General features: G+C 36.2%; 91 protein-coding genes, 3 rRNA genes, 1 pseudogene and 1 riboswitch (2 of these 96 only partly in view). Of the genes and pseudogenes, 28 read left to right on the forward strand and 67 right to left on the reverse strand.

Translation table 11 applies throughout. From position 1 onward, the window contains the following. The 7 genes from DS830_RS06295 to DS830_RS06325 all read right to left on the reverse strand — a co-directional run. A protein-coding gene (locus DS830_RS06295; RefSeq protein WP_118908687.1) for a triphosphoribosyl-dephospho-CoA synthase crosses the window boundary here: on the reverse strand, positions 1-286 show its beginning. Its footprint begins 566 nt before the window's first position; 286 of the gene's 852 nt are visible here — the first part of the coding sequence; it begins with the start codon at positions 284-286; the stop codon falls past the left edge of the window. An 8-nt stretch (positions 287-294) separates the two neighbouring features. Continuing rightward, positions 295-837: a citrate lyase holo-[acyl-carrier protein] synthase gene (citX, locus tag DS830_RS06300; RefSeq protein ID WP_118908688.1), complete on the reverse strand. Its 543-nt coding sequence runs from the start codon at positions 835-837 to the stop codon at positions 295-297. Between the two features lie 66 nt (positions 838-903). Then, positions 904-2,442, reverse strand: a complete 1,539-nt coding sequence (gene citF, locus DS830_RS06305) for a citrate lyase subunit alpha (RefSeq protein WP_118900572.1) — start codon at positions 2,440-2,442, stop codon at positions 904-906. After that, entirely contained in the window at positions 2,432-3,346 is a 915-nt protein-coding gene (citE, locus tag DS830_RS06310; RefSeq protein WP_118908689.1) for a citrate (pro-3S)-lyase subunit beta, read from the reverse strand. The genes citF and citE overlap by 11 nt, the downstream gene beginning before the upstream one ends. 2 nt (positions 3,347-3,348) lie before the next feature. Next, positions 3,349-3,642: a citrate lyase acyl carrier protein gene (gene citD / locus DS830_RS06315; RefSeq protein ID WP_118900569.1), complete on the reverse strand. Its 294-nt coding sequence runs from the start codon at positions 3,640-3,642 to the stop codon at positions 3,349-3,351. After that, positions 3,632-4,684, reverse strand: a complete 1,053-nt coding sequence (citC, locus tag DS830_RS06320; protein ID WP_118908690.1) for a [citrate (pro-3S)-lyase] ligase — start codon at positions 4,682-4,684, stop codon at positions 3,632-3,634. The genes citD and citC overlap by 11 nt, the downstream gene beginning before the upstream one ends. Positions 4,685-4,691: 7 nt before the next feature. Further along, positions 4,692-5,852, reverse strand: a complete 1,161-nt coding sequence (locus DS830_RS06325; protein ID WP_118900565.1) for an NAD(P)-dependent malic enzyme — start codon at positions 5,850-5,852, stop codon at positions 4,692-4,694. A gap of 163 nt (positions 5,853-6,015) precedes the next feature. Between DS830_RS06325 and DS830_RS06330 the strand changes: the two genes are divergently transcribed. Then, a complete protein-coding gene (locus tag DS830_RS06330; RefSeq protein ID WP_118908691.1) occupies positions 6,016-6,966 on the forward strand; it encodes a sugar-binding transcriptional regulator in 951 nt (316 codons plus the stop codon). Here the strand turns inward: DS830_RS06330 and DS830_RS06335 are convergent. The 5 genes from DS830_RS06335 to DS830_RS06355 are packed head-to-tail and all read right to left on the reverse strand — an operon-like array spanning position 6,959 to position 12,942. Further along, positions 6,959-7,744 carry an alpha/beta fold hydrolase gene (locus DS830_RS06335; RefSeq protein WP_118908692.1) on the reverse strand — a complete coding sequence of 262 codons (786 nt, stop codon included), beginning with the start codon at positions 7,742-7,744 and terminating at the stop codon, positions 6,959-6,961. The genes DS830_RS06330 and DS830_RS06335 overlap by 8 nt on opposite strands. Positions 7,745-7,779: 35 nt before the next feature. Further along, a complete protein-coding gene (locus DS830_RS06340; RefSeq protein ID WP_118908693.1) occupies positions 7,780-9,198 on the reverse strand; it encodes an anion permease in 1,419 nt (472 codons plus the stop codon). Positions 9,199-9,219: 21 nt separating this feature from the next. Then, entirely contained in the window at positions 9,220-10,146 is a 927-nt protein-coding gene (locus tag DS830_RS06345) for an L-lactate dehydrogenase (protein WP_118908694.1), read from the reverse strand. After that, on the reverse strand, positions 10,146-11,546 hold the full coding sequence (locus DS830_RS06350) for a flavocytochrome c (protein ID WP_118908695.1): 1,401 nt from the start codon (positions 11,544-11,546) through the stop codon (positions 10,146-10,148). Before DS830_RS06350 ends, DS830_RS06345 begins: the two co-directional genes overlap by 1 nt. A 10-nt stretch (positions 11,547-11,556) precedes the next feature. Beyond that, positions 11,557-12,942 (reverse strand): class II fumarate hydratase, encoded by a 1,386-nt coding sequence (locus DS830_RS06355; protein ID WP_118908696.1) that lies wholly within the window; start codon positions 12,940-12,942, stop codon positions 11,557-11,559. A gap of 204 nt (positions 12,943-13,146) precedes the next feature. Between DS830_RS06355 and DS830_RS06360 the strand changes: the two genes are divergently transcribed. Both DS830_RS06360 and DS830_RS06365 read left to right on the forward strand, forming a co-directional pair. After that, the gene (locus DS830_RS06360; RefSeq protein WP_338024773.1) at positions 13,147-13,806 is read left to right on the forward strand and encodes a histidine phosphatase family protein; all 660 of its coding nucleotides are present in this window, start codon (positions 13,147-13,149) and stop codon (positions 13,804-13,806) included. Between the two features lie 8 nt (positions 13,807-13,814). Continuing rightward, on the forward strand, positions 13,815-14,792 hold the full coding sequence (locus DS830_RS06365; RefSeq protein WP_118908698.1) for an FAD:protein FMN transferase: 978 nt from the start codon (positions 13,815-13,817) through the stop codon (positions 14,790-14,792). 15 nt (positions 14,793-14,807) lie between these two features. Here the strand turns inward: DS830_RS06365 and DS830_RS06370 are convergent, their stop codons facing one another. The 9 genes from DS830_RS06370 to DS830_RS06410 form a co-directional block, all read right to left on the reverse strand. After that, entirely contained in the window at positions 14,808-15,593 is a 786-nt protein-coding gene (locus tag DS830_RS06370) for a glucose-1-dehydrogenase (RefSeq protein WP_118908699.1), read from the reverse strand. A 24-nt stretch (positions 15,594-15,617) separates the two neighbouring features. Beyond that, positions 15,618-16,106: a cupin domain-containing protein gene (locus tag DS830_RS06375; protein WP_205526774.1), complete on the reverse strand. Its 489-nt coding sequence runs from the start codon at positions 16,104-16,106 to the stop codon at positions 15,618-15,620. A 139-nt stretch (positions 16,107-16,245) separates the two neighbouring features. After that, entirely contained in the window at positions 16,246-16,791 is a 546-nt protein-coding gene (locus tag DS830_RS06380) for an NADPH-dependent FMN reductase (RefSeq protein WP_118908700.1), read from the reverse strand. Positions 16,792-16,804: 13 nt separating this feature from the next. Next, entirely contained in the window at positions 16,805-19,249 is a 2,445-nt protein-coding gene (locus DS830_RS06385) for an FAD-dependent oxidoreductase (protein WP_118908701.1), read from the reverse strand. Positions 19,250-19,435: 186 nt separating this feature from the next. Beyond that, positions 19,436-20,089 carry an amino acid ABC transporter permease gene (locus tag DS830_RS06390; RefSeq protein WP_118900542.1) on the reverse strand — a complete coding sequence of 218 codons (654 nt, stop codon included), beginning with the start codon at positions 20,087-20,089 and terminating at the stop codon, positions 19,436-19,438. 12 nt (positions 20,090-20,101) lie between these two features. Continuing rightward, positions 20,102-20,740 carry an amino acid ABC transporter permease gene (locus tag DS830_RS06395; RefSeq protein ID WP_118900540.1) on the reverse strand — a complete coding sequence of 213 codons (639 nt, stop codon included), beginning with the start codon at positions 20,738-20,740 and terminating at the stop codon, positions 20,102-20,104. Beyond that, positions 20,737-21,552 (reverse strand): glutamate ABC transporter substrate-binding protein, encoded by an 816-nt coding sequence (locus DS830_RS06400; protein WP_118900538.1) that lies wholly within the window; start codon positions 21,550-21,552, stop codon positions 20,737-20,739. Before DS830_RS06400 ends, DS830_RS06395 begins: the two co-directional genes overlap by 4 nt. Before the next feature lie 11 nt (positions 21,553-21,563). Continuing rightward, positions 21,564-22,301, reverse strand: coding sequence for an amino acid ABC transporter ATP-binding protein (locus tag DS830_RS06405; RefSeq protein WP_118900536.1), 738 nt, complete (start codon positions 22,299-22,301; stop codon positions 21,564-21,566). A gap of 137 nt (positions 22,302-22,438) precedes the next feature. Then, positions 22,439-23,254 (reverse strand): transporter substrate-binding domain-containing protein, encoded by an 816-nt coding sequence (locus DS830_RS06410; protein WP_118908702.1) that lies wholly within the window; start codon positions 23,252-23,254, stop codon positions 22,439-22,441. A gap of 912 nt (positions 23,255-24,166) precedes the next feature. Here DS830_RS06410 and DS830_RS06420 point away from each other — a divergent pair. The 8 genes from DS830_RS06420 to DS830_RS06455 all read left to right on the forward strand — a co-directional run bounded on the left by DS830_RS06420 (position 24,167) and on the right by DS830_RS06455 (position 33,667). Then, positions 24,167-24,961, forward strand: a complete 795-nt coding sequence (locus DS830_RS06420) for a glycosyltransferase family protein (protein WP_205526775.1) — start codon at positions 24,167-24,169, stop codon at positions 24,959-24,961. Between the two features lie 98 nt (positions 24,962-25,059). Beyond that, complete coding sequence (locus tag DS830_RS06425) at positions 25,060-26,502, forward strand: APC family permease (protein ID WP_118900531.1); 1,443 nt, start codon at positions 25,060-25,062, stop codon at positions 26,500-26,502. Between the two features lie 84 nt (positions 26,503-26,586). Then, on the forward strand, positions 26,587-27,843 hold the full coding sequence (gene hflX, locus DS830_RS06430; RefSeq protein ID WP_118908705.1) for a GTPase HflX: 1,257 nt from the start codon (positions 26,587-26,589) through the stop codon (positions 27,841-27,843). A 107-nt stretch (positions 27,844-27,950) separates the two neighbouring features. Next, on the forward strand, positions 27,951-29,597 hold the full coding sequence (locus tag DS830_RS06435) for a peptide ABC transporter substrate-binding protein (protein WP_118908706.1): 1,647 nt from the start codon (positions 27,951-27,953) through the stop codon (positions 29,595-29,597). Positions 29,598-29,674: 77 nt separating this feature from the next. Further along, on the forward strand, positions 29,675-30,607 hold the full coding sequence (gene opp3b, locus DS830_RS06440) for an oligopeptide ABC transporter permease (RefSeq protein WP_118900525.1): 933 nt from the start codon (positions 29,675-29,677) through the stop codon (positions 30,605-30,607). 2 nt (positions 30,608-30,609) lie between these two features. Next, positions 30,610-31,629 (forward strand): ABC transporter permease, encoded by a 1,020-nt coding sequence (locus DS830_RS06445; RefSeq protein ID WP_118900523.1) that lies wholly within the window; start codon positions 30,610-30,612, stop codon positions 31,627-31,629. A 12-nt stretch (positions 31,630-31,641) separates the two neighbouring features. Continuing rightward, positions 31,642-32,718 carry an ABC transporter ATP-binding protein gene (locus DS830_RS06450; protein ID WP_118908707.1) on the forward strand — a complete coding sequence of 359 codons (1,077 nt, stop codon included), beginning with the start codon at positions 31,642-31,644 and terminating at the stop codon, positions 32,716-32,718. A 1-nt stretch (position 32,719) separates the two neighbouring features. After that, positions 32,720-33,667 carry an ABC transporter ATP-binding protein gene (locus DS830_RS06455; protein WP_118900519.1) on the forward strand — a complete coding sequence of 316 codons (948 nt, stop codon included), beginning with the start codon at positions 32,720-32,722 and terminating at the stop codon, positions 33,665-33,667. A 72-nt stretch (positions 33,668-33,739) separates the two neighbouring features. On the opposite strand, the gene DS830_RS06460 is transcribed toward DS830_RS06455, so the two are convergent. Next, complete coding sequence (locus tag DS830_RS06460) at positions 33,740-37,516, reverse strand: pectate lyase-like adhesive domain-containing protein (protein WP_205526776.1); 3,777 nt, start codon at positions 37,514-37,516, stop codon at positions 33,740-33,742. Positions 37,517-37,719: 203 nt separating this feature from the next. Then, complete coding sequence (locus tag DS830_RS06465) at positions 37,720-37,908, reverse strand: helix-turn-helix domain-containing protein (RefSeq protein WP_118900515.1); 189 nt, start codon at positions 37,906-37,908, stop codon at positions 37,720-37,722. A 577-nt stretch (positions 37,909-38,485) separates the two neighbouring features. Here DS830_RS06465 and DS830_RS06470 point away from each other — a divergent pair. Together DS830_RS06470 and DS830_RS06475 are read left to right on the forward strand one after the other, a co-directional pair. Continuing rightward, a pseudogene (locus DS830_RS06470) lies at positions 38,486-40,129 on the forward strand (peptide ABC transporter substrate-binding protein). 220 nt (positions 40,130-40,349) lie between these two features. After that, positions 40,350-41,105, forward strand: a complete 756-nt coding sequence (locus tag DS830_RS06475) for an NAD(P)H-dependent oxidoreductase (RefSeq protein ID WP_118908709.1) — start codon at positions 40,350-40,352, stop codon at positions 41,103-41,105. On the opposite strand, the gene DS830_RS06480 is transcribed toward DS830_RS06475, so the two are convergent. The 4 genes from DS830_RS06480 to DS830_RS06495 form a co-directional block, all read right to left on the reverse strand. Next, positions 41,098-42,039: a DNA/RNA non-specific endonuclease gene (locus tag DS830_RS06480; protein ID WP_162887540.1), complete on the reverse strand. Its 942-nt coding sequence runs from the start codon at positions 42,037-42,039 to the stop codon at positions 41,098-41,100. The two genes, DS830_RS06475 and DS830_RS06480, sit on opposite strands and share 8 nt — an antisense overlap. A gap of 122 nt (positions 42,040-42,161) precedes the next feature. Beyond that, positions 42,162-42,401, reverse strand: coding sequence for a GlsB/YeaQ/YmgE family stress response membrane protein (locus DS830_RS06485; protein WP_118900510.1), 240 nt, complete (start codon positions 42,399-42,401; stop codon positions 42,162-42,164). Positions 42,402-42,467: 66 nt separating this feature from the next. After that, on the reverse strand, positions 42,468-43,214 hold the full coding sequence (locus tag DS830_RS06490) for an NADPH-dependent oxidoreductase (RefSeq protein ID WP_118908710.1): 747 nt from the start codon (positions 43,212-43,214) through the stop codon (positions 42,468-42,470). A gap of 12 nt (positions 43,215-43,226) precedes the next feature. After that, positions 43,227-43,802, reverse strand: coding sequence for an SOS response-associated peptidase (locus tag DS830_RS06495; protein ID WP_118908711.1), 576 nt, complete (start codon positions 43,800-43,802; stop codon positions 43,227-43,229). Positions 43,803-43,992: 190 nt separating this feature from the next. Between DS830_RS06495 and pnuC the strand changes: the two genes are divergently transcribed. Next, positions 43,993-44,730: a nicotinamide riboside transporter PnuC gene (pnuC, locus tag DS830_RS06500; RefSeq protein WP_118900504.1), complete on the forward strand. Its 738-nt coding sequence runs from the start codon at positions 43,993-43,995 to the stop codon at positions 44,728-44,730. A 59-nt stretch (positions 44,731-44,789) separates the two neighbouring features. Here the strand turns inward: pnuC and DS830_RS06505 are convergent, their stop codons facing one another. From DS830_RS06505 to DS830_RS06520, 4 genes are all read right to left on the reverse strand, one after another. Beyond that, positions 44,790-45,965: an MFS transporter gene (locus DS830_RS06505; RefSeq protein WP_240366794.1), complete on the reverse strand. Its 1,176-nt coding sequence runs from the start codon at positions 45,963-45,965 to the stop codon at positions 44,790-44,792. A gap of 159 nt (positions 45,966-46,124) precedes the next feature. Beyond that, positions 46,125-46,325: a cold-shock protein gene (locus DS830_RS06510; RefSeq protein ID WP_118900502.1), complete on the reverse strand. Its 201-nt coding sequence runs from the start codon at positions 46,323-46,325 to the stop codon at positions 46,125-46,127. A gap of 193 nt (positions 46,326-46,518) precedes the next feature. After that, positions 46,519-47,196: a C40 family peptidase gene (locus tag DS830_RS06515; protein ID WP_118900501.1), complete on the reverse strand. Its 678-nt coding sequence runs from the start codon at positions 47,194-47,196 to the stop codon at positions 46,519-46,521. Positions 47,197-47,399: 203 nt separating this feature from the next. Continuing rightward, positions 47,400-47,969 (reverse strand): guanylate kinase, encoded by a 570-nt coding sequence (locus DS830_RS06520; RefSeq protein ID WP_118900499.1) that lies wholly within the window; start codon positions 47,967-47,969, stop codon positions 47,400-47,402. A 79-nt stretch (positions 47,970-48,048) separates the two neighbouring features. On the opposite strand from DS830_RS06520, the gene DS830_RS06525 reads away from it, so the two are divergent. After that, positions 48,049-48,294, forward strand: a complete 246-nt coding sequence (locus DS830_RS06525) for a DUF2187 domain-containing protein (RefSeq protein ID WP_118908712.1) — start codon at positions 48,049-48,051, stop codon at positions 48,292-48,294. Between the two features lie 72 nt (positions 48,295-48,366). On the opposite strand, the gene DS830_RS06530 is transcribed toward DS830_RS06525, so the two are convergent. Continuing rightward, positions 48,367-48,987, reverse strand: a complete 621-nt coding sequence (locus DS830_RS06530; RefSeq protein ID WP_118908713.1) for an LVIS_2131 family protein — start codon at positions 48,985-48,987, stop codon at positions 48,367-48,369. A 229-nt stretch (positions 48,988-49,216) separates the two neighbouring features. On the opposite strand from DS830_RS06530, the gene nrdH reads away from it, so the two are divergent. From nrdH to nrdF, 4 genes are read left to right on the forward strand one after another with little or no spacing between them, the layout of a single operon-like run. After that, a complete protein-coding gene (gene nrdH / locus DS830_RS06535; protein WP_118900493.1) occupies positions 49,217-49,450 on the forward strand; it encodes a glutaredoxin-like protein NrdH in 234 nt (77 codons plus the stop codon). Between the two features lies 1 nt (position 49,451). Continuing rightward, the gene (gene nrdI / locus DS830_RS06540) at positions 49,452-49,853 is read left to right on the forward strand and encodes a class Ib ribonucleoside-diphosphate reductase assembly flavoprotein NrdI (protein WP_118908714.1); all 402 of its coding nucleotides are present in this window, start codon (positions 49,452-49,454) and stop codon (positions 49,851-49,853) included. Continuing rightward, the gene (nrdE, locus tag DS830_RS06545; protein ID WP_118908715.1) at positions 49,810-51,984 is read left to right on the forward strand and encodes a class 1b ribonucleoside-diphosphate reductase subunit alpha; all 2,175 of its coding nucleotides are present in this window, start codon (positions 49,810-49,812) and stop codon (positions 51,982-51,984) included. Before nrdI ends, nrdE begins: the two co-directional genes overlap by 44 nt. Before the next feature lie 11 nt (positions 51,985-51,995). Next, positions 51,996-52,970, forward strand: coding sequence for a class 1b ribonucleoside-diphosphate reductase subunit beta (nrdF, locus tag DS830_RS06550; RefSeq protein WP_118908716.1), 975 nt, complete (start codon positions 51,996-51,998; stop codon positions 52,968-52,970). An 8-nt stretch (positions 52,971-52,978) separates the two neighbouring features. Here the strand turns inward: nrdF and DS830_RS06555 are convergent, their stop codons facing one another. The 7 genes from DS830_RS06555 to DS830_RS06585 form a co-directional block, all read right to left on the reverse strand. Further along, the gene (locus tag DS830_RS06555; protein WP_118908717.1) at positions 52,979-53,194 is read right to left on the reverse strand and encodes a hypothetical protein; all 216 of its coding nucleotides are present in this window, start codon (positions 53,192-53,194) and stop codon (positions 52,979-52,981) included. Between the two features lie 194 nt (positions 53,195-53,388). Continuing rightward, entirely contained in the window at positions 53,389-54,075 is a 687-nt protein-coding gene (locus DS830_RS06560; protein WP_118908718.1) for an HAD family hydrolase, read from the reverse strand. A gap of 12 nt (positions 54,076-54,087) precedes the next feature. Then, positions 54,088-55,512: an SLC13 family permease gene (locus DS830_RS06565; protein WP_118908719.1), complete on the reverse strand. Its 1,425-nt coding sequence runs from the start codon at positions 55,510-55,512 to the stop codon at positions 54,088-54,090. 127 nt (positions 55,513-55,639) lie between these two features. Next, on the reverse strand, positions 55,640-56,500 hold the full coding sequence (locus tag DS830_RS06570) for an exodeoxyribonuclease III (protein WP_118908720.1): 861 nt from the start codon (positions 56,498-56,500) through the stop codon (positions 55,640-55,642). Positions 56,501-56,513: 13 nt separating this feature from the next. Further along, complete coding sequence (locus tag DS830_RS06575; protein WP_118900480.1) at positions 56,514-56,876, reverse strand: DUF1634 domain-containing protein; 363 nt, start codon at positions 56,874-56,876, stop codon at positions 56,514-56,516. A gap of 1 nt (position 56,877) precedes the next feature. Continuing rightward, on the reverse strand, positions 56,878-57,735 hold the full coding sequence (locus DS830_RS06580) for a sulfite exporter TauE/SafE family protein (protein ID WP_118900478.1): 858 nt from the start codon (positions 57,733-57,735) through the stop codon (positions 56,878-56,880). Next, a complete protein-coding gene (locus tag DS830_RS06585; protein WP_118900476.1) occupies positions 57,732-58,220 on the reverse strand; it encodes a hypothetical protein in 489 nt (162 codons plus the stop codon). Before DS830_RS06585 ends, DS830_RS06580 begins: the two co-directional genes overlap by 4 nt. Before the next feature lie 121 nt (positions 58,221-58,341). Here DS830_RS06585 and DS830_RS06590 point away from each other — a divergent pair, with 121 nt between their 5' ends. The 4 genes from DS830_RS06590 (at position 58,342) to DS830_RS06605 (ending at position 62,793) form a co-directional block, all read left to right on the forward strand. Further along, entirely contained in the window at positions 58,342-59,649 is a 1,308-nt protein-coding gene (locus DS830_RS06590; protein ID WP_118908721.1) for a D-serine ammonia-lyase, read from the forward strand. Positions 59,650-59,825: 176 nt separating this feature from the next. Then, on the forward strand, positions 59,826-61,160 hold the full coding sequence (locus DS830_RS06595; RefSeq protein WP_118900469.1) for an amino acid permease: 1,335 nt from the start codon (positions 59,826-59,828) through the stop codon (positions 61,158-61,160). 142 nt (positions 61,161-61,302) lie between these two features. Continuing rightward, the gene (locus DS830_RS06600; RefSeq protein ID WP_118908722.1) at positions 61,303-62,361 is read left to right on the forward strand and encodes a 2,3-butanediol dehydrogenase; all 1,059 of its coding nucleotides are present in this window, start codon (positions 61,303-61,305) and stop codon (positions 62,359-62,361) included. Between the two features lie 111 nt (positions 62,362-62,472). Next, positions 62,473-62,793: a DMT family transporter gene (locus DS830_RS06605; protein WP_118908723.1), complete on the forward strand. Its 321-nt coding sequence runs from the start codon at positions 62,473-62,475 to the stop codon at positions 62,791-62,793. A gap of 44 nt (positions 62,794-62,837) precedes the next feature. Here DS830_RS06605 and DS830_RS06610 read toward each other — a convergent pair whose 3' ends face one another. Beyond that, positions 62,838-63,782 carry a nucleoside hydrolase gene (locus DS830_RS06610; RefSeq protein WP_118908724.1) on the reverse strand — a complete coding sequence of 315 codons (945 nt, stop codon included), beginning with the start codon at positions 63,780-63,782 and terminating at the stop codon, positions 62,838-62,840. A gap of 89 nt (positions 63,783-63,871) precedes the next feature. On the opposite strand from DS830_RS06610, the gene DS830_RS08885 reads away from it, so the two are divergent. Beyond that, positions 63,872-64,042, forward strand: a complete 171-nt coding sequence (locus DS830_RS08885; RefSeq protein WP_162887541.1) for a hypothetical protein — start codon at positions 63,872-63,874, stop codon at positions 64,040-64,042. Between the two features lie 216 nt (positions 64,043-64,258). Here the strand turns inward: DS830_RS08885 and DS830_RS06615 are convergent, their stop codons facing one another. The 3 genes from DS830_RS06615 to DS830_RS06625 form a co-directional block, all read right to left on the reverse strand. Then, entirely contained in the window at positions 64,259-64,537 is a 279-nt protein-coding gene (locus DS830_RS06615) for a hypothetical protein (protein ID WP_118908725.1), read from the reverse strand. Positions 64,538-64,632: 95 nt separating this feature from the next. Continuing rightward, entirely contained in the window at positions 64,633-66,270 is a 1,638-nt protein-coding gene (locus DS830_RS06620; protein WP_118908726.1) for a peptide ABC transporter substrate-binding protein, read from the reverse strand. A gap of 129 nt (positions 66,271-66,399) precedes the next feature. Further along, the gene (locus tag DS830_RS06625) at positions 66,400-66,984 is read right to left on the reverse strand and encodes a histidine phosphatase family protein (RefSeq protein WP_118900458.1); all 585 of its coding nucleotides are present in this window, start codon (positions 66,982-66,984) and stop codon (positions 66,400-66,402) included. Between the two features lie 85 nt (positions 66,985-67,069). Here DS830_RS06625 and DS830_RS06630 point away from each other — a divergent pair, with 85 nt between their 5' ends. Further along, the gene (locus DS830_RS06630; protein WP_118908727.1) at positions 67,070-68,440 is read left to right on the forward strand and encodes a sugar porter family MFS transporter; all 1,371 of its coding nucleotides are present in this window, start codon (positions 67,070-67,072) and stop codon (positions 68,438-68,440) included. On the opposite strand, the gene DS830_RS06635 is transcribed toward DS830_RS06630, so the two are convergent. Next, on the reverse strand, positions 68,437-69,360 hold the full coding sequence (locus tag DS830_RS06635; protein WP_118908728.1) for an alpha/beta hydrolase: 924 nt from the start codon (positions 69,358-69,360) through the stop codon (positions 68,437-68,439). The genes DS830_RS06630 and DS830_RS06635 overlap by 4 nt on opposite strands. Before the next feature lies 1 nt (position 69,361). After that, a complete protein-coding gene (locus DS830_RS06640) occupies positions 69,362-70,555 on the reverse strand; it encodes an MFS transporter (RefSeq protein ID WP_118908729.1) in 1,194 nt (397 codons plus the stop codon). A gap of 88 nt (positions 70,556-70,643) precedes the next feature. Here DS830_RS06640 and DS830_RS06645 point away from each other — a divergent pair, with 88 nt between their 5' ends. Continuing rightward, complete coding sequence (locus DS830_RS06645; RefSeq protein ID WP_118900450.1) at positions 70,644-71,771, forward strand: PTS sugar transporter subunit IIC; 1,128 nt, start codon at positions 70,644-70,646, stop codon at positions 71,769-71,771. Continuing rightward, positions 71,749-72,579, forward strand: a complete 831-nt coding sequence (locus tag DS830_RS06650) for an alpha/beta hydrolase (RefSeq protein WP_118900448.1) — start codon at positions 71,749-71,751, stop codon at positions 72,577-72,579. Before DS830_RS06645 ends, DS830_RS06650 begins: the two co-directional genes overlap by 23 nt. A 185-nt stretch (positions 72,580-72,764) precedes the next feature. Here the strand turns inward: DS830_RS06650 and DS830_RS06655 are convergent, their stop codons facing one another. The 22 genes from DS830_RS06655 to DS830_RS06755 form a co-directional block, all read right to left on the reverse strand. Then, positions 72,765-73,211, reverse strand: coding sequence for a threonine/serine exporter family protein (locus DS830_RS06655; protein ID WP_162887542.1), 447 nt, complete (start codon positions 73,209-73,211; stop codon positions 72,765-72,767). An 11-nt stretch (positions 73,212-73,222) separates the two neighbouring features. Then, positions 73,223-73,981, reverse strand: a complete 759-nt coding sequence (locus DS830_RS06660) for a threonine/serine exporter family protein (protein ID WP_118908730.1) — start codon at positions 73,979-73,981, stop codon at positions 73,223-73,225. A gap of 70 nt (positions 73,982-74,051) precedes the next feature. Beyond that, positions 74,052-74,168: ribosomal RNA gene (gene rrf, locus DS830_RS06665) — 5S ribosomal RNA — on the reverse strand. A gap of 60 nt (positions 74,169-74,228) precedes the next feature. Beyond that, positions 74,229-77,144, reverse strand: a 23S ribosomal RNA gene (locus DS830_RS06670). Positions 77,145-77,318: 174 nt separating this feature from the next. Further along, positions 77,319-78,880, reverse strand: a 16S ribosomal RNA gene (locus tag DS830_RS06675). The 16S, 23S and 5S rRNA genes sit together here, the layout of an rRNA operon. Positions 78,881-79,165: 285 nt before the next feature. Then, the gene (locus DS830_RS06680; protein ID WP_118909108.1) at positions 79,166-80,710 is read right to left on the reverse strand and encodes an ABC-F family ATP-binding cassette domain-containing protein; all 1,545 of its coding nucleotides are present in this window, start codon (positions 80,708-80,710) and stop codon (positions 79,166-79,168) included. 61 nt (positions 80,711-80,771) lie between these two features. Continuing rightward, entirely contained in the window at positions 80,772-81,914 is a 1,143-nt protein-coding gene (locus DS830_RS06685) for an LCP family protein (RefSeq protein ID WP_240366795.1), read from the reverse strand. A gap of 71 nt (positions 81,915-81,985) precedes the next feature. Next, entirely contained in the window at positions 81,986-82,729 is a 744-nt protein-coding gene (locus DS830_RS06690; RefSeq protein WP_118908731.1) for an aspartate/glutamate racemase family protein, read from the reverse strand. A gap of 9 nt (positions 82,730-82,738) precedes the next feature. Further along, complete coding sequence (locus DS830_RS06695; RefSeq protein WP_118908732.1) at positions 82,739-84,268, reverse strand: UDP-N-acetylmuramoyl-L-alanyl-D-glutamate--2,6-diaminopimelate ligase; 1,530 nt, start codon at positions 84,266-84,268, stop codon at positions 82,739-82,741. A gap of 2 nt (positions 84,269-84,270) precedes the next feature. Next, positions 84,271-85,338 carry a sensor histidine kinase gene (locus DS830_RS06700; protein WP_118903097.1) on the reverse strand — a complete coding sequence of 356 codons (1,068 nt, stop codon included), beginning with the start codon at positions 85,336-85,338 and terminating at the stop codon, positions 84,271-84,273. Positions 85,339-85,341: 3 nt separating this feature from the next. Then, a complete protein-coding gene (locus DS830_RS06705; RefSeq protein WP_118908733.1) occupies positions 85,342-86,025 on the reverse strand; it encodes a response regulator transcription factor in 684 nt (227 codons plus the stop codon). Positions 86,026-86,089: 64 nt separating this feature from the next. Further along, complete coding sequence (locus tag DS830_RS06710) at positions 86,090-87,058, reverse strand: zinc-ribbon domain-containing protein (protein WP_118908734.1); 969 nt, start codon at positions 87,056-87,058, stop codon at positions 86,090-86,092. Between the two features lie 184 nt (positions 87,059-87,242). After that, a complete protein-coding gene (locus DS830_RS08890; RefSeq protein WP_162887543.1) occupies positions 87,243-87,401 on the reverse strand; it encodes a hypothetical protein in 159 nt (52 codons plus the stop codon). Positions 87,402-87,630: 229 nt separating this feature from the next. Beyond that, on the reverse strand, positions 87,631-91,878 hold the full coding sequence (locus tag DS830_RS06715; RefSeq protein WP_162887544.1) for a hypothetical protein: 4,248 nt from the start codon (positions 91,876-91,878) through the stop codon (positions 87,631-87,633). 267 nt (positions 91,879-92,145) lie between these two features. Continuing rightward, positions 92,146-96,276 carry a hypothetical protein gene (locus DS830_RS06720; protein WP_118908736.1) on the reverse strand — a complete coding sequence of 1,377 codons (4,131 nt, stop codon included), beginning with the start codon at positions 96,274-96,276 and terminating at the stop codon, positions 92,146-92,148. 201 nt (positions 96,277-96,477) lie between these two features. Beyond that, a complete protein-coding gene (locus DS830_RS06725; RefSeq protein ID WP_118908737.1) occupies positions 96,478-100,794 on the reverse strand; it encodes a pectate lyase-like adhesive domain-containing protein in 4,317 nt (1,438 codons plus the stop codon). A 130-nt stretch (positions 100,795-100,924) separates the two neighbouring features. Next, positions 100,925-101,113, reverse strand: coding sequence for a hypothetical protein (locus tag DS830_RS06730; RefSeq protein WP_118903081.1), 189 nt, complete (start codon positions 101,111-101,113; stop codon positions 100,925-100,927). A gap of 622 nt (positions 101,114-101,735) precedes the next feature. Beyond that, a complete protein-coding gene (locus tag DS830_RS06735) occupies positions 101,736-106,079 on the reverse strand; it encodes a hypothetical protein (RefSeq protein ID WP_118908738.1) in 4,344 nt (1,447 codons plus the stop codon). 221 nt (positions 106,080-106,300) lie between these two features. Further along, complete coding sequence (locus tag DS830_RS06740; RefSeq protein WP_118908739.1) at positions 106,301-106,510, reverse strand: hypothetical protein; 210 nt, start codon at positions 106,508-106,510, stop codon at positions 106,301-106,303. A gap of 11 nt (positions 106,511-106,521) precedes the next feature. Then, positions 106,522-109,167 carry a magnesium-translocating P-type ATPase gene (mgtA, locus tag DS830_RS06745; RefSeq protein WP_118908740.1) on the reverse strand — a complete coding sequence of 882 codons (2,646 nt, stop codon included), beginning with the start codon at positions 109,165-109,167 and terminating at the stop codon, positions 106,522-106,524. Between the two features lie 69 nt (positions 109,168-109,236). Then, a riboswitch (M-box (ykoK) riboswitch) is annotated at positions 109,237-109,402 on the reverse strand. Positions 109,403-109,538: 136 nt separating this feature from the next. Further along, complete coding sequence (locus DS830_RS06750; protein WP_118908741.1) at positions 109,539-113,621, reverse strand: hypothetical protein; 4,083 nt, start codon at positions 113,619-113,621, stop codon at positions 109,539-109,541. A gap of 255 nt (positions 113,622-113,876) precedes the next feature. Next, complete coding sequence (locus DS830_RS06755; RefSeq protein WP_118908742.1) at positions 113,877-115,016, reverse strand: cation:proton antiporter; 1,140 nt, start codon at positions 115,014-115,016, stop codon at positions 113,877-113,879. A 228-nt stretch (positions 115,017-115,244) separates the two neighbouring features. Between DS830_RS06755 and DS830_RS06760 the strand changes: the two genes are divergently transcribed. Further along, positions 115,245-115,343, forward strand: partial view of an MFS transporter gene (locus tag DS830_RS06760; RefSeq protein ID WP_118903063.1) — the 5' portion only. The gene runs 1,089 nt beyond the window's last position; the window shows 99 of its 1,188 coding nt (coding positions 1-99); its start codon is at positions 115,245-115,247; its stop codon lies beyond the right edge, outside the window.

The following is a 115,343-nucleotide window of genomic DNA, read 5'->3' on the forward strand; positions in this document are numbered from 1 at the left end:
TAGTGGCTGTTAACATCGATTGCTCAGCTTTCAAACCCCAACGACGCAATTGAACAAATAATTGAGTTAAATCATTTTTAGTAAACTGATTTCCTAACTGACTACAAGCTGTGAAGTACTCAGTCAAACTTAAAGCACTATCAATAAATGTGAATACATCCATGTCTGGATGTGGTCCTGAAGATACTGGATCCACCAATCCCGGTTTTGGTTGTACACTGACTTCATATAAAAGTGATTTAAGAGCATCAGCAACCAACGGGTCAGTTATTGGTAGTTCTTTCATTAAACGAGTTACTCCTTTATTTGAAATTCTTGCTGATATAATCGGCTAATAGCATTCTGTAATTCAGATACTGAATGTCTGCGTGAACGTGCACACTCTTTAGCTGGCCTTTGGCAAAGAAAACATTTTCTCATTGGTAAATCCAAATCTGAACGTGAGATTGCTCGTAAATTGGTTGTAGACAGTACATCTAAATCAAACAATCTCCCTAATGGATCACGTTCTTCAAAAACGACAGTTTGCCGCTTTATAACCTCTGCACTTTGACGACAGATCAGAAAAGCTTCATTACCAGTAGGTAAATTGTCCTCTAAAATCACTTTGATATCTGTTCCTAAGAAGTTTTCAAGACGTTGATATCCCGCAGTAAACAATTTATGCAAAGCACTATTATTTTTAATAGGACCTGGAATATTTAATTTTATATCTACTAAAGTTTGATGAGGATATGTTTGAAGAATTTGTTGTTGAATTGCTACTCGCCGATCGCGACTTGCTAAGATATCAGTTATACTTTGTTCTAATCCACTTGTAAAAATATTTTTAACCATTATTTTCCCTTCGGAAAAAGGGATAGGGACAAATTATCTGTCCTCATCCCTTTTAATGATACATATTTAATCCTTCACAGCTTTAATTTGGTCAATAATTGTTCCATCACGATATTCTACTAACGCTACTGTTTGCTCAGTAAATTCTAATGGCGCTGCTTGTCCAACTTTTTTAGCGGCCATTGCTTGCAATTCTTCAATTGTGTAAATTGGCAGCGCACTAACCTTACTCAACGCTTGCTTTAAATCTTGTCGTTTAGGATTAATTGCAATTCCATATTCAGTTACCAAAACGTCGATGGAATCTCCTGGTGTGACTACAGTCGTTACATCAGGTACAACCGTAGCAATTCTTCCTCGAACTAATGGGGCACAGATAATTGTCATTTTAGATGTAGCAGCATCTTGATGACCACCAACTGCTCCGCGAATAACACCATCAGAGCCAGACATCACATTAACATTAAACTTGGTATCAATTTCTAAAGCACTTAAAATTGCGACATCTAATTGATCAACCATCGCACCTTTATTATCTGGATCAGCATACCAAGAGGCATCAATTTCTTGTTGATTGGCATTCTTTTGCATGGACTCAGCTGCACCCTTATCAAAGTCTTGCACATCCATGACCTTATTAACTAATCCTTCTTCTAGTAAATCAATCATTGGCTTAGTAATGCCTCCCAATGTAAAGGAAGCCTTAATATTTTGATTTATCATTGCTTGACGTAAGTAGCGTGTCACTGCCAAAGCAGCTCCACCAGAACCTGTTTGAAATGAAAAACCATTTTTAAAATATGGAGAATGAACAATTACTTCATTAACTAAAGAAGCAATCTTTAATTCTTTGGGATCTTTAGTAAAACGAGTAGCCCCTGAACCAATTTTTTCTGGATCTCCCACTTGATCAACCTGAACTACATAATCGACTTGTGTTTGTTTAATTGAAGCAGGTGTATTAGGATATGGTACTAAATTATCAGTCAACAATACTACCTTATCAGCATATTGTGCATCCATCAAAGCATAGCCAAGCGAACCAAATACTGCTTTGCCTTGCATACCATTAGCGTTTCCTAACCGATCAGAATTGGGTACTCCTAAAAAAGCCACGTCAATTTTGATATCTCCATGCTCAATCGCCCGAGCCCGATCCCCATGAGAACGAAAGATAACTGGATTTTTCAAGCCTCCGTGGGAAACAAAATCTCCCAAAGAGCCCCGCATTCCTGAGCTGGTAATATTAGTAACAGTCCCGGCCTTAATAGCTTCAATAACCACATCATTCATTACGCCGGTTAAAGACGAAGGAGCTAGGGTTAGATTTTTAATTCCAGAATCAATAATAACTCGCATTACTTGGTTAAAAATAAAGTCACCATTACGAAAATGATGGTGAAATGAAATAGTCATACCATCTTTAACAGTTTGTTGAACAACTTTGGCAATCGAATCACACACTTTATCATTGCCAGTTGTAACATGTACTTTTGGAGCAACACGCTGGATGTCGGGTTGACCAATATCAGTTGTCTTAAATCCTTGATAGTCTAATTGCTTTAACAAAGCTTCTGGTAATTCACGATTGACACTATTCTTCAATGTAATTGCCCTCCTTATCCACAATCTGGGATGCTTGAGCTAACATCATTACTCGTTGAGCTCGCATCACTACAGGTCGATCAACCATTTGACCATTCATTGAAATAACGCCAGATCCTTTAATCTTGGCTTCTTCAATAGCATTCATCACATTCTTAGCATTATCAATTTCTGCTCGAGTTGGCTCGTAAACTTTATTAACCATTGGAATTTGACGAGGATTAACTAAAGACTTACCATCAAAACCAAGTTGATGAATATATTCTGTTTCGCGATAAAATCCTTCTGGATCGTTCATATTACTAAAGACTGTATCAAATGCTGCAATACCAGCAGCACGGGCAGCATGCAAAACCATATTACGGGCAAACTGTAATTCAGCACCATCTGGATAACGATGTGTCTTCATATCTGTTGTATAATCTTCAGCAGATAAGGCTATGCCTATCATTCGTTGTGAGGCTAAGGCAATTTGGGGAGAATTTAAGACGCCTTTGGCACTTTCAATTGCTGCCATTAAGTGAGTCGATCCTTCTTCTCGGCCAAATTTTTTCTCTGCAGCCAGCACATCTGCTTCTAGTTGGGTTACCATTTCAGCTGTTTCGGTTTTTGGCAACCGAATTACGTCAATACCAGCTTTTACCATTGCCAAAATATCATTGTGATAATAAGGAGTATCAGCACCGTTAATCCGCACAACTAATTCAGCATCCCCATAATCTTGCGTTTGTAGTGCTTCATAAACCAAATCACGGGCTGCATCTTTTTCATTCATGGAAACAGCATCTTCTAAATCAAACATAATGGAATCAGCACCATAAATACCTGCATCTTTCACCATTGCTGGGTTATTGCCAGGTACAAACATCATGGTCCGCCGTAAACGTTCATTCATTGTAGCCATAATTATAAAACCTCCCATGCTGGAGTATCGCTTGTTTGAGCAGCACGTTGTGCTGCTGCTATCGTACGTGCTTTAATTACACAATCAAGTGCACCTTTATCAACTGCTTTAACATGAGCTGCATTGATTCCTAACTGTTCCAAGGTGGTTTGAATAACATGCTTAATTTGTGCTCCAAATTGTTTAGCAACATCCGATTCTAATTCAATCGTAATTCCAGAAGCAGCTTGGGTAATCATAATTTGAATATCGGAAGATTCTAAAGTTCCTGCTACGGCAGTTTCTTTAATTTCCATTAATTTTCATTCCTTTCTGAATTCTCACTTGTAACTGTTTTAAGTTATCTTTAATAAATTGATAAGTAGATATCGGTACTAAACTTTTAAGTTCTTTAAGATTATTTTGAGCAATCATTTGACGAACCGCAGAAGCACTGATTACTTTTTGTTGTTGATCTTGCTTTCGTTCAATTACTTTTAAGGTCACTTGTGGCGGTAATTCTTCTGCCAAAACTCGATTATAAATTGCCGTTGTAGGTGATAATGGCTCTGTTCCTACAAAACGCAGCGTAATTTGACAAGCTGGAGCAATTAAATCTCGAAAAATATGCGCGTCTAGTGTGGTTTGATATTCTGTAGTATTTTGATCAGATTTGAGAAAGTAAGCTGGAAAAGTTGCGTAGCTAACCATATAGTCGCCACCACTAACTACTATTGCATGTGGTAAATCTTGCAAGCCAGCTTGTACTAATTGTAATCGCTCAGCCGTGGAAAAAAGTGAGGCGTCAGTATTAACTACAAATACATAAACATAATCACATTGTTGCAAAGCCTGTTCAACTAAGTATCGGTGACCATAAGTGAAAGGGTTAGCGTTCATAACGATCCCCCCAATTTTTTGTGTTGGAAGACTCTTTACTTGTGGTAATTGATCTAGATAATCATGAATATCTGGAGTTCCAGTCTCTAAAAAAGCGGCCTGGTGAGAATGTGCTAATTCATGAAAACCAACATGTTGAAAACTAGAGCTGTATTGAATTTTGGTAAAAACAAATAAATGAAAAATTTGACGTTGATATAATCTACTAGTTAATTCACTAATAATTTGATTAAATCGCGCTCCCGGAGTACTATCTAGCTGACAGACACCAACATATTTAATTACATTATGAGCTGCCGAAGCAGTGGCCACTAATTGATTATCTTCATAGAGACCTAACGTTAAGTCTAGCTGTTGAACTTCTGCTGGTGAAAAATTATTAATTCCTCGCTCCTCCAGGAATTGTTGCCAACTATTTTTAACATCGGAAAGCTGCAAATTTAATTCAACTATCGCCATAAAAGCCTCACTTTTGACCTTGAGAGTATTTTTGAACTGCATGACTAACTGTTGGAACTACTCGCTCATCAAAGACGTCTGGAATAATTTGTTGTGCTGTCGGTTGAGAAATAACATTCGCTAAAGCGACTGCAACTACTTGTTGTAATTGGGCGTCAACTCGTTTTAAATTGCTGGATAATAATCCTTTAAAAAGTCCTGGAAAAGCTAAAATATTATTTACTTGATTAGGATATTTACTGGATCCGGTGGCAATAACTGCAGCACCAGCTTGTTGGGCAACTGCTGGATCAATTTCTGGAATTGGATTAGCTAAAGCAAAAATAATAGGTTGAGTATTCATTTTTTGAACATCTTGGGATTGCAAAACATTTTTATCCGATAAACCAATAAAAACATCTTGATGTTCAATTACAGCTGCTAGTGGTTGACCTTGTAAATTAGTAGGCGTTTGCAAGAGTTTTGCTAAATTTCTTTGATAACTGTTATAATTCATATCAGTAGCAGTAATAACACCATGTTGATCAACTAAAATTAAATTTTTAATACCGATTTGATATAAAAGACGTGCAGTTGCTAAACCAGAAGCACCAACACCATTAACGACAATTTTCAAATCTGTTAGTTGCTTTTTTACTACTCGTGCGGCATTAATTAACCCCGCCAATACAACAATAGCAGTCCCCTCTTGATCATCATGATAAACCGGAATGTCCAAAACTTGGCTTAACTGCTCTTCAATTTCAAAACAGCGTGGAGCAGCAATATCTTCCAAATGAATCCCAGCAAAAGACAACGCAATGTTCTTGATAGTAGCAACTGCATCAGCAGTATCGACTTGATTTAAAGCCAACGGTATTGCATTGATATTAGCTAGATCCTTATATAGCAATGCCTTACCTTCAATAACGGGTAAACCTGCTGCAGGTCCAATATTACCTAGTCCTAAAACCGCTGTTCCGTCCGTTATTAACGCTACTAATTTACCACTCATTGTATACTTAGATTTGAGTGCTGGATGAGCTTCAATCTCTTTAGAGAGCATTGAAACACCAGGAGTATATGCTTGTGCTAATTCTGAACGATTGGTAACTGCTAAATTGGATTTAATATCTAAAACTCCAGTATGAGCTGCATGCAATTTCAAAATATCTTCTAATTCGCTCATTATTAGTCCCTTCTCCGTATTATAAACTTAACTTATCTTTAGTTTACTCGCGTTTTTTAAATTTATCAAATTAATTTAGAATTTTTGATAAATTTAAAATATTTTTCAAATTAAAAAATAATATGTTTGACAAACATGATTAAATTTAAGGAGAATTGCTGCTATGACTAATTTAAATTATCGCCAACAATTAGCTGACATTGCCCGTGATTATTATTTATCACAGGCAACTATTACCGAAATTTCTGAAAAATACCATCTCAGTCGTTATCTGATTACTAAAAGCCTTTCTGAAGCAATAGATAACGGAATTGTACAAATTTTAATACAAGATCCAATCAATCGAAATCTGGAATTAGAGGCTAGATTTAAAAAGCTCTTTACTATTAAAAATGTCTATATTATCAAAGATGCCGACTCTTTCAACGACAATAGTGATAATATTATTGCTTTTGCTGCTCAAATTATTCAAGAACTGATTAGCGACAGCAAGATAGTAGCTGTTACCTGGGGACAAACTGTTCTTAATATTATTAATCATTTTCAAGTTCAAGCTCAAGAAAATTTACTATTCATTCCTTTGACAGGAGCCAATTTAAAAACCGATTCTCCTGCCGGTTCAACTCCGGTCGTTCAACGTGCTGCTGCCAAATTTGGTGCCCACTATCAAACATTGCCAGCCCCCTTATATATTATGAATGATCAAGTGCGCCAACAATTAGCAGAAGAAGCTGCCATTGCGCCAGTTTTTGAGAAAATGAATCAAGCAGATTTACTATTTACAGGGTTAGGAACTTGGGCTTCTATTGAATCCATTCCCCTTTGGCAACAACAAAAAAAGCAAATTTTAGCAGGTTTGCAATCACAGCAAGTTGCTGGATTACTGTATGGTCGACCTTTTGATTGTGATGGCAATATCTTAAATACTAAACATGATAAACTTTTCGGCGCCTCTTTAAATACTATTTTACAAATACCAATACGAATTGGTATTGTCAAAAGCAAGTTTAAAAGTGCTGCTCTTCTGGGTGCTTTACGCGGTTGTTTATTAACTGATGTAATCATGACTGAATCAGTGGCCCAACGTGTACTTTTAGATAATAAAGTTAAATAAGACCTATTAAAAATTTGTCCAAAATCTGATTAAATACTTGCGCTTGTTCTGCCATCGGCAAGTGACCTGCTTGGGCAATTACTTGTGCTTGTCCATGAGGAGCTAATTGGGCCGTCTTTTGTGCAAAATGACAATCAAAAAAAGGAGACCTTTGACCAGCAACTACTAATAATGGAATGTTCAAATTACAAATTATATCCCGCCAATCTTGGCTTGCATGATCCAATAATAATGAATAGTTTAAATGACTATCATAAGGCACCTGTTGTTGTAATTTTTTATTTTGATAATAAATTTTGTCAGGCAAGTTTTGATAAGTAGCCCGACCAAACGGTTGCTGCAAATAACTCGCAAAATTAGTTACAGTTAAATCTTTAAAACCATAAGGCCAATTTTTTGTATTAATCATTTTGGGACTCTGATCAATATCCACTACTGCCTGCAAGTTTTGTGTTCCAAAAATACTAATGTAGCTAAACCAAGTCGCAGCACCCATTGAATTACCAATTCCAATGACATTTTCTAATTGCAAATACAATAATAGCTCATATACATCAGCAGCATGACGGCTAATACGCAATCCCTTAGCAGTATGTTCAGATAATCCCTGATTACGCGCATCAATAGTAATTACACGATAGTCATGTTGTAATAAAAATTCTTGGGTTAATTGCCAAACCGTGCTATAACTACCCAAACCAGCTAATAATACAACCGGTTGACCGGCGCCCATATCTTGATAACTAATACGAACTTGATCTGTTGTTAAAAAGTTCATTTAATAACCTTCTTTTTAATCTGATAAAATTAATTTTACCAGATACCAATAATTTTCATCCAGAAGGTTCCTAGAACTCCCCATACAAACAAATAGAAGAAAGCTAAAATAAAGTTATACTTCCACCAGCTACTTTGATCAACATAACCTGTACCAAAAAGAACAGACGCTGGGCCGTTAGCATAATGCGTCGTAGAAGAAAAGATTGCTCCTGTAAATCCTAACAACATCGCAGCTAAAACTGGAGGTGCACCAGCAGAAATTGCTACACCTAATAAAGCCCCGTACATCGCGGAAACATGAGCTGTTCCACTAGCAAATAAATAGTGACTGTAAAAGTAAAAAATTACTAAAATAGCCAAAACAATACCCCAACTGACACCATTTAAGGCACCACCAATAGATTTTGATAACCAGGGAATAAAACCTAATTTATTTAATTCATTAGCCATAAAAATTAAAATCGAAAACCAAACTAAGGTATTCCAAGCACCTGTTTCTTGAAGAATATCCTTAACTGTTAAAACACCACAAATTAATAAGACAGATACTGCCATAAAGGCTACTAATGAGGCTTCCATATTGATAAAACTGGATAGCATCCACAAAATCAAGGCCATAATAAATACTGCAGCCATAATCTTTTCTGGAAAAGTAACTTTACCAAGTTTAGCTAATTCCGTTTCAGCCCATTCTTTAGCATTTGGGGTGTCTTTAATTTCTGGAGGATACATTTTGTAAATTAACCATGGAACAACAATCAAACTGATCAATCCAGGCAACAAAGCAGCCATGAACCAACTCATCCAAGATAGATTAACATGTAAACTCTTAGCTAAAGCAACTGCTACTAAGTTAGGAGCCATTGCAGTCATGAACATCCCACTAGTAATTAAATCACCGTGATATTCAGCAAAAACCAAGAAAGAACCAATTTTACGTTCGGTACCATCACCTACCTTAGATCCATAAGTTTCGGCTAAAGATTGAATAATGGGATAAACAATTCCCCCTGCACGTGCTGTATTACTGGGCGTTGCTGGTGAAGTTAATAAATCAACTCCAATTAAAGAATATGCTAATCCTAAAGTCTTTTTACCGAATAAACGAACAAAGTGTAATGCTACACGCCGTCCAAGACCAGTATTAATAAAGCCCCGGGACATAAAATAAGCCATCGCAATCATCCATACTGTTCCGTTACCAAAACTAGACATAGCGACATCCATAGGAACAATCCCTAATAAAACGGTAAGCGTAATGCCAATAATTGCTACACCAGCAATGGGTAAGGGCTGTGTAATACAACCAATAATTGTGGCTACAAAAATTGCCAGAATATGCCATGCTGCAGGTGTTACTCCCACTGGACACCAAGGGGTAGTAAACCAAATAAGCAAGCCAATTACTAGCGGCCAGATAAATTTAGAATATTTAACTTTATTCAGTTTCATGAGATTTCTCCTTCTCTCGATTTAAATCTGTTCTAAAATTGCTGCTAGTTGGGTGGCTGAAATTTTCATTTTTTTCAGCTCATCTTGGGATAATGGGGTTGCAATAACTTGAGCAATACCTTCATTATTAATGATTGCAGGTGAACCCAAATACATATCATATAGTCCATACTCACCATTTAGAGGAGCTGATATCGGCACAACTAAATTTTGATTATCTAAAATTGCTTGACAAATTTGAGCTAAGCAACGTGCTACTCCATAAAAAGTCGCACCCTTGTTTTGAATAATATAACCGCCCTTACTACGTACTTGTTGCTCTAATTCTTCTTTATCAGTCTCAGCTAAGGTTATTAATTCAGCTAATGGTCGACCTAAAACAGTCGTTTCTTCAAAATTAACAAAAGAACTGTCACCATGTTCACCTAGTACGTAGCTATTAATATCATTAACAGCAACATTTAATTTTTGAGCTAATGCGACTTTTAAACGAGCTGTATCTAAAGAAGTTCCAGTTCCAATCACTTTATTCTTCGGAAATCCAGATAACTTTTGTGTTAAGGTGGTCAGAATATCCACAGGATTACTAGAAACTACAAAACAGCCTTGAAACCCACTTGCAACAATGGGTTCGACAATTGATTTTAAAATCTGGTAATTTTTTTGTACTAAATCCAGCCGACTTTCTCCAGGTTTGCGTGGAACTCCGGCTGTTATCACAACAATAGCTGCATCTTGAGCATCAGAATATTCTCCAGCCGATATTTTAGTGTTACTTTCAAAGGGAATAATATCTTCTAAATCAGCTACATCTCCGTTAACATGATCTTTTTTGAGATCAGTAATAACTAATTCATCTACTTGACAATTTTGCAATAAAGAAAAAGCAAACGATGATCCTACCGCACCGTCACCTACTAATAATACTTTGCGTTGATTAATCTTCATTACTTATCCCCTTTTTGCAGATATTTGAAAACTTGTTGTCCTGCTTGCCGCCCAAAAATAATGGTTTCAGCGATTGAATTGCCACCGATACGGTTATTACCATGTAGCCCACCTGCTACTTCACCTGCAGCATATAGGCCAGGAATTACTTCGCCCTTTTGACTCATTACTTGAGTGTTAGCATTAATTGCAATTCCGCCCATTGTATAATGCACTGCTGGCGCAATGTGAATTGAATAATATGGTGCTTGTGTTAATTGCCGCTCCATTCCAGTACTTCGCTGATATTCGTTATCTTGGTGCTTTTGAACAGCTTGATTCCAAGTTTGAATGGTCTGCTCCAAGATATCGGCCGCAAAATTATTTTGTTGAGCTAAATCAACTAAGCTTTGGCCAGTTTTTACTAAGCCGATGTGATCATAAAACTCAATAGCTTTCACACGTTCACGTACACTTTGGTCAAAAATTAAAGTAGCACCATTTTCTTTCAAATTATTAATAGCAGCAGTAACGTTTTTACGTGTATCTAATTCATTAACAAATCGTTCACCGTTTTTATTAACTAAAATGGCTCCTTCGCCACGCACCGCTTCTCCGATTAAATATGGATGTTCACCATCTTGTTGAACCGTTGGGTGAACCTGAATTTGATCCATATCTACTAGTTGAGCTCCTATAGCTGCGGCTAATTCAATACCATCCCCCACAGCTCCTGGTTGGTTAGTAGTCTTTAAATCAGCTAAATCAGGGCGATATTTTTTAATTAATTTTTGACCAGCACCAAATCCACCTGTAGCTAAAATGACTGCTGGCGCCAAAATGGTTTTACTTTGCCCATCAATTTGTGCTTGAACCCCTTTAACATGCCCATCTTCTTGTAATATTTGCGTCACTTTTATATCGGTAAATAATGGTAAGTGCGCTTGATCTATTTGTTTGAGCAATTCAGTCACTAAAAATCCACCGATAGGAGCCATCGAAGCTGGACGATGGGTCCGCATTACCTTCATGCCGCCAGTAATTGTCAAATCATCTAAATGAATATCATGAGCTGCCAACCAATCAATAGCCAACGCGCTATGTTCTGTAAAATAATGTAATAAAGCGGGATTATTTTGTTGACCGCCACCTTGATAAACATCATCATAAAAATCTTGATAGCTATCAACTATCTGATGATTTAACTGCACCATAGTTTCTGCAGCATTCATTCCTGACGAAGCTTTCGTAGTATTGCCACCAATTTTGGGCATTTTTTCTAAGATTACTGGTTTTAATCCTAGTTCATGTGCTTGCAAAGCACTAGTTAAACCAGTTCCACCTGAACCAATAATGATTACATCATATTGCTCTTGGAGTTGTTCTTTTGCAGTTGCTTGAAAAATAAATTTTTCTGTCATGTTTTACCTCTTAGTTTTGATCGATATTTGTCATATTGATTGGCACAACCCATTTATCAAATTGCTCGGAAGTTACTTTGCCTGATTTGACAGCAGCTTCTTTTAGTGTGGTTCCAGCTTTTTGAGCCTGTTGAGCAATCTTAGCACTATCATGATAACCAATATGTGGTGATAAAGCAGTAACCGTCATTAGAGATTTATCAACTAATTCTTGCATTCGTTCTTCATTGACCGTCATGCCGGAAATCATCTTATCGGCAAAGCCCATCATTGTTCCACTCAATAATTGAGCTGATTCTAAAAAGGCATCAATTAAAACTGGCTTATAAACATTCATTTCAAAGTTGCCTTGGCTCGAAGCTAAATCCACTACCACATCGTTACCCATAACTCGAACAGCAGCCATAGTAATTGCTTCTGCTTGGGTCGGATTAACTTTTCCAGGCATAATTGAAGATCCTGGTTCATTAGCTGGAATATTCAATTCATTATAGCCAGCACGCGGACCGCTGCCTAAGAATCGCACATCATTAGCAATTTTCATTAAATCAGCAGCCAAAGTTTTCATTGCTCCATGGACAACATTCAAGCCTGAATGTGCTGCCAAACCATAAAATTTATTAGTCTTGGCAGTAAATTCAATATCGTATAATTGACTCATTTTATCGGCAATTAAGTCAGCAAAATGAGGAGCAGCATTTAAACCAGTACCAACAGCAGTTCCTCCCATTGCTAATTCATTCAAAGTAGGAGCTAGCTGTTGCAAATAACTCAAATCATGTTCAATCATGCTGACCCAGCCACTCACTTCTTGCCCAAAAGTCAACGGAGTTGCATCTTGTAAATGAGTACGACCAATTTTTACTACATGCCAATATTGTTCTTGTTTCTTTTTTAATTCGGCAATTAAATGTTGTGCTGCTTTTTCTAAATCACGGACTGCTACAGCTGCAGTAATATTCATTGCAGTTGGAAAAATATCATTAGAACTTTGACCATGATTAACATCATCATTAGGTAAAATTTCTAAATCAGAATTAATTTGACCGGCCATATGAGCCACTACTTCATTGACATTCATATTAGTTTGCGTTCCTGACCCAGTTTGATAAACAACCAATGGAAAGTCCTTGCGCAATTGGTCATCGTTTAAAGCTAATAATTGATCAATAGCTTCGACAATTAAATCTGCTTTTTCTGCAGCAATTGCTTTTTCATTTTTGTTAGCAATTGCGGCTGCTTTTTTAATTTGTAACAAAACTTTGATAATTTCTAAAGGCATTTTACTGCCTGTTTGAAAGTTATTACGACTACGTTCAGTTTGGGCACCCCATAATGCGGTATCCGGAATCTTAACTGGTCCTAAAGTATCCTCTTCAATACGATATTCTGCCATGATTACAACCTCCAGATGATTTTATATTATGCAATCGTTACCATTTGATTGCCAATTTAAATATATTATTCACAATAGTTTATAGTCAAACTTTGTGAAAGCAATAACTTTTATTTATAAACGTGTAATAAGCCTAATGTTTGTTAAAATTAAAACAGATAGCATTGTATTTGAGAATTTATTTTTATTGTGGAGGTTATTTTGATGAAATATACAATTTATATGTTGCGCCATGGACAAACCTGGTTTAACCGTTACAACAAAATGCAGGGTTGGTCGGATAGTCCCCTAACTCCTGCTGGTGAAGAAGTGGCTCGCCAAGCTGCCCAAAGGCTAAGCAATGTTGCGTTTGCAGCAGCTTTTTCTTCCGATGCTCGTCGAGCGATTGATACCTGCAAAATTATTACAGACGCTAATATTAATAAAGAACATTTGCATCCTACCAAGTTGATTAATTTTCGAGAGCAATTTTACGGTTATTTTGAAGGTATGAATTCCACTGAAGCTTGGTATATGACTTTAAAACCTCATGGACTAACTAGTTTTCAAGAAGCATCTAAAAAAGTTGGATTAGATAAAGCTAAAGATTATATGAAAGCTGCTGATCCCTTCCATGACGCTGAAAATGCTGCCGAATATTGGGAACGCATCAATACGGGGTTTGAATATTTAGATGGTATCGCTCATGAAAATGATAAAATTTTATTGGTCAGCCACGGAACTACAATTCAATCAATATCAATGAAATACGGTGATGGCACTTTTGTAGTCAATGCTGGGCCCGCTAACTCTAGCTTAACTACTGTTGTTCGAAATCAAGGTCAAACAATTGTAACTGATTACGCTCGAAAACTGGTTGACTAGAAATAGCTATGAATAGAATTCAAAAAAGTTATTACAACTTAGGAACTTTGATTAATCTCACACTCTTTGGCAATCCAGATTTACAAGAATTGGAGCAGTCCCACAATTTAATTGCTCATTATGAAGATTTATTCACCGTTAATCGTTCTCACTCGGAAGTAATGCAAATCAACCAAGCTGCCGGTCAACATCCTGTTGTTGTTAGTGATGCAGTTTACAGTTTGGTCAAACAAGCGATTTTATTAAGTCAAGAAAATTTTGGATTTAATGCTTTAATTGGACCATTAGTTAAACTATGGAAAATTGGTTTTGACGATGCCCAAGTACCATCTGAATCGCAAATCTCACAATGCTTACAACTAATTAATCCCTGGGATTGTGAACTGGATGATGATAAATTAACTGTTTATTTAAAAAGGGCTAACATGCAATTAGATTTAGGAGCAATCGCTAAAGGATATATTGCCGATCGTATTCATGACTATTGGCAAGCCTTAGGAAAACTCGCTGGAATAATTGATCTGGGTGGCAACTTATTATTAATGGGTAATTCTCCACTTCATGATAATCAACAGTGGTCAATTGGTATCCAAAGTCCACAATCCCAACACAGAAAGTCGATTGCAGCTATTAACTGGGGCCCTTGCTCAGTAGTAACTAGTGGTATTTATGAACGGTATCTAGAAACTGCTAACAGTTATTATCATCATATTTTGAATCCCAAAACTGGTAAGCCCCTTAATAATAATCTAGCAAGTGTTACTATTTTTTCGAAACATTCAATTGATGGTGAAATCGAAACAGGGAGGCTTTTCTTTGCTGGAGGGCCTTTAGTGGGGTGGGCCAACAAACGATCAGATATCTACGGAGCTGTTTTTGTTACTAAAGACAAAAAAATCATCCTGCAAAAGCTCCCACAAACTGCAGTCACTCTACTGGATGATCATTATGAACTTACTAATTCCAAAAAAGAATTTGGCTTTTAAAGCTGAATTCTTTTTTTAGCCTTTACCTTCGGCAAATGAAGGATATAAAGTCATTCCTCCATCCACAAAAATAGTAGCACCTGTCACATAACTAGATTCTTGTGAAGCTAACCAAGCAGCGGCAGCAGCTACTTCTTTTGGCTTACCAATTCTAGCCATTGGAATTAAATCAATCGTATCTTGTTTATTAGCTTCATCAGCAAATTTTTCGGCATTGATTGGAGTATCAATTGCGCCAGGAGCAATAGCGTTAATGCGAATATTGCGTTTGGCATATTCCATTGCAACAGTTTGCGTAAACAGTTTGCTGCCGCCTTTAGAAACAGCATAACTGGTAAATCCTGGCCAAGGTATTTGTTCATGAACTGAAGAAACATTAATTACATTACCTACTTGATCTTGCTGCAGAAAATGACGAATTGCTGCCATTGATCCTAAAAACAACCCATTTAAGTTAATATCAATCACTTTTTGCCAATCACTCAAGGATACTTTCTCAGTAGGTGCATAACTTTCTACTCCAGCATTATTCACCCAAACATCAAGACGGCCAAATTCCTGCAGAGCTGTCTGTAATAAGTTATGTACATCTGATTCTTGTGAGACATCCCCTTGTACTGCTACTGCTTGCCCACCATGTGCCTTTATTTTATCTACTACTGTCTGTGCTTCTTCACGATTAGAATGATAATTAATTACCACCTTCATGCCTTCTTGTGCTAAGCGTTCCCCAATTGCCCGTCCAATACCACGTGAGCCGCCAGTGACAACTACTACTTGTTTGTTTAAATCTTGATACATTATCATCGCTTCTTTCAGTTTATCTTAATCAATGGCTAAACGTTTTATAACTTCACTATAGTTAGGATACAAGTGTAAAAGCGTTGCCTTTTTCAAAAGTTCAAAATCCCTGTAATCGAATCCTGGAGATACCACACAACTAACTAAACCAAATGCATCATGCATTGATACTTCAGAAGCAAAAATTGTATTTTTAGGTACAGCAAATTGAAATTGCTCTCCATTTTTAATGTCTTTTCCTAATTTAACTTGATAGTAATTCCCCTCGGGTGCAATACAGTGAATAGTAACTGGAGACCCATCGTGAAAATACCAAATTTCATCATGGTTTAATCGGTGAAAGTGAGAACAATTTTTATCATCTAATAAAAAATAAATAGAAGTATAATAATAACGTTGATCTTGGCTAATACTATCTAAAAATTTCATCCCACTAGTATATACTTGGCGATACCAGCCTCCTTCTTGATGTGGTTCTAATTCCAATGCTGAAATATAATCTTGTTTGTTCATACACATGGCTTCCTTGTTTTAATATTAACTACATTTTAATTTTTAAAGTTTCAATGCCATTTGTCAACTATTCTTTTAAAGAATTATTTTACGAATAACTAAAAAATGCTGAGTTCATTAAACCCAGCATTTTTATATATTATCTATGAAAATGATTAATATAATCTATAAAGTCATTAAAACAGTTTTGCAATTTTTGATCTTCTACTTTTTCTGTCAAGTTCCCTAACTTATCAAAAGCCTTGGCAGTATTACCTAATAAGAATTCATTCCCAGGCAAAACATATGCATCAATTTCTGGGCAAACTAAAATCTGTCGTAATTGCAGTTGAGCTCTGGAAGCACCCTGTGTTCCATAAGAAGCTCCCACTACCATTACCGGTTTAGCTTTAAAGGGATGAACCTTATAAGACATCCATTCCAATAAACTCTTGAGTGCCGCTGGAATTGCATGATCATACTCCGGTGTACTAATAATTATACCGTCAGCTGCTGTAATTTTCTTTTCAATATCTACTAATTCAGAATAATTATTTAAATCATCGTCCTCACAAAAAGCTGGTAATTCCGTTAATTCACAAATTTCAATTTCTGCTTGTTTAGAAAATTTCTTTTGGATATATTTTAATAAAATGCGATTATAAGAAAAATCCGCATTTGTTCCAACGATTGCAAATAGCTTCATTTAATTTGCTCCTTTATTCTACTTTGCTTAAAGCATCTTTAACTGCTTCTTTGAGGGCAGCACTAGTTCTTGTTGCACCTGATATAGCATCCACATTATAGGTGTTTTTAGTAACCATTGTTTTTGGTAGAGTTTCTAAAGCTTCTTTGCTAACATCTTGGCTTTCACTTTGCTTTAAAACTTCGACATTTTCGAGTTTTTTATTATTATCCAAAGTGATCCGAACGACAATTTCGTCTCCCATGCCAGCATTACTTTTACCTAAATATTGATTACTAGCTGTTACAAATGATTCTTCCTTTTGTAAGTCACTGCCTAAATTATTAGTAGTTACTTGCATAGCTGGTTGTACCATCGTAGCAGTATTTGTTGGCGTTTGAATATCTACTTTTACTTGAGCTGCATTTTGTCCTGCAATTTTTCCCGATATCAAACAATCAGCAAGATTACCACCACCAGCATATTGATTGGCGAAAGGAGCCCCTAATTCACCTGCTTCATATAAGTGAGCGATTGGTTGACCGTTTGGATTCAAAACTTGGCAGCGTGAATTTCTTCTAGCTCCACCTTGGGTATTCAACATATTCTGCCGCATCAAAATAGCATAATAAGGCCCATTTTCACTAAAACTTGTTAATGTTTTAGGCTCTCTTTGATATGCATAATCTTTGCCTTTCTGAGCAAAATAATTAAAGTCGGTAATGGTTTGCTGCAAATTATCGGCATTAGTCCCAATTTTATTAGCTAACTCAGCTAAGTTATTGGCTTTAATAGCAAATTTCAAAATATCTGGATAACCATTGAGATTATCATTATCAGCTTGAATTTTGTCATATTGTTTTTGATCAAAAATAACAGCTGGATGTTCTTGTGACAATGGTATCCGCCAGAAACCATGATTATAAATATGTCCATGACGATTAATGTCGTCTTCCTTAAAATAACGAGTACCATCATCGCCAATCGTAATAATACTGCCTGTGAATAAAATTGGCCAAAAAATATTCGTCGCATATTTACTACGCACGCCTTTAGGTTGCTTTGGCGATAAACCATGGAGCTGTCCTAATGATTCATAACTACGCATATGCCATAAATCAGCACCAACTTCTAAAGCCATCTTAATACCCGCGCCTTTATTATAAGTTGTCCCAATTGGTGATAGATATGGTTCTTGCAGATAGTCTTCAATCATTTGTTGATTATTTTCAAAACCTCCAGTAGCTAAAACCACACCATTTTGCGCTTGAATATTTCGCACTACGTGTTCATGTTCAACTTGTACACCAATAATTGTTTTTGTTTGTAAATCTTGAATTAAATGAAGTGCTGGTGAATTAAACCAAACATCAATTTTATCGGCACTCTCAACCACCTTTTGTCGTAAGATTTTCCATAAGGCAGCATCCGCAATTCCTTCATGAACAACAGTCATATCTGCACTATGTACACCTGAAAATTCGGGATATTCTTCAGTAACTGCGCTTAAATCGCTTTCAATCCATTGTTTACGAATACTAAATGGCTCAACATCTAGATACTTTTTAACATAGTTATTCATATCCACTAAACCTTCTACAAAGGTGTTGAGAACATCATCGTCAATTCCAATTGGTTCAGCCATTTGCTTATAATAAGATTTCAGATTATCAAAATTATCTCCCGAAGCAATTAATTGGTGCGAAACTTTAGTATTTCCGCCTTCCGAACCTTCTGGAGCGGCATCTACTAGTAAAACCTTGGCACCTTCATCAGCAGCAAAACGAGCAGCTGTCGCGCCAGCACCACCAAATCCTAAAACTACAACATCATAATTAGCATCCCACTGGATTTTAGGACTAGAAGCAAAAACAGACTGGGTAAGAGCTTGAACTGTTTTTTCTTGATCTGGTATTGTTTTTGTTTTTTGGTCAATTAACTTATTTGAATTAATAAATTTAATGAATTCACTAATACATTGCTCTAAAAAAGAAACTGTTTTTTCATTTTTAATATTACCTTCACTATCAAAAGCAGTCTTTGCATTACCTAATAAAAACTCATTTCCTGGCAAAACACGCGGGTTTACACCTGGTGAATCTAAAATCTGTCGCAAATGCACCTGAGCACGGCTGGAACCTTGAGGATGATAGGAAGCACCGACAATCATCAATGACTTATTAGCTAAGGGATGTATTCGATATGATAACCACTCGATTACGCTTTTTAATGGTGATGGTACAGAGTGATTATGTTCAGGAGTACTAATAATAACCCCATCAGCCGCAGCAATCTTTTCGGCTAAAACTGTTATACTTTCAGGATCAGCTGCAGGGTGATTCTCATTAAACAGAGGAATATCCTTAATTTCGCAGATTTCTAATGCAAATTGATTAGCAAAATGTTTTTGAATATATTGTAACAACATGCGATTATATGATTGCCTAGCATTAGTGCCTACAATTCCCACAATTTTCAAAATGTTAAATCCTCCTTGATTTTTTTACAAATATTAACAAATTTTATTATAACTCCTTGAAAAGAATTTGTGAATGGTATAATTTTAACAAAGTCAATCTTATGTCTTTCAAAATTATTTTTATTATTAAGCAAGAAAAAAGGCTAGAACAATGAATGTTCTAACCTTGATAAGTAACAACTATATCTAAGCTAACTTTTTGTCGATATGATTACCTAATACAGATAAGCTGAAGCAGACAATAAAATATAAAACTGCTAGGGCAGCAAACATTGGCAAAATATAGTTAGCATTTTGCCCGTAAATAACCTGAGCATGTTGCATTAATTCTGGTACTACAATGATAGTAGCTAAAGAAGTATCCTTAATTAAAGAAACAAATTGACTAATCATTGCTGGAATCATCTTTTTGTAAGCCTGTGGTAAAATAATATGCCACAAAGACTGCAAAAAAGTCATTCCCACTGAACGCGCTCCTTCGGTTTGGCCAATATCTACTGCATTTAAACCAGAGCGAACAATCTCGGCAATCATGGAAGACTCAAAAATCGTCATGGCCATAATTGCAGCTGGAATTGTTTCGGGTTTAAATCCAAAATTAGGCAGTCCAAAATAAGTAAAGAAAATGATTAGTAATAGAGGTAAATTACGAATCAAATCAATTACAAAACCAAAAATTGCTGAAACATATTTAATTTTAGAATAGCGAATAATGCCTAAAATAGAACCAAAAATAAAACTTAAGACTACGGAGATTACGGAAATATAAACGGTCACTCCAAGCCCCATTAATAAGAAACGGATATTCATCCATGAATAAGCTTGAATCCAATTTTGCAATGTTGACACCTCCTAGGCAAGCTTTTTTTCCAAATGACGCATATAGTAGCTGAGCGGCATTGTGACAATCAAATACATAATACCTACGACAAAGTAACTATTAATCGTATCAAAAGTTGCCGAGGCAATCGAATTAGCTTGATACATTAAATCAAAACCAGCTACAAACGCTAACACAGACGAATTTTTCACTAGATTAATAAACTGATTACCTAGTGGAGGAATAACAATCTTAAAAGCCTGCGGCAAAATAATTTGTCGCATTGCTTGTCCATAAGTCATACCGACTGAACGTGCACCTTCCATTTGACCCGGATCAACTGATTGAATTCCAGAACGAATAGTTTCTGCAATAAAGGCTGAAGTGTACAATGTTAATCCAATTGTTCCCGCAGTAAAACCATTAATCTTCACAAAATAAAGTGGAATAACTAAATAAAAAAACATAGTAATAACTAATAATGGAATATTACGAAAAACTTCAACATAAGTGCGCCCTATCACTCGTGCTACTTTGTTTGGTAAAACTTCCATAATGGCAAATACTGATCCAATAATCAGGCTAAAAAACAGCGCCAAAACACTTGATAAAACTGTCCAGCCCAAACCAACTAATAACTGCTGGCCATAATGAGTAATAATATTAATCATTTGCGATACAACTCCTTATAGTTAAATCCTGGAACACCGCCAAACCATTTTTTAATTAGCTGATTATATTCGCCGCTCCGTTGCATTTCATCAATTGCTTTGTTTAAAGCTTTAGTGAAATCTTTTTGATTTTTATTAACCGCAACACCATAAGGTTCCTTAGTGAAAGTCCCACCAACAACTTTATAACCTGGATTTTGCACTGCTAAACCATATAAAATGCCATTATCAGTTGTTAAAGCTTCTCCTTGACCAGATTTCAACGCATTCATTGCTTGCGCATAATCTTGCAATTCAATAACTCGTGCTTTAGGTGAGGCCTTTTTTATGTTTTGTACTGAATTAGCCCCAACAACCCCAATGACTGTATGCCCGTTCAAATGATGAGCATCTTTGATTGGAGAATTATTAGGTACTAATAGTGATTGCCCCGCATCAAAATAAGATTTAGAAAAATCTAAAACTTTTTGTCTTTCAGGGGTGATAGTCATCGTTGCCACTACTGCATCAACATTGCCATTTTTGAGTAAGGGCGTCCGGGACTGCGATGTTACAGTTACAAATACGGCTTTCCCTTTTGGTCCCAAAATATGTTTAGTCAGATGCTTAGCCACATCAACATCAAATCCTTTTTGTTGACCATCACGGACATCAATCAGTCCAAACAAACTGACATCGCCTTTAACACCCCAAGTAATTGTATTAGTTTGGCGCGCATTTTCTAGTACTGACTGTTGTGACAAACTCTTACCGCATCCAGCCAATAAAAAAACACTTATTAGTAGAGAGAAAAGCAAATATTTTCTTTTCATAACTAATCCCCCTAGTGTGTGATAATCTTACTTAAGAATTGTTGAGCACGTTCGGTTTTTGGTTGTTCAAAGAAGGCATCCTTTTGATCATCTTCAACAATTTGACCTGCATCCATAAAAATAACTCGATTAGCAACTTCTTTAGCGAAGCCCATTTCATGCGTCACAATCAAAGAAGTCATGTCACTTGCTGAAGTAATTCGTTTAATAACTTGTAAAACATCATCAATCATTTCTGGATCTAGCGCTGAGGTAGGTTCATCAAACAATAATAAACGTGGCTTCATGGCTAAAGAGCGAGCAATGGCAACTCGTTGTTTTTGTCCACCAGAAATCTGTGAAGGCATATTATTAGCTTTATCTTTTAAACCTACCATATCTAATAATTTAAAAGCGCGCTCGCGATTTTCTTCTTCGGACATTTTGAGTACTATTCGTGGTGCTAACATAATATTTTCCAAAACAGTCTTATTAGCATACAAATTAAAATGTTGAAAAACCATCCCGACATCCCGCCGTAAAATATCAAAATTAGTTTTAGGAGAAGATAAATCATGATTATTAACTATTAACTTCCCGCTTTGAATCCGTTCCAAACCATTAACTGTTCGAACTAATGTACTTTTCCCAGATCCTGAGGGACCTATCAAAACTACTGTTTCGCCCTTATCAATTTCCAGATTTATATCTGTCAAAGCATGAAAATGTCCATAATATTTTTGGACATCATGAAATTCGATCATTGACATTGTCATCGCCCCTTAGGTTTAGTTACTTTCTATTTTATACTTAACACCTAATATTAGGCAATTTTTTTAATAAAAAAATCTCATAAAATAATAAAATACAGCTTAATTTCTCATTATCTTTTGAAAAAAACATAATATTAAGAGCGATAAAGTGCTCGATAATTAAATCCGGGAACATTTTTAAACCATTTTTTAATTAATTGATTATATTCTCCATCTTGTTCCATTTCCCGAAGTGCTCGATTAATAGCACACACAAAGTCTTTTTGATTTTTATTAACTGCGACACCATAAGGTTCATAAGTAAAGGTACCATCAATTACGCGATAACCTGGATTTTGTACTGCCAAACCATATAAAATACTATTATCAGTGGTCAAAGCTTCTCCTTGACCAGATTTCAAAGCATTCATGGCCTGTGCATAATCTTGTAGCTCTAATACTTTAGCTTTAGGTGAAATTTTTTTAATATTTTCTGCGGAACTCGCTCCAACCACACCAATAACTGTATGTCCATTTAAATGGTGTGCATCTTTGATAGTCGAATTCTTAGGTATCAATAACGATTGTCCAGCATCAAAGTACGATTTGGAAAAATCAACTACCCTTTTACGCTCTGGAGTAATATTCATAGTTGCAATCATAGCATCAACATTACCGTTTTTCAGTAAGGGTGTCCGTGATTGTGAAGTTACAGTTAAAAACTTAGCCTGTCCCTTAGGACCTAAAATGTGTTTGGTTAAATGCCGAGCCATATCGACATCAAATCCTTTTTGTTGTCCATCGCGAACATCAATAAGGCCAAACAATTTTACGTCGCCCTTAACACCCCAAGTAATTGTCTTACTTTGACGCACATTTTCTAATACTGATTGTTGTGCCAAGCTTTTACCACATCCAGTTAAAATGAACAAACTGCATAGTAAAGCAAGAAAGACGCTCTTTTTCCTCATTAATGAACTCTCCTCGAATTTATCTAGCTTGAAAAATATATTTAGATGCAACTATCCAATTATATATTAATTCTAGTATAATATAATTAAATTTGCATGGGGTGTGAATATTGAAAACAATTAATAAATTTTTTAAATACATAACTTATTTTTTTATAACAGCAATGAGTTTATCCGCAACGTTAAAATTAATTTTTAACTTGATACAGGCTAAAGACCATTTTCTATCCGAAATATTAACTATTGTAATATATCTAACTATAATATGTATTTTATCAATGTTAATTTATTTTAATCACCCTAAAATTAGTAAAATTTTAGAAAACAATAATTTAAGAAAGTCGATTTATGCTGTTTGTCTCTGTATTTTGCTAATCTGGCAGGTAATTATGATTACTAACTTGACCACTTTTGTAGGTTGGGATCCGCAACAAACGCTTCTTTCTCTAGTTGCTAGACCCAAAATGGGAGGATGGTTGCATGAATATTTATCATATGATCCTAATAATCTAGCTTTATATTATTTATTTGCGTTTATTCAAAAGTTCTGTCATATATTTCATATTCCTTTTTCCATGTTTATTATTAATTATTTTAATATGTTCATTATTGATTTATCACTTATCCTATTATGTTGGGCTATTCGTATTTTAACTAATAAAATCTCTGCATTAATTGGTTTTGTCACAATCATTTTATTATTTGGCTTTTCACCTTGGATTATTGTTACCTATACGGATACATTATCGTTATTGCCCGTAAGCTTCGGAATTTTAGCTTTTGCACTATTAATAAAAAGAAAAAGTTATATTGCTGCTTTATTGTTAGGAATTGCTGGTAGCTTAAGTTACTTTGTTAAGCCATCCAGTGCTATTTACTATATAGCCGCAATAATTGTTCTCATTTTGACTAGTGGCTTTGATAAATCAGGCATCAGGCATCAGGCATCAGGCATCAGGCATCAGGCATCAGGCATCAGGCATCAGGCATCAGGCATCAGGCATCAGGCATCAGCTAATATTAACCACCATAACAGTTTTGTCAACGATAATTGTCAATTCTGGTTTGCAATTATTTAATACTCATCAGACAATGTATCCTATTGATTCACACCTCGCAACCTCACCAACACAATACTTAATGATGGGAGCTCAAGGAAACGGTGGCTACAGCTTAGAAGATGTACTTTCTAATATTAATGATCCTGACAAGCAAAGTTTACCTCGTAAAAATATTAATGAGTATTTAAATCGTGTACAGAAAATGGGAATTTTCGGTTATCCTAAATTTTTGGCTAACAAATTTTATCAAACTAATAGCGATGGATCTTTTGGATGGGGGACTGAAGGAGGCCCTGACTTTATTAATCAAAACACCCGTCCATATTCTGATGATTTTGGTGGACTTTTACGGCGTTTTTATTGGCCATTAGGAGATTTAGCTTACATCTTTTTCACAATAGCGCAAATGTCCTGGATTTTAATCACTATTTTATTAGTTTTATCTTTTAAAAAAATAGAACGACTAACTTTATTGACCAAAAATTGGCTTTATTTAACTATTATTGGCGCTAATGTGTTTCTATTATTATTTGAAGCCGGTAGAAGTAGATTTTTAATTCAATTTTTACCTGTATATATTATCCCCTTAACAATTGTTGTGACAGCTATACTGTATCCTCAAAATACAAAACTTACTTCTAATTAACTTTGAAGTGAGTTTTTTTATTATTATATTTTTTTACTATAACTTTTAGCGTATAATATTTAACGTTTTGTTATTTTCTAATTTGGGAGGATTGTGGAATGGATGATTTAAATCCAGATCGCAAAAAATTCATTAGTTGGCCAGTAGTGGCTTTAATGGATTTTGTTACAGTTATCGGTTTTGATGATATTATTTATAATTTTCAAAATCAGGGGCTAGCAGTTGTAACCACTTGGATTTTGATGCTCTTTGTGTTTGTTGTACCTTATGAAATGATTGTAGGACATTTGGGTTCAGTCTTTAATCATGATGGTGGCGGCATGACTTCCTGGGTTCGCCATACTAGTGGCGATTTATGGGGCTATATTTGTGCTTGGACTTACTGGGTCTCTGGCTTGCCTTATATTGTTGATGTGGCTAATTCTATGGTTATTTCTTTTGGATGGATGATTTATGGTAATAATTCTCTATCTGACAAAATGAGTAATGCCATGTTTGCTTTATTAACTGCTGTTATCTTTACAATTTTTATTTTTGTTGAACATCGTCTGAAAAATGCTCTCCAAATTTTCAGTGTTATTGGTGGTGGGGCCATGTTTATTATGACTATTTTATATGTCATTATGACTATTGTTTACTTAGGTAAGGGCGGAGCTCCGCATACTCAGCCTTTTAATGTACAATCTTTCATCCCGCATGTAGATATGAAGTATTTAGGCTCTTTTGCCTTAATCATTTTTGCTATGAATGGCTCAGAATTTGCAGCACCTTATGTCACTGAAATGAAAGACGCTAAACACGATTTTCCTAAAGCTATGTGGATGTTGGCCATTATGACTGGTTTTTTAACTGTTCTGGGCTCATTTTCTTTAGGAATCTTTTTCAATGCACATCATTTACCTAATGACCTCAAAATGAATGGTTCTTATTATGCCTTTCAAAAGATGGGTGCTGAATTTGGCTGTGGTCAATTCTTTCTCTATGCTTTTGCAATTACACAAGCTATTTATATGATGGCCCAGCTAGCAGTCCTTTTAGATGGTGGCACGCGCATGTTTCTTTCTGATACAGCCAAAAAATATTTACCAGCTGGATTAACTAAATTGGATAATCGTGGTCTACCTATTAATGGCTATTGGCTGACAACTGCTATTTGTACTTTTATTATGGTTGCTAGTGCAACTTTGCCTAATATGAATTCTATCTTTAATCAGTTATTAAATCTCAACGGCATTGTTTCACCTTATACAACTTGCTTCTTGTTCTCATCTTTTATTTTAGTTCGACTGCATGATGATAAATATCCAACAGACTTTGTTTATATTAAAAATAACAAATTAGCTGTTGCTGTCGGAGTTTGGTGCTTTGCCATCACTTTCTTATTTGCTACTTTAGGCATTTGGCCCGTCGATGAAAAACCTGGAACACCAACTTTTTATCACGTCTTAGCTCTAAATATTATTGAACCATTAGTGATGCTGGTTATTGGCGCTGTTTTACCACTGATTGCCAAATATCAACGAGAACATTCACATAATTAACCAAAGCAACCTTTTGAGGGTTGCTTTTTTAGTTAATTAGTTGCATATTGCCAATAGAAGTTCAATTTATTAAGGAGCAAATTTTTGGAAGAAAACAATCAAGTTATTATTGCTGGCGTTAGTCACTTACAAACAGACTTTGACTACTCAATGGCAGAATTGGCCCAATTAGTCGCAGCCAACAATCTCAAAGTAGTTGACCAAATCAGACAACAAATAGATCAAATTAACAATAAAACCTATTTTGGTTCAGGAAAAGTTCAAGAAATTAAGCAACTGGCTCAATACCATAATGTGTCTTTAATAATTGTTAACGATGAATTGTCACCTGCGCAAGTCCGCAATTTAGAAAAAGCAACCCAATTGCACTTTTTAGATCGTACAGAACTTATTTTGCAAGTTTTCGCGCAAAGAGCCCATAGTCGTCAAGCCCAACTACAAGTAGCTATTGCTCAATTGCAATATCAATTACCGCGCATTCATCCTTCGGGTAATCCTTTAGATCAACAACGAGGCCAAAGTGGTTTAGCCAATCGTGGTGCTGGTGAAAGCAAGCTAGAGCTCAATCGTCGCACTATTCGCCAACAGATTACTAAATTAAAACAAGAATTGCGCCACGTTGAACAAACTCTAAATACGCAAGGTGCAAGACGACAAAATTCAAAATTACCACAAGTGGCCTTAGTTGGATATACTAATGCAGGCAAATCTACTACTTTAAATGGCATACTCGATTTAGTTGCCGATAAAAATAGTAAAAAAGTTTTTGTTAAAGATCAGCTTTTTGCTACGTTGGATACTTCCATTCGCAAAATTACTTTGCCCCAAAAGCCCAGCTTTTTATTATCTGATACTGTGGGATTTGTCAGCAAATTACCGCACAATTTAATTGAAGCTTTTCAATCCACACTTGCTGAGGCGAAAAATGCAGATCTTTTAGTACAAGTAATTGATGCTTCCGATTCTCATCGAGAACAAATGATGCAAACTACACAACAAACATTAAGTGAAATTGGTATTACTAATAAACCCATGATTTATGCTTATAATAAAGCGGATCAAACCTCAGACTTTCAAGGACCGCAAGTTATTGGTAATAATATTTATTATTCTGCATTGCAAGAAAGCTCTTTGAAAACTTTAATTGAATTAATTTATCAAAAATTATTCTCCAATTATCGAGTAATAAAAGTGCTGATTCCTTACAGTAGCTCTCAATTAAATCAATCTATTAATCAACTTGTCATTCAAAACCAATCCTACACTAATGAAGGCACTATTTATCAATTGCTAGTGAGCCCTACAGATTATGAATCTTTGACTGAATACCAAATTGATTAAGCTAATAAATCCATGGGAGATAATTATTTTTTTTTAATTTTGGTATTTACTTTTAATTATGAACATTGTAAACTAAGTACAATATTTAATAATGAGGAGAGGTTCAAATGAAATTTAATAAATTTTTAGTTGCTGGAGCCACTGTTTTATTAAGTGCCAGTGCACTAGTAGGATGTGGATCTTCATCCTCCAAAGCACAAGCACCAAAAAGCACAGTGAGAATATCTGCATCAGATGTCATTGCGACGATGGATTCATCTATGAACACTGATGTTATTGGCGCTCAAAATCTTACTAATACAATGGAAGGCTTATACCGTTATAAGGGTAAAGATATTAAACCTGCGATTGCTACCAAGGTGGTTAAACCAACTAATAATGGTTTGACTTATACTTTTCCTTTACGGACCAATGCTAAATGGAGTAATGGTGATCCTGTAACCGCGGATGATTTTGTTTATGCCTGGCGGCGAACAGTCAATCCTAAAACCAAATCTCAATATGCTTATATCTATGAAGGCATTGCCAATGCCAAAGATATCACAGCTGGTAAAAAACCGGTCGATTCTTTAGGTGTTAAAGCTTTAGATAAACATACTTTCCAAGTAACACTAGAAAAACCTATTCCTTACTTTGATCAATTAATGACCTCTTCAACATTCTATCCACAAAATCCTAAAAATGTTGATAAATGGGGCAAAAAATATGGTACCAATTCTAAGACTTTAGTCTTCAACGGTCCTTATAAATTAGCTAAATGGAATGGCCCAGACAATAGTTGGACTGAGGTTAAAAACAATAGTTATTGGAATGCAAAAGATGTCAAAGTAAAGACAATTCAGTATCAAGTAGTTAAAGATGCCTCTACCGCCTTGAATTTATATCAATCTAATAAGTTAGACCGTGTTAATTTAACAGGCGATACTTCCAAGCAAATGAAGGGATCTAAGGGCTACAGTATTCAAAAACAAAATTCTACTTTCTATATTGAAATGAACGAAAAGAAAAATGAACTTTTTAAAAACCAAAAGATTCGCCAAGCTCTTTCTTTAGCAATCAATCGTGAACAATTAACTAAGAAAGTCTTAGGTAATGGAACTACTCCTGCACATTCATTTACTCCATCTAATATGTCATTTGATCCTCAAAACAAGAGTAAGGACTTCACATCTGAAACTGCTAAAACCGGCAAAGCTAATACTACTTATGATGTAGCTAAAGCGAAGAAGCTTTGGAAAGAAGGATTGGCTGAAACAGGTAATACTGGTAAAAAGTTCAACTTAACCCTATTAGGTGATGATACTGATATTTCTAAACAGCAAAATGAATTCTTACAAAATCAATTAGAAAAATTGCCTGGTCTAAAAGTAACCTTGAATAATGTTCCTTTCAAGAGCAGATTGTCTAGATCAACCAGTGGTGACTTCGATATGGTAGTAACTGGTTGGAATGCCGACTTTCCTGATCCAATCAATTTCTTAACTCTCTTTACAACAGGAGCAAGTAATAATAAAGGAAATTGGTCAAATGCTGAATACGATTCTTTAGTTAATAAGAGTATGAATGAAGATGCTAATAATCCTGCGGCACGTTGGAAAGATATGGTTGATGCTCAAAATGTCGCCAATGAGCAACAAGGTGTTATTCCCCTATATCAAAATGGTGCAGCTTTCATGACTCATTCACGTGTTAAGGATTTGGATTACGGCCCATCAGGCAGTTATAACATGGTTTCACTTCGTGTTAAAGATTAATTAACTCAGTAATAAAAGCGAAGTTCAAATAAACATTAAGCTTCGCTTTTATTTTGTTTATAAAGGAGACGGCCACAATGACCAAATATATAATTAAACGTGTTTTTTATATGATTTTGACCTTGTTAATCGTCGCCAGTGTAACGTTTTTCATGATGAAAATGATGCCCGGAACTCCTTTTACCAATCAGGATAAATTATCGGCAGCCCAACTAAAAATCATGAATCAACAATATGGGTTGAATAAACCTATCTGGCAACAATATCTTATTTACATGGTGAACCTATTACATGGCGATTTTGGAACTTCCTTCCAATTCAATAACCAACCCGTAGCTTCCTTAATTATGACTCGCTTGCAGCCTTCAATGTTAATCGGAGCTCAAGCGATGATTATCGGCTCAATTTTAGGAATTTTATTAGGTGCCATTGCTGCTATCAATAAAAATACTTGGATTGATAGTTTGGCAACTTTCGTTTCTATTTTGGGAATCTCTGTTCCTAGTTTTGTTTTAGGTGTTTTGCTTCAATTTTATTTGGCCTTTAAATGGCATATGTTCCCTATCGCTCTTTGGAATGGCTGGCAGTCTAGTATTTTACCGTCAATTGCCTTAGCAGTTTCTCCCCTTGCCCAAATTGCTCGCTTCATGCGGACAGAAATGGTTGATGTTTTAAATAGTGATTATATCGAACTTTCCAAGGCCAAAGGGAATACTCGCTGGCAAACAGTAGTTAAACATACTTTGAGAAATTCTTTAATTCCTGTTATCACTATTATCGGACCATTAACTGCCAACATTCTTACTGGTTCGCTAGTTGTTGAAAATATCTTCTCTATTCCTGGAATTGGTGAACAATTTGTCAAGTCAATCATGACTAATGATTATCCAACAATTATGGGACTTACAATTTTCTACTCTATTATGTTTATGGTTATGTTATTGATTACTGATATCTTGTATAGCATTATCGACCCACGAATTCGGCTCACCAATAAGGAGGGTAACTAATTATGGCTGATATTAAAATTACTGCTGATAGCTTCAAGAAAATCACCAGCGATCAATCAGAAAATCAAGAAAAAATTAGCGCACCTTCATTAACCTTCTTTCAAGATGCTGTGCGCCGTTTGCGGAAAGACAAAGTGGCCGTGGTTTCCTTCTTTGTTCTTGTAATTATCATGATTATTGCTTTTGCAGCGCCCATTTTATCACCACATGATCCTAATTCCCAAAATCCGGATTATGCCAATTTACCACCAAGAATAGCTAATACTAACATTCCTGGATTTCGTGGACGCATTAAAAATAGTGCTGGGATTGTAACGAATCCATATGAAATTAACAATGTTCCTAAGAATCGCACTTATGTCTTGGGTACTGATTATCTGGGACGTGATTTATTTTCTCGAATTCTTTATGGTACTCGTCTATCTTTAATAATTGCTTTTATTGCTACTTTGGTTGATTTAATTATTGGTTTGCCTTATGGTATTATTTCCGGTTGGAAAGGTGGCACGGTTGATTTAGTTTTGCAACGTATCATTGAAATTATTTCTTCAGTGCCTAACTTAATCGTTGCTATCTTGCTGTTGTTAGTTTTGAAACCTGGACTAACCTCTATTATTTTAGCTATTGCTTTTAGTAGTTGGGTTACCATGGCGCGACTGATTCGAGCCCAAACCTTGCAGCTCAAAGAACAAGAGTATATCTTAGCTTCAATCACTATTGGCGAATCGCCCTGGCGGATTGCTCGTAAACATTTGATTCCTAACCTATCTTCAACCATTATTATTCAGACAATGTTTTCTATTCCGAGTGCAATTTTCTTTGAAGCTTTCTTAAGCTTTATTGGAATTGGTATTCCAGCACCTAATGCTTCTTTAGGAACCTTGTTATCCGATGGTCAAAAGGCTTTCCGTTTCTTGCCTTATCAAATGTGGTATCCAGCCTTAGTTCTTTGTATTTTGATGATTGCATTCAACTTATTCGCTGATGGCTTACGCGATGCCTTTGATCCAAAATCTGAATAGGAGGTTAAAATAATGGCACATGAAATTCTCGAAGTAAATAATCTTAAAATTAATTTTAAAACTTATGCTGGTACAGTGCAGGCAATTCGTGACGTTAGCTTTAACCTTAAAAAAGGCGAAACGTTGGCTATTGTTGGTGAATCTGGTTCTGGTAAATCTGTTACTACTAGAAGTATTATGGGGTTGTTAGCGCCAAATGCCCAAGTAGTCAGTGGTGAGATTAAATACAAGGGTCAGGATTTATTAAAAGAAAGTGAAAAGCAAATGGATGATCATCGCGGTAATGATATTGCTATGATTTTCCAAGATCCAATGACCTCGCTGGATCCAACTATGCCCATTGGTAAACAAGTTGCTGAACCACTTTTAATTCATGGCAAAATTTCTAAAGAAAAAGCCCTCAAACGGGCTCAAGAAGTCCTAGAATTAGTTGGTATTCCAAATGCAGCTGCACGGATGAAAGATTATCCTCACCAATTTTCTGGTGGTCAACGCCAAAGAATTGTGATTGCGATTGCTATAGTCAATTATCCGGAAATTTTAATTGCAGATGAACCCACTACAGCATTAGATGTGACTGTTCAAGCACAAATTATTGATCTTATGCGCGAACTACAAGAAAAATTAGAAACTTCAATTATTTTTATTACTCATGATTTGGGTGTCGTTGCTGGAATTGCTGATCGTGTTGCAGTTATGTACGCGGGCAAAATTGTAGAGTACGGAACGGTGGATGATATCTTTTATAAGCCACAGCATCCATATACTTGGGGCTTACTAAGCTCCATGCCTACTTTAGACATCGGCAATGGTAAACTAGCCTCTATTCCAGGTACTCCTCCTGACTTGTTAGATCCACCTAAGGGTGATGCGTTTGCTCCTCGTAATCCTTATGCTATGAAAATCGATTTAGAAGCACAGCCACCATTTTTCAAAGTGAGTCCTACACATTATGCTGCTACGTGGTTATTGCACCCAGATGCACCTAAAGTGGCTCCTCCTGCAGCTATTCAAAAGCGTTCCGAAGAATATGACCGTTTAATTAAAGCTGGCCAAGTAGAAAATACAGCCGAAGGAGGATTGAATTAAAATGACAACTGCCAAAAAAATTGTGCAAGTTCAACATCTTAAACAATATTTCAGTCCTGGAAAGCCTAATGAAGTCAAAGCTGTCGATGATATCAGTTTTGATATTTATGAAGGTGAAACTTTCGGACTTGTAGGTGAATCAGGTTCTGGTAAAAGTACTACCGGTCGGAGTATCATTCGTCTTTACAATCCTACTAGCGGCAAAATTATGTTTGATGGTAAAGATATCAGCAAAATCAAAAGTCATAGCAAGCAGATGTTGGAATTTCGCCGAGAAATGCAGATGATTTTTCAAGATCCATATGCTTCTTTAGATCCCCGAATGAAGGTCAAAGATATTATTGCTGAAGGCTTAGATGTGCACCATTTAGTTAAAAATGATCAAGAACGCGATGCTCGGGTGGAAGAATTGCTTCAAATTGTTGGTCTCAATCCAGATCATGCTACCCGTTATCCACATGAGTTTTCTGGCGGACAACGTCAAAGAATTGGTATTGCTCGAGCATTAGCAGTTGATCCCAAGTTTATTATTGCTGATGAGCCTATTTCAGCTTTGGACGTTTCTATTCAAGCGCAAGTCGTTAATCTAATGAAAGATATTCAGCGTAAAAAGAACCTCACTTATCTTTTCATTGCCCATGATTTATCCATGGTTAAATACATCAGTGATCGAATTGCCGTCATGCACCAAGGACGTCTGATGGAATTAGGAACAGCCGATGAAGTCTATAATCATCCCCTTCATCCTTACACTAAAAGCTTGTTGTCAGCTGTTCCTTTACCTGATCCAGAATTGGAACGCAAACGTGAGCGAATTCCTTATGATGCTTCTGTAGAACAAAGTGGAACTGAAGAACGTAAACTCAGAGAAATCGTTCCTGGTCATTTTGTCTATAGCACTAAAGATGAAGTTGATGAATATCGCGAAGCTGAAATCATTAATAACTAATAAAAAGCAGATACTTTAAAAGTATCTGCTTTTTTGTCATTTTTTTGCCGGACTATTTTTACAATTTCGAATCTAGATACTATTAGTTACTGACCAATTCAAAGTAGTACTATAGTGACCTAGTTGAGGATTATTTAAACCATTTTTTAAAAAAATACCCGCAACTTGTTGTTTATTTACCCACCAAGAATCGGCTAAGTGATTATTAACATTAGTATTAGAAACATTAGCCGGTAAAACTTTATTAAAAATGACAGTGTCATTGGTCGTATTCAAATTTTGTTCGGTACTATTACTCCCCGACGCTTTATAAAAAAGAGAATTATATAGTATATGACCTTGATTATTTTCTAATTCATTTTGTAATTTAACTGACACTGCTAATTTATTATTAGGTATTTGCGTATATTCTAATTGCAAATTTTGTTGCACTTCATCTCTATTAGAGATAAAATATGGAGCTTTGCCCTTGTTATTAAGAATATGCTTCCCAAAATCCATCAAATTAGGGACCGTTAATCTCAATAAATATACATTCCCTAATTGTAAATTCCTAGTTGTGCCTAAGTCTAAACTATCCAAAATACCGTCATTATCAAAATTAGTCTGCAGTTGAACTGGTGCCAAATTAAGGTCTTTTTGTCCATAATCAATCTCAATTCCTTGTTCAACTTTAAAAGTTGTATTGACTGGAAAATATCCATTAACAGCAATTTGATCAAAATCACTGGCCTGATAATTAGTGTCATATTTAATACTTTGAGTTTGCTGTTTGTTTCCTGCACTAACTGTCAAACGCAAATCATTAGTTAACCTTATTCCTGGTGAATCTGCTGCTGATGCCGTTTTATTATCACGTGACAATGTGAAATTGTCGACTTTTGCTGTTTTATTTTTAGCAGTAAAAATATTAGCTTCAGTATACTTACCAGATGCGATGACCGCTGGATTTTTATACCCATTTTCATTACTGGCAATTTTAGTATGACCTTTATCAAGTAATTTATTACCTGCGTATGCTGGCACATTAATAACATCATAAAAATAATTTAATAAACTATTTTCAGGAATTTTACCACTACTATCTGTATCAAAGATAGGACTTTGGCTTTGCTTATCATCTTGACCATAAAATTTATAATTATGTTTTTGTGGCGTTGCTGTTACGCCTTCACTAGCTGGTATTTTCCACACTAGCTGATTCACATCTTTATTAGGCGTCATAGAAAATTCATTAAATGCTTGACTAACCGGAGGAACCAGCATTTCATTATTAGCCGGATCCATATATCCATAAATTGATAACTTTTTTGCATCCGGATTTACATCTTGATATTGGAGTGGTATTTGTAAGTCATCACCCAAAGCATAAACTTTTTTACCTTTAGTTTTATCCAAATTAAGAGATAAATTACTTAATCTAATTTGGCGAACGGTTGATGCTTGAAAGTTATTAACAGCCATCACCTTTAGAATATCTGAGGGAGCAAAGTTTGTGATTTTATTTTTAGGATTATTACGATTGTAATTATCAATTAGTAAATTAATATCATTAATATTAAAGGTATTTCCCTGCCAACTGATAACGTGCGGATCAGTAACGTATTTCCAAGGCGTCGCTAAATCAGCTCCAGGTTTACTGCGGTTAGGCAAGTTATTGACACTACTCTCAAACCAGTCCACCTTATCTGGCTCAATCGGGGTCAACTGTACTGGTGGATTAAGCATTGTTTTCTTTGGATCGACAGAATCTTTGTCTGGATTAATCTCTGTTGTAGTTCCTAGGTCAATCTCTTGTCCTTGATGTTGCAAGACTACCCGAATTTGTGTATCCGTTAAAGGGCTTGTATCATTAGGCTCTTTGTTTGATATCGTTCCTGTAATTCCTTTTTGTTGGGGCTCAATTGTTTTAAAAGTGTCTGATAATTCGGGACCATTAATGCTAGTTACATCAATTTGTCCAAATTCATTAAAATTATTACTATTACCAATCTGCAATTGTTGAAGAACTGTTTGTAACTTTTTTAATTCATTACTGGTTGTCTGTGCCTGCAAAAATGCATCATTGGCTTCAGTTGTTAAATTAGTTCTTATAAAGGGTAAATTCAAATACTGAAAAGGAACATCTTGCAATACAACCCCATTGCCAGATGCAGTAGCTTTAATATCATGCATTTCTATGTTTCCGTTTCCAGAAACTAAATTAGAATCATCATTAGGTCGTACTATTTTTAGTCTTTTGGGTTTATAAACCATCACTTTGAAGTTACCTGCACTAGAAATCATGTTTACTTTTCCTGTGGCATTTGGTGCACTCATATCAAAAACACCATTTTTATCGACTAAAATATTGGAATTGGAACCAATTTCTAGCAAATTAATATTACTATCACCTAAGTTAGAAGCTAAAATTTTCATTGAACCATCATTAATATCCGCTAAACCGCCAACAATATTAATAATACTATTTTTACGCTTACCATCACTATTTAAATTAATTTGAGCGTTAGAATCATGATCATATACAATTTTACTGTTGGAACCTAACATCTTAATTGCTACAGCGATATTGGCATGAGTCGTGTCAGAAAACGTAAATCCTTTAGTCATCATATCGTCACTAGTATCTATTAAACCTTTATCCGCCGCCGGAATATAATCAGCTAACGACTTCTGTCCTTCAGACGGATCTCTGGCATCAGTACTGATATTTAAAATACTATCTTTACCCATTTCAATTTTTGAATTATCATCTGACAAATAAAGTCCTGTAGCTTTTTTATAACCCCAATCTTTCCAATCTTCGGCCTCCATGACAATTGATTTCCCATTACGATAGCCATTACCAGTATTGGGATATAAATTTACATTGGCATTCTTTTCCAGTTTAGCATTTCCTGTTAGATATAATGCTGTTCCCGCATAAGTGTACCCGTTATACACACTATCTGCTCCAAAAGTAACATTATGAACTTCCATATTTTGTTGGCCTTCTCGAGCATTAGTCGCAGTACCTTGACATCTATATAAGTTACCATCTGGACCATTATAGGTATACAAAGAAAAAGCATTTACTGTTCCATAAGTGGTTATATTAACATCGCCATTACTGTATAAAAATTGCGCCCCATAATAATTAACATCCCGAAAAATTTCATGAGTCCACCCTGAATTATTTTCAGCTCGAATAAATCCCAAATAAGTAGAACCATATAAAGTGACATTATTCACCTCAATACTGACATTTAAACTATCACTAGTTTCAATATAAAAATTACCAGCATTAATATAATGTCCTTGTCCATCAATTGTTAGTTTATTTTCAAAACTCGGCCGCCTGATAGTCATATAAAGGCTGTCACCATCACCACCATTATGATTATTATAAATAGACCCACCTGGTAAATTCAGTCTACTCATCCGTCCATTAGTGGGATTTTTCACTTGAATATCTGGAATCGTCTTATCAGATCTTAGTGAAACAATATCAATATCTTTGACTAAAACAATTTTAGTAATGTCAGAATCTTTAACAGATCTATTAGTATTAGCGCGCTCATAGTTAACTCCATATCCATAGACCGCATGCATAAATTGCTTGCTATTGCGAACATAGGCAATTTTACCGCCAGCAGGATTCGCTTCTAAAACAAAGTCTCCTGTATCAGGCCAATTAAAATCATTTTCCGTTTTAGGAACTGCTGATTTTGTGAGTAATTTATTAGAGTTATTATTCAAAGGTGTCTGCGCTTGTAATAAATTGGTTTGCGTACCTAAGACATTATTAATACTAAGATTATCGGATTTTACAATTGATGCTGCTTGAACTGTTTTAACTTGAACAAGCATTAATAAAACTAAGATTATCACATTAATCAAACTTATTATTAAAACTCTAATACTGAAAATACAAATTCTATTAGAACAGTTTTTATTAAAAATAAACATCGCATACTTCTTTCTGAGATATAAAATCAATCTCATTAATACAGCAATAAAGTCGTCAGAAGTACTGTGTTCTAATAGTTAAATCTAATTGCTAGATTTTACATTTAAAGAAGAATATCAATAGGAATTTTCAATGAAACATGTAATTTTTGAATTTCTAATTTGGTAAATTCACTATGATTATTCAACTTACGATTAGTTGTTGATAAGGACCGACCAATTACTGTTGCCACTAACTGCTGTTTAATATGATTAGCCTTTAAATAAGCTAAAAGTTTGCTTGTTTCTGCCATTTTTAACTCCTTTCTCAAATTTATAAGATCTAATGATATTAAAAGCAATATAACACGTTAATTATAAAAATAAAATTTGCAATGCCTGGCCATATAACAACTAAGCTATATATAGCATAGTTTGAATAAGAACTATCAATTCTAGATTCAAAAATTTCTAACTATTCTAGTTATTAATATCGCTTTTATAACAGCATTCATTTATCATAATCAACCATATTTATTATTAATAATTACTTGTCTAGTTAGTGCAAACAACAAAAAACTATGCTCTTTAACTTTTTTTAAATTTCAAAGCTTAAAACGGCTCAATTGCGTAATATATATCTTATTTGGGATGTTTAAAACATTATGAGAAATAATTAATGCTAAAGATAATAAACCCTCAATAATAAAATTATTTTAATTATGTATGCAGATTGTTTCGCCAATCAGACCTGAATTTCAGCTTCATAACCAACATTTTAAAATGATAAAGTCGTTAACTATAATCTAATTATTTTTTAATTTTTTATTTACTTTTAAAGTTATTTATTATAGACTTAATTCAATTATAATTAGAAAGGAAGTGCTTTCAGTGCAGTTTAAAAAATTATTTGTTGCTAGTGTGACCGCGTTACTTAGTGCTAGTGTTTTGGTAGGTTGTAGTTCATCCACCTCTAAATCACAAGTTCCAAAAGACACAATTCGTATTTCTGAAAAAGATGTTATTTCAACAATGGATCCATCTATGAATACTGATGTGATTGGTGCGCAAAATTTAAATAATACCATGGAAGGATTGTATCGTTATCATGGAAAAGAATTACAACCGGCAATAGCTACTAACATTGTTAAACCCACAAACAATGGACTAACATATACATTTAAATTGCGGAAAAATGCTAGATGGAGTAATGGTGATCCAGTCACTGCAGATGATTTTGTTTTTGCCTGGAGACGCACTGTTGATCCCAAAACAAAGTCCGCTTCTTCTTACCTTTTTGAAGGTATCACTAATGCCAAAGATATTACCTCTGGTGTTAAAGCTGCTAACACCTTAGGAGTCAAAGCATTAGATAAACATACCTTTCAAGTAAATTTAGAAAAACCAATTCCTTATTTAAGTGCTTTGATGACTTCACCAACTTTTTTTCCACAAAATCAAAAAATTGTAAAAAAATGGGGCCAAAAATTTGGTACCAATTCTAAAACTTTAGTATCCAATGGTCCTTATAAATTAGTTAATTAGAACGGTACTAATAATAGTTGGACTGAAGTTAAAAATGACAAATATTGGAATGCTAAAAACGTTCAAGTTCGAAAAATCCAATATCAAGTTGTTAAAGATTCATCAACTGCACTAAATCTCTATCAGTCTAATAAATTAGATCGAGTACTATTAACTGGAGATATTTCTAAGCAAATGCGAGGCAACAAACATTATAGTGTTATCAAACAAAATTCAACATATTATATTGAATTAAACCAAAAAAGACATAGTTTCTTTAAAAATCAAAAAATAAGACATGCCCTTTCTTTAGCAATTAATCGAAAACAATTAACTCAAAAAATTGTTGGAAGTGGTACAGTCGCAACTAATACATTTAACGCATCTAATATGGCTTTTGATCCTAAAGATAAAAATAAAGACTTTACTGCCGAAACAAATAAAACGGCAAAAGCTACTGCAACTTATAATTTAACTAAGGCTAAACAATTATGGAAAGAAGGATTAAAAGAAACTGGTCAAAATAATAAGCAATTACACTTCACACTTTTAGGAGACGATTTAGAAATCTCTAAACAACAAGACGAATTTATACAAAATCAATTAGAAAAATTACCTGGATTAAAGGTATCTCTGAGTAATATTCCTTTTAAGAGTCGCATTGCACGTGCTCAAAGTGGCAATTTTGACATGGTAGTTACAGCTTGGAGCGCAGATTTCCCTGACCCAATCAACTTTCTAACTTTATTTACTACCAATTCTAGTTATAATGATGGCAAATGGTCAAATGCAGAATATGATAGATTTGTAAATAAAGCCTTAAATGAAGACGCCAATACACCCTCAGCTCGTTGGGAGGATATGAAAGCTGCTCAAAACGTTGCAAATGAACAAGTAGCTGCTATTCCGCTTTATCAAAATGGACAATCATTTATGACGCATCCTAGAGTAAAGGGAGTTGACTTTGGACCTTCGGGTGACTATAACATGGTATCAATTAGGATAAAATAATAAAAAGCCAATTAGACTGAGCTAGCCTAATTGGTTTTTTACTTTCAATATAATTAAACAAAAAGTTAACCTTGCTTTAGAATCATGATGATAATAATAACTTTATGAAGAAAACTCAATCTTAATTAAATAGTAATCTACACTAACCAAGATTATAAAAAAGTTGCATAAATACTGTGAATGCATTATACATATAATTAGAACTTTAGGAGATGAAAAAATGGATTCATTAACAGCAAAAATTTTACAAAATAAGATTCCCACTTCAGCCACAATTATACCTAAGCATTTAAGACAAAAATATGTGCCTCATGGTTTTAAAGACTCTAACAATCAAGCCAAGATTTTAATTGTTGCTGGCGAACCGCGTAAGTACAGTATGACTTATGATTTAATTTATACAGCTATGCAATTTTTAGAAGCTCATGATTGCGTAGTTGAGCTTAGAGATTTATATGATTTAGGATTTGATCCTGTTTTGCGTCCTGAAGAATTTTATTATGTTAAGGATGGTTTGGGACATAAACCGCATTATTTAGCTAAAGAACAAGATCTAGTACAGCAAGCTCAAACTATTATCTTTGCTTATCCTAACTGGCATGATGCCCCAGTAGCGATTGTCAAAGGCTATATCGAAAAGGTCTTCGCAAATAGTTTTGCTTATAAAAATACTAGTCACGGGCCCGTTGGTTTACTACAAGGACGCCAACTTTATACCATTATGAATTGTGGATATCTTGGCGGTGGTCAAGGATATCTGGGTGATGGTATCGGGCAAAACGATGCTACTTGGGATCAATATATGACAGCTTTTAAAGTTTTTGATGATGATACGGCGAAATTCTGGGGGATGAAAAATGCTGGACGCTTTGTTAATGACCAAAGTCCACATAACTTTGTTCCCAATTATGAAGTTAAATTAGAACAAATTCGGCAAGCTCTCCGGGAACATTTACAACGCGATTTATTTAGTTAGTGGTTGCTTGCCCAGTATGATAATTAATTTTTACTCCTGCTTGAGTATTGAAAGTCCAAACATTTATTTGTAAAGCCTGCGGATCATGAACTGATTGCGCTAATACATGCACTCCACGGGGCACCAATTCATTGTCTGCATAAACAGGAATAGCTTGATAAAATATTACTTCTTGTTGATGTGTCTTTAAGAAGTTGCGGACACGCGTTTCCGAATAGGCCATTCCCCCAGGATTATTTTGATTATTAGTCCCTACATTTTGTGCTCGCGTTCCTAAAACCACATTATTGGTTTTCATAGTACCACCTAAAGACCAAGCTAGTAAATGACTTTTATTATATAAATAGCCACGATATGAACTTAATTGGACCATTTTATTATTGGATTGGTGTCCATACCATTGCTGTTGTTGAGCATTATATTGACCGTCCAAGTATTCACCTGAAATACGCGTTGAAGATGGAAAAGGCGGTCTTTTCATTACTTTACCTGAATGTTTGACAACATCACGATATCGTACAAAACTGGTAACTGCTTGTGTTCGCCCTAATTGGTCTAAGTTATTATACAGTGTATCTTGTTGATCATTGGATTGATTAAGATAAGCCTGTAAATTATTTCCCGAGCGCATTACTTGCAACCGTTTTTGTGCTGCTTGTGAAAATTCCGGCTGGTTATTATTGATAATAGCATAATTTTGCGGATATTTATGTGCATCAAATTGTAAATTGATTAATTCTTGATTATCACTACTGTTAATCTTGACTTTATTATTTTGAATTAGTGAGTTGGAATTTAAATGTTGCATACTATCAACAAAATTAGTAACATGGCCAGCTTTACCACCACCAAACAAGGCCAAAATAACTAATAGTACTAACCAAATCCAATATGATGTTGAAGATTGCGATTTGCGTGACTTTTTTTGCGCCATAACATGCTCCTTTTGTAGTAAAGAGGGTTGGAACATTAATTGCTCCAACCCTTTTTGATATTTAAGTTATCAGCTAATTCAAATTACCAAAACTAAATTAAATAAGCAAATATTTATAATAATTAATGCGACCGTTCTGCAAAATAGCCGACAACAGCTACTACAATAATGGCCCCAATAACAGACGGAATGACTGCCATTCCAGCTAATTGTGGACCCCAATGACCCAAAAGAGCCTCACCAATAACTGAACCAACTAAGCCAGAAACAATATTACCAACCCAGCCCATTCCTTTCTTAGTTAAGGCACCAGCAATTGCGCCAATAATCGCTCCGACAATCAAAACCCATAACCAATGCATAATATAGTTCCTCCTCTACTATCATTGATTTTAGCTTCTCCATAACAATTTTGCAATTATTGATTTTTATTCTAAACATAATCCCTGTTGATGTAATACCGCCAAAATTTGATCCCGCTTGGCCAAGCTAGTCGTTAGCTTTTGTGCGATTTGGTGTGTAAATGTATCAACACGCCGATTAGTATCACGCAAATCATAATATTGATGAATCTGATCATCGTAATCAGCCAAATCAGCCAATTCGTAGTGATAATCATATTGATTTTCAAAAGCTCGGAATTTCAATGGCAGTCGTGGCTTTAATTGTGGTTGTTGATCCGGGACTCCCACTTGTAATCCTAACAAAGGAAAAGTCATTTTTGGTAAATTTAATAATTTAATCATCTTTTGAGCATCATTTTGAATGCTGCCTAAAAACACACAGCCCAATCCCATGCTTTCAGCCGCTGTGGTCACATTTTGCGCTGTCAAAACAGTATCTTCCATTGCTTGTAAAAATACGTCCATTGCATGTAAGCGACCGTCAGTTTCTCCTTTTTGATGACGAATTTGTTGATTACGATAAAGATCAATTACAAAAATAAATAAATCTCCATTAGCTCCGACATAAGATTGAGTGGTAATATCGCGGATTTGTGAGCGGATTTGTGCATCGGTCACATGGATAACTGAACATTGCTGTAAAAAAGTTGAAGTGGCAGCTTGACGAGCTACTTCCATCAAGGTATTTAATTGCTCTGTCGTTAAAGTTTGCGGTTTAAAAGCTCTAATAGTCCGACGATTTAGTAATAATTCTAAAGTTGGGTTTTCCAATGAAGATTCCTCCTAGTTTTTTGAAGATGATAGAACAGCAGTTAACGCAGGTGCCGTCTGCTGTAATAATTGCCGCGCAAAGTTTAAATTTTTTAACCAACTAGAAATTTGATTTTTACGCAGTAACAATGGCATACGATTATGAACCGTCGCTACCGATTCGTTGGGAGTTGTGGTAATAATAATTCCTCGGGGACGATGCTCAAAATAATCATAGAATCCTGCTAAATATAAAGGCTGTGTTTGCTGGGAATAATTAAACCAATATTTTTCTTTTTGCTTATTCCATTCAAAAAATCCCGTTGTTGGATAAACGGCTCGTTGCAATTGAAAAGGTCTGGCAAACATTGGCTTTTGCTCCAGCGTTTCGGCACGAGCATTAATAATAGATTGCCCATTCTTAAAACCAGGAAATCCCCAAGTCATCGTAGTTACGCTAACTTTTTCCTGTTGATTAATCACCACAGCTGTTAAATCAGTGGGAAACACTTCTCCTGTTTTAGGTGGTGTTCCTCCTTGGCAAGCTAATTCGTAAATTTTTTGCATTTCTGGACTAGCTTGAGGTTCAAACATATACCGACCGCACATTTAATCATCTCCAATAATACAACTAAATATAATACTACATTTTTTTATGCTGGTGGTTATTGCTGTTTGTTGACTACATCTTGTACTTAGTTTATACATAACACATATATCTAGTGTTTTAAAGTCTTTTTTTTAAAAAATTTGCTAGTAGAATGAATTAGCGAAAATAAATTATTTAGGGGGACTTATCTTGCAAGGTGCAAATGAGAATTATTTTAAGTGGTTATTTAAACAACTGAAAGGTTGGCCACAACAAAACTATTATCTGTTTTGGTTTTCTTTAGGTTGTCAAATTATGACTTTGGTTGACCATCCAATTACACCAGTAGCGATTATCACTTTTATTGGTACTACTTTAGGTGTTTTATGCGTACTAGCAATTAATGCTACAAAGGCAGTCAATGGCTGGTTAGGTTTATTAAGTGCTGCTTGTTTTATTTACGTCGGTTTTGAAGCTAAAAATTATCTTTCCATGTTCGAACAATTAGCTTATGTTTTAACATTAGATATTCCCATTTTAATTAGCGTGCGGACTTGGAATGACGATACTAAAAATCATCTCAAAAAATTCTCATCCAAAGAATGGATTATCTCTATCATCTTTACGCTTGTAGTTTGGGCACTAAGTGCTTATCTGATTGGACATCTAACCAATGATCCACGACCAATTTATGATGGTATGGCATTTGCTATCAGTTTAACTGGTGGTATTGTTTGCTTCTTGCGTTATAATAATCAATACTTCTGGTGGTTAACTTCTGGAATCGCACAATTGATTCTGTGGGCTATTACCTTTAAACAAGGAGACGCTAGCCTAGGAATGGCTATTAACTCCAGTGTCTACGTCGTGAATGATATCTTGGCATTTACAGTTAGTCCTTGGTTTAATACCGGACGGCGTCGTCTAGGTTTGAAAGAAATCAAATAATCTTGAAAAAAACGAGCACAGACCAAACTTTATCTGTGCTCGTTTTTTGACTACTTAAATTAATTATTTTTCTGAGCAAATTTATTAATAAAGATTACAATCAAAATAGCAATTAAAATATATAAAGCCCCACTTGGTCCTACGGAGCTAAGTCCTACATTAGCTACTAAAAAACTCCCAGTAGCTGAACCCACAGCAATCCCAAAATTAGAAAAAATCGAATTAATGGAGGATGCTAGTAAAATTGATTGTGGATAATCTTGTTGCGCAATATCCAAATAAAAGATAGCAATTGGCGAACTCACTAGATACATGGCTATTCCAATTAACAAAATCACTCCCACACTGAGCCAGCGCCATACTAATAAAAAGGGAAATACTAATAATATTACTATCAAAACTCCGTAAATTTTAGACATATAAGTTAAGCCATCCCGTTCGGCCAGCCAACCACTAATTTGATTACTAATAATTGAAGTAATCCCATATAAAAATAAGATAATTGTGATGCTATTGGCGTTAAAGTGAAGTTGTGACGATAAAATGGGCCGCAAATAAGTATACAGCGGATAAAAGCCTGCAAGATTAAACAAGGGCAAAAACATCCCTACTAAAATCCGGCGATCGGTAAAGATTTTTAATTGTTGCTTCATTTTACTGCTCGGCGGCACAATATCATTAGGTAGTGCTAATAACATAATAACCAAAGCCAATATACTAACTACTACAATCACACCAAAAGCTGCTTGCCACTTCCAGTGAATACTGATCCATGTTCCTAAAGGTACCCCTAAGACAGAAGCAATGCTGAAGCCAGAATAAATACCAGCAATTAAACGTGGGCGCTTAGCTGGAGTGGCAATTGCATTAGCAAAAGTCATAGCAATAGAGACAATTACTCCCGATACTAAAGCTGTTATAATTCGCGAAATTGCTAACCAAAAAAAATTATTGGCTACTGCACTCATTACATTACCTGCAATAAAAATCAACATTAAAATTGTCATGGAATAATACAAATTATATCGACCAATTGCCGTAGCAATAATCGGTGTACTTACAGCATAAACCAGCGCAAAAATTGTTACTAAATATCCTACAGCGGCCACAGATGTATGTAAATCACGTGCAATATCATTTAAGACACCAACTATAACAAATTCACTACAGCCTAGAATAAAACCTGTCATTACCAAAACAAAAACTTGCATCTTAAAATTGTTTAGCTTTTTCATGAGCAGCTCTCCTTCTTTACAAAATCAAACTCAAACATCGTATCACAGGAATAACAATATTGTAAATATGCATTTGCATATAAAAAGGCTTCTTTGGAAATTATCCAAAGAAGCCTTTAGCTGTTTTTAATTTAACAATTATTTACTGTTTAATAAAAATTATTCAGCAACAACGTTAACTGCTTGTGGTCCACGATCACTTTCTTCAACATCAAAAGTAACATGTTGACCATCGTTCAAAGTCTTGTAACCATCACTTTGGATAGCAGAAAAATGAACGAATAAATCGTCACCGTTATCGCGTGTAATAAAACCATAACCCTTGTCACCATTAAACCATTTAACTGTTCCTTGTTCCATATGAATGAAACCTCCTGCGCTGTGCGCAACATTTTTTTGCATTAAAGTCGAGCTAGAAAATCATCATTCATAAAAGAACAAAAAATTTTAACCGAAACATTAACCCAATAAGTACATATTACAACCATTAGTTGAGAAAAGCAAGACAAAAATATAAAAAAGCCAACGTTTACCGTTAGCTATACTTAAATTATTAAAGCACCCGCACACCAAATGATGGCATGAAGTAACTAGAAATTGTGTGAACATCAACATTTTGACCAGGTTTAGGTGCATCGATATACTGGTTATTACCTACATATAAAGCTACATGATAAGTAGAACCATGTGAACCCCAGAACACTAAATCTCCTGGCTTCATATCATTAATAGCAACACTCTGACCAGCGCCTTCTTGTGCTACAGTATAGCCACCGATTTCTTTACCTAAAGCTTGTTGATATACATAATGCATTAAACCAGAGCAATCAAAAGCGCTTGGTCCTTTAGCACCCCAAGAATATGGCTTGCCTATTTGAGCTTTAGCAGTATCAATTAATTTTTGTGCTTGTGCATTTGTGTCAACTACATCACTGCTCTTAATCCATGCACTGCTAGCCAAATTATACCAAACCTGACCTTTAGCATCTGTTGCAACACTAACAACAGACCAAGCTGTATTATCAGCAACATTTTGACCAGTTGCAGCAGCATTATCGTCTGGGCTAACCCGTAAAGCAACTTGACCACCGTTAGCATTAACAGTTACTGCTTGTCCTGCAACAGCAGCCTGCACTTCTTGAGTATGATTGCTGGAATTAAAAGCACCCAAAGCTGAAATTCCGATAACACTAGCTGCGATGAAACTGGTAATTTGCTTTTTAGAAACCATAAAAAATATTTTCCTCCATATAAATAGAAATATTATTATTCTCTTAATTGTTTTATTTTAAATTTGATTTTAACTATTGTTCATGAGCTCTTTGAAAAACTCTCGAACAACTCAACAAAGAGAAGAATACACTACTTATATTGCAAGAATGTTACAAGAGAAAGAATAAAGCATTACAAATCATTACAAAACCCAATTATTCGTCATTTTTTATGATGAGAAATAGTTTTTAGTCTTTGTATCAATTGATCTAAGCGCTTTTGTGTCTGCAGCCAGTTATCATTATTAATGACATAGGCTTGATTTTTCAAGTCTGGAGGCAAATGTAAATCCCGCTGAAATTCTGGACTGTTTAAGCGTTGCTTAAGGGCTTGTTGATCATCAGAACGAAGTTGAAGACGCTGGTATAACTCCTTTATATCCATTGTCAAAAAAATTATAACTGTCTCTTTAGGATAGTGTTGTTTATAGGTAATAGCCCCTGCTGTATCTAAGACAATACTGACCCAATCATTTTTAGCCCAACTTTTGTTTAGTCCTTCAACAGAAGAACCATAAAGATAACCGGCATACTGAACTTGTTCTAAATAATTGTTCTGAGCAAAACTAGTTGGTGTTTCAAAATAATAATCTACTCCATCTACTTCACCCAGACGCTGAGGGCGCGTTGTATGTGTAATTATGGCCGGTATATGATGTTTTTGCAGTAAATAACGGCTTACTGTAGTTTTACCGACGCCACTGGCTCCAGTTAAAATAAATAATTTTTTCATCTAAGTACTCCTAAATAATTGTCAAATTGGAAATTATATTCTATTATAAATAGAAGTTTGTACAAAGGAAGGTCAGATAATGAAGATTTCTGCAATTAATGTTGGTGATAAGCTTCAAGGTAAAGTTCAAGAAGACATGGAACATCCTTTTATCGGTACAGTTGAAAAAGTATATAGTAATTCTGCATTATTGACAATTGATGATTATGATCCAAAAGATAGTGACAATGTAGCGGAATTGAATCACAAAATTATCGTTAACGTAAACTCACTTAAAAAGCTTAAAGACAACAATACTCCAGATAAAAGTACCACAACCAAATAGTAGCAATATTTTCCTTAAAAAGAGCGTTAAGATTATATTTGTCTTAACGCTCTTTTAGTATGCGTATAAAAATTACTTGATGATATTAACAAAGGTACTTGAAGGTACGCGGATTAAAGAATAATCTGTAGCTACATTACCCGCATGTAACCCCAAACCATTGGTAACATTATTTTTATAACGAGCTATCATTGTCATTACGTATGCATACTGATACTTCTTATCGTACTTTTCTGTATGCGGCCAAGGGTAATTCTTAGCATTTAAACTAATCGGTTGATGGCCGTCAGAGATTGAAGCATTGTTTCCAGGGACAGTGAAGCGCGCTCCTTTTACCCAGTAAGTGTAATATTGCATAATGTTTTTCCCTTGGGCTTCTTTGGCTTGTACATAAAATCCCTGAGCGTCTTTAGTTTGCATAACTAAGGGCTTAACTTCATAAGTTAAGTAAACTCGTTGGGTATCTTTGACACTAACTTTATTTAAAAAGGTCAGATAAAACATCGTTCCAATTGCCAGTAAGATGGCTCCAACTTCTATAATATCTAACAAACTATTAGACAAAGAATGACGCTTTTTGTGCACAACAATCATTTTTAAATGGCGCTTACGAATGTTAAAAATAACCGCAACAATCGCAACGATAATTATCAGCCACACGGCCAGTCCTAAAAGATTCCAATTTAAATGCATTATCCATACTCTCCAGTTTATAAAATGATTTAATTTGTGACTTAATTATAGCTCAATCACTAGTTGCTTATCCATGATAAATAATTTTAAAAATTTTTTTCCATTCAAACCGCGTTCTCATCACTACCAGCAAACACATGATACAGTGTTCACTAACTAAGACAACACTATATATTGTATTTGTCTTCTAGAGAAGCTATAATAATTACAGTTTAAGGGAGGCTTTATTATGAAAAATCCAATTACAGTTTTTACTAAAAATGGTTGTATCCAATGTAAAATGACCAAAAGATTTTTAAACGAACATAACGTTCATTTTGAAGAACGCAATATTAATAATCAACCCCAATATCTTGATTATCTTAAGCAACAAGGATTTCAAAGTGTGCCTGTAGTAATGGCTGCTGATAACAATCCAATTGTTGGTTTTCGTCCTGACGAGTTAAAGGAGCTCACACATTAAAATGAAAATTGCTTTTTATTCAATTACTGGACAAACACGACGCTTTATTCAAAAAACTGGTCTGAAAGCCTATGAAATCAATGATGCTGATCCTGATCATGAAATGGGTGCACCTTATATTTTAGTAGTACCTGCCTATGATGATGATATGATGGATGCAGTGATTGATTTTTTAGGTTATCAATCTAACACACGTAACTTAGTTGGTGTTGCAGGTGGCGGCAATCGTAACTTTAACGAACTATATATTCATACTGCTAAAGATATTGCTCATGGCTTGCAGGTACCAGTTGTTTTTGATTTTGAATTTAATGGTACTGACAATGATGTCAAAAATTTCCAGAAAGTAGTTGAAGAATTTGAGTCTAAACAATCTCGACATATCCAAAGTCACATACTTTAAGTTAAATAATGAATTAAATATTCCAGTGGATGGCCACATTCCTCTTAATCGCGATCAAGCTGCTTTAGCAGCTTTTTTTGAGGAAAACGTTGAGCCCAACACTAAAATCGCTGATAATCTTCAAGAGCATTTACAAAATTTAATTGCCAAAGATTATTTAGAATCGGACTTTTTAAAAGAATATCCTTTCGACTTCATCCAGTCATTATATGATTTTCTCAAAGCCCAAAATTTCCGTTTCAAATCTTTCATGGCTGCTTATAAATTTTACAACCAGTATGCCATGAAAACTAGTGATGGCAGTTATTATTTGGAAAATTACGAACTGCGCGTTTTGTTTAATGCCCTATACTTTGCTGGTGGTGATCAACAATTAGCACAACAATTAGCAGATGAAATGATTCATCAACGGTATCAACCTGCTACACCCTCATTTTTAAATGCTGGTAAAAAACGACGCGGCGAATTTGTATCCTGCTTTTTAATCCAAATCACCGATGACATGAACTCTATCGGTCGTGCCATCAATAGTGCTTTACAATTGTCGCGGATTGGTGGCGGAGTAGGCTTAACTTTATCTAATTTGCGTGAAGCGGGCTCTCCTATCAAAGGAATCAAGGGCGCATCAAGTGGTGTCTTACCTGTTATGAAATTACTAGAAGACAGTTTCAGTTACAGTAATCAACTAGGGCAACGTCAAGGTGCTGGGGCGGTTTATTTAAACGTCTTTCATCCTGATATCATGGACTTTTTATCTGCTAAAAAAGAAAATGCTGACGAAAAGATTCGGGTGAAAACCCTTTCTCTAGGTGTTATTGTCCCTGACAAATTTTACGAATTAGTCAAACAAGATGCTGAAATGTATTTATTCAGTCCTTACGATGTTGAGCGGATTTATGGTGTACCCTTCTCTTATGTGGATATTACCAAAGAATATGACCAAATGGTTGCTAATCCCAATATTACCAAATATCCAATTAAAGCTCGGGACGTCGAATTAGAAATCAGTAAATTACAGCAAGAATCAGGTTATCCTTATATTTTAAACATTGATACTGTTAATCGCACCAATCCAATTGCTGGTAAAGTTATTATGAGTAATCTTTGTTCAGAAATACAACAAGTTCAAGTACCATCTGAATTAAATGATCGGCAAGAATATCTCAAAATGGGAACTGATGTCAGCTGTAATCTCGGTTCAACTAATATTCCTAACTTAATGGCAAGTCCTAATTTTGGTGATTCTGTCCGCACAATGACAAGAGCTTTAACGTTTGTCTCAGATCACTCTAATATTGAGGCTGTGCCTACTATCAAAAAAGGTAATCAATTAAGTCATGCAATTGGTTTAGGTGCTATGGGCTTACACACTTATTTAGCTATTAACCATATTGAATATGGCTCGCCGGCAGCTTTGGAATTTACGAGCGTTTATTTCATGTTGCTTAATTATTGGACCTTGGTAGAAAGTAATAACATTGCTCGAGAACGGCAAGAAACTTTTGCGAATTTTGACAAATCTAAGTATGCTGACGGTTCTTACTTTTTCCAATATCGTCATCATGATTTTCGTCCGCAAAATCAACAAGTCCAAAAACTATTTCATAATATCTTTATTCCGAGCCCTGAAGATTGGCAAAAACTTCAAAAAAAGATTCAACAAGATGGTTTGTACAATGCTTACCGCTTAGCTGTGGCTCCTACAGGTTCGATTTCTTACATTGATGACACAAGTGCAAGTTTGCAGCCGATTACCTGGTTAGTTGAAGAACGCCAAGAAAAGAAAAACGGTAAACTCTATTATCCAGCTCCGCATTTAAGCAATAATACTATTTCTTATTACAAATCTGCTTATGATACAGACATGCGCCAAGTGATTGATACTTATGCTGCTGCACAACGACACGTTGATCAGGGCATGAGCTTAACTTTATTTGTACGTTCTTCCATACCTGAAGGGCTTTACGAGTGGAAAACTCCGGAAGAAGAGGGGAAGCAGACAACACGTGATTTGACGATTTTACGCAATTATGCTTATTATAAGGGTATCAAATCACTTTATTACGTCCGTACTTTTACTGATGATAGTGGTGAAATTGGTGTTAATGAATGCGAAAGTTGTACAATTTAAAGGAGTACAAAATGGTTGAAACATATTATAAAGCAATTAATTGGAATGAAATTGAAGATCAAATCGATAAAGCTACCTGGGAGAAGTTAACCGAACAATTCTGGCTAGATACTCGTATTCCTCTTTCTAATGATCGTGATGATTGGCGGACATTATCCGAAGTCGAACATACTTTAGTCGGACATGTTTTTGGCGGCTTAACTTTGTTAGATACCTTACAATCTCAAGATGGAATTGACCAATTACGTAAAGACATTCGTACTCAAGAAGAAACGGCTGTTTTTAATAATATTCAATTTATGGAATCTGTCCATGCTAAAAGTTACTCTTCAATTTTCAGCACTTTAAATACTGCCGAAGAAATTGACGAAATTTTTGATTGGACCAATCATAATCAATATTTGCAACATAAAGCAGAAGTTATTAATGACATTTATCAAAATGGCAAACCTTTAGAAAAAAAGGTGGCATCTGTCTTTTTAGAAACCTTTTTATTCTATTCTGGATTTTATACACCTCTTTATTACCTGGGAAATAATAAATTAACCAATGTCGCAGAAATTATCAAACTAATTATTCGTGACGAGTCGGTTCACGGCACATATATCGGTTATAAATTCCAACTCGGTTTTAACGAACTGGATAAAGACGAGCAGCAAAAATTACAAGATTGGATGTATGATTTACTCTATAGGCTTTATGACAATGAAGAAAAATATACGTCTGTCTTGTATGATGAAATTGGCTGGACAGATGAAGTGAATAACTTTCTTCGTTATAACGCCAATAAAGCTTTGATGAACTTAGGCCAAAACCCATTATTTGCTGATGGTAATGCAGAAAACGTCAATCCAATTGTGATGAACGGATTGTCTACTGGTACCAATAACCACGACTTCTTCTCTCAAGTTGGTAATGGTTACTTATTAGGTAAAGTCTCTGCTATGAAAGATTCCGATTATAATATTGGCTTAGATGATAAGTAGTTACAATTTTAAAAATCCGTCCAGACACATAATTGTTTGGACGGATTTTTTCTATGCCAGCTCTTTTGATATTTCCATAAATAACCTATAAAGCCTAGATTTAGTAGGTTAATCGCAATCTCAGTTAAGTTAATTATTTGGTTGTTGCCATAATATGGTGAAGCCTGATAACCAATAGAAATAATATTAATAACTAATAAAAAAATAACCAACCATTTCTTCATTAAGAACGCCTCACAATCAGGAAATTAAAATATATTAAACAATCTTATACTCTCAATGTCAATATAAGATATATGCTAATTCAAGAACACCAGCTCACATTTGCCTATTAAAACAGCATTTACAAAAAGGCCGCATCTTGCTATCAATGATACTAAAAAACCGGAACAAATTTTTGCTCCGGTATTTTTCATAACTACATAATTAACGCGGGCAATTTACCCAAATCCGGCACTTGATAGGTACATAAATTCGATTCGGGTGTAGCTTCTTGCTTTAGATTTAACCAGCAGCTATCAATCCCAAAATTATGCGCTCCTAAGACATCTTCTCCATAAGTATCGCCTACCATGAGAACTTTTTGCTTGTCTGCAACGCCAATTTCTTGCAAAATTTTCGCAAAAAATTCAGGCTTCGGCTTTAAGGTTTGGACGCTTTCAGAAGTAAAAACTTTTTGTAAATATGGTGCTAATGGTGAGCCTTGAACTCGAGTTGCTTGTGTTTTTTGTTTACCATTAGAGGCCGTATACAAATCTAAGGACTGACTCAACTTTTGACAACATTCTAAAGCGCCCTTAGTAGGTGTACTTTCATGTTGTTGCATCTCTTGAAAGCGAACATCTAACTCAGCTGCTGACACGCCACAATCTTGAATAAAGGGCAAATCAAAGCGATTATCAAAAACAGCTTCTGTACTGATTTCATCATTTTCTGCTTGGGCCCATAAACGATGATTATTATCAATAAAATCTTGATAATTTTGATCTGTTGCTTGAACACCTACCTCATTTAATAGCCAGCCAAACATTTTACGCCAAGTCCCATCACTTTCTAATGTCAATAAAGTATCATCAATATCAAATAAAACTATCTCATATTTCATTATTTAACCCTCCTATTTAATCATCCCTGTTAAATGCCATAAAGGCACACTTAACTCAAATATCACCACACAAACAACAATATACATCCAAGAGAACTTTTGAATATCTTGATATTCTACTAAAGATCTATCTGTTGCTGCTTGAGCAGCATCAAATCCCATCTGATTGTATGAAGTATGCCAAGTTTGTGAAATGACCAAAGTAATAAATAAAATAATAAAAGCATTAATTCCTACTTCGGCACATGATTCAGCAAAAAGAGCATAAAAGATACTCATGCATGCAACTTCAGAAACCACAAAAGTACGAACCAACACAACTAATAAACAAAGAACCGGAATAAATATATAAATATTATTCACTACTGGTCCTAATATTGGCGCCATTTTATTAGCTAACCAAGTGTCGATATGCAAATCGGTTAATAACTGCGCCGTTTCCATAAAGCCAGTAATTAAAATAACCATATCCCAACTAATTTTGGATTTAAATTCTTTTGTCGATAATGTTCCCTGAGTTAAAAAGGCACACAAAGCTACCACACCTACCAAATAAGAAGGAACATTAAATATTGGTCCAAATATCCAGAAAAATAAAGCAATAATCAAAACCCACATGGTAAATTTTTCATTTTTGGACATCGGTTCTGTCTTAGTTGTTGTGGTGGTAGTTTTTTGTGGTTGATGATTTTTATCACCCTTAAACATTTGTAATAAAATCAAATAAAATACCAGTGCAACTAATAATAACCATACAAAAGAATTAGCCAAATAACTACCAAAATTAAGTTTTTGTTTTTCTAACATTCCCACAATTATCGCTGCTGAAGTCCCACCAGTACTAAAAGCGATTCCAAAAACATACCCTGACAAATACATTGCAATATATAATGCCACAGCTTCTTTGGAAGATTTTGCATATCCATGCTGCTGGGCAATTACTACTGCAAACGAAGCTAATAGGGTCATTTTAGCAGTCACACTCGGAATTAAAGGACTTAAGATTAAACCCGAGATAAAAATCGCCGTTACCTGTCCTACTATCGTATCTGGAAAAATAGAAAACAACTTGTTGGTTAAGCGATTTAATAAGCCTGAATTAATTACTCCGGCTGAAAATCCAAAAATACCAATTAAATTCCAAAAAGACGTATCACCAAACAAACTAAAAACTTCACGAAAACTGCCAACACCTACTACGACCATCAACATTAAGCCTAAAATAATTACGACATAGTCAGCAACTATATGAATCATCATAAAAATAATAATTAACAAAAATACCCCGAGATAATTCATTGCTGGTCGCGTTAATCCTGGAAAAGGAGGAATTACAAAGAATAAGCAAGAGAGTGCTGCTAAAACAAACTTAAAAATCAGCTTTAGCTGACTTTTTTTATCAAACTGTATAGTTTCGATTTTTATCGACTCCTTAATTAAACTATAACGCTATCATAACATTACATCTTGTAGAAAAAAAGTTTCACTTATTAAAAAGTATTTAAAAAATAATTTTAGTCTTTCATAAACAAAAAGCCGTAAAGCTAGCTTTACGGTTTATAAATTACATGGAAAACTTTAATAAAATTGGTAAATGATCCTGTCTTTCTCCAGTCGCTAAGGGCTCGGAAATTTCAATTTTATCAGCTAAACGGTTTGAAACTAACCAATAGTCAATGCGCCAACCAGAATTGTTTTGCTTACTGGTTCGTACTCGTTGGGGAAACCAAGTGTAAACACTTCGTTGTTCTTGATAAAATCCTTGAGCTTGGGGATATAAATACCGAAAACTATCAGTAAAACCTGCTGCCAACAATTGTGAAAATTTTTTCCGTTCTTCGTCTGTAAATCCAGAAGAATGATGGTTATTTTGTGGATGAGCTAGGTCAATTTCTTCATGAGCAACATTGAAATCTCCACAAGCTAAGACCGGCTTTTGCTGATCTAATTGAGTCAAGTACTGTCGATAACAATCATCCCATTCTTGCCGTAAGGCTAAACGATTAAGATCTTGTCCTGCATTAGGGGTATAAACAGTCGTGACAAAAAATTCCGGAAATTCGAGTGTAATCATCCGTCCTTCATCATCTGTTGGTTCAGGAGCTCCAATATGTGGGAAAGTGACTTGTGGCTGAGGCAAAGACTTGAGATATAACATCATAGTTCCTGCATAACCTTTACGAGCTGGTGGTTCAGATATCCGATATTCTACCGCATAATTTGGAAAATAATCCGTTAAGAGTTGTAATAGCTTTTTCACTTTATTTTGATCAGCAGATAATTTAGTTTCTTGAATAGCTAAAACTGTAGGGTGTAGCTGAACAATTTTTTGCAAAACTGCTCGAGTCAAGTCACTCCGAGGACTTTTTCCAGTTAAAGCTGCATTCAAGGAGTCAATATTCCAACTAATAAATTGATATTCCATTATTTACCACCTTTCATTTGCCAATCCAATAACCAGCAATCATGGCTCCTACTAAAATGATTAAGACAAAAACGGTAATATAAACATATAAATAATCTTGTTCCTTAAAAAAAGCATAAATAGAAACTATAACCCGTAACACTGGAGTTAATATCAACAAAAAGACACCTAACATTAAAATAGCATCGGGTTTAAATTGTACTAAACCGCGACCAATTGCAGCAAAAGTAGTAGGAAAATGGCTGCCATAACCGCCATCACCCTTAATTAATAACAGCACCATGCCAACAATCATTACTGTTACTGAAATAATAACACCAACACGCAAAATCTTACCGATAATTAATTCAATTTCATTCATTTCTTGTTTGTTCATGTTAAATATTCACCCCAAATCCCTTTAAAAGCATCTGCAAACCCAAATACAACAGAATTGGAATAAAGATAATTCGAATTACTTTTGGTTGTAAATGCTGCATAATACGACTACCTACTACTGCACCAAACACAACGCCAACAGCCAAAGGCACTGCAATATGTGGAACAATCGTCCCATTAAAGAAATATACCGTTGCACTGGCCGCAGCAGTTACCCCCATCATTAAGTTACTCGTGGCACTTGAAGGTTTCAGGGGCATTTTCATAATATTATCCATAGCAATCACTTTAAAAGCCCCACTACCAATACCTAATAAGCCACTAGCTAAACCTGCAATAAGCATCATCAAAAAGCCACCAGGAACATTTTTGACCTGATATTCGACTTCTTCTTTTGTCGCCTTATCATAGTAACTACCGTCTAAACGTAATTTTTGAGCTAAATAATCTGGATGAACATTCTCAGTAGTATCAGTTTTGGTTTTACCGCGTAATTTTTTAATCATGGTATAGCTAGAATTTAAAACTAATAATCCAAATAAAATATACAAAATTGATTTTGGAATTACTCCATTTAAAGCTGCTCCACTGACAGCACCAATGGTTGTCGCAATTTCTAGGAACATCGCCACACGTAAATTAAGCATTTCATCCTTTAAAAAAGAAATCGTCGCCCCCGAACTAGTAGCAATTACAACAATAATACTAGCGCCAATGGCATATTTGATATCCAAACCCATTGCCACTGTTAAAATCGGGGTGACAATCATGCCGCCACCAATTCCTAAAATTGCACCTAAAATTCCGGCTAATAAGCCTGTAATCAACATTAACAAAAGACTATTAGTAGCAATCATTTATCTTTGTCTTCTTTCTTTAGAGATTGATTATCATAATTTTCTAATGCTTGCTGAAGATTATCGTGAACCATCTCAACAATAACATCAATTTGCTCTGTTAGTTTACTAGGATCAGCAGCCACTTGATCAATGCGCAGTTTCGAAACATTAATTTGTTCACTCACAGTGACTAAATAAATTTTAACAGTTTTGGTTTCTTCTTTATCAAAAAAATGACTAATTTTTTGATAATCTTGAAATGGTAAGTTAATAATACCGCTTTGTAGTGCAAACTCAATGGCAAAAGGTAATCCGGTTACTGCTAACTGTCCCTGAGCCAAGTAGCCACTATCAACAGCGTCTTGCACTTGTAGACACAGCTGATTAACAGCAGTCTTAATCTTGGATTTGGCTAAGCGTCTTGTTAATTGGATTGAAGTGGTAAAATTTTGATAAGATTTTTGAGCAATCTTATCTTGATATTGTGCCGCTGTAATTTCCATTTTATAACCTCACATTTATAATCTTGAGACCATGATACTCTAGCTAGAGGTTGGTTTCAAATTACCTATTATACTAATTTTATGATAATATTTTCTTGAAGATATATAAGGGGATGAAAAAATGGACAGTAATATTGCTGCTAAAATAGCTGCAACTCCGATTGTTGACCAATTGAAGGACTATCAACCTTTATTTTGGAAGAATCCCAATTATGGTCAAGCAGATTCAGACTTACCTTTCAGCAAAGAATATATTTTTGATGCTGTTGCTCGTTGGGAGCGATTTGCTCCTTATTTGGCAGTGGCGTTTCCTGAAACCAAGGCTATGCATGGCATTATCGAATCACCACTAACTCCAATTGAACACATGCAAAAGGCTTGGTCCAAATATAATAATTACGATTTACCAGGTACTCTCTATATCAAACAAGATAACGCCTTACCGATTTCTGGCTCAATCAAGTCGCGTGGTGGCATCTACGAAGTCTTAAAATTTGCTGAAAAGGTGGCAATGACTGATGGTGATTTAACTTATATGGATGATTATTCTGTTTTAGCTACACCTCGTTATCAAAAAATCTTTTCTAAATATGGAATCACTGCTGGTTCTACGGGCAATTTAGGCTTAAGCATTGGTATTGCTGCGGCAACTTTTGGGTTCAAAACTACTATTCACATGTCGCATGATGCACGTACTTGGAAAAAAGAAAAACTGCGCGCTAATGGTGTCCAAGTTATTGAACACGATGGCGATTGCAACTTTGCAGTAGCTCAAGCTCGCCAACAAGCTTCCAATGATCCTTATACGTATTTTATTGACGATGAGGGTTCTAAAGATTTATTCCTTGGTTATGCTGTCGCTGCTGTGCGTCTACAAAAACAGTTAGTCCAACAACATATTCGTGTTGATCAAGATCATCCTATTTTCGTTTATCTGCCTGCTGGTGTCGGTGGCAGCCCGGGTGGTGTTACTTTTGGTTTGAAAGAAATTATTGGTTCCGATATCCATGGTATCTTTGCCGAGCCAACTCACATTCCTTCAGTTACTTTAGGAATGGCAACTGGTTTGAATCATGACATTTCAGTATACGATATTGGGATTGATGGTAATACTCAAGCTGATGGTCTAGCCGTCAGTCGTCCTTCCGTTTTGGCTGGACGTATCATGAAAACTTTTTTACGTGGTTGTGCAACTTTTAATGATTCGGAAATTTTAAAATATGTAACTTTACTAGCTGATAGTGAAAATATTAAAATTGAGCCTTCAGCTGCGGCTGGCTTTGCTATTATAAAAGAAACTGTTTCTGCTCTCCAAGACGATTATAATTTTGCCAATGCTACTCATATTGTTTGGTCAACTGGTGGTAATATGGTCCCAGTCGCTGATATGCAAAAATTTTATCAAATGGGAAAAGAACTCTTAAATTAAATATTAATAATAATTTTATGAGAAGATGATAATATTTATCATCTTCTTGTTTTTTCCTTTATTTAGATTGTTTATCATCAATATTATCCAGATGTGATTTTTGTTAATTTTAATTTTGTGATAGAATTAAGGTTCTATATATTGTTGATACCAAATTAGATGAGGAGTTGTTAATATTGGCAGAAAAAAAGTCCTTATCACGTTCTCTTTCCGCCCGCCATGTTAGTATGATTGCTATTGGTGGGACCATCGGTACCGGGCTATTTCTAGGTTCGGGAGAATCAATTCATAAGGCTGGTCCATTTATTTTAGTTATTTATTTAATTACAGGTTTCTTTGTATTTTTAATGATGCGAGCCTTAGGTGAATTATTACTTTCTGATACAGATACAATTATTTTTGTTGATTTTATCAAAAAATATTTAGGCGAACGCACTGGCTTTATTATGGGCTGGACTTATTGGTTAGGCTGGTTAGTAATCGCGATGTCAGAATTGACAGCTGTCGGAACTTATATGCAATTTTGGTTTCCCCATGTTCCTGCTTGGATTTGGGAGTTATTGTTTTTAGGATTGCTGTATCTCATTAACATTGTAGCCGTTTCGGCTTTTGGTGAAACTGAATTTTGGTTTGCTTTAATCAAAATAATTGCTATCTTAGCAATTATTGCCACTGCTGTAATAATGCTGTTGTTCCATGTGCATACAAGCCAAGGTGCAGTCCGATTATCCAATTTATGGCGCTTTGGCGTTTCCTCTGGTAATAATTGGCAAATTATTGCTGCTTTTCAAATGGCATTCTTTTCCTTTTTAGGGGTTGAATTTGTGGGTGTTTCCGCTGCGGAAACTAAAGATCCTTTGACCAATATTCCTCACTCTATTAATTCTGTGATTATGCGAATTTTGATTTTCTATATTGGCGCTTTAATGGCCATTATGGTTATTCAACCTTGGACAGATTACAATGCTGGTAAATCACCTTTTGTACAAGTCTTTGCCGGCATTGGTATTAAGGCAGCTGCAGGTATTATTAATTTTGTCGTATTGACAGCAGCGGCGTCTTCATTGAATAGTTCTCTGTTCACAACCGGGAGAATGTTATTCTCCCTTTCCAAACCGAAGAGCTACTTTGCTCAATTAAATAAGCAAGCCATCCCTATGCGTTCAATTACTTTATCTACCTGTATCGTTGCTTTAGTGGTCTTTATTAATTATCTATTTCCTGAAGGTGCCTTCAAACTTATTACCTCGGTAGCTTCTGCGGCTTTTCTAATTATTTATATGTTTTTAATGATTACTCATATTAAGTATCGCCAATCGATCGATTATCAACAGAGTAAGCAACTATTTAAATTACCTGGTGCACCCTACACAGATTATTTAACGATTATTTTTATGGCTATCATTTTTCTAATATTATTATTTAATCCCGAAACAACTATTACGACTATTATCACCATTGTTTGGTTCGTAATTATTTCTCTTTTGAGTTATAGCCAAGTAAAATCTTAGTAAAACTCTTAGATTGCATATTGATACAAATATGTCATCTAAGAGTTTTTTCTTGGTTGTATTCGTAAGCAAACAAATTGTAATCGCTTTCTATAAGTTATAAAATCTATATAGAAACATAAATATATAGGAGGTATCAATGATGAAAGCAGTTAGAATTTATGGTAAAGAAGATATCAGAGTTGAAGATGTTCCAATCAGTGATCCAAAACCAGATCAGATTCAAATAAAAGTTAAATACTGTGGTATTTGCGGCAGTGACTTACACGCCTATACTGATGGCTTCGGCTTACCAATGCACAAACATCCCATTACTGGCAGAGAAGTTCCGATTACTTTAGGACACGAATTTTCTGGTGAAGTTGTTAAATTAGGCAGTGAGATTACTGATTTTCAAATTGGCGATGCTGTAGCCATTGAACCATTAATTGCTTGTGGACACTGTGCTAATTGTCGTGCTGGTAACTATAATTTATGCTTAAATATGCATGCCGAAGATGGTGGCAATTTCTTAGGCTATTCTGATGACGGTGGGATGGCTGAATATGTTAATGCTCAAGCAAGCTTTGCTTATAAATTACCTAAAGGTATGAACTATGAATTAGGTGCATTAACTGAACCAACGGCAGTTGCTTATGAAGCTATCAAAAAGAGTGGTTTAATTGCTGGTCAAACTGTTGCTGTTATGGGTGCTGGTCCTATTGGCTTATTAACTGCTTTATTAGCTAAAACTATGAATGCCTCTCAAGTATACATTTCGGATCTTTCTGAAGAACGTTTGGCTAAAGCTCAAGAATTAGGTCTAACAACTCTTAATCCTTCACAAGTAGATGTTAACGACGAAATTAGAAAAGATTTACCAAATGGTGTAGATATTACTTTTGAATGCGCTGGTGCTCAGCCAACCTTGAATACAGCTCTCCAAATTACTCGGCGTGGAGGTATTGTTCAAATTGTGGCTATTTTTGGTAAACCCGTAACAATTGATTTAAGTGCTGCTACTATGCAAGGATACAATATCAATACAGTTTTGGCATATAATAACTCTTTTCCTCTAGTAATGGGGATGATTAATAATCATCAAGACTTATTCAAAAAATTAATCACTAATAAATTAGGATTTAACCAAGCCATAGAAGGAATTAAATCTTTGGCTACTGATAAGTCACAAGTTAAAATTATGATTTCACCAGAACTTTAGAATATCAAATAAGCTTATCAATTTTGTAACTTTCGTTGATAAGCTTATTTTTTTGACTTATTTTTAGATAAAATGCTAAGATTATTTCAATTCCATTTAAGGAGGTTAAAAATGAAAGGATACCTTTATTTAACAGTGGCTATTATTGGTGAAATTGTTGGCACCAACTTTTTAAAAGCTACTAATAATTTTCACTCTCTCATACCATCTTTAGTCTGTATTTGTTCTTATTGTGTTTGTTTTTATTCATTAACATTAGCCTTGGATTCAATACCATTAAATATTGCTTACGCCTTGTGGGGAGCAATTGGTATTACCTTAATTACTGCTACTTCGTATTTTATTTGGAAAGAACCTTTGAATGTTCCTACTTTAATCGGTTTAATCCTAATTATTCTGGGAACCGTTCTAGTAGAATTCTATCATTCATAAAGGAAAGCTGAGACTAAAAATCGTCCCAGCTCCTATAATACATATTATTTTTGATAGGGTGCTGACTGTGCTAATTCATCAATTTTATCATAAAATGCATCCGCGTTTACTTGAGTTACAAAATCAACCACCCGGCCTTTTTCATTATCAATATATGTGCGGCCCGCACCAGGACCTTGTGTCAAAACGGCAGTCTTGACTAACTTCGATTCTACTAATTCAGGATAATTGCTGACTAAAGTTGTTAAAACATCCCATAAGTAATAAGTTGAATTAGCCTCAAAAGAATGAACTAATGAATAGCCCTGCCCAATTAAATCTAAAGCCGGATATTGCCGCTGACTGGCCCAGCGCCAACGTAATTCTGGAGTCAATGGTACTTGATTAGTACTATCTAAAGCAACCAATGTAATATCTAAGTCAGATTGCCAAACAGTTTGCACTGCTTCTGGATCCCAATATGCGTTCCATTCCATAGTGCCATCTTGTTGAGGTTCAGCTACATTGCCTTGACCATTGAGCGCACCACCCATCCAATACAGCCGCTCAATATTGGCCGCAATTTCTGGTTTAATTGCTAAAGCCCGTGCCAAATCAGTCAATGGTCCAGTCATTACTAAAGTGACTTTTGTTGCTGATTGCATAATTTTATCAATCATATCTAAATGTGCTGGCTTCTCCATTAAGGGCGTGTTAATAGTTCTTTTTTCATTTAAAATTGGAAAATCATCAAAAGAAAAAGCACTCAAACGCCACTCTTTTGGAAATTGGTGAATCGCACGTGAATTAGATTTAGCAACTGTTGTTTGACAATCTGCACCACCAAAGACATCAATAATCTTACGAGAAGCTGAAGTTGCAGGATCTACATAACCATCCGCATCAGTAACTCCCACACCTAGAAGATTAACATCCGGCATTGGTAACAATAATAATAAAGAAACCAAATCATCAACATTTCCATCATGATTAAAATAAAAATTGCGCATCTTCGACCTCCAGAAATTTTTAATAAAATTATACGCAAAACTCCATTATTAAGCAATTGCTTATCTGACATTGTTGATAGTCGTGGGTTATGATTACTGGAATTTTGTTAGTTATCAATTATCAAATTGGTTCCAAAGTAGCGGTAGCTGTTACCGAACACGATAAATTTAAAGGCTATCCTTTCGGAGGCACAGCTGTAATTCATCAAAATGAGCAAATTTTTAAAGATGCAACAGCCAGTCGCAGCTATTGTGATTAATATTTAAAAAATATATTAACTTGATGCTGGTCCTAATTGGTAGACGACTAACAAACTCAATTATGTAAATTTTACAAAAACACCAAATTCTAGTTTCCCAACATCATCTTTTGTTATGCAGCATAATACCTAATTTAGACATTATGACAACCCACAAACAAATATAAAAAGTCCAGTAGCGGTTAAATAAACTGATAACTGGATTTTTTAAATTAACTATTTATCTTCTGACCAAATACCATTAACACCACTAACTACTCCTGCATCAAAGTCAGCGGTTTTCAAACCGGTAATTTGCGAAAAACGTTCAATTACCTTCGGTTGAGCCCAGTTGGTTATTAACCGTAAATTAGTCTGATCATTAGGAACTACCCATTTACCTAGTTCTTCCAATTGTGGATAATCTTGGATATTAATTCGTTGATTATTTTTTAAAGCAATAATCATTACAGGACCTTGGATATATTGTTTTTGTTGGTCTAATATTTTTTTCATAATATTCCCCTCCTCAAACTTTATGATAGCGCTATCTTTAATTCTTAACAACAAAAAACTGCAACTCTGACTGAGAGTTACAGTTTTAACAGATTTTACTTTTTAATTCGTAAAGACACCATATTGTATAAAGAATCTGGTCCATAATCAAGATTTTGTAAACGTGAATGTGTCATGAATGCTTGACCGTTTTGGTATAGTGGAATAACTCCTTGTTGCTCATTCAAAATATCTTGTGCCGCAACCATATCTTGCCAGCGAGCACTAGAATTATTCGCATCTTGAGACAAACTTTGGTTAACCAATGCGTCATATTGTGAATTAGACCATTTACCACTATTATAACTTCCTGTAGTTGTGAATAGCGTTAAGAAGTTAATTGGATCAGGGAAATCAGCATTCCACATTGTTACTACCACATCAAAGTCACCACTAACCGAACGACTTAAACGACTCTTATAAGGAACGTTATTGAGTTCCACTTTTAATCCTGGCAGTTTTTCCAACTGGCTTTGTAAAAATTCACTTTGCTGCTTGGCGATATCTGTATCATCACCTAATAAAGAAATTTTAATCTTTTTTTGTCCGGTTTCAGCTAAACCTTGTTGCCATAACTCTTTTGCTTGTGCTAAGTCATATTTTGTATTAGCTAGTCCGGTTTTCTTGGTAGCATCAGTAAAATCTTGCTGTTTATTATCAGGGTTAAACGCCATATTAGAAGCTGTCACTGAATTGGCAACTGAGGTCCCATTACCTAAAACTTTCTTGGTCAATTGCTGACGATTAATGGCTAGGGACATTGCTTGGCGTAATTTTGGATTTTTAAAGAAAGCTAATTTCTTTTGATTCAATTCTAAATAAACTGTAGAATTTTGCTTTAAAACTCCGTAACCCTTAGATCCCTTCATTTGCTTGGAAGTATCACCACTAAGCTCAACTCGATCTAATTTGTTAGCTTGGTATAGGTTTAAAGCAGTGGAAGCATCTTTAACTACTTGATATTTTAGCTTTGGCACTTTCACGTCTTTGGCATCCCAGTAACGATTATTTTTCACTTGTGTCCAGCTATTATCGGCACTATTCCAATTTACCATTTTGTACGGTCCATTAAAGATTAAGGTTTTAGAATTAGTACCATATTTTTTACCCCATTTTTGTACTGCTTTAGGGTTTTGTGGGAAGAAAAAGTCCGCTGCCATTAATTCATTAAAGTATGGAATTGGCTTTTCTAAAGTAACTTGTAGTTTATAGTTATTTAAGGCCTTGATGCCTAAAGAATTAACTGGCTTTTTTCCTTCAGTAATAGCCTTAGCATTGGCAATACCTTCATAGATGTAAGCATATTGTGATTTAGTTTTGGGATCAACCGTCCGCCGCCAAGCAAAGACAAAATTCTGCGCGGTTACCGGATCGCCGTTGCTCCATTTAGCATTTTTGCGAAGAGGGAAAGTATAAGTCAGTCCATTATTAGTTGGTTGAACTACTTTAGTTGCAATTGCTGGTTCTAACTTCTTACCCTGATAACGATATAAGCCTTCCATTGTATTCGTAATAGCTTGTGCACTAACGATATCAGTAGCCATCGAAGAATCAGCTGTTGAGACAACATCTTTCGACATAATCCGCGCTGTATCAGTTGGAGTTTGACTTTGGCTAGTGGAACCACAACCAACTAAGGTAAAGATACTAACTAAAGTTAAGGAACTGACAGCTATTAATTTTTGTAATCGCATAATAAACCCTCTTTCCTCTCAAATAATTAAATAGAGTTTACTATGATTACAACTAAATGTAAATAGAATAATTAGAAAAAATGAATTATTTTTAATAAAAAATCAGATATATGAGAATAATTTCTAACATCAATGCAAAGCATCAATAGTTTTTTCAAAAGTAAATTGTTGATTAGCATAACTAAACTGTAAAATACAGCAATTAGTAAAATGAACCCGCTGTTGAACTTCCTGCCAGTCAAGCCACCGACGCAAGAACATAAAACTAGCTCCTCCATGGCTGACCGCTAAGACTTGCTGATGTTGTGGACGCTCCATCACCTCGGTCAATGTCTGGACCATTCGTTTTTGTACCTGTACATCTGATTCACCACCATATTGCACAAAAAAATCACCATAAGAATGACGTTGGGGATCATCATGGGGATTTAAGACCTCACTTTGCCCCTCAAAAACCCCAAAATTCCATTCTTTTAAACCTTTTAAGCGTTCATAGGGTTGCTTAGTAATATATTCCAGAGTGTCACTAGCTCGTTCTTGTGTGGATGCATAAGCATGATCAAAAGTTATTCCCTGAGCTTTTAAATACTGTCCCACCTTTTGGGCATCACTAATTCCTTTAGCAGTCAGGGGGGAGTCACTTGCCCCTTGAATTCGATGTAGAGAATTAAATAGAGTTTCACCGTGACGCATTAAATATAATTGTTGAGTCATTTAAATTCCTCCTTCAAGCATCATTAACTCTATGATTAGCAGATTGAACTATAATAGACACAGAAAGGAAGTTCGATGTTGAACAATGCACAATCATAGAGTTGCTCAAACTATTAGTAATACATTCTTAAATTATACCTCCTATGTTATTTCTTTAGGAGGTTTCTTATTTGGTTATGATACTGGTGTGGTTAATGGCGCTTTGTCTTTTATTAGTTTACCCGATCAGTTAAATTTATCGGCTAATCTACAAGGATTAGTTACTGCCTCACTAGTATTTGGATGTACTTTTGGGGCATTATTTAGTGGTAAATTGTCCGATAAATATGGTCGTAAATTGTTATTGCATACAATTGCTGCCATTTTTACTTGCGCCACGATTGGCTGCGCGCTTTCAAATAACATTATCATTTTAAGTATTTTTCGATTTATTTTAGGTCTATCTGTCGGCTGTGCTTCTAGTCTTGCACCTGTTTATTTAAATGAAATCTCTCCCGATCGCTACAAATCACAAAATGTTAATAAAAATGCTGTCGCTATCGTTATTGGTCAATTATGTGCTTTTAGTGTCAATGCGCTTTTAGGAACTTTTTTAGGTCATTGGCATCCAGTATGGCGGTTAATGATGCTGATGGCAGGAGTCCCAGCGATAATTCTTTGGCTATTGTCGTTTAATCTTCCGCAAAGTCCATTTTGGCAGTTAATTCATAGTACCAAAGAAAAAGCCCGCCAAACTTTTCATCGTTTAGGTTTTCCCAAACTCGATATTAGAGAAGCTATTTTAGCTTCTAAAACAGAGCAATCACATCCACAACAAGTTAATTTGCGAGAAATTTTTCATAATAAATATTTATTGTATTTATTTTTTGCTGGAATTGCCGTTGCATTAATTCAACAAATTTCCGGTGTTAATATTGTCATGTACTATGGCACAACCCTTTTAGAACAAGTTGGTATGGGCGCCAAAGCTTCTTTATATGGCAATGTTTTAATTGGATTAGTTTCTTCAATTGCAATTGTTTTAGGTACCAAACTCACATCCCGATTTTCCCATCAGCATATTCTGATAGCCGGTTTATGTGGCAATATCATCTTTATGACCGGATTAACGCTGGTTATGCGCAGTCATACTTTCACACAGGCACAAATCAATCTTATTGTATTAATATTATTAACTTGCTTTTTAGCTACTCAACAAGGCATCGTGAGCCCTACTACTTGGTTGTTATTAGCTGAATTATTCCCTCCAGCTGTAAAATCAGTCTTTATGAGCTGGGCTACTGCAGTCATGTGGTTAACAAATTTTGTTATTAGTTTAGTCTTCCCAGCTTTAGTCGCCCACTTTGGCACTCAAGGAGTATTTTTGATTTTTGGTGGAACGAATATGTTTTGCGTTTTATTGGCGCTTCTGTTAGTAAATCCGAAATTAGTTAAAACAGCTTGGCAAAAACTTTAATTATTTTTTTGACAAAAATTCAAAAAAATTTTAATTATCTGAAAATAGCGTTGCGGCTCTGTTTCAATACTTCGAATATGTTCACCTTGTGCAAAAGTCTGCAAAAATTTGGGCTCGGCTGCTGCTTGATATAGCTGTTGAGACATTTTAGGAGGGACGGTCGTATCTTGAAGTCCACAAATAAACATTAACGGCACTCGGGCGTGTTGAACACTTTGTAAAGGACTGGTCTGTTGATAGGAACCATGAACAAATATCCGTGACCAAAATGATAAAGTTTGTGTTAAAAATTGCGCTGGAATTTGAAATTGGCGTTCAATTGTATATTTACTGATTGCAAATGCATCTGTATAACTAGAATCGGCAATCACACCCTTTACTGCAGCAGGTAACGCTAGTTGCAAACTTTGTAAAACTGTGGCTGCTCCCATCGAAGCTCCATATAAGAAAAATGGCTGTGGTAATTTTTGTTGTTGCAGATATTTAATCCATGATAAGACATCGTATTTTTCTTGATAGCCATAACTCAAATAACGACCACCACTCTTTCCCGAAGCACGATTATCTGGCTGCAAAACATTGTAACCCAATTGATGAAAAAGATAGCCAATCTTATCCAATGAATGATGGTCCACTCCAAAACCATGTACAATTAAGACTGTACCAGAATTTTGTGTATTAGCAGTTAACCATCCCGTTAAGTCCAAACCATCATGAGAAGTGGTTTGGACTATTTGTTTAGGCAAAGAGACAAATTTTTGGGCTCCTTGAACTACCGGGTTATCAGCTGCAAATTGAGGTGGTTGACTTTTTAAAGCGCTGCTATCACGGCGATGAACATAATTAAATAAACCTGCTCCAGCCACTATTGGCAGCCCTATCAGTAAACTAGTGATTTTTAATAAGCTTTTCTTACGCATATTATGCCTCCTTAACTAAAGCTACGCCACCAGCAACCGCCAGAATAGTCCCACAAATTAGCATAAATAGCACATCAAAGGAACTTTTAGTAGCAACCAAACTCCCCAAATAAGGACCCAGTGCTCGACCTAAAGAACCAAAAATAACGTAAAAGCTCTGATAAGTTCCCCGATTTTGGGCTGTTGAAAATTTACTCAATAAAGCTGGGATTGTTGGAAAAGTAATTGATTCTCCAATAGTTAAAATCAACATACTAACTACATATTGCCAATATTGTTGGGCTCCGGGTAAAAAGATAAAAGAACTTCCCATAATCGCTAACCCCAAAGCAATTTGAATTTTTAACTGTGAAAACAAGGATTCTGTCAGATGTCCCATTAATGGTTGAATAATCATTAGTGACAAAGCATTCAAACTAAACAATAAACTATAATCACGCATCTTAAAATTATTATTCAACATATATAACGACATATTACTATCCCATTGTGAATATCCTAACCAAACCACTAATACCGCCAAACAAATTAAAAATAAATTGAGATATAATCGTGGTTTACTAATTTGACTTGTAATGGCAACTTCTTTAATAGCTGCTTCACTGGCTTGTGTAGTATTGGAACGCTTATGAGTGGTACCATCCAAAATATGACCTCGAAAAATTACGATTAATAAGCAAGCAATAAAGCACAATGCTGGCAAAAAGAACGTTAAAAAGATACTGCGTTGAAAAATAACACTCACTAACATTGAACCTAAGGCAATTCCGACATTGGCTGATAAATACATAATATTAAAAATTCGTTGCGAATGTTGATGGTGCTGTTGGGCTACTACAGCTGTATAAGAATTAACCGCCGTATAAGACACTCCCATACCTAAACCAATTACAGTCAGTACAATTGCATATAATGGCCAAGTATGGCAAAATGATAAAATTAAAAAACCCAGCGCCGCTACCAAATAACCGATCAGCAAAGTACCTCGATGGGAATAATGATCGAATAAATATCCTCCCAATGCATTTCCCAGCATCATAAAGCCTGAATAGACCATCAAAACAAAACCAGAAACCACCATCGATTCGTGTAAATTTTTAGTCATAAAAATTGTATTTACTGGTAGAATAAACCCCATAACCATATTAAAAGTGGCGTTCATTACCAAAAGCCAGCGTTGCTGTTCATCTTTCATCAATGTACCCCCTTAGATTCATTATCTATCCTATCAAAGAAAAAATCACCTTACCACTAAAAACATTAATTATTGGAGGAGATACAGCATGATAAAAATTCGTTATCAACATTTTTTTAAAACTATAGCCTCCACATTTAAAGTTATCTATCCATTAGTATTAATAGACGCTTATTTACGCCTAATTCAAAATACGGTCTTCAATCCTAATGGTTTTTTTATCAAAATCTTTAATTTATCTTGGAAATATCAGTCGTTGGGTCGTTTATTTACTCCACTTACTACCATTTTGGAGTTATTAATTTTGTTATTTTTTGGTTACTTATTAACAACACGTTTCAGTTTACACAAGTCGCCAGATCTGAGTTTTAATACTGTTATTATTTTAGCTGTAGCTTGTGTCAATATTAGCCCCGATTTACGAACTATTTGGAACCAACCACCGTTATTATTAGTTATTCTCATCAGTTGGTTAGTTGCTCACATCTTTGGTAAAATTCCCTGGCCCACAATTCGAGTTTCTTTAGCATTATTCAGTGGCTGCTTGCTTAATCTTCTACAACAGTCTGATGTTTTAATAAAGTTGCCTGGAATTTCTACTAGTGCTCGCAATCTCAACTGGTGGACTTTAGGTCCGTTAGTAATGATCCGTAATTTGGCTACGTGGCTAGGATTAATTAACCCTTTCTCTGAAACCAAACAAACCATTACTTCACCTAGTGCGACTGCCAATCTTTCGGCTGCTTTATCCCACCAAAGTCTCAATCATCTCCCTTATCCAATTAATCTTCATTCTATTTATACCAGTTATGCTTTTTTGGGAGGAATAGGCTGTACGTTAGGACTAATTTTAGCTTTATTAATTGTTAAAAAAGAACGATTAGTTTTACAAAATATTTTTTTAACAATGTTTGGATTTAATGCTCCTTTGTTGTTGCGCTTACCTGTTTTATTTAATCCCTATTTCTTAATCCCCTTTATTGTTAGTCCTTTAATAAGCATGCTAATTGGAGCACTTTTTATCCAATTGGGCTGGGCATCACCGGCAGTTTATCAAATCTTTTCGGGAACACCAAGTTTTTTAATTAATTTTTTGGGAACTAATGGCAATTGGGGCAGTTTAATTGCAACCATCATAGCAATTATTTGTTCGACTGTTATTTATCTTCCATTTGTTAAAGCTGAGGTTGACTATGAAAACAAAACATTGGATTAATCTGATTATTTTAACAATCATTTTACTTTCATTTCCGGCTTATTATGCCATGCGCACTAATGTTCATAGTGAAAAGGTTTGGCATAATTCACGAGTGTCGCCGATTATTTTTATCCCTGGGAGTTCTGCAGATCAAGATCGATTCGATGATATGTTTAACCAATTACGCACTCCCAAACATAAAAATAAGCATAATATTCTCAAAATAACGGTTTTAACTAATAATAAAATTAAAACAACTGGAAATATTGCTACTCGTGATCAAGAACCATTAATTGTAATTGCTTTTCAAAATAACCAAGATGGTTATAATAATATTGCCAAGCAAACATACTGGTTGAAAACTGCAATCAATTATTTGACTAAAAACTACAATTTTAATAATTTTTCCGCAGTAGGTCATTCTAATGGCGGGTTAATCTGGACTTGGTATCTAGAAAAGTATTTTAATCGCAATGAGCTTACTATTAATAATCTCATGACCATTGGTACACCATATAATTCATTAGAATCTAATCCTAAAAATCAAACCGCTATTTTTCGCCAGCTGTATCAATCTAAAACACGACTTCCTAAAAATCTGATTGTCTATGCTATTGCCGGAACGAAGAATTATCAAAATGACGGTACAGTTCCTTATCAAAGCGTAGAAGCTGGTAAATATATCTATCAAAATCAAGTAAAAAAATACACCCAAATTACAGTAACGGGTGAAGATAGTTCTCATTCTAATCTTTTAGATAATCCGCAAGTTACTCGCTTAGTTCAAGAAAATATTCTGGAAAATGCTAAGAAAATTATCCAATAAAAAAGCCATGATTAAAATAATCATGGCTTTTTTGGGTACTGACCTTAGTCAATAGCTGCTACTAGTTCACATCTAGCAACAAAAACGTTCTCACATATCCGGTGAGTATCAAATAATTTGATTTAACGTTCCCAGAACGACCACTATTAAAGTGATCACTCGACTCATCGCATATAAACATAGTATCACTCTTTAATTGATTTAGCAATATCGATTAAAACTTGAGCAATCATATAACCCATGGCGATGGCTCCGATAGTCATAATGACCATCAAAAATAAACGGATACTATTGACAAATTCTCCTGATACCATTGCTCGTACAGCTTCATACGCAGTAGCTCCCGGGACTAATGGCACTAAGGCAGGAATATTAAATAATGTCACCGGCATTTTTTGAATTCTTGCCAATAAATAACTTACTAATCCAATAACTAAAGCAGCAATTAAATTCGAAAAAACCCTACCTGCCGTCACGTAGTTCCAAAAAAACCAATACACCATCCAGCCCAACATACCACAGAATCCACAACCAATTAACGCACGGCGCGGAATATTAACACAAATGGCATAGCCAACTGTACCAATAAAACTAAATGCTATCTGCACCAAAACTTGAAGCAAAATAGGCATAATCTCACCTCTCATAAAAGGAAACGTAAAACAACAGCAATTCCACCACCAATAGCTAATGCGCTTAATGTACCTGAAACCATTCTAACCACACCTGAAATCAAATGGCCGGCAATCAAATCTCGTAAGGCATTCGTCAATGCCACCCCTGGAACCAACGGCATTACAGCACCAATAATTAAATAATTCAGATTATCAATCAAATGAAAATACCGCAAACCAATGGCCAAAATTGCAATCATTGCGGCAGCAATGAACTCACTGATAAATTGAATTTTAACCACATTATTAATATAATAAAAAATCAAATATCCAATCATACCAACAATTCCAGCCTGAACAAAATCAAACCAATCATACCTATTGATAAATAAAATCATTAATGTACTACTAATTAAAAAGGCTGCAATAGCTTTTAACCACAGAGGAAAATCGAGCGTTTCTGAATCTACTTTTTCCAAGCCATCATACAATTCTTGTAAATCAATTTCATCAGCTGAAAATTGGCGTGACAAAGTATTCACTTCAGACACCTTATATAAATTTATGGAACTATGGGTAATTTCAATCATTTTAGTAGAATCAAGATCACGCGCACTCAAAAATATGCCTGTCGGTGTGAGGAAAATTTCGGGATGGCTAAGTCCACCTTTTTGCATAATCCGTTTTAGCGTATCTTGAACGCGATACATTTCTGACCCAGATTCCATCATAATTTTACCAGCTAATATTCCAGTGTTTAAAAGCTTTTTAATCCTTTGTTCTTCCATAAATGTTCTCCCTTAGCCTATAAAAGGGTACAAAAAAAGGTTATTATCAAGGATAATAACCTAACCATAAGCGTGGCAGCGTCCTAGCCTCGCAGGTAGTTTCCCACCAACTACTCTCGGCGCTGAGAAGCTTAACTTCTGTGTTCGGCATGAGAACAGGTGTATCCTTCTCGCTATCGCCACCACACTTTGCCTCTGAAAGAACCTTCGTTCCCTCAAAACTGAATATTAAGAGTCCGTTCTGCGCTCGGTTAAGCCCTCGACCGATTAGTATTGCTCCGCTCCAATTATCACTAACCTTCCACGCGCAACCTATCTACCTCATCTTCTTTGAGGGGTCTTACTTCATTACTGAATGGGAAATCTCATCTTGAGGTGGGTTTCACACTTAGATGCTTTCAGCGTTTATCCCTTCCATACATAGCTACCCAGCGATGCTCTTGGCAGAACAACTGGTGCACCAGCGGTATGTCCATCCCGGTCCTCTCGTACTAAGGACAGATCCTCGCAAATTTCCTCCGCCCGCGACGGATAGGGACCGAACTGTCTCACGACGTTCTGAACCCAGCTCGCGTACCGCTTTAATGGGCGAACAGCCCAACCCTTGGGACCGACTACAGCCCCAGGATGCGATGAGCCGACATCGAGGTGCCAAACCTCCCCGTCGATGTGAACTCTTGGGGGAGATAAGCCTGTTATCCCCAGGGTAGCTTTTATCCGTTGAGCGATGGCCCTTCCATACGGTGCCACCGGATCATTAAGCCCGACTTTCGTCCCTGCTCGACTTGTCTGTCTCACAGTCAAGCTCCCTTCTGCCTTTACACTCTGCGAATGATTTCCAACCATTCTGAGGGAACCTTTGGGCGCCTCCGTTACTGTTTAGGAGGCGACCGCCCCAGTCAAACTGCCCACCTGACACTGTCTCCCGCCATGCTTCAATGGCGCGGGTTAGAACCTTCATCTAACAAGGGTAGTATCCCACCAGCGCCTCCGTCGATACTAGCGTACCGACCTCTTCGGCTCCTACCTATCCTGTACATGTTACACAAAAATTCAATATCAAGCTACAGTAAAGCTCCATGGGGTCTTTCCGTCCTGTCGCGGGTAACCCGCATCTTCACGGGTATTATAATTTCACCGAGTCTATTGTTGAGACAGTGCCCAAATCATTACGCCTTTCGTGCAGGTCGGAACTTACCCGACAAGGAATTTCGCTACCTTAGGACCGTTATAGTTACGGCCGCCGTTTACTGGGGCTTCAATTCAAACCTTCGCTTACGCTAAGCTCTCCTCTTAACCTTCCAGCACCGGGCAGGCGTCAGCCCCTATACGTCATCTTTCGATTTGGCAGAGACCTGTGTTTTTGATAAACAGTTGTTTGGGCCTTTTCACTGCGGCTGGCTCTTACACCAGCACCCCTTCTCCCGAAGTTACGGGGCCATTTTGCCGAGTTCCTTAACAATAGTTCACTCGCTCACCTTAGAATTCTCATCTCGACTACCTGTGTCGGTTTGCGGTACGGGTAACCAGTTCCTCACTAGAAGCTTTTCTTGGCAGTGTGACTCTCGTGCTTCGCTACTTATATTTCGCTCCCCATCACAGCTCGTCCTTAGAAGTAAGCATTTAACTCACTCCCAGACTCACTGCTTGGACATGCTTTTCCAGCTGCATGCTCACGTTTATCTCCTGCGTCCCTCCATTGCTCAAACAGAACTGATCAGTACAGGAATCTCAACCTGTTTTCCATCGGCTACGCCTTTCGGCCTCGTCTTAGGTCCCGACTTACCCTGGGCGGACGAGCCTTCCCCAGGAATCCTTAGTCATTCGGTGGACCAGATTCTCACTGGTCTTTCGCTACTCATACCGGCATTCTCACTTCTAAGCGCTCCACCAGTCCTCACGATCTGGCTTCTTCGTGCTTACAACGCTCTCCTATCGCATAACTATTTCTAGTTACACCCACAGTTTCGGTACCATACTTAGCCCCGGTACATTTTCGGCGCAGAGTCACTCGACTAGTGAGCTATTACGCACTCTTTGAATGCATTGCTGCTTCTAAGCCAACATCCTAGTTGTCTATGCAGCTCCACTTCCTTTTCCACTTAGTATGGATTTTGGGACCTTAACTGGTGATCTGGGCTGTTCCCTTTCGACTACGGATCTTATCACTCATAGTCTGACTCCCGGGTATAGATTAATGGCATTCGGAGTTTATCTGAATTCAGTAACCCTTGATGGGCCCCTAGTCCAAACAGTGCTCTACCTCCATAATCCTCTTCCCCGAGGCTAGCCCTAAAGCTATTTCGGAGAGAACCAGCTATCTCCAAGTTCGTTTGGAATTTCACCGCTACCCACACCTCATCCCCGCAATTTTCAACTTACGTGGGTTCGGTCCTCCAGTGCGTTTTACCGCACCTTCAACCTGGACATGGGTAGGTCACTTGGTTTCGGGTCTACGTCAAACTACTTTGCGCCCTCTTCAGACTCGCTTTCGCTGCGGCTCCGTCTTCTCAACTTAACCTCGCAATTTAACGTAACTCGCCGGTTCATTCTACAAAGGCACGCCATCACTCTTTAACGAGCTCTGACTACTTGTAGGCACACGGTTTCAGGATCTGTTTCACTCCCCTCCCGGGGTGCTTTTCACCTTTCCCTCACGGTACTAGTTCACTATCGGTCACTAGGGAGTATTTAGCCTTGGGAGATGGTCCTCCCAGATTCCGACGGGGTTTCACGTGCCCCGCCGTACTCAGGATCCTGGTTGAGTGCTCTTGATTTCGTCTACAAGACTGTCACTTTCTTCGGTGCAGCTTCCCAACTGCTTCGACTATCGCAAGCCTTTTTCCTCGTCTACCAGTCCTACTACCCCAACAAGCATGCTCGTTGGTTTGGGCTCTTTCCTTTTCGCTCGCCGCTACTCCGGAAATCGATTTTTCTTTCTCTTCCTGTGGCTACTTAGATGTTTCAGTTCACCACGTCTTCCCCACATTAACTACTTCATTTCATTAATGTGTGACTGAGCTTGACCTCAGCCGGGTTCCCCCATTCGGATATCTCCGGTTCTTCGCTTACTTACAGCTCCCCGAAGCATTTCGGTGTTTGTTCCGTCCTTCATCGGCTCCTAGTGCCTAGGCATCCACCGTGCGCCCTTATCATCTTAACCTATTTCTTAATTCTTTTCTTGAATCTCTCGATTCGCGCAGTTTCTCGTGATATACTTTTGCATATCGTTTCTCTTAATATTCAGTTTTCAAGGTTCAAAGTTTCTTTTGTTTGAGAGTTGACCTCTCAAAACTGAACAAAGTTTCCACAAAAGTGCTTCCGTTTATTTTCCTTAGAAGGAGGTGATCCAGCCGCAGGTTCTCCTACGGTACCTTGTTACGACTTCACCCTAATCATTTGTCCCACCTTAGACGGCTGGCTCCCTTACGGGTTACCCCACCGGCTTTGGGTGTTACAAACTCTCATGGTGTGACGGGCGGTGTGTACAAGGCCCGGGAACGTATTCACCGCGGCATGCTGATCCGCGATTACTAGCGATTCCAGCTTCATGCAGGCGAGTTGCAGCCTGCAATCCGAACTGAGAATGGTTTTAAGAGATCTGCTTGCCCTCGCGAGTTCGCTTCTCATTGTACCATCCATTGTAGCACGTGTGTAGCCCAGGTCATAAGGGGCATGATGATTTGACGTCGTCCCCACCTTCCTCCGGTTTGTCACCGGCAGTCTCACTAGAGTGCCCAACTTAATGCTGGCAACTAGTAACAAGGGTTGCGCTCGTTGCGGGACTTAACCCAACATCTCACGACACGAGCTGACGACAACCATGCACCACCTGTCTTCCTGTCCCCGAAGGGAACCTCTAATCTCTTAGACTTGCAGGAGATGTCAAGACCTGGTAAGGTTCTTCGCGTTGCTTCGAATTAAACCACATGCTCCACCGCTTGTGCGGGCCCCCGTCAATTCCTTTGAGTTTCAACCTTGCGGTCGTACTCCCCAGGCGGAGTGCTTAATGCGTTAGCTGCAGCACTGAGAGGCGGAAACCTCCCAACACTTAGCACTCATCGTTTACGGCATGGACTACCAGGGTATCTAATCCTGTTCGCTACCCATGCTTTCGAGCCTCAGCGTCAGTTACAGACCAGAGAGCCGCCTTCGCCACTGGTGTTCTTCCATATATCTACGCATTTCACCGCTACACATGGAGTTCCACTCTCCTCTTCTGCACTCAAGTCTGCCAGTTTCTGATGCTCTTCCTCAGTTAAGCTGAGGGCTTTCACATTCAGACTTAACAGACCGCCTGCGCTCCCTTTACGCCCAATAAATCCGGACAACGCTTGCCACCTACGTATTACCGCGGCTGCTGGCACGTAGTTAGCCGTGACTTTCTGGTTGATTACCGTCACGATGTGAGCAGTTACTCTCACACCCGTTCTTCTTCAACAACAGGATTTTACGATCCGAAAACCTTCTTCATCCACGCGGCGTTGCTCCATCAGACTTGCGTCCATTGTGGAAGATTCCCTACTGCTGCCTCCCGTAGGAGTTTGGGCCGTGTCTCAGTCCCAATGTGGCCGATTACCCTCTCAGGTCGGCTACGTATCATTGCCTTGGTGAACCGTTACTCCACCAACTAGCTAATACGCCGCAGGTCCATCCTAAAGTGACAGCCGAAACCGTCTTTCAACTTCTCGTCATGTGACCAGAAGGTTTATGCGGTATTAGCACCTGTTTCCAGATGGTATCCCCCGCTTTAGGGTAGGTTACCTACGTGTTACTCACCCATCCGCCGCTCGTTCCATTAATTCCGCCCGAAGACTTCCTTAATTTCACTCGCTCGACTTGCATGTATTAGGCACGCCGCCAGCGTTCGTCCTGAGCCAGGATCAAACTCTCATTTTTTGTAGTTCTTTCTCTTGCTCATGACTTGAACTCGCGTTCTTGTCTTTTCTTTATTGCTTTTCTCATTGACAGGTTCTTATTGAACCCTGCACTTTTGCGTTTAGAAACTTTATTCAGTTTTCAAAGATCAACCTTCGCTGTCATTTAGCAGCTGTTTTATTATATCAGCTGCTCGGTAGCTTGTCAAGAACTTTTTTATCTTTCTTGCTTTGTTCTTTTAGCTCTCTTTTTGCTCTCCGTGACAACAGAAAATATCTTACCAAGATTACCTCCTCTTGTCAACAGCTATTTAATATTTTTTTCAATATTTAGTATTTTATCAATCCAAGAGGGGTCATAAAAGCCGGTCTCATGCGTAACAAGTATAATTGCTCCTGGATAATTTTTTAAAGATTGTTGCAAAGAATTCTTGCTATCATCATCTAAATGATTTGTTGGTTCATCTAATATTAACACATTAGCCGGTTCTAACATTAGGCTGGCTAATTTAACTTTAACTTGCTCACCACCAGATAAAGTTTTAATTGCTGATCCCACTTGTTGAGCTGTTAATCCTGCTCTAGCTAGAGCTTGTCGTAAAGTACGTTGAGTCTTATCAGGAAATTGCTGCTGCAAGATGACCAAAGGAGTCGCTAACGGTTGTGACCAAATTAAATCTTGTTGATAATAGGCCACTGTAACTATTTTAGATAATTGGACGCTGCCGGCAATTGGCGGAATTTGTCCTAGAATTGTTTTAATTAAAGTTGTTTTGCCAATTCCATTAAATCCCTTAATTACCATTTTTTCGCCCATCGCTAAAGAAAAATTAATTTCTTGTTGTAAAAGCGGTTCTTGATAACCAATCATCAAATTATTAACATCGAGAATAATTTGACTAGCATTAGCAACATACGGAAAAGAAAAGTTCGGTTTCATCCGATTAGACGGTGGAGCTAAAACTGTCATCTTTTCTAGTTGTTTTTCGCGGCTTTTAGCACTTTTAGAGCGAGAACCCGCTTTGTTTTTTTGGATATAAGCTTGCGTTTTAGCGATTTTCTTTTGCTGACTAGCATAAGTTTTCAAATAAGTACGTTGATTGGCTGCTTTTTGCCGTAAAGCTTGTTTCAAAGTTCCACTGTAACGAGTCAAATGCCCTAATTCTAAATCATAAACTACATTGACAATCCGCCCTAAAAAATCGTAATCATGCGAAATTACGACAAAGGCGCCTGCAAAGTTCTGTAAATAGTCCGCCAGCCAATTAATATGCTGGGTGTCTAAATAATTGGTTGGTTCATCTAATAGTAAAATATCCGGATTTTGCAGTAACAACTTAGCTAAAATTAATTTAGAACGCTGCCCGCCGCTTAAAGCAGACACATCATGGTCATATCCTAAGGCATCAATACCTAGACCTGTGGCTACTTGTTCAATTTGCGTATCAATTTCATAAAAGCCCTTTTCCTCTAGTAATGCTTGAATATTACCAGCTCGCTCAATTAATTCTGGATTAGAATCTGTCCCCATCTGTTGGTAGAGTTTTTCTAATATCTGTTCCTGTTCTAATAATTCTGCAAAGGCGCTACGTAAAAAATCTCGAATAGTCTGACCTGGAGTTAAACTGGCATATTGATCCAAATATCCAATTTTTAATTTTTTCTTCCAAGTGATTTTTCCCGCATCAGGGGTGATTTTTCCAGTCAAAATATTGATGAAGGTACTTTTACCGACACCATTTTGCCCAATAATTCCTACATGTTCATGAGCATTAACTTGAAAATTAGTATCGTCATATAAAACTTTATCCAAATATGCATGTTGTAAATGTTCCACTTTTACTATACTCAAAAATTTACCTCTTTCATTAAAAAAGGCCGCAAGCACGTTCGTACTCCAGCCCCATAAAACTCTAATTGTCTTCAGAATCGACCTCTGTTACATAATCACTATTAACATTTTTTCCATAGATTATATAAGATTGATTGATTTCCGAATCAAAATCAAAATTATTATATTGTTCATTTAAACGATTAAGTTTAGTTTCTTCATTGTTGAGCGTAATAGGATCACGACCGACACCACGCCGAATTTTATTAGATACTCGCTGCAATTCTGAAGTAGGCGCAATTTCATAAGATAGTCCATCAATAGTGGCCCCATGACCTTGTAAATGGTCTGATTCCATTTTTTGGGCAGCATCACGATATGATTGCATTAAGGTGGTAATGTCATTAAAAGAAAGATCGGTACTCATGGAACCAGAAATACTGTCTAACAGTTTTTGCATATTCGGCAAAGCACTCAAAGAAAGCGTCTTTTTGACAATGGCCATAATGACTTGACGTTGGCGTTTTTGGCGGCCATAATCTCCCTCTGGATCTTCATAACGCATCCGTGCATAAGACAGACTTTGCTTACCGGTAATGACTTGTTTGCCTTTTTTGAAACTACTGCCATCATAACTAAAGGCAAAGGGTGAATCAACTGTAATGCCTTCAACGGCATCCACAATTTTAGGCAATGAATGAAAATCCATCGTTACATAATGGTCAATATGAATATCTAATAATTTTTCGACAGTTTTCATGGCGGCGGCTTCTTTACCAAGATTATAAGCTGAATTTATCTTTTGAATAACTCTTTTGCTATTCTTAATACCATAAATTTCTGCTAAGGTATCGCGTGGAATACTCATTAAAACTGTTTTTTTAGTTTTAGGATTGACGGTAGCTAGAATCATTGTATCCGAATTACCCCGATCTGTTCGTCCTTCATCACCAGTATCAACCCCCAATAACAAAATTGTTACTGGCTTACCTTCAGCAATAGTATGCGAAATATGCGTTTTATCAGTCGGATGATAAGCATTGCCTAAAGCGTTACTAGCCTGAGAATAAATTCGAAATCCATAAGCACCTACCACAAAAATAGCCATTAAAATAATTAATAAGCTCATTTTTAAAATTGGATGACGATAGTCTTGATGCTCATTGCGTAAATATATACGTTGATTTCGGTGCAAAAATGCTTTTTTCGGGTCTTGATTGTCCATTATTTAACCTCAATATCTTAATGAATTTAACACATTAAAAATTTCACATCCATTGAATACTTCAATAAAGGTTAATCAGCCAGACCATTTTTAATGGTGATTGTTTTCCCAGCACGTACTTTTAATGCCAGTTCAATACTTTTATCGACAATAATGCTTTGTGCATCAATGATTAAAGCATCATGATCTGCTGCCTTTTCTTGGGCTAATGATAATTCTGTACAGCCTAAAATAACTGCTTCTGCACCAAATTCTTGCTGCATTCGCCTTATTATTTGATGGTATAGTGGTGCATCTACTACGCCTTTAGTCTTAATATTATCATAAATTAATGTCATTACATCGGCTTGCAACTGCTTGTCACCTAATGTGTAATCATAATTTTGTTGTTGTAATTCTTGTTCATAAATTCCATCAGCTAAAGTTCCTTGAGTGGCAATCAATCCGACGCGCTTGATGTCTGGATATTGTGCTTTTAAAGTTGCAATTGCTGTGCGGGGCATATGCAAAAGAGGCACAGTCGTAGCTTGTTGCAACTGCTCGTAAAAATAATGCGCCGTGTTACAAATAATAACCATAAAAGCTGGATTTAATTGACTTTGCTGTTGTATATCATCTAATAAAGCTGGATAAAAACTAGGTTTGGTTCGATCTAAAATATAACTTGTGCGATCTGGCACCGTAGCATGGTTCACTAGAATATAATCCAAAAAGTCCTGATCACAATCCGTCGGGGTACGCTGATTCAAAAGACGCAAGTAACTTTCTGTTGCCGCTGTCCCCATGCCACCAATTATTGTAAAGAAATCTCGCATTATTTACTCCTATTCTAACTCATTAATTACTTGCTGAGCTACATTAAAGTCATTGGGATAAGGAGTATCAATCCCACGCACCTTTTGATAAGCATCTTCACCTTTACCCGCTAAAACAACTAAATCTCCTGGATTACTTTTGGCAATGGCCGTGGCAATGGCTTTTTGGCGATTTAAAATTATTTGCACTTGAACTCGTTCATGATCAATGTGTTGATCGATTTCGGCCGCTATCTTTTGAGGATCTTCAAATCCAGGATCATCCGTCGTCAAATAGGCTTCATCTGCATATTCACTTAAAGCTTTACCAAAACCCGCACGGCGCGACACACCTTTATTACCTGTGCTGCCAACAACTACAATGATTTTTGATTGTGGTTCTTTGCGTTGTAAAAAGCTCAACAAAGCCTTCATGCTGCCATAATTATGTGCATAATCTATATAAACTGTGCCATGTTTCTTAGTTTTGATAGTTTCCATTCGTCCTGGAATATGCACATCAGTAATAGCAGTTTTGGCCAACTGATAAGGCACTCCCGCTAGACCAGCTCCAATAATCGCTGCAATAGCGTTAGTTTCATTAAAGTCTCCTGCTAAATTAATCTCATATTGACCGTCAAGCAACAATTTTTGAGCTTTTGCAGTTTGACTTTGTAAATTCAAACGACTTTGTACTAAAGTACTCTCTTCGCTATGATAAATAAAATCTGCATTGCTTTCATTGCCACCTTGACGAGCAAAAAGATAGATCTTATTTGCTGGCGTAGTTGCTTGTGCCGCTTGATAAATTTCTAAAAAGTGATCACTATCACTATTGAGCACACAAATATTAGAATTAACCAACAATTGCAGCTTGCAATGCAAATAGTCCGCAAAGTCAGGATGCTCGTTAGGGCCAATATGATCAGGGGTTATATTTAGGAAAAATCCAATATCATACTGTAAACCATAAACTCGATTACGTTTATATGCCTGTGAAGAAACTTCCATAACCAAATGTGTCATTCCATTATCAACTGCTTGCCGCATTTCTTTAAACAGATCTAATGACTCTGGCGTCGTCAAACTAGATTTGAATCTTTGCTTTGGCTGTGTTCCCAAGATGCGATCAATTGTTGAAAACAAGGCCGTTTTTTTGTTTGTATAAGCCTGCAAAATACCTTGAGTAAAATAAGCCGATGTTGTCTTGCCTTTCGTCCCAGTAAAAGCAATAATAAACAATTGATTTTGAGGATAGTCGTAAAAAGCTGCCCCTAAAAGTGCCATAGCTTTTTGGACATCATTAACAATTAAAGCATTCATCCCTTTAATATCTGGATATTCTTGTTCAGAAACATAGGTTGAAGCCCCATTTTGCTGAGCTTCACGTAAATACTTTTCTTCAAAGTGAGTACCCTTGCAAAAAAACATCCCATCCTTTTTCACCTGCCGCGAATCATAAGTTACGGCAGTAATTTCATTATCAAAAACTATATCGGCTTTCGTCAATAAATGATGTTCTTTCAAAAGTAATATACATCCATTTAAAATCAAAGACATGATTATTCTCCTTCGTTAGGGGCAAATTTTTTAGGTAAAATAATATTAAAAACTGTCATTTTGGTATCTGATTGTGCACTAATCTTCCCACCATGCACTTGAATTAAACTTTGAGCAATTGCCAATCCCAAACCCGTTCCTTCATGGACTGGAGAACGCGATTGATCGCCACGATAAAAACGCTCGAATAGGTGTTCTAAGGACGCTTTAGCAATGGGCTCACCATCATTAGCCACTTGAATAAAAACCTGATCTCCTTGCTCACGAGCACATAACCAGAGATGTTTTGCACCTTTACCATACTGGAGAGCATTTGTAATCAAATTATTTAACACGCGGCCTAATTTTTCAGTATCTGCTCGCATTATCACAGATTTTTGCGGACTATCGACAATTAGTTGAATTTGAGCTTGTTGTGCTTGCAATTCGAATTCAGCAGCTAACTGTTCTAACATCTGTATCATATCAAACTTGCTATAATTTAATTGGATACTAGCTGTACTAGCACGCATATATTCAAACAAGTCATTCACCAGTGATTGTAATTGTTGAGCCTTTTGAAAGGCAATATGAACATATTTTTGTATGTCGTTAATTGGCGTTTGCGGATTTTGTTCAATCAATCCTAAAAAACCAATAATAGAAGTTAGTGGTGTGCGTAAATCATGACTAACGTTCGTAATTAAATTATCTTTAGTTAATTCGCTTTGTTGTTGTTGTTCAATAGCAGTTTGCATAGTTTTGGTTACTAATAATAATTGTTTAATTACCTGTTGCAACCATGGATTGTGCACTTGAATTTGACTTAATTGCTGCACATGTTGGGGATTCAAATTCTGAAATTGTACAATAATTTGTAAAGACAATAATTGAATATAGCGCTGATGGGCCACTAGTAAACTGATAATTAGGTCTAGTGCCCCAATCACACCTACGACAAACCAACTTATTGTTATTGTTTTGAAAACATACCAAAACAAAAATTCAAATGCAATTAATAAAAAAAGGGTCCCTAACCCCCAAAATACTACGCTGGCATACTTCTTCGTACTAAGTTTAATTTTAGACATCTATTAAGCCTCAACTTTATAGCCAACGCCCCAAACTGTTTCGATGACTTTTTCACCGTGGGTAGCTTCTTCCAGTTTATCACGTAGATGACTAACATGAACCATCACTGTTTTAGCAGAGATTACACTTTCTTGTTTCCAAACTCGTTCAAAAATTTCATCAGCCGAAAAAACTTGATTAGGATGACTAGCTAATAAATATAGAATCCCAAACTCTAACGCTGTTAGCTGAACTTTTTGACCACTTTCGGTCAATACTTCATGGGAACTCTTGTTAATGGTAATAGGACCAATGTTTAACTTATCTGGAATATCGGCATCACCCGCATGAATTCTGCGCAATAATGACTTAATTCGGGCCATTACTTCGAGTGGATTAAAGGGTTTGACAACATAGTCATCAGCTCCAGAAATCAAACCTTGAATTTTGTCAATGTCACTAGTTTTGGCTGAAACAATAATAATTGGAACTTGAGATGTTGCACGCACTTGTTTCATCACCTCAATACCTGATATATCTGGCATCATAATATCCAAAATTATCAAGTCAATATCAGGATGTTGTTCTAATTTAGATAAAGCCGCTGTCCCTGAAGTAGCTGCAATGGGTTCATAACCTTCATTGCGAATATAAATACTCAACAGTTCCACAATATCTTGGTCATCATCTACTACCAAAATCTTCATTAACTTCTCCCCCAAAACAATGTCGCTTTCATTATACTAAAGAGTCTCTGGAAAAACCAATTGATTACCGTTGACGATATTTAGCAATAATTGTCAAAATAAGCATTAAAATTACACAAAAAATTGCTACATAACCACTGCTTCCCAGATTAACTGTTGGCAATTGAAGATACCGACTTCCCCAACTCAAGGCCATTTTTAAAATAGCTAAACCGCCTAAATAAACAATTACACTTACTATGGCTCCACGAACAGCCAATTTACGGCCAAAACGACTAGGCATTAAAGAACCCAAAAGCACAATCACTGGTCCTAATGCTAACAGCCATAAACCTAAGGAGGGGTTGATTTGTAAATGAAAGTTAAAGTTTAAATACATAATTGCTTGACGAATCATTTGTGATAGTGACGGCACCGTTGGACTATTCCAACCAATAGCAACTCCCAACGAATTGTCCGCAAAAAAGCCTGGCCAATAACTCGTACTCCAAGTAATAATTGCCAAAAAACTAACTATCCATGAACGCCGCGATGTAGTCTTGACAGTTTGATATTTTGGTGGCTGAATCGGAACTGGAATGGTCGCATCACGAACTTTAGTATTAGTTTTAGTGTTTAAAACCCGTTGTACTTTAGTCTCTTCTTCATGTTCTACGCGGCGAAACATTAATTTTAATTTTGCGTCTAAAGGAGCTGCTTGATGGTTAGCAAAGATATAACCCCAAATTATCATGCCAATAGCCACGACAACACTAATAATTTTGCCTACATAAATATAGGTTAAAATCACCAATAAAACTACCAGCGAGACAGTAATTAAATTATGTTTTAACCAATTCAAATACTGCAAAAGCGGACTTGTTAAGGGTGCTTGTTGGTGCTGATGTGCTTGTACTCGAGACAAATGTTGGGATTTGATTTCTTTTGTAACTGCAGCTGTGGCTGACTTTTTTTGAGGCAAATGATAACCACATTGTGGGCAAACTTTATAATCAGAAGCTAATTTAAAACCACAATTAGGACAATATTTCATGGTTGTTTTCTCCTTTTAAATTACCAAATTGAATCTAAGGAAACTTCAGTATAACTTAACTACTTTTAAAATCCTACTATTATGGTTATGGTAATCTAAAACTATGAATTTTCTATGATGTTCATGAGTTCTTATTGGCAAAGAGGCTGGAACAAACAAGTTGTCTCAGCCTCTAAATATTAGATTAATTACGATTACTCCATAAATAAAAAATTGTTGTTAGTGCTAAGCCCGCGTTGCTAATAATTAATGCTAGTGACTGTTGTTTTAAAACCCAACAAATTAATGATGCAACTAGACAAAGAATGGCAATTGTACCGATTAATAAATTTTTTCTTTCCATTTCAAACTCCTCCAAGAATCCTCAGATTATAGTAGCTATTTATTTTGAATCCTAAAGTAATTGTAACTGCAATTATGTAACAGCAGTAAAATTCACGCTTTATTCTAAGACATCACTTCCTTAATCTTCATTATAATACAATATCCATCTTTAGCGATTATCATTTAAATCAAAAAACAAGACAAAATATGTCTTGTTTTTAGGGAAAATTTTATAGTTCTATATAAATTTAAATACTATCTGTCACTGTCCATTCTAGCTCTCCTACATAGTTACCCAGCCGCTGATGAGATTGAGTTTTCATAAATAAGCCAGCTTGCTGTTGATTAAATTGATTCCACCAATTATCAGCTAGTTTAATGTGTTGAATAGAATCATTTAAATTTGCATCAATCGGACCAGAACTAAAAATTTCTAAATCACTATCCGTTAGATTTTGTGTTTTATTACCTTTAAATTGCAAGGCTGAATCCCACAGTCCGTTAACATGTTTGACATAGACATGTAAATTTTGACCCTTAATTGGTAAATAATTCAAAATCAAATTGTCTCGAACTGCCGTTTGATTCACAATTGCATATTCGTTATTAGTTCCTTCGAAAGCTACATGCTTATCACCATAATCAATGATATTGGGTACAATTAATTGCAGCAAATATACATCACCAATGGCAACAGGCGCAATCGTCGCTAATTTAACATTTTGCTGTTGACTATTCAAATCACTTTCCAGCGTAATCGGTGATAAATTAGCATTCGGGACATTACTAATACTCAAATTAGTCGTAATTTCAAATTTAATATTCTTTTTAAAATAACCATTTTCTACAACGGCACTGTTTTTATAACTATCAGCCGTGTATTTCATATTATAATTAAAGTTTTTAATTTCTAATTTATTATTGGTGCCAATTTCCGTGATGACTAATGTAGAGTTATTACGATATAAGTTATAGTCTTTGGAAGTATTAGCGCCCTTGTCCCTTTCATTCTTACGTACGAACATAAAATTACTAATTGGTGCCGTTTGGTCTTTGGGCGTAAAAGTATTCTTCTCTAAATAGCGACCCATAGGCATTTTATCTTTGATGCGATCAGTGTTAGTCGCATCATCATGCGTAATTGTAATATCTTTGTTAGACTTTGGACGATATTGTTGAACTTGGCGTTGGCCGGCATAAGCAGGCAAATTTAACACATTGTATTGCCAATTAAAGACATCCCCTTGTTCGCTAGTGGTGGCCTTATTCTCATCATAAGCATGATTAACTGGCGTTGAATTATCTTGCGCTGTAAAAGCAATCTTATGCTGACCTGCCGCAACAGCCTTGCCGATATTCCAATGATAATCAGTTTTCTTTTTTAAGTTAATAGGTTTAATACTTCCAGTTACATCGGTAGTAGCATCAACTTTACCAGTTAGCGTCAATGTGGGAATTATAGATGAGTTAAAGTTCTCATCACCATCATAATAAGATATTGGCACTTGAATATCTTCACCTAAAAGAAAATCTTTCGGAGCTTGAGTGGCCATCGAAAGGTTACGAACATAAATCGTTGACAATGGCGATGACTGAAAGTTAGTCACTGTGCTTGTCAAAATTTGATCGGTGGCCTTTAAATATAACGGCTGTTTATGACTTGCATTGTAATTATCAATCAACTTATGCAAATCAAAAGTGACGCGATGAGCAAACTTCATAGAGGATCCCACTCCACCTAAAGTAGGATCCCAACTTCCACCATCCCACTGAACATCTTTTGGATCTAAATATTTTGGATGCTTATTTTCAAAATCAGCAGCGATAGTAGCCGAAGTACTGTCTTGATATTTAGGAATAGCTTGTCCCAAATTAGGATTAGGTATTTGATTACCCTTATCATCTTTCGCATACAAACTCAAATTACCAAAATTATCATTCAAAATATTGGGGGTAATAGGATTGGTTAGTTCGGCAATGGCTGGGTTGGTATAATTCGAGTTAGCTTTTTGCTCAGCTTCTTGATTATTAGTCATCGTTCCCAAATCAATATAAAGATACTTGCTTTGAGGATTTTTCGGATCAGGGTTCGGATTGAGACGTTTGACTTGAACTCTTACTAGTGGTGGTGTCGGTTGAAATTCTGGATAATTTGAATCATGGGCATAATTAGTATCATAGTCAGCCCATTCATCGCCGCCACTCTGACCATTAATATTCCAACTCGAAGTTTCTTTGCTGGGATAAACTATATTGGAATCTTTGTTTAAGATTAAAGAAGGTCCCGGCAGATCCGACAAACTAATATACCGAAATTCTTTACCTAACATTTTGAACATGGCCAATTTTAAGGGTTTTAACCCATCAGCATCTCGTGCTTGAATGACCTTAGTATTATCAACAAATAATAGGGGATCAATTAAATTTTGTGTAAAAGGCAATTCTACTCGTTGAACTCGAATGGGACCATCTACACCAGTTCCCATACCAAGTTTTACATCTTCAGATTGTCCCGTTGGTCCCACAATTTCTTGTCCATTACCCTTAGCCGCTTGATTATTACCTTCGGCTCTAATCTTTGTGTCATAAACTTCAATATCGGAACTAGAATCTGGATAAGCTGTATTCAAAATACTTTTAGGCAGAACTACGTTGGTCCCTCGAGGAATCGTCAACTTTCCACCTAAAGAGATATCCCTCGAAAGCGTCGTCACGGTTGAATTACCCCTGGCATAAACTAAGGCACTAGCATCACAGGGATCTTTGCGTAAATCTAAGCTCACATTAGTAGGGTTGACAATATTAACATGAATTTTACCCTGCGCGAACAACAAATTCAGCGGATGATTAGCACTATGATTATTATCTGCTACTTCTAGATTAAAGATACCACCAGTCCGCACATTAATAATCATCCCAGAACCAACATTCATCAGGCCACCACCATTGCTGCCACTACTGGTATCATAATTGCCTAAATCATAGGCTTTCATATTAAATGTTCCATTAGCGAGTTCAGCATCACCTGAAGAAAAATAAACTAAGGCTTTATTACTAAAAATTTGTCCATGACTATCAATATTAATTTGTGGAGAAGGTTTGTCTTTAACTTTATTAAACACTAATTGGGCTTTTGAACTTTCCATATCAATTGCCCCACAAGGATATTGATATTGAGGATGATTTTCTACAGCTGCTCTGGGCACGTTAGGCACAGTTCCATTCGGTATTGGATTATAATCAGTAGAATCACAATGAATATTTAACTTCGAGTCACCGTTCATTTCGATGACAGAATTTTGATTGCCAGAGCTAGGCATATAAATTCCAAAAGACATCCCTTGAGCTTGGTGTTCTGGACCAGTGCCATGCGGATATAAATCTACGATTGAATCATCTTCAAAAGTAGCCTTACCAGTCAACTCCATATTTACACCATTGAAACTGTAGCCAGTATAATGACAACCACTTTTAAAAATAACACGATCTACTTCAAAATTTTGTTGATTGCCCCCACCTTGAGCACGCCAAATGTGGTTATCATTAGGAACAATATAAGAATAGCAAGTATTAACATTTACATTACCTTCAATAGAAACTCCCGTAGTTTTTTGACCGGTCCAAGCAAATTGTGAACCTACAAAATTCATATTTTTATAGGTAAACCAAGTATAACCACCATTAAGCCCGCTTTCCCTTAATTCTGGATCTTCATAATTGCTGGCCAGTCCAGTATTTGCACTCAAATAACCCCAATAGGTTGTGGAATAGATAGTTGTATTCTCTAAGGTCCAGTCTTCTTTATATGAAACATCTTTCACTTCAGGGGAGCGATTTCTAGTGCCACATAAAGCAATATTCAAGCTCATCATATTGATATAATGCTGGTTACCATCAATATCCAATTTATTGTGGCGCACATGGACATATCGGTAATTAGAAGCCCCATTAACTATTCCAGTTCCTTGTGACCCTCCTAAAGGCAAAGTTATGCCGTATGGATTATTGCTTGCATCAATATCATCCATATTAATGTCATTAGCTAATATAATTTTATGAATTTCAGAAAGTGGGCCACCACCAGATTGGGACGTTCCGCTTCCCAAACTCATTCTACTGATGTTATCTTTCCACTTGTTAGAATCCCAACCCCAGCCCTTTGCAGCTGGATCATAAATGGCATCCAAAAAACCATTAGGTGTATAAACTACCGCTGTATACCCACCTTGCGGATTATAATACAACATTAAATCTTGCTTAGCATTACTATAAGGATTATCGTCATCAGCAACCATTGTAGAAGCTGGTGGCAAATTGCTTGGTAAATAAGTTGATTGACTGGGAGTCTGTAATAGTGAAGTGGGAGTGGTTATCGATTTGTTAATGAACATCTTATTATTATTTGTGGTAGCTTGTACGACATTCATAGAAAATAACCAACTCTCAAAAATTATTATTTCTAACAAGAAAAATTTCAAGAATATTTTTATTTTCATGATTAGCACCTGTTTCTTTGAGAAGTAATTTAGAATATCTGCTGTCAAAATTAATTAAGACAGGTCGACTACTGTGACATTGAAAACATAAAAAATAATGCCATTACCTAAGCAATAACATTATTGTAATAATTGGATGTTCATTTCAAGTTCAAGTTTACCTCCTACACATTGTAGTTTTACGTGGTTATTATAGTACATTAGTGTTGTTTTAGCAACATAAATTATTTTTAAAACAAATATTAGGAGTTGAAATATGAAGAATAACTAAGGCACGCTATTCACAGCTGTCCATTCTAATTTACCTTGATATTGGCCAGGCTGGAGCTGGGATTGGTTGGGTGTTTCCATAAAAATGCCTTGAGTTTGAATATTTTGGTTATTCCACCAATCAGCGGCTAATTGGACATGCTGCATAGAATCAGTAAGTGAGGTTTGAAGTATTTGATCATAAACTAAGGCATCTCCTTGATCTAGATACGAAGCAGTCTGATACTGATTCTTCAAAAGCAATGCATTTGGCCATAAACCAGAGGCATCCACATATTTAACATAAACTTGTAAATGATTATCACTATGCGGTTGATAATTCAAAATCAAATTGTTTTGCACACCATCACGATTATAAATTGAATATTCACTCTGTGGTTGATGAGGTACAAGCGGCTTTTTGCCATAGTTAAGCTGATTAGGCACTGTCAATTCTAAAAAATCGACCTTGTCTTTGGTTAAAGCTGCCACTTGTCCCAAAGTAACTTGATTAGTAGCCCCTGTGCTTTGATCTTGATAGTCAGTAGTTAACTTAATTTGCGCTAAAGAAATCTTTGGCACTGCTGTAATAAAAAATTTGGTTTCTAAAGTAAACTGAATATTTTTTTGAAACTTGATTTGATTCGGGTCACTTTTATCAATAACCGCTAAATTTTGCGAATCCTGACTGAGCGCTTGTGCGGTATACTTTTTATCGTATTTAAAATTATTAATGACTACGGTTTTTTGCGTATCTTTATTAGTAATAATTAAGTTGGTAGTTTTTAAACTGATATTTTTATCTTTTGACTGTTTATCATCTACGCGCTGAAAGGAAAAATTAGTAATTGCAGCCGTCTGGTTCTTAGGCGTGAAGACACTTTGGTCATAATAATAACCCATAGATATAGAATCATTGGCAGCAATCGTAGTTTTATGATCTGGATGCATTAGCGTTCTTTGGCCATCATAAGCTGGTAAATTTAAAACATTGTAATGCCAATCAATACCCTTGCCATTTACACCATCATCGTTGTTGCCTAATTCATCTTGACCTGAAAAATTCAAGGTATATTGCCCTGCAGCCTTCGTGGGCTCACTAATCACCCAAGTCGCGGCGGTTTTGGCACCTGTGGTACTGATAGGACTGATAACACCATTTAATGGTGGACTGTGATGCCCTTTATTATCAGTACTTGTCCCTTTCAAAGTGATCTGATTATTAGGTGCAAAATCATCGCCATCTTGATAAAACAATGGTACAGAAATTTGATCACCCAACAGAAAAGTCTGAGATAAACCTGGTTCAATGGCTAAATTTTTAATTGTAGTGATTGACCTTGGTGACGCTTGGTAATTGGTGACTACGCTAGTTAGAATTTTATCAGTGGAACGTAAATGTAATTTTTTGCTGCTGTTAACTGGACGATTATTATAATCTGTCACTGCCTGTTTCAAATTAAAAACAAAATGATTATTATTTTGTTCAACATGACTCCAAGTTACCTTTTTAGTCGGTTCATAAACAGGATTCACAACCTTTTTATTGTTAACAACTGTTCCTACCATGTGTCCCAAGTGGCTTTCATCCGTAATATCTAAGCCATCTGCGTTTCTTTGTAATAAGTTGGGCGTTACATATTTCACAGCAGGATCTTCTAAATTAGTAATTGGCACTACCACTTCACTAGCTGCTTTATCATTGACAAAATCTCCCAAATCAACCATTGTTCCGTCTTGATGCTGAATTTGTACACGGAGTAAGGGGGCATGAGGATAAAATTCATTGCCTATTTTATTAGTATCTGCCCATTCATCTCCCTTAACTGTGCCCTTAATTTGTGAATTGTCAGGAGAGAGTGTGGGCGATACAGCAGTTAAATTGGGCCCTGGTAAATCTGATAATTGAATATAACGAAATTCTTTCCCCATCATATATAACATGGCATTTTTCAAAATATCCATATCCTTATGGGTGGTTTGAATAATCTTGGAACCATCTAAATATAGTATTGGTGCTAACAAGTTATGATAAAAAGGCAAAGTCAAGTGTTGAAAACGAATAGGACCGGCAGCATCCATTCCCACCTGAATAGTCTTAGCAGTAGGAAAACCAATTGCTTCACCGTTACTGCCATCAATAACACCATTATCACCAGTTGCTCGAATTTTAGAATCATAGACATTAATATCTGCCCCACTAGTAGTAATTACTTGAGTATTAGGAGCAACTAGCGTGCCATCAGGCAAGGTTAGTTCTTTCAAACCAATAACCTTTAACACATCGCTTAATTTATTCAACGCTCCATTACCACCGGTATAAACCAAAGCACTGTTAGGACAATTATCCTTGCGCAAGTCTAAAGAGACATTCTTTGGATTAACAATATTAATATTCATCGTTCCTGTGGAATACAATAAGTTGATTGCTTTATCGGCGGCATTATTATTGTCATCTACTGAAATATTAAAATTCCCCCCCGTTTGCACAGCAATATCCATTCCAGGACCAACTTGCATGAGTCCGCCTTTTTCCGCACTCGTATAATTACCCAAATTATGAGTATTGATACTTAACTTACCATGTGACAAATCAATTTTTCCTGTACTAAGATTTACCAGAGGATTATTTTTATCAATCGCACCATCGCTTTGAATATTAATTTCGGGATCGTACGTTTTTTGAGTTTTAGGATCAGTAATTTCATTAAAAATAATTTGGGAGTTCGAACCCCCCATATAGATAGCTCCTACTGGTTTATCAATCATTGGTTTATCAGTAGTAATACCAGGCGGTATACCAGCGTCTTTAGCATCTTGGGCATCACAATTGATATTTAAACTGGCATCACCTTGTAGTTCTAAAGTTGGTTGCTTAGTATTATTGGGCATCGAAATTCCCCAATTCATTGACATTTGGGCATGACCTAACTGGGGATCGTCACCATGAGGATAGAGATAAACATGACTATGTGTCTTCAAAGTAGCCGAACCAGTTAACTCTAACACGGGGCCATTATAGGTATAACCTGTATAAGTGCTTCCTTCGTCAAATATAATATTGAAAGTCTGCATATTCTCCTGATTGCCGCCGCCTTGACAGTTATAAGTTTTGCCATCAGGTCCAATATAAGTTTTCAGTGAATACGCGTTAATCTGTCCTTGCGTCGTAATCGAAGTATTAGAACCTGAAACGCTGTATAAGAACTGTGCGCCGTAATAATTCACATCTTTGTAAATTTCTTGAGTATTATTACCAAGAGATTCTGCGCGGACGATACCATAGAAACTATTGCCATAAAGGTCAACATTTTGCACTGTGATTTTTTGATTCCAACGTGGAGGATCAGGTTGATAGGTTGTAATACTGAATCGGCTCAAATTCAGCCAATGGCGTTGACCTTGATGATCCTGACCATCAATGGTTAAGGCACTAAAGTCTAAATGTTTAGTACTGCCATCAGCTGCTTTAATGTCATCAACTGTCCAACTAGGAGTCCGCCGAGTAACTAAATAAATATACCAGCAGTCCCCCGCGGCAGTTGCACTAGTACCAGTAAAATCTCCAAAACCAAAAAATTGCACTTTATGGGCATTATCTTGGATTATTTTATTTGTTTTCGGATCAGGTACATAGATATCAGGATCTTGATCTGCCTGAGCCAGATTAATATCATCCTCCAGGACAATTTTCGTAATATCAGTATCATAACCAAACTGATCACTTTGGGCATTTTGATAAGGAATTCTTGCTGAACCAGATCGGCCACTATAATAATTACCATAAACAGCATGCAAAAATTGCTTGGCATTCCAAACATAAGCAATCTTGCCTTGAGGAACATCCACCACTTTGCCTTGAGCATCAGTAATCTGACGCGCTGGATAATCAGGATCGTCTTTTAAAAGATAGTCGTTAGAACCATCTTGGGGTGGATTAATCGAACTTTGCAATAGATTAGGTTTTATTGGTATTTTACGGGGATTTGCAATAGTTGGCTTTAACAAGTCAGCAACTTGAGTCGTTGTTGATAGTGATGTTTGCTGGGCTTGGACTTTAACTGTCAGCACTAGAAATTTATAGCAGTTAGCAATGATTATTAATGTAATTATTATTAAAAAATTTTGTTTAACCGTTCGAAATTGCATCTTATTCTCCTTTAAATTAATCAAGATTACAATTTGCAACTTTATCCAGCTAAATAAACACCTTGTATTTATATAGCTACATAATGTAGTTTTGCATCCTCATTCTATGCCCTTTATACTATTTTTGCAATATTTTTATTGATAAAGCTTCAGAAAAACAAAAAAAGTTCTGAGAACTATTCTCAGAACTTTTTATTCATTTTAATTTGGACCTAAGGTCATTGTCCAAGTCAATGTAGCTTGATGTTTACCTATATTATTCGACGATATGGACTGTGGCATTTTCAATACTGGTTCTATTATATTGTCACTGCCACCTGGTTTCCACAGTAAGAGCTTGTGGTCAGCTGGAAAACTCGAATTATCATATTTAAATTTTGAAATATTGTCATAGCTAGTTGTATTAGTCTTTGAATCCTTATATTTATAATCTAAAAAATTAGAAAATAACTGATTAGGATCTTGAGAACTATCCGAAATGTTAGCCGTCAATAATATCTTTTGCTTATCAGCTGTATCATTAAATATTGACAACTCTCCCTTAGCTGTTTTAGGAGCAATCTCTCCTACAGCTTGGGTATGCTTTTTGCCGTAATCTATTGAAGCCGGCACATTTAGGACAACTGAACCCACACTGTTAAAATTCAAACCGTCACTACGTCCTAATTCTTGAGTGGTTCCATCAGCAGCCCTAGATATAATCGTATCGGGCCCAATAGTCACGGGGGTATTTTTAGTAGCTTCTACTTTAATTGTTCGTTTAATAGTGAATTGAATACCCGCAGGAAATGCCTTCATACTACTATCCCAACCAAAGTAGCTCGGATCATAAACTTTTTGTGGATCAGCAACTACGGGCTTCGTAGCTGTAATGGCTTTACCACTGGCATCTATATACGAAGCTGTAATCTGACCAGTGCCACTGTTGCTCCAATTTGGTGTATCACTGGTACTTTCGTGACCAAACATCACAGAATGAATAGGAGCATTAGCCTTAGGTGTATAAGTCGTAACCAAATTATAGCTGCCGTTTAAAATTTTCTGATGACCGTTTTTATCCGTACCATAAGGGTTATTCGTAATCTTTTGCACCACATTATACGCCGGCAGATTTAACACTTCATAATTCCATTTAAAAGTATCACCATCACTTGTTGCGCCACTATTATCTTGGGCCTTGCTTTCATCATGGGCATAATTAGGTGGATTAGCGTTATCCTTGGCTTTAAATTGAATTTGATGTTGACCAATATCACCAGGCTTAGCGGTTGCAATATTCCAAGAAGTTTGACCTTTGGTCTTAGGCTTAATGGCTATGGAGCCACTGATTGCTTTTTTATTGTCGGAATCAATGGTTCCCGTCAAATTCAACTTAGAATCAGCTGGCAAATAATTTTCATCGCCATCATAATAGTTCAAAGGAACCTTGATATCGTCTCCAAGAAGAAATTTCTTCTTATCTTCTGTTGTATATAATGAAAGATTACTTACAAAAGTAACTGAATACGGTGATGACTGAAAGTTAGTCACAACGCTTGTCCATATTTGGTCAGTCCCTTTGAGTTTGATTTTTTCATTAGGATGTGCCTTATTATAATCTTCTATCAAATTGCTTAGATTATATGATATTTTATGATGGAAAGAATCAAAACTGTCTTCTCCATTTTTAGACTCGTCCCAACCATTAGTATCCCAAGTAACTTTGTTGGCGGCCAAATATTTAGGCAATTGCTTCTCATAACCATCAATCGGTTTATAATCGTTGATTGAAATCGGCTGGCCACTTGCATTTGTGGTCTTTGCAGGATACTTTGTAATCATTTTTCCTAAATTAGGATTATCAATGGTATTACCCTTACTATCAGTAGCATGCAGACTCAAATTACCCAAATTATCATCTAACACATTAGGAGTAACAGGGTTAACTACCACACCTAATTCAGGATCAAGACTATTATTAGCTTTTTGTTCAGCTGCATAGGTATTGAACTCTGTCCCCAAATCAACTGTACTGCCATCATCATGATGCACTTGAACACGGACTAATGGTGGCGCAGGTAGGTATTCAGTGTGCAGTGTTTCTCTGGACTTACTATTGGTTTTTGGATTATCTGACCAAATATCGCCACCACTTTCAGCACCAATTAACCAATCGCCACCCTTGCTGGGATAAATTACATTAGAGTCCTTATTTAATAGCAAAGAAGCGCTCGGCAAATCTGTTAAATTAATATAACGAAATTCTTTACCCAACATCTTGAACATGGCCGTTTTTAATGGAACAAAACTATCTTTATCCGGTGCTTGCACAGATTTCGTACCATCGGCATATAATAATGGATCAATTAAATTTCTGGTAAAAGGTAACTCAACTCGCTGCACACGAATCGGTCCATCTATACCATTGCCCATTCCTAAATTCACATCTTCTGGTGGACTTAATGTAGGATCTATCGGGGTTCCTTGGGCACCAGCAATGGCTATACCATTACCTGAAGTAGGCCCATTATTTCCTGTTGCTCTAATCTTGGTATCATAAACTTCAATATCTGAATTAGAATTACTACCAGCCAACAAACTAGGAGGAAGCACTACATTTGTACCTCTAGGAATAGTATATGGTCCCATTTTTGTAGTAGCTCCAAAAGAGTAGTTGTTATAATTACCGTCCGCATAGACTAAGGCACTAGCATCACATGGATCTTGACGTAAATCTAAGGTAACATCAGCCGGGTTAACGATATGAACATTCATCTTATTAGCAGCATAGAGTAGATTCAATGGTGAATTAGCATCATGTCCTGGACCCACCACAATACTAAATTTACCACCGGTCCGTACATTAATATCCATTCCGGAACCGACATTCATTAAGCCGCCTCCATTATAACCATTAGCAGTATTATATTTACCTAAATTATTAGCAGTAATATGCAGAGTTCCTTGGGTCAAATTAGCTGAACCACCATTAAACCTAATTAAAGAACCATTATTAATAATTTGACCATCACTAACCACATCTAATTCGGGATAACGATGTTCGCCTGTTTGTTTGTCGACTACGTAATCAAACTTTAATAAACTATCTGTTGTAGTCATGTTAATGGCACCACAAGGTTGGTTGGTTTCTGGTAAATCTGCACTTATGTCATTCAAACTCGGATTGTTCAACGAATCAGCTAAATTCTTACCATCACAATAAACATTTAATTTAGCTGAACCCTGCAAATCGATTGTCGGTTTAGTTCCTGTTAAAAGCAAGCCCCAAGCCATTCCGTTAGCCCCATCTTCAGGGTAATCTCCATGCGGATATAAGTTAACAGTAGACCCATCTTCAAAAGTAGCATTCCCAGATAGTTCTAACGCATTACCATTATATGTGTAACCTGTATACGTACATCCAGGTTTGAAATCAATCTCTGATGTCTGCAGATTTTGTTGATTACCGCCACCTTCACAATTATATATTAATTTATCATGATCATAATCAGGACTCTTATAAGTTTTAAGCGAGTAGGCATTAATAGTACCCTTCATCGTCGCAGTTACAGAACCATTAGTCCATGCAAATTGTGCACCATAATAATTAACGTTCTCAAAGGTCTGTCTGGTAATATTTCTAGTACCTGCAGCTGCCCAAATTATCCCATAGTAGCTATTACCATAGATATTTAAATTTTTAATAGTTATATCGTAATTAGACCGCGGAACATCTGGTACCCAGGTTTGCATACTAAACTTACCTAAATTAAGATAATGGCGCAGACCATCAGAACCTTGTCCGTCAATAGTCAACCGACTATAATCACTGCCATTGACTACTTCTTGGCTCGGTGGGCGATTCACAGTCAGATACCAAAATGCTTCCCCTGCAGCTGTAGGATTCAAGGTAAATCCTCCATCATCACTAAACGTAACTTTGACCCAATTGCCAGTTTTAGGATCTTTCACTTGAATAGCAGGATCGTTTCTAAAATTCACCAATTTAATATCTTTTTCTAGAACAATACTAGTAATATCTGTTGCATGTCCATATTGATCCGATAGAGAATTAGCATATGGAATTTTTGAATTTGAATCTCCCCCATTTTCGCCTGAGACTCCAACATAATAATTACCGTAAACGGCATGCAGAAATTGCTTAGCATTCCAGACATGAGCAGTTTTCCCTTGAGGAACGGTAATCGTCTGTCCAGCTGCATTCGTAATTGTTCTTTCAGGATAGGCTGGATCATCTGTTAGGACATAATCATTGGAGCCATCACTAGAAGGTGCTATTCGCGGTTGTAATATTGAAAAAGTCTGTCGTGTATTAATAAATGGTAAACTATTAGACTGATCAAATACGAAATTAGCACTAGGATCTGTCAATTTATCAATTGTCTGCGAAGAGACATTATCTTGTTGTGATTGGGCATGCACTGAGGTTGTTAAATACTTAGCACAAATAGAAACATCAGTAATAACATTTAAAACTATTAATAAAAAGAATAAATGTTTTAGCTTTTTATTTTTCATACATAATATCTCCAAAAATTAAATCAATTATTCAAAATCTATTTGCTCTGCTTTTCATATATGCTTCTATAAAGCTGATACTTAGCGCTTTAAAGATATAAAATCTTAATTAAAAGCATCTTTATTGCATTTAGATGAGGATTTCTAGCGGTATTTTCAGTTCATAATATAATTGATGAATTTCACTTTGGGTAAAATCAGAATGATGATTAATTTTACGATTTGTAGATGATATTGAACGACCTATTACTTCAGCAACTTTTTGTTGAGAAATATGATGAGCTTTCAAATATCCCAATAATTCATTAGCTTCTTCCATTGCTTAAATTCCCCTCAATTTTAAATTGATAGTAAATAATCAGCTTTTAACGCCTTGATATTAGACATCAAAAACAGACTAAATCGACAAAGTCCAAACTTTGCTATAAGTTGGATTTTTCTTTTATTAGTAAAAGATGACATTCAAAAGCAAGGCAAACAAAATTATGATAAGGCATAAATAAATGCTATTTTGGAAATCGTTCTCACCACTCATTACCAAAAAGTTATACAATGCTCCTTCTTTTATCTCTTGTTGCTATAATTTTCGTCATTAACTTACTACTAATAAAAAGATAAGCGCTTTAGTCTTTATGCTTCCATACTTACTACTTTTCAAACTTATTATGTAGTTAAAATAATCTGAGAAACGAATCCTTTGAGATTCATTAGAACTATTATTATAACTAGATTAATTATAATACTTTTTTATTTTAATGGCATATTTATTTTTTATACTTAACTTATGTTTTGTTTAAATCAGTAAAATGTTATTAAAGTCAAATTATAGAATTAATAGTTTACTTATTGAAAATAAAACACAAACTTCTCATCAAAAAAAAGTGCTCTCTAAATTGGATTTCATCTCCAACTTAGAGAGCACTTCAAAATTATTAAGATGTTTAATTTGGACCTAAAGTCATTGTCCAAGTTAACGTAGCTTGATGTTTGCCTAAATTACTGGTTGATAAAGGTTTAGGTATTTTCAATACTGGTTCCATTATATTGTCACTGCCACCTGGTTTCCACAGTAAGAGCTTGTGGTCAGCTGGAAAACTCGAATTATCATATTTAAATTTCGTAATATTGTCATAGCTAATTGTATTAGTCTTTGGATCCTTATATTTATAATCTAAAAAATTAGAAAATAACTGATTAGAATCTTGAGAACTATCAGTAATTTCAGCAGTCAATAATATCTTTTGCTTATCAGCTGTATCATTAAATATTGACAACTCTCCTTTAGCTGTTTTAGAAGCAATCTCTCCAGCAAAGTTTAGGTGTTTTTTGCCGTAATCTATTGAAGTGGGCACATTTAAGACAACTGAACCCACGCTGTTAAAATTCAAACCGTCACTACGTCCTAATTCTTGAGTGGTTCCATCAGCGGCCTTAGATATAATCGTATCGGGACCAATAGTCACGGGAGTATTTTTAGTAGCTTCTACTTTAATTGTCCGTTTAATAGTGAATTGAATGCCCGCAGGAAATGCCTTCATACTACTATCCCAACCAAAGTAGCTCGGATCATAAACTTTTTGTGGATCAGCAGCTACGGGCTTCGTAGCTGTGATGGTTTTGCCGCTGGCATCTGTATATGAGGCTGTAATCTGACCAGTACCACTATTGCTCCAATTTGGTGTATCACTAGTACTTTCGTGACCAAACATCACAGAATGAACAGGGGCATTCGCTTTAGGTGTATAAGTTGTAACCAAATTATAGCTGCCGTTTAAAATTTTCTGATGACCGTTTTTGTCCGTACCATAAGGGTTATTCGTAATCTTTTGCACCACATTATACGCTGGCAGATTTAACACTTCATAATTCCAAATGAAGGTATCGCCGTCAGCTTTTTTATTTCGCTGATTCTCATCATAAGCCCTATTATTCGGAGAAGCATTGTCTTGTCCAATAAAAGTAAAACTATGCTTACCCACTATTGTAGCTTTTCCAATATTCCAACGAGTTTTAGTAACTTTTCTAATATTTAACGGTTTAATTGTCGTAGTTATTGGTGTGGAATTATTTTTGGTTTGCCCACTTAAAGTTATTGCATCTGGCCCACCGTCACTTTTAGAACGATCATCCCCATCATAATATTGGAAAGGAATTGCAATATCATCACCTAGTAAAAAGGACTGATCGTTATCTATCTTCATTGATAAGTTACGTACAAAAGTAATAGATAGTGGTGAAGATTGAAAATTCGTTACAGCACTAGTTTTAATTTGATCTGTTGCTTTCAAATGTAACGGTGCTTGTGGATGTTGCTTATTATATTTATCTAACAAATCCCGTAGATTATACTGCACCTTATGGCGAAATCCCTCCAAGGCACCCGGTCCACTTAAATTAGGATTCCATTGACCATTGTCCCAAGTTACTTCTTTATCTGACAAATACTTAGGATAAAGTTTATCAAAATCTGCCGCTGTTGGTTGTTGATATCTTTCCAACGGCTTACCTAAGTTGGGATTAGCGATTTTATTTCCCTGATCGTCATTTGCAAAGAGACTTAAATTCCCTAAATTATCATCTAAAATATTGGGAGTTACCGGATTAACATTTTCTGCAGTAGGGCCAATCAAACTACTATCAGCTTTTTGTGTGGCTTCATATTGGCGATAATCATCATCATCAATATTTTTGAAATCACCTAAATCAATAGTACTCTTATCATCACGACAAACTTGAACCCTAATTTGTGGCGGAGCGGGATGAAATTCATCATATTGGGTATCATTCGTATAATCTTCCCATTCATCACCACCACTAGTAGCAGATATATTCCAATCATCTCGGCTAGGATAAATAACATTAGATGGCCGATCTAATATTAGTGAAGGCCCTGGTAAATCAGACAAATTAATATACCGGAATTCTTTACCAAACATTTTAACCATAGCTTCTTTTAAGACGTCTAACTCATATTTTGGAGCTTGGATGACTTTACTACCATTTAAATAGAGCATTGGTGCTAATAAATTATGCGCAAAAGGCAAAGTTACTCGTTGAACTCTTATTGGCGGTTGACCATACATTCCCACTGAAACATTACCATATTCACTACTCGTAGTAGGATAACCTATAATTTCACCATTACTACCGTTTATTAAGCCATTATCTCCTTCAGCTCTAATTTTAGTATCATAAGCATTGATATCTGCTCCACTAATACCAGCAACTAATGTGCTATTAGAAACAATTTTACCATTGGGCAATTTAATCCCATTGGGTACTTTAACCTCACTAGGTAGACCAGGAACTGAACCAACGCTGATAATTGTTCCCGTGTTAACATAAACCAAAGCACTATTTGGACAAGGATCATTTCTTAAATCCAAAGTAACATTTTTAGGATTGACAATATTAACTTTCATTGTATTCGCTGAATATAAAAGATTTAATGGCTTATCACTACTATGATTTTTATCTGCAACTTCGAGATTAAAGTCTCCTCCAGTTCGAACATCAATACTCATATCGGGTCCCACTGCCATTAAACCACCATTTTCGGGAGTATTATAATCACCTAAGTTATAAGCCTTAATACTAAACTTTCCGTGGGATAAATTAGCAGTCCCTCCAACAAAGTTAACTAAAGGATTATTTTTCAAAATTGCTCCCGCATTACTTGATTGATCATTGCCCAATCCACTATCAATATTTATTTCGCCCGGTTTAGAATCTTTGATATTATTATAAACCAATAGTGATGGCGAACTAGCCATATCAATAGCCCCACAAGGTTGTTTGGCGGCAGCAGCATGATTAAGATTAGGATCATTAATATCATCATTATTGCAATGAATATTCAATTGTGCAGAACCATTCATTTCAATTTCTGGAACCAAACCATTATTTTGAGCGGCCATATAAATTCCCCAGGCCATGCCTAATTGATTCGGACTATTCATCCCTCCGGGCGACTCAGGACTATCACCATGTGGATAAAGATTAACTACTGAACCATTTTCAAATGTTGCTTTCCCGGTTAAATACAAACATTGCCCATTGAATGTATAACCTGTGTAATGACAATCTTTAGCAAAAATAACTCGATCAACTTCAAAATTTTGTTGATTACCCGTTATCCCGAGATTTTTTGTAATCCATTGGTAACTATCCCCTGGGATAAGGTAAGAATAAACTGAACGTACATTAACTGTACCGGCAATAGTAATTCCTGAAGTTTGACTACCTGTCCAAGAAAATTGAGAACCAGTATAATTAACGTCTCGATATGTAATCCAACTATAACCACCATTTAAGCCAGCTTTAGCAGTTTGAATCTTATCATTGTTGGCCGGATCAGTATTCGGATCATAGTCAACATCGTTAGGATTTTTAGGTTCTGTATTCGCCAAATCATAGTTCGTGGCTAATCCTGTATTACAACTAATAAATCCCCACCAACTAGTACCATAAATATCAAGATTTTCAACGGTCCAATTTTCCTTATATGGCTGAGTTGCCACTGGTTCTAGTTGTCTATCATGATGACCAGATAAAGCAAAGTTATTATAGCCCATATTAATACTATATTGTTTACCATCAATGATTAAATCATCATGACGAATATGGATATATTTATATGAGTAAGATTTTCGAGCTTCTTCACCAGAACCACTAATATCTTGAGTTCTAGGACGATTAAAATAATAGGCTGTCGCTACATCATCAGGAAGATCTCTGATATCTAAGGAATTTTTGAGGTTAATTCGATGAATTTTGGAAACTGGTAATATCAAATTGGTCGCATAAGTTGGACTTTCGACGTTTAAGTTGGTACCTAATGCTGCACCAGTAAATTTTTTCCACGCATCAGAATCTTGTGCATTAAAATTCCATTGGGGATTAGCTGGATCCCACAATGCTTCAAAAAAGCCTTTCCAAGTATAAACGTCGGCTATATAACCACCATTGCCATCACTAGATAATACGATATCTTGTTGATTGTCGGGTAACAAAGCATTGTTTTGATCCCGTAAAGCATAAACCGTCAAATATTCATCTGCAACATAAGCCATTCTGACATCATGCTGCGGTAATTCCCGTAACTGTGTGACATCTTTAATATTTACTGGAGAAGTTAGTGGTGTTGTATGTAATGATGGTACTTGTGTGTAACTAATTAAGTTATTTTTGTTAGCGTTTGCAATTGCCTGTACAAGCTGGGATTTTAAATACAAAACATTACAAACAATAAAAAATATAACAACAAGTTGAATACCCTTTTTCATTCTTCAATCACCTAAATTACATAAATATTTTTATAGTAACTAGCTTTTACTTTATCATTATAGCATTTTAATTGCTAAAGTTGCATAATAATTTATCTTGTTGTTACAATTATTATCTAGAAATTAAGGCCGTCTTTAAACTTTGAAAAAGTATCTTAACTCTTATAAAACAAAAAAATCTCCCAAAATTTTTTCTTTGGGAGATTACTTACATAATATTTTTATTTTTTCAGATTTAAGATTTGATTCAGATATCGATGTCCTATAGATGTAGCATCCACCAACATTAACAGTGCCACACCAATCAATAAAACTGCCATTATAATTTGACCGCCGGTGAGAGGCCGATGGAACAGCCAAGCCCCACCCAAACATAACCAAGCCAAGGCAATAGCTGCTTGCACCGGATAACGGATTGTTTTGTTTTTCATCTTTTAGCCTCCTATAATAATGTAGAAAAGCGACTAATATACCAACGTTTTACAAGGGTAACCAACAACAGATATGCCAGACAAGTTATCAGCAACAATCCCCAGAAACTCACTGGCAAAGCTGTCAAATGCAAGGTAGTTCCAATTTTGGTAAACGGCAAAATAGACCCTACTACCACAGCAAAAGTAGTCACCAAAGTCATTATTCCTGAAGCTTGACTTTGAATAAAAGGTAACTTTTGAGTACGCAAAGCATGTAAAACTAATGTTTGCGTCCATAAAGATTCTACAAACCAACCACTATTAAAAAGCCAGATAAATTGTTGACGAGTCGTACCGCTAGCAGCTGAAAAAGAACTGCCAATAACTTGTGGACAAATAAACCAATATAATGCTAGAAAAGTCGTAATATCAAAAATCGAACTCGTCGGACCAAAAAATTTCATAAAACTCACGATACTTTGAGCTTCCCATTTACGTGGCGTTTTTAAATACTGCGCATCCATCCGATCCCAAGGAATAGATAAACAAGATAAATCATAGATTAAATTCAAGAGTAATAACTGCATCGGTTGCATGGGTAAAAATGGTAAAAACGCACTCGCACAAAGCACAGAAAACATATTACCAAAATTAGATGAGCAAGTAGCTTTGATATATTTCATAATATTACCAAAGGTTTGCCGTCCCGTAATGACACCTTGTTCTAAAATCATTAAATCCTTTTTCAATAAAACAATGGCGGCGGATTGCTTAGCAATATCAACTGCTGTATCAACTGAAATACCTACGTCGGCAATTTTTAACGATGGCGCATCATTAATTCCATCTCCTAAAAAGCCAACCACATGGCCATTGGTCCGTAACGCTTGGACAATTTGGGCTTTTTGATCGGGAGCAATTTTAACAAATATATTGGTCTTTTCTACAGCAGCAGCAAGTTCTTCAGTAGTTAAATGACTTACCTGCGCGCCAGTCAGAAGATTATTCACTGTAAAGCCTAGATTACGACAGACAGCTTGGGTTACTAATAAATTATCTCCGGTAATAATTTTAACCTCGGTCCCATGGTCATGTAAGGCCTGAATTGCTTGAGCTGCAGTACTTTTAGGTGGATCTAAGAAAGCTAAATAACCTAAAAATGTCATCTGAGTTTCATCTGCTACACTCAATTCTGAACCTACTTGTGGTTGCGGATTGTTCTTGACAGCTAATCCTAAAACTCGCAAGCCGTCATGATTCAAAGCGGCGACTTGTTGCAGAATTTGTTGGTGCCATTGAGTCGTCAAGGGCTCGACTTGGCCTTGTGTTAATACCTGATTAGAAATACTCAGCATCTCTTCAATGGCACCCTTAGTGACCATTTCTACTTCGCCGTTATTTTCTTGAACAATCGTACTCATGCGTCGCCGAGAAAAATCAAATGGCAATTCATCAATTTTTTGATATTGAGAATCATCGATTTGCAATTCGTTTTGAGCTGCTTGAATAATCGCTTTATCCATTAAATTATTTAAGCCCGTTTGAAAACGACTATTCAAATAAGCATACTTTAAAATATTATCATCTTCTTGATGATTAGCATCATAATGATATTCTAAAATAATTTGGTCTTGAGTTAAGGTGCCCGTTTTGTCTGTACAAAGTACATCCATGGCACCAAAGTTTTGGATGGCGTTCACATTCTTAACAATCGTGCCACTCTGAGACATTTTCAAAGCTCCCCGGACCAGATTAGTAGTCACAATGACGGGCAGCATTTCAGGAGTTAACCCAACAGCCATAGATAAACCAAATAGTATTGCCTGTCCCCAATCTCCTTTGGTGAAGCCATTTAATACACAAACAATCGGGGCCATGACTGCCATAAATTTAATTAACAGCCATGAGGTTTGACTAATACCAATATCAAAGTTGGTCTGATTCTTCTTATTATTCGTAATACTTTGTGTCACTTTACCAAATCGAGTAGCAGAGCCCACAGCAATCACTACTCCTACTGCTGTACCGCTAACGACATTACTACCCATAAAAGCTAGTGTCGGATAATCAGTTATGTCTTCATAATTGCTATTTTCATAGTGAGCTTGTTTTTCAACAGGATAACTTTCACCAGTTAAAGCAGCTTGCGATACAAATAAATCTCTTGCTTGTAGTAAACGTAAATCAGCGGGAATCATATCACCAGCAGCTAACTTGACCACATCCCCAACAACTAACTCATCTAAAGCGAGCTCTTGTAATTGTTGGTTCCGCCATACTTGAACAGTCACTTTCACCATAGACTGCAAGTTTTCCGCAGCATTGGTCGATTTCACCGATTGAATCAAGGTCATGGTTCCACTTGCAATCACCATTAATGCAATAATTAATGTACCAGTTAAGTCTCGAGTTGTCGGCGTGGCCCAAACATAATCTGTCAAAAAAGAAATAATCCCTAAAATTACTAAGACCATTGTAAAGGGAGTCACAAAGGCTTGAACAACTTGAACTGCCAACGGCGTTTTATGATGATAAGTTAATTTATTACTGCCATATTGTTCTCGTAAAGAAACCACTTGCTCAGCAGTCAAACCATGCATTGACGTTTGCAATGTGTGTAATACCTCTTGGGGTGCTTGTTGGGCAACTTGTTTATAATCTTGAAAAATAGCCATAAAAAAAACCTCCTGCTAAACTTAATGGCAAGGAGATTCCTACAAAAAAGCCGCGATTTGCTTCGCGGCTCCCTAAAATAAAATTTTATTTTAGCACTACCCGGCGTAAAGACGTCAGCCATAGCTGCTTGGGAAATAGCCTTCGATCGGCAATTTCTGTCCTATACATTGGCGTTTCGCAACGTTTCTGTACAGCAGCTTGTGTCCGTGTAGGAGCCTCTTGATATTCAACTAAATAACAACGCGCTTAATTTACCATGTTCCAAACATCATGTCAACTGATTAACCAAAATAATATGAAAATTACATTAAATATTTTCTTTATAATTTCAAAAAACGTAGATATCTTTTCATATCTACGTTTCATCATTTTATGGTCCGAAAACTAAGGACCAAGTAATATCAGCATTATAAGGCTTGCGCGTAATTATTGGTGTTTGCGGCAAGTCTAAATCTAAAATTGGACCCTGAACTTGCTTATTCTTGTCAAACCATTGCTGAGAAATATTCACACCATTCGCATCAGCACTCAAATTAGAATTTTGATAGATAAGATAGTTATTATCTAACAAATGTTCATTGCCTGAGCCATCCTGATAACGCAAAAATCTAGCAATTGCATTATTGGAATCAGGGGCAGAAACTGAAGCTGTGAGTTTAACAGCATGTTCTTTAGTAGTATCGTTGGTTATTTTTAAATTGTTGGTTAGTTTTTTAATAGTCAACTTTCCTTGCTTTGGCAAATGATGCGAACCGTAATCAATTTGACCAGGAACATCTAATTTAATTATCCCAATCATGTTATAGCTCAAATCATTACTCTGACCTAAATCTTTATGAGTTTGGTCAGCAGCAATCGAAGTAATAATATTATTGCCAATCTTAACAGGATTATTTTTTCCAGCTGTTATCTCCACTTTGTTATTCACAATAAAACTAGTTCCTGCCAAAAAGTCATTACCACTAAAACCAAAATCAGTAGGCGCGTATTCTTTATCTAAAGTAAACTCAATTGGCTTCGATTTTACTACCTTGCTGTTGGCGTCCTTATAAGCAGCCACGATGGTTGAACCAGAATATTTCTCAATGGCACCAATATCTTGACTGCTGTCATGGCTGATTTTGATATGATGGACTGGGGCGTTGGCTTTAGGCGTAAAGGTAGTTGTTGAATGCTGCATACCACCTAAAATATTATCTCCATTCACTCCGGAAACTTTTTTAACACCTTGATAAGCAGGCAGATTCAACACTTTATAATTCCAGATGATATCTTTTTCAATTTTATTAGTTTGATCATCAATACCTGAAAATACTAAACTATGTTCACCTGCAGTTTGGGTTTGCTTATCAATTGTCCAGTCATAAGAAGTGTCTGTATCATGCTTAATGTTGTCAATAGTAGCACCCGGAATTGGCTGACCATCAATCTTACCCGTAATAGTAATCGTTTTAGCATCGACATCCCCATCATGATAATGAATTGGGACATGAATCGTATCACCTAAAAGATAATCTGGGGCTTTATCAGCTGTCATCACTAAATTAACCACCTTGGTAGTAGTAATAGGTGATGATTGATAGTTAGTCACTGCGCTCGTTTTTATTTGATCAGAAGATTTGAGATGTAATGGTAACTGTCCCGCTTTCAAATTCTGATTATACTGATCCACTAAAGCATCTAAATCATACTTAAAAGTGTATTGCCCCTGTCCTTGAGGTGTCCACTTTATTTCATTATCTTGCAGATATTTCGGATTATCTTGAGAATCTGTAACTGGTTTGCCTAAATTATCAGTATTAGAAACGTCTAGATTACCTTCATTATCTATCAGTAGATTAGGAGTAACGGGATAAACTGCAATATCGTTTGGGTCAGTAGTGGCTTTTTGCTTCGCCGATTCCTTATTAGTTTTTGTGCCTAAATCGATAATACTTCCATCTTTACGAACCACTTGTACTTGTACAAGTGGTGGATCCGGTTTAAATATTGGATCTGAAGGATCTTCATTATCAGCTACTTGCCATGCTTTACCACCAACAGTACCACTAATAGTCCGATTGGCTATCGGATAAACTGAATTCGATGTTTCTGTCAGTGAAGGACCAGGCAAATCAGAAAGTCGAATATAGCTAAATTCCTTGCCCTGCATATCTTCCATCGCTGCCTTTAAAGTTTTCAACTCCAAATCATTAGGAGGATTATCTGGAGCTTGAATAATTTTAGAACCATTTAAATATAAATTCGCCGTAATAGCTCCACGGGAAAAAGGTAAGACGAGTCGTTGCACTCGCACCGGCAAAGGTGTTGTTGTTCCTGCCGGATTACTAGAACTAACAGTCTCCCCCATACCTAAACTGACGACTTTACCATAATTAGGATCTGAAGAAGCTACTCCAGGATTTCCTAATGATGTTTGTTGCTTATTATCACCAAAGGCACTAATTCGCGTATCATAAGCATTAATATCGGCACCACTTGCATTTGCATCACCAGAATTAATATAAACTAAAGCATTATTAGCACCTTGATGTTTCCGTAAATCTAAGGTAACATTTTTAGGATTCATAATATTAACATCCATTTTATCGCTTGCATATAACAAATGAATTATGGACTTAGGATTATTATCTTTATCACCAATAGAAATACTAAAATCCCCGCCGGTTTTGACATTAATCTTCATCCCACTGCCTACAGACATTAATCCACCATTTGTAGCATCTGTACCGTTAGTATAATCACCTAATTTGTTAGCTTTGACATGGAATGTACCATGAGAAAGATTGGCAATACCACCCATCATCTTAATTAATGGATAATTATTAAAAATTGTTCCCTCACTATCAATATTAATTGTTGGAGAATCATTACTATCAGGTGACTTATGAAATTGCAATTCTGAATTAGTACTCCCCATATAAATACCACCACAAGGTAATATTGCGTCAAAAATGTGGCCATCATCACTTGAAGGAACTTCATTAGGATCAAGGCCGTTACAGTGAATATTTAATTGCGCGCTACCATACATATTAATGGTCGGCGTCCCACTGGGCATGGAAATACCATAAGCCATGCCTCCATCATGATGTTCAGCCGTATTAGTTCCGTGAGGATACAAATCAACTTTGGCTCCATCTCTAAAGACAGCACTACCAGTTAATTCCAGCGTATTTCCATTATAAGTGGTTCCAGTATAATTACAGTCTTTGCCAAATTCAACTTGATCAACTTCAAAGTTTTGTTGGTCATTACCACCATGAGGAACAGCGGCATTATTATTACTATCAATGGCCAGATTATTAGATTCAGAAAGCCAAATAAAATCACTATCTGGTGCTCTAAAGGAACGTACAGATTTACCAGAAGTATCTCCTAAAATAGTGACCCCGGAAGTTCCACCCCCAGTCCAGGAAAATTGGGAACCGACATAATGAACATTATCATAAGTAATCCAACTATAACCGCCAGCCAATCCCTTTTTATAATCATCCAAATTATTTGCACGATTATAATCTGAAGTGGGATCATTTTTGTCAGAATTATAACCAACATCCCCTGGTTGCTTAATTGGCTCTTTCATTTTTATTGCAACCCGATTCTTAGCGATTCCAGTATTGCAACTAATAAACCCCCAATAAGTTGTCCCATAAATATCAAGATTTTCTATTGTCCAGTCTTCCTTATATGGTTGTAGTCCACTAGTACCATCAGGATAAGTTACAGTTTTATCTTCTTTTGCAGCCCAATTATGTCCTATCAAAGCAAAATTGTTGAAACCCATCACTATATAATGATTTTTACCATCAAGCAATAAGTTATCGTGTCTAATTGCTACATATTTATATGAAGTTTTACTATTAATTTCATTTCCACGGCCTATGTTATTAGCTGGCAATTGATAATTCATTCGATAATTTTTTGCAGTTAAGTCATCTATCTTAGATAAATCAATATTATTCATCAAAACAATTTTATGAATTTGCGAAATGGGTAAATAATCTTTATTAGATGACCAACCCAATCTTAAATTAGCATCCTCACCTAAAGTTCCTTTACTAAACAAATCCTTCCAGTTATCAGGATTGTTCCGATTAAAATCCCAAGTCGGACTAGCAGGATCCCAAACTGCTTCAAATAAGCCTTTTGCAGTATAAACATCTGCTTCATAACCGCCATTACCATCTTCCACCAAATCCAAATCATGGTCCGGCGAATCATAAGGATTATCTGTAGCTCGGACTATCCTGTTTGCTGCCGGCATAGTAGTCATTGAGAAATTGTTCATTTTCTTTGCAGCATTGGCTTGTAAATTGGGTACACTAGTAGTGGTCAGAGGCGTAATTGTTTGCGATTGAGCACCAGCCTGCGCATTGTTTGTAATCGTTACCATAAGCAAAAAAATAAAGAAAGCAAACAGTGACATCAGGTAAACTTTTTTATTTTTCATAATTTGCATTATCCTTTATAAAAACATAACTCTAGAGGCATCTACAAACTAATTATAGTATTTATATGCTAAATTTCAAGAAAATATCTTTATTATCTATTTTTAAAGGCAAATTTAAATAGCAACTGCTTATTATAAATACTAAAAAATCTGTCCTAGTTATACTTGAGTTATTCTACAAGCATAATTAAGACAGATTCAATACAGTCAGTCAATTTGACAACTAGTGAGTTTTTACTAAGCCATAATTAAGAACTAGTTATTCGCTTGGGATACATTCAACGCCCATTTTAACAGTAATGGCGCTAAGATGGTGGTTGCAATAATAACAGCAATAACTAACGAGTAATCATTACTATTCAGTAAATGCTGCGCATGACCAATTTGCGCAACTACTAAGGCCATTTCACCTCTGGAAACCATCCCCATGCCAATTACTAAAGAACTTTTCCTGGAAAATCCTGCCCCTTTGGCTCCTAAGCCAGCACCTACTAACTTAGTCAGTACTGCTGCTATCGTTAAAATCACAAAGAATCCCCATGATTGTTTAATTCCATTTAAGCGCATTTGGAGTCCAATATTAACAAAAAAGAGCGGAATAAATAATGCATAACCGAGCGTTTGCAATTGCGTTGTGATTTTAGAACCATGGGGTGTTTGCCTGATAATTATTCCGGCAAAAAAAGCCCCAATGGCACTGCTTAAATGGGCCCATTCTGCTGTAGCTACCAAAGCAAATACAATAACTAAAGCAACAATAGTCACATTCGCACTGACTAATAAACGTTGACTGAGAAATAATATTTTTTTAATCAATGGACGTGAAAACCATAATAAAACAAAGTAACCCACTTGTAATAGTAATATTAATGCCAAATTTACAGACTGCGTACTTGTGAATGCTGTTAATAATCCTAAAGCAATCATAGCTAAGATGTCATCTACTACTGCAGCAGCAAGAATTGTCGTTCCTTCAGCGCTATTTAGTTGTGCAAACTCACGCAAAACATCTACCGAAATAGACACTGAGGTGGCAGAAAATATCACACCAAGATAAATACTTTCTTGACCGGACAAATGTCCAGCAAATCCTAAAGCCGTCATAATCACCACTGGCACCACGACCCCCGAGACAGCAACTATTACTCCCGGCCGCCAAAATTTACGCAGTAATTGGATATCACTATTGGCTCCAGCTAGAAACATTAACAAGATTAACCCAATATCTGCTCCCAGCGTCAATAACGAAGTTTGTTGAATCCAATGCAATATTGGTCCCACAATTACTCCTAACACCAGTTGACCCACAACCGTGGGTAAGCCCAGCCGCGCACTAAGATGTCCACTGACCGCTGCCAAAAATAAAATCACTGCTAATAATCCAATTGTCTGCATCTATATTCTCCCTAATAAAAAAAGCCTCCAAGAAAGTCTCAGGCAACCCAAACCTGAGACATATTCTTGAAAGCTTTTTGCTTCAACCTAATAATTATTTAATTGTGATGATATTTTAACACAATTCACCAAAAGACAAAACTCATTTTATATTGAATAACTATGATTGCCTTTAACTCAGAAAGTCGTTATAGTATAAGTAAGCGATTTCCAAAAGCGAGGTGTATCATGCAAAAAAGAGCCTGGTTTAAGTTCTTATTGTTATATTTAGGCGGAGTTACCATTTCTTTAAGTCAGTTAAAGATTGTTCCCATCCTTACTGAAATC

Source organism: Bombilactobacillus bombi (genome assembly GCF_003522965.1).
Classification (GTDB): Bacteria; Bacillota; Bacilli; order Lactobacillales; family Lactobacillaceae; genus Bombilactobacillus; species Bombilactobacillus bombi.

Excerpts from the sequence above, each read along its gene's own strand:
- DS830_RS06495 (WP_118908711.1), bottom strand. The coding sequence starts at position 43,802 with ATGTGCGGTCGGTATATGTTTGAACCTCAAGCTAGTCCAGAAATGCAA.
- DS830_RS06560 (WP_118908718.1), bottom strand. The coding sequence starts at position 54,075 with ATGAAATATGAGATAGTTTTATTTGATATTGATGATACTTTATTGACA.
- DS830_RS06325 (WP_118900565.1), bottom strand. The coding sequence starts at position 5,852 with ATGAGCGAATTAGAAGATATTTTGAAATTGCATGCAGCTCATACTGGA.
- DS830_RS06365 (WP_118908698.1), top strand. The coding sequence starts at position 13,815 with ATGAATAGAATTCAAAAAAGTTATTACAACTTAGGAACTTTGATTAAT.
- DS830_RS06640 (WP_118908729.1), bottom strand. The coding sequence starts at position 70,555 with ATGAAAGATGAACAGCAACGCTGGCTTTTGGTAATGAACGCCACTTTT.
- DS830_RS06750 (WP_118908741.1), bottom strand. The coding sequence starts at position 113,621 with ATGAAAAATAAAAAAGTTTACCTGATGTCACTGTTTGCTTTCTTTATT.
- DS830_RS06590 (WP_118908721.1), top strand. The coding sequence starts at position 58,342 with ATGGACAGTAATATTGCTGCTAAAATAGCTGCAACTCCGATTGTTGAC.
- DS830_RS06685 (WP_240366795.1), bottom strand. The coding sequence starts at position 81,914 with ATGGACAATCAAGACCCGAAAAAAGCATTTTTGCACCGAAATCAACGT.
- DS830_RS06705 (WP_118908733.1), bottom strand. The coding sequence starts at position 86,025 with ATGAAGATTTTGGTAGTAGATGATGACCAAGATATTGTGGAACTGTTG.
- DS830_RS06570 (WP_118908720.1), bottom strand. The coding sequence starts at position 56,500 with ATGGAATATCAATTTATTAGTTGGAATATTGACTCCTTGAATGCAGCT.
- DS830_RS08890 (WP_162887543.1), bottom strand. The coding sequence starts at position 87,401 with ATGGAAAGAAAAAATTTATTAATCGGTACAATTGCCATTCTTTGTCTA.
- DS830_RS06425 (WP_118900531.1), top strand. The coding sequence starts at position 25,060 with ATGGATGATTTAAATCCAGATCGCAAAAAATTCATTAGTTGGCCAGTA.
- DS830_RS06435 (WP_118908706.1), top strand. The coding sequence starts at position 27,951 with ATGAAATTTAATAAATTTTTAGTTGCTGGAGCCACTGTTTTATTAAGT.
- opp3b (WP_118900525.1), top strand. The coding sequence starts at position 29,675 with ATGACCAAATATATAATTAAACGTGTTTTTTATATGATTTTGACCTTG.
- DS830_RS06405 (WP_118900536.1), bottom strand. The coding sequence starts at position 22,301 with ATGTCAATGATCGAATTTCATGATGTCCAAAAATATTATGGACATTTT.
- DS830_RS06710 (WP_118908734.1), bottom strand. The coding sequence starts at position 87,058 with ATGAAATATTGTCCTAATTGTGGTTTTAAATTAGCTTCTGATTATAAA.
- DS830_RS06635 (WP_118908728.1), bottom strand. The coding sequence starts at position 69,360 with ATGCGTAAGAAAAGCTTATTAAAAATCACTAGTTTACTGATAGGGCTG.
- DS830_RS06375 (WP_205526774.1), bottom strand. The coding sequence starts at position 16,106 with ATGAACAAACAAGATTATATTTCAGCATTGGAATTAGAACCACATCAA.
- DS830_RS06660 (WP_118908730.1), bottom strand. The coding sequence starts at position 73,981 with ATGGAAGAACAAAGGATTAAAAAGCTTTTAAACACTGGAATATTAGCT.
- DS830_RS06455 (WP_118900519.1), top strand. The coding sequence starts at position 32,720 with ATGACAACTGCCAAAAAAATTGTGCAAGTTCAACATCTTAAACAATAT.
- DS830_RS06445 (WP_118900523.1), top strand. The coding sequence starts at position 30,610 with ATGGCTGATATTAAAATTACTGCTGATAGCTTCAAGAAAATCACCAGC.
- DS830_RS06720 (WP_118908736.1), bottom strand. The coding sequence starts at position 96,276 with ATGCAATTTCGAACGGTTAAACAAAATTTTTTAATAATAATTACATTA.
- DS830_RS06740 (WP_118908739.1), bottom strand. The coding sequence starts at position 106,510 with ATGAAAAACAAAACAATCCGTTATCCGGTGCAAGCAGCTATTGCCTTG.
- DS830_RS06580 (WP_118900478.1), bottom strand. The coding sequence starts at position 57,735 with ATGATTGCTACTAATAGTCTTTTGTTAATGTTGATTACAGGCTTATTA.
- DS830_RS06695 (WP_118908732.1), bottom strand. The coding sequence starts at position 84,268 with ATGTCTTTGATTTTAAATGGATGTATATTACTTTTGAAAGAACATCAT.
- nrdH (WP_118900493.1), top strand. The coding sequence starts at position 49,217 with ATGAAAAATCCAATTACAGTTTTTACTAAAAATGGTTGTATCCAATGT.
- DS830_RS06555 (WP_118908717.1), bottom strand. The coding sequence starts at position 53,194 with ATGAAGAAATGGTTGGTTATTTTTTTATTAGTTATTAATATTATTTCT.
- DS830_RS06585 (WP_118900476.1), bottom strand. The coding sequence starts at position 58,220 with ATGGAAATTACAGCGGCACAATATCAAGATAAGATTGCTCAAAAATCT.
- DS830_RS06755 (WP_118908742.1), bottom strand. The coding sequence starts at position 115,016 with ATGCAGACAATTGGATTATTAGCAGTGATTTTATTTTTGGCAGCGGTC.
- citD (WP_118900569.1), bottom strand. The coding sequence starts at position 3,642 with ATGGAAATTAAAGAAACTGCCGTAGCAGGAACTTTAGAATCTTCCGAT.
- DS830_RS06350 (WP_118908695.1), bottom strand. The coding sequence starts at position 11,546 with ATGACAGAAAAATTTATTTTTCAAGCAACTGCAAAAGAACAACTCCAA.
- DS830_RS06605 (WP_118908723.1), top strand. The coding sequence starts at position 62,473 with ATGAAAGGATACCTTTATTTAACAGTGGCTATTATTGGTGAAATTGTT.
- DS830_RS06475 (WP_118908709.1), top strand. The coding sequence starts at position 40,350 with ATGGATTCATTAACAGCAAAAATTTTACAAAATAAGATTCCCACTTCA.
- DS830_RS06625 (WP_118900458.1), bottom strand. The coding sequence starts at position 66,984 with ATGACTCAACAATTATATTTAATGCGTCACGGTGAAACTCTATTTAAT.
- DS830_RS06510 (WP_118900502.1), bottom strand. The coding sequence starts at position 46,325 with ATGGAACAAGGAACAGTTAAATGGTTTAATGGTGACAAGGGTTATGGT.
- DS830_RS06330 (WP_118908691.1), top strand. The coding sequence starts at position 6,016 with ATGACTAATTTAAATTATCGCCAACAATTAGCTGACATTGCCCGTGAT.
- DS830_RS06610 (WP_118908724.1), bottom strand. The coding sequence starts at position 63,782 with ATGCGCAATTTTTATTTTAATCATGATGGAAATGTTGATGATTTGGTT.
- mgtA (WP_118908740.1), bottom strand. The coding sequence starts at position 109,167 with ATGGCTATTTTTCAAGATTATAAACAAGTTGCCCAACAAGCACCCCAA.
- DS830_RS06355 (WP_118908696.1), bottom strand. The coding sequence starts at position 12,942 with ATGGCAGAATATCGTATTGAAGAGGATACTTTAGGACCAGTTAAGATT.
- DS830_RS06370 (WP_118908699.1), bottom strand. The coding sequence starts at position 15,593 with ATGTATCAAGATTTAAACAAACAAGTAGTAGTTGTCACTGGCGGCTCA.
- DS830_RS06645 (WP_118900450.1), top strand. The coding sequence starts at position 70,644 with ATGATAAAAATTCGTTATCAACATTTTTTTAAAACTATAGCCTCCACA.
- DS830_RS06650 (WP_118900448.1), top strand. The coding sequence starts at position 71,749 with ATGAAAACAAAACATTGGATTAATCTGATTATTTTAACAATCATTTTA.
- DS830_RS06340 (WP_118908693.1), bottom strand. The coding sequence starts at position 9,198 with ATGAAACTGAATAAAGTTAAATATTCTAAATTTATCTGGCCGCTAGTA.
- DS830_RS06690 (WP_118908731.1), bottom strand. The coding sequence starts at position 82,729 with ATGCGAGATTTCTTTACAATAATTGGTGGCATGGGGACAGCGGCAACA.
- DS830_RS06515 (WP_118900501.1), bottom strand. The coding sequence starts at position 47,196 with ATGGTTTCTAAAAAGCAAATTACCAGTTTCATCGCAGCTAGTGTTATC.
- DS830_RS06530 (WP_118908713.1), bottom strand. The coding sequence starts at position 48,987 with ATGCATTTAAATTGGAATCTTTTAGGACTGGCCGTGTGGCTGATAATT.
- DS830_RS06410 (WP_118908702.1), bottom strand. The coding sequence starts at position 23,254 with ATGAGGAAAAAGAGCGTCTTTCTTGCTTTACTATGCAGTTTGTTCATT.
- citC (WP_118908690.1), bottom strand. The coding sequence starts at position 4,684 with ATGGCGATAGTTGAATTAAATTTGCAGCTTTCCGATGTTAAAAATAGT.
- DS830_RS06520 (WP_118900499.1), bottom strand. The coding sequence starts at position 47,969 with ATGAAAAAATTATTTATTTTAACTGGAGCCAGTGGCGTCGGTAAAACT.
- DS830_RS06380 (WP_118908700.1), bottom strand. The coding sequence starts at position 16,791 with ATGAAGCTATTTGCAATCGTTGGAACAAATGCGGATTTTTCTTATAAT.
- DS830_RS06630 (WP_118908727.1), top strand. The coding sequence starts at position 67,070 with ATGCACAATCATAGAGTTGCTCAAACTATTAGTAATACATTCTTAAAT.
- DS830_RS06735 (WP_118908738.1), bottom strand. The coding sequence starts at position 106,079 with ATGAAAAAGGGTATTCAACTTGTTGTTATATTTTTTATTGTTTGTAAT.
- DS830_RS06620 (WP_118908726.1), bottom strand. The coding sequence starts at position 66,270 with ATGCGATTACAAAAATTAATAGCTGTCAGTTCCTTAACTTTAGTTAGT.
- DS830_RS06485 (WP_118900510.1), bottom strand. The coding sequence starts at position 42,401 with ATGCATTGGTTATGGGTTTTGATTGTCGGAGCGATTATTGGCGCAATT.
- DS830_RS06715 (WP_162887544.1), bottom strand. The coding sequence starts at position 91,878 with ATGAAAATAAAAATATTCTTGAAATTTTTCTTGTTAGAAATAATAATT.
- DS830_RS08885 (WP_162887541.1), top strand. The coding sequence starts at position 63,872 with ATGATTACTGGAATTTTGTTAGTTATCAATTATCAAATTGGTTCCAAA.
- DS830_RS06480 (WP_162887540.1), bottom strand. The coding sequence starts at position 42,039 with ATGGCGCAAAAAAAGTCACGCAAATCGCAATCTTCAACATCATATTGG.
- DS830_RS06465 (WP_118900515.1), bottom strand. The coding sequence starts at position 37,908 with ATGGCAGAAACAAGCAAACTTTTAGCTTATTTAAAGGCTAATCATATT.
- DS830_RS06450 (WP_118908707.1), top strand. The coding sequence starts at position 31,642 with ATGGCACATGAAATTCTCGAAGTAAATAATCTTAAAATTAATTTTAAA.
- DS830_RS06575 (WP_118900480.1), bottom strand. The coding sequence starts at position 56,876 with ATGAACAAACAAGAAATGAATGAAATTGAATTAATTATCGGTAAGATT.
- DS830_RS06460 (WP_205526776.1), bottom strand. The coding sequence starts at position 37,516 with ATGCTTGTTCAAGTTAAAACAGTTCAAGCAGCATCAATTGTAAAATCC.
- DS830_RS06730 (WP_118903081.1), bottom strand. The coding sequence starts at position 101,113 with ATGGAAGAAGCTAATGAATTATTGGGATATTTGAAAGCTCATCATATT.
- DS830_RS06615 (WP_118908725.1), bottom strand. The coding sequence starts at position 64,537 with ATGAAAAAAATATTAGACCAACAAAAACAATATATCCAAGGTCCTGTA.
- DS830_RS06345 (WP_118908694.1), bottom strand. The coding sequence starts at position 10,146 with ATGAAGATTAATCAACGCAAAGTATTATTAGTAGGTGACGGTGCGGTA.
- citX (WP_118908688.1), bottom strand. The coding sequence starts at position 837 with ATGGTTAAAAATATTTTTACAAGTGGATTAGAACAAAGTATAACTGAT.
- DS830_RS06725 (WP_118908737.1), bottom strand. The coding sequence starts at position 100,794 with ATGAAAAATAAAAAGCTAAAACATTTATTCTTTTTATTAATAGTTTTA.
- nrdI (WP_118908714.1), top strand. The coding sequence starts at position 49,452 with ATGAAAATTGCTTTTTATTCAATTACTGGACAAACACGACGCTTTATT.
- DS830_RS06360 (WP_338024773.1), top strand. The coding sequence starts at position 13,147 with ATGAAATATACAATTTATATGTTGCGCCATGGACAAACCTGGTTTAAC.
- DS830_RS06505 (WP_240366794.1), bottom strand. The coding sequence starts at position 45,965 with ATGAAAAAGCTAAACAATTTTAAGATGCAAGTTTTTGTTTTGGTAATG.
- DS830_RS06700 (WP_118903097.1), bottom strand. The coding sequence starts at position 85,338 with ATGTCTAAAATTAAACTTAGTACGAAGAAGTATGCCAGCGTAGTATTT.
- nrdF (WP_118908716.1), top strand. The coding sequence starts at position 51,996 with ATGGTTGAAACATATTATAAAGCAATTAATTGGAATGAAATTGAAGAT.
- DS830_RS06525 (WP_118908712.1), top strand. The coding sequence starts at position 48,049 with ATGAAGATTTCTGCAATTAATGTTGGTGATAAGCTTCAAGGTAAAGTT.
- DS830_RS06395 (WP_118900540.1), bottom strand. The coding sequence starts at position 20,740 with ATGATTAATATTATTACTCATTATGGCCAGCAGTTATTAGTTGGTTTG.
- DS830_RS06400 (WP_118900538.1), bottom strand. The coding sequence starts at position 21,552 with ATGAAAAGAAAATATTTGCTTTTCTCTCTACTAATAAGTGTTTTTTTA.
- DS830_RS06600 (WP_118908722.1), top strand. The coding sequence starts at position 61,303 with ATGAAAGCAGTTAGAATTTATGGTAAAGAAGATATCAGAGTTGAAGAT.
- citE (WP_118908689.1), bottom strand. The coding sequence starts at position 3,346 with ATGGCTACAATGAATGAACGTTTACGGCGGACCATGATGTTTGTACCT.
- DS830_RS06655 (WP_162887542.1), bottom strand. The coding sequence starts at position 73,211 with ATGCCTATTTTGCTTCAAGTTTTGGTGCAGATAGCATTTAGTTTTATT.
- DS830_RS06335 (WP_118908692.1), bottom strand. The coding sequence starts at position 7,744 with ATGAACTTTTTAACAACAGATCAAGTTCGTATTAGTTATCAAGATATG.